This window comes from Roseiconus nitratireducens, from assembly GCF_008629675.1.
Classification (GTDB): domain Bacteria; phylum Planctomycetota; class Planctomycetia; order Pirellulales; family Pirellulaceae; genus Stieleria; species Stieleria nitratireducens.
This window is the reverse complement of record NZ_VWOX01000006.1, coordinates 173,015-288,357: the sequence shown is the minus strand read 5'-3', so window position 1 is coordinate 288,357 and position 115,343 is coordinate 173,015. Positions and strand designations below refer to the sequence as shown.

The 115,343-nt window shown below is 59.6% G+C and carries 77 protein-coding genes, 1 other RNA gene and 1 riboswitch (2 of these 79 running past the window's edge); of the genes, 27 read left to right on the top strand and 51 right to left on the bottom strand.

Annotated features, from left to right (window positions below; all coding sequences use genetic code 11):
* On the bottom strand, positions 1–1,580 hold the 5' portion of the coding sequence (locus FYK55_RS12860) for a hypothetical protein (RefSeq protein WP_150076826.1). 817 nt of this gene lie to the left of the window's left edge; 1,580 of the gene's 2,397 nt are visible here — the first part of the coding sequence; its start codon is at positions 1,578–1,580; its stop codon lies beyond the left edge, outside the window.
* A 351-nt stretch (positions 1,581–1,931) separates the two neighbouring features.
* On the opposite strand from FYK55_RS12860, the gene FYK55_RS12855 reads away from it, so the two are divergent.
* Entirely contained in the window at positions 1,932–3,446 is a 1,515-nt protein-coding gene (locus tag FYK55_RS12855; protein WP_150076825.1) for a Gfo/Idh/MocA family protein, read from the top strand.
* Between the two features lie 78 nt (positions 3,447–3,524).
* On the opposite strand, the gene FYK55_RS12850 is transcribed toward FYK55_RS12855, so the two are convergent.
* The 14 genes from FYK55_RS12850 to FYK55_RS12785 form a co-directional block, all read right to left on the bottom strand.
* Positions 3,525–4,295 (bottom strand): nitrilase-related carbon-nitrogen hydrolase, encoded by a 771-nt coding sequence (locus FYK55_RS12850; protein WP_150076824.1) that lies wholly within the window; start codon positions 4,293–4,295, stop codon positions 3,525–3,527.
* Between the two features lie 18 nt (positions 4,296–4,313).
* Complete coding sequence (locus FYK55_RS12845) at positions 4,314–5,477, bottom strand: pyridoxal phosphate-dependent aminotransferase (RefSeq protein ID WP_150076823.1); 1,164 nt, start codon at positions 5,475–5,477, stop codon at positions 4,314–4,316.
* A 324-nt stretch (positions 5,478–5,801) separates the two neighbouring features.
* Positions 5,802–6,821 (bottom strand): PDZ domain-containing protein, encoded by a 1,020-nt coding sequence (locus FYK55_RS12840; RefSeq protein ID WP_150076822.1) that lies wholly within the window; start codon positions 6,819–6,821, stop codon positions 5,802–5,804.
* Between the two features lie 68 nt (positions 6,822–6,889).
* Entirely contained in the window at positions 6,890–7,537 is a 648-nt protein-coding gene (locus FYK55_RS12835) for a tellurite resistance TerB family protein (protein ID WP_161604480.1), read from the bottom strand.
* A gap of 295 nt (positions 7,538–7,832) precedes the next feature.
* Positions 7,833–9,569: an alginate export family protein gene (locus FYK55_RS12830; RefSeq protein WP_150076820.1), complete on the bottom strand. Its 1,737-nt coding sequence runs from the start codon at positions 9,567–9,569 to the stop codon at positions 7,833–7,835.
* A 332-nt stretch (positions 9,570–9,901) separates the two neighbouring features.
* Complete coding sequence (locus FYK55_RS12825) at positions 9,902–10,807, bottom strand: RnfABCDGE type electron transport complex subunit D (RefSeq protein WP_150076819.1); 906 nt, start codon at positions 10,805–10,807, stop codon at positions 9,902–9,904.
* Positions 10,804–12,594 (bottom strand): CRTAC1 family protein, encoded by a 1,791-nt coding sequence (locus FYK55_RS12820; RefSeq protein WP_150076818.1) that lies wholly within the window; start codon positions 12,592–12,594, stop codon positions 10,804–10,806. Before FYK55_RS12820 ends, FYK55_RS12825 begins: the two co-directional genes overlap by 4 nt.
* A complete protein-coding gene (locus tag FYK55_RS12815; protein ID WP_150076817.1) occupies positions 12,591–16,079 on the bottom strand; it encodes a CRTAC1 family protein in 3,489 nt (1,162 codons plus the stop codon). The genes FYK55_RS12820 and FYK55_RS12815 overlap by 4 nt, the downstream gene beginning before the upstream one ends.
* On the bottom strand, positions 16,079–16,741 hold the full coding sequence (locus FYK55_RS12810) for a hypothetical protein (protein ID WP_161604479.1): 663 nt from the start codon (positions 16,739–16,741) through the stop codon (positions 16,079–16,081). Before FYK55_RS12810 ends, FYK55_RS12815 begins: the two co-directional genes overlap by 1 nt.
* Complete coding sequence (locus FYK55_RS12805; RefSeq protein WP_201743703.1) at positions 16,719–18,257, bottom strand: 4Fe-4S binding protein; 1,539 nt, start codon at positions 18,255–18,257, stop codon at positions 16,719–16,721. The genes FYK55_RS12810 and FYK55_RS12805 overlap by 23 nt, the downstream gene beginning before the upstream one ends.
* A complete protein-coding gene (locus tag FYK55_RS12800; protein WP_150076815.1) occupies positions 18,254–18,727 on the bottom strand; it encodes a FixH family protein in 474 nt (157 codons plus the stop codon). The genes FYK55_RS12805 and FYK55_RS12800 overlap by 4 nt, the downstream gene beginning before the upstream one ends.
* Positions 18,728–18,788: 61 nt before the next feature.
* Complete coding sequence (locus FYK55_RS12795; RefSeq protein ID WP_150076814.1) at positions 18,789–19,013, bottom strand: hypothetical protein; 225 nt, start codon at positions 19,011–19,013, stop codon at positions 18,789–18,791.
* 233 nt (positions 19,014–19,246) lie between these two features.
* Positions 19,247–19,846 (bottom strand): hypothetical protein, encoded by a 600-nt coding sequence (locus FYK55_RS12790; RefSeq protein WP_150076813.1) that lies wholly within the window; start codon positions 19,844–19,846, stop codon positions 19,247–19,249.
* A 1,106-nt stretch (positions 19,847–20,952) separates the two neighbouring features.
* Complete coding sequence (locus FYK55_RS12785) at positions 20,953–21,360, bottom strand: hypothetical protein (RefSeq protein WP_150076812.1); 408 nt, start codon at positions 21,358–21,360, stop codon at positions 20,953–20,955.
* A 487-nt stretch (positions 21,361–21,847) separates the two neighbouring features.
* On the opposite strand from FYK55_RS12785, the gene FYK55_RS12780 reads away from it, so the two are divergent.
* Both FYK55_RS12780 and FYK55_RS12775 read left to right on the top strand, forming a co-directional pair.
* Complete coding sequence (locus tag FYK55_RS12780; RefSeq protein WP_150076811.1) at positions 21,848–22,345, top strand: CAP domain-containing protein; 498 nt, start codon at positions 21,848–21,850, stop codon at positions 22,343–22,345.
* A gap of 243 nt (positions 22,346–22,588) precedes the next feature.
* Positions 22,589–23,470: a response regulator gene (locus tag FYK55_RS12775; RefSeq protein ID WP_150076810.1), complete on the top strand. Its 882-nt coding sequence runs from the start codon at positions 22,589–22,591 to the stop codon at positions 23,468–23,470.
* Between the two features lie 45 nt (positions 23,471–23,515).
* Here FYK55_RS12775 and FYK55_RS12770 read toward each other — a convergent pair whose 3' ends face one another.
* Both FYK55_RS12770 and FYK55_RS12765 read right to left on the bottom strand, forming a co-directional pair.
* Positions 23,516–26,701: a response regulator gene (locus tag FYK55_RS12770; protein WP_150076809.1), complete on the bottom strand. Its 3,186-nt coding sequence runs from the start codon at positions 26,699–26,701 to the stop codon at positions 23,516–23,518.
* The gene (locus FYK55_RS12765; protein ID WP_161604478.1) at positions 26,698–27,675 is read right to left on the bottom strand and encodes a hypothetical protein; all 978 of its coding nucleotides are present in this window, start codon (positions 27,673–27,675) and stop codon (positions 26,698–26,700) included. The genes FYK55_RS12770 and FYK55_RS12765 overlap by 4 nt, the downstream gene beginning before the upstream one ends.
* Positions 27,676–27,889: 214 nt before the next feature.
* Here FYK55_RS12765 and FYK55_RS12760 point away from each other — a divergent pair, with 214 nt between their 5' ends.
* From FYK55_RS12760 to FYK55_RS12750, 3 genes are read left to right on the top strand one after another with little or no spacing between them, the layout of a single operon-like run.
* A complete protein-coding gene (locus FYK55_RS12760) occupies positions 27,890–29,110 on the top strand; it encodes a response regulator (protein WP_150076807.1) in 1,221 nt (406 codons plus the stop codon).
* Positions 29,111–29,123: 13 nt separating this feature from the next.
* Positions 29,124–29,720, top strand: a complete 597-nt coding sequence (locus FYK55_RS12755; RefSeq protein WP_161604477.1) for a response regulator — start codon at positions 29,124–29,126, stop codon at positions 29,718–29,720.
* On the top strand, positions 29,704–30,231 hold the full coding sequence (locus FYK55_RS12750) for a hypothetical protein (protein WP_161604476.1): 528 nt from the start codon (positions 29,704–29,706) through the stop codon (positions 30,229–30,231). Before FYK55_RS12755 ends, FYK55_RS12750 begins: the two co-directional genes overlap by 17 nt.
* Before the next feature lie 104 nt (positions 30,232–30,335).
* On the opposite strand, the gene FYK55_RS12745 is transcribed toward FYK55_RS12750, so the two are convergent.
* From FYK55_RS12745 to FYK55_RS12730, 4 genes are all read right to left on the bottom strand, one after another.
* Positions 30,336–30,806, bottom strand: a complete 471-nt coding sequence (locus tag FYK55_RS12745) for a hypothetical protein (RefSeq protein WP_150076804.1) — start codon at positions 30,804–30,806, stop codon at positions 30,336–30,338.
* Between the two features lie 169 nt (positions 30,807–30,975).
* Positions 30,976–35,259: a bifunctional serine/threonine-protein kinase/formylglycine-generating enzyme family protein gene (locus FYK55_RS12740; protein ID WP_150076803.1), complete on the bottom strand. Its 4,284-nt coding sequence runs from the start codon at positions 35,257–35,259 to the stop codon at positions 30,976–30,978.
* 285 nt (positions 35,260–35,544) lie between these two features.
* Entirely contained in the window at positions 35,545–36,339 is a 795-nt protein-coding gene (locus FYK55_RS12735; RefSeq protein WP_150076802.1) for a hypothetical protein, read from the bottom strand.
* Positions 36,332–37,345: a glycosyltransferase gene (locus FYK55_RS12730; protein ID WP_150076801.1), complete on the bottom strand. Its 1,014-nt coding sequence runs from the start codon at positions 37,343–37,345 to the stop codon at positions 36,332–36,334. The genes FYK55_RS12735 and FYK55_RS12730 overlap by 8 nt, the downstream gene beginning before the upstream one ends.
* A gap of 216 nt (positions 37,346–37,561) precedes the next feature.
* Here FYK55_RS12730 and FYK55_RS12725 point away from each other — a divergent pair, with 216 nt between their 5' ends.
* From FYK55_RS12725 to FYK55_RS12715, 3 genes are all read left to right on the top strand, one after another.
* Positions 37,562–38,047: a TspO/MBR family protein gene (locus FYK55_RS12725; RefSeq protein ID WP_235908650.1), complete on the top strand. Its 486-nt coding sequence runs from the start codon at positions 37,562–37,564 to the stop codon at positions 38,045–38,047.
* A gap of 219 nt (positions 38,048–38,266) precedes the next feature.
* A complete protein-coding gene (locus FYK55_RS12720) occupies positions 38,267–38,818 on the top strand; it encodes a GNAT family N-acetyltransferase (protein ID WP_150076799.1) in 552 nt (183 codons plus the stop codon).
* Between the two features lie 273 nt (positions 38,819–39,091).
* Entirely contained in the window at positions 39,092–40,480 is a 1,389-nt protein-coding gene (locus FYK55_RS12715; protein ID WP_161604475.1) for a cation:proton antiporter, read from the top strand.
* 132 nt (positions 40,481–40,612) lie between these two features.
* Here FYK55_RS12715 and FYK55_RS12710 read toward each other — a convergent pair whose 3' ends face one another.
* Positions 40,613–42,787 carry a carboxypeptidase-like regulatory domain-containing protein gene (locus FYK55_RS12710; RefSeq protein WP_150076797.1) on the bottom strand — a complete coding sequence of 725 codons (2,175 nt, stop codon included), beginning with the start codon at positions 42,785–42,787 and terminating at the stop codon, positions 40,613–40,615.
* 341 nt (positions 42,788–43,128) lie between these two features.
* Here FYK55_RS12710 and FYK55_RS12705 point away from each other — a divergent pair, with 341 nt between their 5' ends.
* Together FYK55_RS12705 and FYK55_RS12700 are read left to right on the top strand one after the other, a co-directional pair.
* Positions 43,129–44,601, top strand: coding sequence for a sulfatase-like hydrolase/transferase (locus tag FYK55_RS12705; RefSeq protein ID WP_235908648.1), 1,473 nt, complete (start codon positions 43,129–43,131; stop codon positions 44,599–44,601).
* 49 nt (positions 44,602–44,650) lie between these two features.
* Positions 44,651–45,640, top strand: coding sequence for a ribose-phosphate diphosphokinase (locus FYK55_RS12700; RefSeq protein WP_150076796.1), 990 nt, complete (start codon positions 44,651–44,653; stop codon positions 45,638–45,640).
* Here FYK55_RS12700 and FYK55_RS12695 read toward each other — a convergent pair.
* Complete coding sequence (locus FYK55_RS12695) at positions 45,592–46,662, bottom strand: hypothetical protein (RefSeq protein WP_150076795.1); 1,071 nt, start codon at positions 46,660–46,662, stop codon at positions 45,592–45,594. The two genes, FYK55_RS12700 and FYK55_RS12695, sit on opposite strands and share 49 nt — an antisense overlap.
* 281 nt (positions 46,663–46,943) lie before the next feature.
* Between FYK55_RS12695 and FYK55_RS12690 the strand changes: the two genes are divergently transcribed.
* Positions 46,944–47,582, top strand: coding sequence for a phosphoribosyltransferase (locus FYK55_RS12690; RefSeq protein WP_150076794.1), 639 nt, complete (start codon positions 46,944–46,946; stop codon positions 47,580–47,582).
* Positions 47,583–47,771: 189 nt separating this feature from the next.
* Here the strand turns inward: FYK55_RS12690 and FYK55_RS12685 are convergent, their stop codons facing one another.
* From FYK55_RS12685 to FYK55_RS12675, 3 genes are all read right to left on the bottom strand, one after another.
* Positions 47,772–48,194, bottom strand: a complete 423-nt coding sequence (locus FYK55_RS12685; protein ID WP_201743702.1) for a hypothetical protein — start codon at positions 48,192–48,194, stop codon at positions 47,772–47,774.
* Between the two features lie 159 nt (positions 48,195–48,353).
* A complete protein-coding gene (locus FYK55_RS12680) occupies positions 48,354–49,694 on the bottom strand; it encodes an MFS transporter (RefSeq protein ID WP_150076793.1) in 1,341 nt (446 codons plus the stop codon).
* A 194-nt stretch (positions 49,695–49,888) separates the two neighbouring features.
* Entirely contained in the window at positions 49,889–50,437 is a 549-nt protein-coding gene (locus tag FYK55_RS12675) for a DUF2267 domain-containing protein (RefSeq protein ID WP_150076792.1), read from the bottom strand.
* A gap of 316 nt (positions 50,438–50,753) precedes the next feature.
* On the opposite strand from FYK55_RS12675, the gene FYK55_RS12670 reads away from it, so the two are divergent.
* Positions 50,754–51,704, top strand: coding sequence for a PAC2 family protein (locus FYK55_RS12670; RefSeq protein ID WP_161604474.1), 951 nt, complete (start codon positions 50,754–50,756; stop codon positions 51,702–51,704).
* 279 nt (positions 51,705–51,983) lie between these two features.
* Positions 51,984–52,454 carry a CBS domain-containing protein gene (locus tag FYK55_RS29075; protein WP_161604473.1) on the top strand — a complete coding sequence of 157 codons (471 nt, stop codon included), beginning with the start codon at positions 51,984–51,986 and terminating at the stop codon, positions 52,452–52,454.
* Positions 52,455–52,473: 19 nt separating this feature from the next.
* Here the strand turns inward: FYK55_RS29075 and FYK55_RS12660 are convergent, their stop codons facing one another.
* The 5 genes from FYK55_RS12660 to FYK55_RS12640 form a co-directional block, all read right to left on the bottom strand.
* Complete coding sequence (locus tag FYK55_RS12660; RefSeq protein WP_150076789.1) at positions 52,474–54,492, bottom strand: alpha/beta hydrolase family protein; 2,019 nt, start codon at positions 54,490–54,492, stop codon at positions 52,474–52,476.
* 337 nt (positions 54,493–54,829) lie between these two features.
* Positions 54,830–55,708: an inositol oxygenase family protein gene (locus FYK55_RS12655; protein ID WP_150076788.1), complete on the bottom strand. Its 879-nt coding sequence runs from the start codon at positions 55,706–55,708 to the stop codon at positions 54,830–54,832.
* Between the two features lie 83 nt (positions 55,709–55,791).
* A complete protein-coding gene (locus FYK55_RS12650; protein WP_150076787.1) occupies positions 55,792–57,003 on the bottom strand; it encodes a type II secretion system F family protein in 1,212 nt (403 codons plus the stop codon).
* Between the two features lie 113 nt (positions 57,004–57,116).
* Positions 57,117–58,817 carry a GspE/PulE family protein gene (locus tag FYK55_RS12645; protein WP_150076786.1) on the bottom strand — a complete coding sequence of 567 codons (1,701 nt, stop codon included), beginning with the start codon at positions 58,815–58,817 and terminating at the stop codon, positions 57,117–57,119.
* 206 nt (positions 58,818–59,023) lie between these two features.
* Positions 59,024–62,095: a secretin N-terminal domain-containing protein gene (locus FYK55_RS12640; protein WP_150076785.1), complete on the bottom strand. Its 3,072-nt coding sequence runs from the start codon at positions 62,093–62,095 to the stop codon at positions 59,024–59,026.
* An 899-nt stretch (positions 62,096–62,994) separates the two neighbouring features.
* Here FYK55_RS12640 and map point away from each other — a divergent pair.
* Entirely contained in the window at positions 62,995–63,792 is a 798-nt protein-coding gene (gene map, locus FYK55_RS12635; protein ID WP_150076784.1) for a type I methionyl aminopeptidase, read from the top strand.
* A 109-nt stretch (positions 63,793–63,901) separates the two neighbouring features.
* On the opposite strand, the gene FYK55_RS12630 is transcribed toward map, so the two are convergent.
* Genes FYK55_RS12630 through FYK55_RS12620 form a run of 3 tightly spaced genes read right to left on the bottom strand, consistent with a single transcriptional unit; the run spans position 63,902 to position 66,569 of the window.
* Entirely contained in the window at positions 63,902–64,927 is a 1,026-nt protein-coding gene (locus FYK55_RS12630; protein WP_150076783.1) for a DNA polymerase III subunit, read from the bottom strand.
* Positions 64,924–65,427, bottom strand: a complete 504-nt coding sequence (rpiB, locus tag FYK55_RS12625; RefSeq protein WP_150076782.1) for a ribose 5-phosphate isomerase B — start codon at positions 65,425–65,427, stop codon at positions 64,924–64,926. The genes FYK55_RS12630 and rpiB overlap by 4 nt, the downstream gene beginning before the upstream one ends.
* Complete coding sequence (locus FYK55_RS12620) at positions 65,427–66,569, bottom strand: Sua5/YciO/YrdC/YwlC family protein (RefSeq protein WP_150076781.1); 1,143 nt, start codon at positions 66,567–66,569, stop codon at positions 65,427–65,429. Before FYK55_RS12620 ends, rpiB begins: the two co-directional genes overlap by 1 nt.
* Before the next feature lie 143 nt (positions 66,570–66,712).
* Here FYK55_RS12620 and FYK55_RS12615 point away from each other — a divergent pair, with 143 nt between their 5' ends.
* Positions 66,713–67,753 carry a twin-arginine translocation signal domain-containing protein gene (locus FYK55_RS12615; protein WP_235908646.1) on the top strand — a complete coding sequence of 347 codons (1,041 nt, stop codon included), beginning with the start codon at positions 66,713–66,715 and terminating at the stop codon, positions 67,751–67,753.
* A gap of 106 nt (positions 67,754–67,859) precedes the next feature.
* Here the strand turns inward: FYK55_RS12615 and FYK55_RS12610 are convergent, their stop codons facing one another.
* The 8 genes from FYK55_RS12610 to FYK55_RS12575 all read right to left on the bottom strand — a co-directional run bounded on the left by FYK55_RS12610 (position 67,860) and on the right by FYK55_RS12575 (position 86,866).
* Entirely contained in the window at positions 67,860–69,218 is a 1,359-nt protein-coding gene (locus FYK55_RS12610; protein ID WP_150076780.1) for a Gfo/Idh/MocA family protein, read from the bottom strand.
* 233 nt (positions 69,219–69,451) lie between these two features.
* Positions 69,452–71,866: a hypothetical protein gene (locus FYK55_RS12605; protein ID WP_150076779.1), complete on the bottom strand. Its 2,415-nt coding sequence runs from the start codon at positions 71,864–71,866 to the stop codon at positions 69,452–69,454.
* Positions 71,867–72,285: 419 nt separating this feature from the next.
* Positions 72,286–73,503, bottom strand: a complete 1,218-nt coding sequence (locus FYK55_RS12600) for a class I SAM-dependent methyltransferase (protein ID WP_150076778.1) — start codon at positions 73,501–73,503, stop codon at positions 72,286–72,288.
* Positions 73,504–73,509: 6 nt separating this feature from the next.
* Positions 73,510–79,944: an excinuclease ABC subunit UvrA gene (uvrA, locus tag FYK55_RS12595; RefSeq protein ID WP_150076777.1), complete on the bottom strand. Its 6,435-nt coding sequence runs from the start codon at positions 79,942–79,944 to the stop codon at positions 73,510–73,512.
* Between the two features lie 463 nt (positions 79,945–80,407).
* Complete coding sequence (locus FYK55_RS12590; protein ID WP_150076776.1) at positions 80,408–80,848, bottom strand: hypothetical protein; 441 nt, start codon at positions 80,846–80,848, stop codon at positions 80,408–80,410.
* Positions 80,845–81,945, bottom strand: a complete 1,101-nt coding sequence (locus tag FYK55_RS12585) for a hypothetical protein (RefSeq protein WP_150076775.1) — start codon at positions 81,943–81,945, stop codon at positions 80,845–80,847. Before FYK55_RS12585 ends, FYK55_RS12590 begins: the two co-directional genes overlap by 4 nt.
* Before the next feature lie 2 nt (positions 81,946–81,947).
* The gene (locus FYK55_RS12580) at positions 81,948–82,223 is read right to left on the bottom strand and encodes a DNA-directed RNA polymerase subunit alpha C-terminal domain-containing protein (protein ID WP_150076774.1); all 276 of its coding nucleotides are present in this window, start codon (positions 82,221–82,223) and stop codon (positions 81,948–81,950) included.
* 182 nt (positions 82,224–82,405) lie between these two features.
* Positions 82,406–86,866: a DUF4332 domain-containing protein gene (locus FYK55_RS12575; RefSeq protein ID WP_150076773.1), complete on the bottom strand. Its 4,461-nt coding sequence runs from the start codon at positions 86,864–86,866 to the stop codon at positions 82,406–82,408.
* Between the two features lie 276 nt (positions 86,867–87,142).
* Between FYK55_RS12575 and FYK55_RS12570 the strand changes: the two genes are divergently transcribed.
* The 6 genes from FYK55_RS12570 (at position 87,143) to FYK55_RS12545 (ending at position 102,490) form a co-directional block, all read left to right on the top strand.
* Positions 87,143–88,057: a hypothetical protein gene (locus FYK55_RS12570; RefSeq protein WP_150076772.1), complete on the top strand. Its 915-nt coding sequence runs from the start codon at positions 87,143–87,145 to the stop codon at positions 88,055–88,057.
* Between the two features lie 275 nt (positions 88,058–88,332).
* Positions 88,333–91,161, top strand: a complete 2,829-nt coding sequence (gene alaS, locus FYK55_RS12565) for an alanine--tRNA ligase (RefSeq protein ID WP_150076771.1) — start codon at positions 88,333–88,335, stop codon at positions 91,159–91,161.
* A 115-nt stretch (positions 91,162–91,276) separates the two neighbouring features.
* Positions 91,277–93,673 carry a DUF1592 domain-containing protein gene (locus tag FYK55_RS12560; protein ID WP_150076770.1) on the top strand — a complete coding sequence of 799 codons (2,397 nt, stop codon included), beginning with the start codon at positions 91,277–91,279 and terminating at the stop codon, positions 93,671–93,673.
* Between the two features lie 249 nt (positions 93,674–93,922).
* Entirely contained in the window at positions 93,923–95,128 is a 1,206-nt protein-coding gene (locus FYK55_RS12555; protein WP_235908666.1) for a DUF1552 domain-containing protein, read from the top strand.
* Between the two features lie 623 nt (positions 95,129–95,751).
* Positions 95,752–96,501 carry a PEP-CTERM sorting domain-containing protein gene (locus FYK55_RS12550; RefSeq protein ID WP_150076768.1) on the top strand — a complete coding sequence of 250 codons (750 nt, stop codon included), beginning with the start codon at positions 95,752–95,754 and terminating at the stop codon, positions 96,499–96,501.
* Positions 96,502–96,821: 320 nt separating this feature from the next.
* Positions 96,822–96,901: riboswitch (cyclic di-GMP riboswitch) on the top strand.
* 564 nt (positions 96,902–97,465) lie between these two features.
* Entirely contained in the window at positions 97,466–102,490 is a 5,025-nt protein-coding gene (locus tag FYK55_RS12545; RefSeq protein ID WP_150076767.1) for an Ig-like domain-containing protein, read from the top strand.
* 37 nt (positions 102,491–102,527) lie between these two features.
* Here FYK55_RS12545 and FYK55_RS12540 read toward each other — a convergent pair whose 3' ends face one another.
* Positions 102,528–102,893, bottom strand: a complete 366-nt coding sequence (locus tag FYK55_RS12540; protein ID WP_150076766.1) for a SpoIIAA family protein — start codon at positions 102,891–102,893, stop codon at positions 102,528–102,530.
* A 469-nt stretch (positions 102,894–103,362) separates the two neighbouring features.
* Here FYK55_RS12540 and FYK55_RS12535 point away from each other — a divergent pair, with 469 nt between their 5' ends.
* The gene (locus FYK55_RS12535) at positions 103,363–104,217 is read left to right on the top strand and encodes an alpha/beta fold hydrolase (RefSeq protein WP_201743701.1); all 855 of its coding nucleotides are present in this window, start codon (positions 103,363–103,365) and stop codon (positions 104,215–104,217) included.
* 66 nt (positions 104,218–104,283) lie between these two features.
* Here the strand turns inward: FYK55_RS12535 and FYK55_RS12530 are convergent, their stop codons facing one another.
* Positions 104,284–104,622 (bottom strand): cupin domain-containing protein, encoded by a 339-nt coding sequence (locus FYK55_RS12530; protein WP_150076765.1) that lies wholly within the window; start codon positions 104,620–104,622, stop codon positions 104,284–104,286.
* A gap of 120 nt (positions 104,623–104,742) precedes the next feature.
* On the opposite strand from FYK55_RS12530, the gene FYK55_RS12525 reads away from it, so the two are divergent.
* A complete protein-coding gene (locus FYK55_RS12525) occupies positions 104,743–105,219 on the top strand; it encodes an alpha/beta fold hydrolase (RefSeq protein ID WP_150076764.1) in 477 nt (158 codons plus the stop codon).
* A 61-nt stretch (positions 105,220–105,280) separates the two neighbouring features.
* Here the strand turns inward: FYK55_RS12525 and FYK55_RS12520 are convergent, their stop codons facing one another.
* On the bottom strand, positions 105,281–105,955 hold the full coding sequence (locus tag FYK55_RS12520) for a CDP-alcohol phosphatidyltransferase family protein (RefSeq protein ID WP_150076763.1): 675 nt from the start codon (positions 105,953–105,955) through the stop codon (positions 105,281–105,283).
* Positions 105,956–106,387: 432 nt separating this feature from the next.
* Here FYK55_RS12520 and FYK55_RS12515 point away from each other — a divergent pair, with 432 nt between their 5' ends.
* A complete protein-coding gene (locus FYK55_RS12515; RefSeq protein ID WP_161604472.1) occupies positions 106,388–107,419 on the top strand; it encodes a potassium channel family protein in 1,032 nt (343 codons plus the stop codon).
* 60 nt (positions 107,420–107,479) lie between these two features.
* On the opposite strand, the gene ygfZ is transcribed toward FYK55_RS12515, so the two are convergent.
* From ygfZ to FYK55_RS12500, 3 genes are all read right to left on the bottom strand, one after another.
* Positions 107,480–108,349 carry a CAF17-like 4Fe-4S cluster assembly/insertion protein YgfZ gene (ygfZ, locus tag FYK55_RS12510; protein WP_235908645.1) on the bottom strand — a complete coding sequence of 290 codons (870 nt, stop codon included), beginning with the start codon at positions 108,347–108,349 and terminating at the stop codon, positions 107,480–107,482.
* Positions 108,350–108,655: 306 nt separating this feature from the next.
* Positions 108,656–110,488 (bottom strand): Gfo/Idh/MocA family protein, encoded by a 1,833-nt coding sequence (locus FYK55_RS12505; protein ID WP_150076761.1) that lies wholly within the window; start codon positions 110,486–110,488, stop codon positions 108,656–108,658.
* Between the two features lie 142 nt (positions 110,489–110,630).
* A complete protein-coding gene (locus FYK55_RS12500; RefSeq protein ID WP_235908643.1) occupies positions 110,631–111,497 on the bottom strand; it encodes a DoxX family protein in 867 nt (288 codons plus the stop codon).
* A 660-nt stretch (positions 111,498–112,157) separates the two neighbouring features.
* On the opposite strand from FYK55_RS12500, the gene ffs reads away from it, so the two are divergent.
* An RNA gene (ffs, locus tag FYK55_RS12495) (signal recognition particle sRNA small type) lies at positions 112,158–112,252 on the top strand.
* A gap of 287 nt (positions 112,253–112,539) precedes the next feature.
* On the opposite strand, the gene FYK55_RS12490 is transcribed toward ffs, so the two are convergent.
* The 3 genes from FYK55_RS12490 to FYK55_RS12480 form a co-directional block, all read right to left on the bottom strand.
* Positions 112,540–112,971 (bottom strand): hypothetical protein, encoded by a 432-nt coding sequence (locus FYK55_RS12490; protein ID WP_150076759.1) that lies wholly within the window; start codon positions 112,969–112,971, stop codon positions 112,540–112,542.
* 535 nt (positions 112,972–113,506) lie between these two features.
* Complete coding sequence (locus FYK55_RS12485; RefSeq protein WP_150076758.1) at positions 113,507–113,929, bottom strand: Rrf2 family transcriptional regulator; 423 nt, start codon at positions 113,927–113,929, stop codon at positions 113,507–113,509.
* A gap of 15 nt (positions 113,930–113,944) precedes the next feature.
* Positions 113,945–114,751 (bottom strand): phosphoadenylyl-sulfate reductase, encoded by an 807-nt coding sequence (locus FYK55_RS12480; protein WP_150076757.1) that lies wholly within the window; start codon positions 114,749–114,751, stop codon positions 113,945–113,947.
* 341 nt (positions 114,752–115,092) lie between these two features.
* Here FYK55_RS12480 and FYK55_RS12475 point away from each other — a divergent pair, with 341 nt between their 5' ends.
* Positions 115,093–115,343 carry the 5' end (the start) of a HEAT repeat domain-containing protein gene (locus FYK55_RS12475; RefSeq protein ID WP_150076756.1) on the top strand. Its footprint extends 1,027 nt past the window's final position, so 251 of the gene's 1,278 nt are visible here — the first part of the coding sequence; the start codon lies at positions 115,093–115,095; its stop codon lies beyond the right edge, outside the window.

Below are 115,343 nucleotides of genomic sequence, written 5' to 3'. Positions count from 1 at the left end.
ATCAACTGGATGGAGCAAACCGCCAACAATGCCAATGCGGCCACCTTGCCGATGCTGCCCCGGCGGATCATGAAGCGTCCAAATAGGTTGCCCGATGCAACAAAAACGACCAGGCTGGCTCCGTAGACGATGTAACCGCGGGAATTGGAGGTGGGGGCAAAGAACACGCAGGCCAGCACCGGAGCCAAGACCGTGGCCACGCACAGGATTCTTTGCCGTCGGTTCGCCAGAAACACCAGCCCGACCAACGCCAAGATCAGCAACCACGGAGACTCCAACGCGGTCAATGTTTCAATCGTGAAGTAACCAATGTCGGTCGCGAACGTTCCGATGCCTTGCTGGAACGAGTCTTGCCAGAAATCCAGACTACGAACCAGGTACTCTCCTTCGACCTCACGCACGTTGATGCCCAAGCCAGGCAGAATGATCTGCCAGAGGGGACGCAACGACAGGGAAACAACGGCGGCTGCGACCAGGTGGATCCAGCGCTGGCATTTCAGGCTGACGACGCCGTAGACGAATAGCAACATTTGGGCAACGTTGTATTCCAAGCTGATCAGTCCGACGATCAATCCCCAAACCAGATGCGTTCTCCAAGGACGCGGCGTTTCCCCGAACTCGAAGCGATCGATCAGAACGATCCCCAAGTAATACAGCGCAAACGATGTCAGGTGCGGTGTGGCGTCATTGATATGAACGCCAAACCCGATTCCGACGCTGGCTAAACAAACCGCCGCCGAAGCGGCGACCTGGTGCGCCGTCCAACGCAGGGTCAGGTGCCAAACCAAAGCCAAGCTTCCCAGCCAGGACACAAAATTGACGATCAGCAGCGAGGTCGTCTGGTCAAAAATCGGTGTCAGCTGCGAAGCCAAAAACGCATATCCGGCACGTAGGAAGCGAAAGTTGTTGTCACTTCGCACGCCTCCGGCGAACCAGCTGACCTGTTCCACGGCGGGCAACGTTTCTGCCATCACCGGATGTGTGTCGACCAGGACGCTGAAACCGAGCAAGGACATGTCGCCGCTGGGAGCATCAAACGGCAGGGTGATCATCCGAAACCCGGTTCGATCGGTTCCGTTGTTCACCAGGTAGATTGCCGAAACGACGACCAGCCAAATCAGTACTGGCACACGCATCGCGCCGATCGGATTGATGTCGGAAACCGTCGGCCTGGCCGGACCAATCGGGGACCGCAGTGACCGAAGCAACGATGGACCAGCGGCGACAATGAGGGCGGTGGCAATCAGCGGCGTCAGTCCATACAGCAGCAGGTTGATCGGATCGAGGACCAACGCATTGGGTAGCGTCTGGCCGGTCAGCATCTTGCCCAGTGCGATCGAACCGAGAGAACCGACAAACACCATCGCGGCGGTCCACTTGTCCGCCACGCGGCCGGCGATCACCACCGTCGCCGGTATCAACAAAGCCGACAACACGCAGGGAACAAGGTCAGACGGGTTTCCAGTGACGGTCCAACCGTGAAAGAGCAGGGCCGCACAGGTGGCGGCGAGCAAGCTGCCGGTGAGTGCCAGGAAATGGCAGTTCGGATCGGGGGCCTGCGGGGCACGGGCGGTCGACATGATGGAACCGATTGATAATCTGCCGTCAGCCATTCCGGCGACGCGATGAAAGGAAAGCGGTTGGGAGCAGCCATGGCGACCGCACTGGCAGGGGCCCGAGCAGCGGCAACTGCCAGGGGCCCGAGCGGAGCCAACCGGCAAGGACCCGATCGCTGTTCGGTCTGCCTGCCCCAGAAACTACCAGTTGCGGCACTCCAGCGTTATCCCGCGTGAATTCGGTGAGAAAGCGGACCTAAATTCCAGTCGCGCTGGGAGCGAAAATTTGAATGCCGGGAAAACTTTCGGCGCGGATTTGTGCGATAATCAGACTTTCGGATCCAGCCTTCCTCCCTTCCCCCCAAAGTGATTTCGATGCGAAAACTCAACCGACGTCAGTTCTCCCTCGCTACCGCCGCCGGTCTCGCCGCTAGTTCCTTGCCCCGCCAATCCAGGGCGCAAAGTCCCAACGAAAAACTGGGCGTATGCATCGCGGGGGTGAACAGCCGGGGAGGCGAGCACATCCGGGGCTTCACCTACGATCCGCGGACGGAGATTCGCGCGATCGTCGATATCGATGAGCGGGTCGCACAGTCGCGTGCCGAATCGGTTAGAAAGCTGCAAGGCAAAATGCCGCTGGTTTTCAAGGATGTCCGCGAAGCATTGGAGGCGCCGGCGATCGACATCCTCAGTTGTGCGACACCCAACCATTGGCACGCGTTGATGGGCGTGTGGGCAATGCAGGCTGGCAAAGATGTTTACATCGAAAAACCGATCAGCCACAACATTCATGAGGGCCGTGCGCTCGTCGAGGCTGCGAAGAAGTATGGGCGAATGTTTCAAACCGGGACGCAGTGCCGCAGCAGCTCCGCCTGTCAAGACTTGGCGCAGTTCCTGGCTGACGGCGGGATCGGCGAGGTCAAGTTCGCTCGCGGATTGTGTTACAAACGCCGCAAGTCGATCGGTCCGCTGGGAGATTACCCGATTCCGGAATACGTCGATTTCAACTTGTGGAGTGGTCCGGCGACGTACACCGATCCCAAATTGACTCGGCGCAGCTTCCACTACGACTGGCACTGGCAGCGACACTATGGAAATGGTGACCTGGGCAACCAGGGTCCGCACCAAACCGACATCGCGCGATGGGGGCTGGGGTTGGATCGTCACCCCAATTCGGTCATCAGCTACGGTGGCCGACTTGGTTACCAAGCCGAACGGAATGATCCTGACTACGTGGACGCGGGTGACACCGCCAACACCGAAGTTTCGATTTACGACTACGGCGACAAATGCATCGTGTTTGAGACGCGCGGATTGGAAATCAAAGAATCGGCCGGCAAGGACGTCGACGCCATGTTCGGAAAGGGCAAGGGCAACAAGATCGGTGTGATCTTCTACGGATCGGACGGCTACGCCGCTCAAACGCAATACGACTACTGCCAGGCCTTTGACAAGGACATGAATCCGATCAAGGAATTCAAGGCGCGGAATGTCGGGGACATGCACTTTGCCAATTTCATCGACGCCTGCATTTCCCGCGACGGCACCCAACTGAATGCTGATGCACTGACCGGGCACCTGTCCGCAGCGGTCAGCCATCTGGGGAACATCTCGTACTACGTCGGCGAAGAAAACCGGGTATCACCGGAGCAACTGCGGGAGAAAATCGGGGCCGTCAACAGCCTGGACGACAACCTGGCAACGGTTGACAGGACCATCGAACACCTGCGGTCCAACGGTGTGGATTTGGACAAGACACCGCTGTCGCTCGGACCGCACCTGGAGTTCGATCCCGAAGCGGAGCGATTCAAGAATAGCGACGCCGCAAACGCGATGCTGACGCGGGAATACCGCGAAGGATTTGAAGTCCCCAGCGGCGACAAGGTGTAGCACGCAGTGCACTACTTGCCCGGCGGCTGCTGCCGCCGGGCAGGGGAATCTTCAGGTCGGGCGGCCCGCTCGATCCGCTCAGCCGGCTGACATGTCACGCAGCGCCGGGAATCGGTCTCGCCAGTCCCGCACGGCATTGATGTCAATGTCGGTCGTGATCACCTGCTCCTGATCGGTTGCTTCGAATAGCGGGGTGCCCATTTGATCGAAGGCGCAACTGCGGCCGTCGAATGTCAAATTGGGTTCCTCGCCGCAGCGATTCGTCCCGACGGAAACTGCCAAGTTTTCAATCGCGCGGGCTTGCAGAAGCCGCACCCAGTGTTCGCTGCGTTTGGCAGGCCAGCAGGCGATGACGGCAAACAGTTCGGCCCCCTGTCGCGTCGCGTCGCGAAACAGCTCCGGGAACCGGAGGTCGTAACACAGAAAGGGGGCGATCTTCACGTCTTGCCATCGGAAAAGCTGGACGGATTCACCGGCGCGGTAGTGATCCTGTTCACCGGCAAAACTGAACGGTTTGATTTTCCGGTAACGGACCAGTTCGCGACCATCGGGAGCGAACGCGACCGCTTCGTTCGCCGACAAGCCGTCACGCACCGGCGCCGCCACCCCGCCCATCACGGCCACATCAAATTCGCGAGCCAGGTCACGTAGGCATTGCTCGCCCTCACGGGAATCGGATTGCGCCGTCGCATCCAGATTCATGCTGAATCCGGTCTCAAACATTTCCGGCACCAGAACCAACGCGCCGGGTTGAATCTGGCCGTTTGATTTCAACAGTTCATGCACACGCTGGTGATTTGCCGCCTTGTTTTCCCAGGCCATGTTCAGCTGCACCGCCACCACTTGCATCGACGTATTCCCTTCCGATCAGAGTATTCTTGCCAGTCCACGCTGCAGTCGCCCGATCCCTTCCAAAACCGAATCCGCGTCGAGGGCGCCGTAGGACGCTCTGAGGGAGCATCCGTCGGTATGCCCAAAGGCACTGCCGGGCAACACGGCCACGCCTTCATCCCGAATCAACGATTGCACCAGGGACAGGTCGTGGTGGTCCGACTGCAATTTCAAAAAAAGGTAGAACGCCCCCCTCGGGACCGTGATTTCACATCGATCCGATAGCGACGCGAGTGCATCCAAGCTAGCTTGACGTACCGGCGCCAGCTTGGCAATCCGATCGTGACACCAACTCGCACCGACCTGCAATGCCGCAGCGGCGGCGACCTGGCATACTTTTGGTGGGCAGATCAGATTGGTGTCCTGGATCTTTCTCACCGCATCAACCAGCGGATCGGGGACGACCGAATAGCCGATTCGCCAGCCCGCCAGCCCGTAAGCTTTGGAAAGTGAAAACAAGGAGATGGTGTGGGCGGATGCGCCCGGCAGTGATCCTGGCGAAAAGTGTTCGGCGCCGTCGTACAGAAAGTACTCGTAGGCTTCGTCGGAAATGTGAAAGATGCCCCGCTGGGCGCAAAGTGCGTTGATCTCCCTCAGCGTTTCCGATGAATAAACAGCGCCGGTGGGATTGTTGGGCGATACGGTGACGACCGCCCGCGTCTTGTCACTCATCGCGCGTTTGATGGCTTGCAGGTCCGGTTGGTCTTCCGATGTGGTGGGCACCACGACCGGGCGACAACCTGCGATCTCGATCGCCATGTGGTGGTTGAAATAATAGGGTCCGAGCAGAATGATCTCGTCGCCAACATCTCCGATCGCCAGGATCGCGTTCAGGAATCCCATGTTGGCGCCAGCGGAGCAAATGACCGACGCACCGTCGCCGGTCGCCTGAATCGCGTTTTCGCGTTCCAGCTTCTCCGCAATCAGGTCGGTCAACGTTGGCTCGCCCACGACGTCGCCGTAGCGGTCCAGGGTGCGATCCCCAACTGCAGCTTCGGAGACGGCGGCAAAAACCTGGTCCGGAGGCGAGTAATGGACCACGCCCTGTCCCAATGAGATGGTCCCGGGGCTTTCGCGGGTCCAGCGTCCAATGATGGGGATGACCGGGTCTTGAACCTTGGCGATACGGGCAGAGATCATCCGGTCAATCACTCGATGTGGGGAGGTACCGTGTGCGGAGCTCGGCAACGGGGATTCCTTGAGGACGGGCCGGGACCGCGGCCACGCATCTTGGAATCATGACGGTTGGAACCGAATGTAGCTACCGTCGGCAGATCGTGGCTGTCGCGAAATCTAACGAGGGTCAGTGCTGCAAGTCGGCGCTGCCCAACTTCGCATCTTGCCGGGCTTTTCAGGATCGCGAAGACGTTTGCGACGGTGCGAAATGCTTACGGATTTCGCACCGTCGACCGCAAATCAATCATCGGTCACGAGGAGCTCTGGCCGACTTTCGCGATGCGTTGTTCAAAGGGAGACGCGAAGGGTTCGCTGTCTGCGGTCTTTGGGATCGACCACCTCCAACGTCAGTTGGCCGCGCGATTCCTGTTCCGCTTCCGCCAGCGCTTTGGGACTTTCGATCGGCCGTCCGTTCGCCGTCAGGATCAATAGACCGGGCGTCAACCCAGACCGTTGTGCGGGGCTGCCCGGCGCGACGGCAGTGACTTTGACCGCGGCATTGCCGCTGTAGAACGCCAATTCGGTGGTGGCACCCAGGGGTTGCATTCGACCATCCGGGTTCGAATTCGCGGGGGCTTCGGCGTCAATCGGCACCAGGACGTCGCGTCCCGATCGCACGTCGCGAACCGTCAGCGAGAAGCTCCCGCGACGGTTCCGGAAGGCTTCTGCCAATTCCGCCTCCGATCGCAGCGGGTTGCGGTTGGCTTCGACCAGCACGTCTCCGGGTTCGACCCCTGCTTTAGCGGCCGGGCTGTTGGGTTGGACTTTGACCACTTTCAACGCGGGCTGGCCGGAGACAAAGGCCCGTTCGGTCGTCACGCCCAGCCCGCCGACCAGTTGTTCGGCGGACGCGGTCGAACCGGTCGGGGTATCCGATCCGGGACTCGGGTTCTCCTGGAACCAGTCTCCGCCCGCCGCTTCCCATTGACCGTCACGGCCGATGGCCAAGCGGGCGCGGATTCGGGTTTTCGGCTTCGGAACGCTTTCCACCGCGGCGTTCTGCGTCAGCCTGCCCAGCAGCGACCGGTCCGGGCCGACATGGGCGTAGACGTACTGGCCGGGAGCCGGGTAGGGCGCGTCGGAGATTGATTCCAGGCTCGGAATCTCGGACCGCTGCACCAGGATCTGGACCAGGTATTGGTCATCCGACCGGAAAACGTTTGCGACATTTCCGTCGACGACCAACGCCGTCGTCCGGGACGTTGTCTCCTGGGCGATCGCATCGGGCGGGCAGGTAAGGGGCCCGGTAAAGCAGATCACTGCGGCTGCGGCGGCGCTTCGTGGAATCCAGCTTGATGGGAGGGGCATTGGAAGACTCGCTTGTCGAGATCGATGAACGGACACAAAACGGCTGATCCGAGAGGAGACGCAACGGGTCAGTAGATGCTGGGGGCTCCCATCCGTTGATGAATCTGCTCGCGGACTTCCATCGGCAATCGCAGACTTTCGGAGAGCTCCATCAGGTACTTGGCTTCGTCCGACGTATCCAGGTCGATGGCGATCAACGACATGGTGTAGACCTGCTGTTCCATTCCGGTGGGAACGGAGGCTGCAAAGCTGCGAACGTCGACCGGCCGTTCGAATTCGCGTCTCAGGAATTCGATATCGTCCCGGCTTGGATTGCGTAGCTGCTTGATGATTTTTTCTTGTTCGTCGGCATCCAGCCGGCCGTCGGCTTTCGCGGCACCGACCATCGCGCGAATCAGAATCAGGGCACGATCTTGTTCCGACGTCGTGGAAGCAGGTGACGCCGTGCGGGTCGCCGTGGGATGCGAGGTGGATGGGGAGGACGTGGACGGTGACCTTCCCGTCGACCTTCCCGACGAGGAAGATCGGCCCGTCGAGACGTTCAGCAGGTCTTCCAACTCCTTGGCCTCACGTTCAATGTCCGCGGGTCGGGTCGACGTGGAGGATTGGCTCGATCGCGTTCGGCCTCCAAAGATGTCATTCAATGCGTCCGCCCCCTTGCCGCCTTGGCTCTGCTTGTGTCCCAGCAGACTACCTAGAATATCAATCGCATTCATTGATTGTTCTCCGAGGAATAGTGTCCGACAGTCGCCTGCCATGAGCATACCGGATCAACCACCGGGATGTGGCCCAAAAAGGGGCGGACAGATTTCCTCGCGAGCCGCGACCGTCGCCAGAGGGCGGCAGCGCTGCATCCTCCACGCTCTGGCGAACGCGGCTACCTCAAAATGATGTTGTCCAGCGAGAGGACGCAAGATCGACCAGAATCGCGGATGCCGGTTCGCTGCCGGACCGACGTTTGCGGTCGCAAAGCCTTCGAGCCGTTAAGGACGGTCGTCGGCGCGTCGGGTATCACCAGCGTTGCTGATAGATCAGGTACAAAGCCTCGGAGTCGACCGCGGCGTTCGGACCCGACGTCGATTCGACAAACGAGCCGCCGAAGAACTTGTTGTAGCTGACCAGAATATCGGAGTATCGCGATAGATGAAAATTCATCACCAAATCGATTTCGTTTCCGACATCGGATCCCGCTGCGCCGGTGGGGTCACGACGGTAGGGAACTCCCCCCGCGTTGTAGAGGGCATCGCGATTTTCGGCTAGCCAGAAACGGTGGTACTGTAACCACACGGTCGTCCATTTGTTCGGGTAGACGTACAAATGGGCGTTCACGTCGTGAATGTTCTGTCGCCCGACGAGGTCCATCCATCCCAGGTAGTAGTGCCCGAAGGGAAACTGTTGATTGAACGTGTGATCGGTGTCGTCGGTGAAGTCGTCATCGCCGCTGGCGTAATCGTAATACAGCCACATGGTGGGCGACCAAGCGGCGCGGCTGAGTCGCTTGCCGACGCCCGCCGTGGCCATGCCCGCGAACAGATCATTGTTGCCGCGATTGCCGAACTGTAACGCTCCTTCGAAGTCCCACAGGAACCCATCGCGGTCACCCGACCAGCGCGTTCCGGTGGTATGCGTTTCAAAGGGTGACCGTGTGACGCCCAGCGCCGAAGCCGCGTTGTCGTTGTCGAAGTACAGATAGTACAGGTCTCGGAATTCCCCCGGCCGCGGTCGGTTTGTCAACCATAATCCGGCGAAGGTGCGATTATCGTCGGCGGAATCAAACTCATCTGCTTGAGGCGGAACGAAATGTGTCCAAAAGGCATCGAAGTCCCAATTCTTGCCGTGCCGAAACATCTTCACACCGTCGAACGAGTTGCGTTTGTTGGCCCACGGCAAGGGTGTCACCAAACGTTGCGAACCGTACAGCAATTCCTGACGTCCCGCCCGGACGTACAGGGGGCTGCCAGCGACATCCATCAGATTCACATCGACGAACAGGTTCAGGATGTCTCCCAAATCGACGTCGGGCGGAACGGGGGCAAGTTCCTGTCCCTGGCTGTCGGCCCAGACGAATTCGCCGTACACACGCGCCAGGTCGCGGTACCAAAGATCGGCGTACTGCCGGAAATGGGTCAGCGTGAAATCGTTGTTGGCCTCCGTCAAGCGACTGTTGCTTTCGTTGACGTAGCGCATCCAGAACTCGCCGCCGGTGCTTAGCATCAGGCAGTCATTCAAGTGCATCCGCTTCAACCGTTCCACGATCGTACGATCCGACTCGCGAATGTTTTCAACGTACCGCCAATCGGCGTCAAAGAACGGCCACGCGTTGATCGCGAACGGTGCGTATCCGGACTTTGGCGGTCCCGGGCGGCAGGTGTCTGTCAGCAGGTCACAAGCGGAGTAGTACCCCGGACCCTTGGGGAGAATCGGAAAAATTCCCGGACGCGGCATTTTGTGCACGGTTTCCGGAAACCTGGACCAGTCCAGCAGCGTGCCGTGGCAGCAGGAACGAAAGCCGGGCGTCTGCTGCTTGTCACCTCCGCAAACAGGGCAAACGCAAGGCGTCGCTGGCGGCTGCTCGGCGAGCAAGGAGTCTTCGGTCGCTTGGACCGGGAAAGAAGTCGAACGTGTCGGAGCGTTCTGGTCGGGCGCCGGATCATCCGGGGCGATTGCCCAGACCGATCCGCCGGCCATCCCGATCGCGACGGCCAAAGCATACCCGTGCCAACGGGGCATCCATGCAGGCGTTTTCATCACCGCAACTCTCTGTGCAAAATGAAGTCTTGTAAACTCAATTTTGCTCAACCCTGCGACGGCTGATCGACATTTGCCGCCGGTCAGTGCATCGGAATTCGGCCGATGGCAGAAGAAACCATCGAATTCGGAGTGCGGAAGGTGTCGCAGCCGTCAAACCTTGACGGGTTGTGGATCGGTGCCGGCCAGCTGGACAGCGCCTCATCGAGTGAGCCGCGTGGCGCAAGCCGCGGGTCTTCTCGCCTCAACCGGCGGCTAGCGTCTTGCCGCTCATTGCACTGCAAATCACAGTGTTTTTGATTGCGATGGCCGCTCTTCGCTTTCCCGACTTTTCAGACAGATCCTGGTGCCTCGGCCTTTCGCTTCATCGCCAACTCCGCCGCCAAAGCAACCGGTCCGACCAGAAACAGGGCGTAGTACGGTGCGTGGATGAACTCCGCCAGCCGTAGAATCATCTCGACCAGGGCGATCAGGAAGGCGACCAGACACTGACCACGCTTCGTGCTGACGGTCGTCCGCGGATCGGTGATCATGAAGAAAACGAACAACTGGTACATCGGACCGGTCAAGGGGGCGACGTTGGCCAGAAACGGGCTGCCGGTTAGCGCGCTGCGGGCGCCCGCCAGACAGATGAACGAAATCACGTAGGTCAAACAGATGTGAAAACGTTTCAATCTTGAAATGATCAACGATCCCAGGCACCAGACCACCAGCATCGGCCAGAGTGTGTTGCCCCACTGAATGCTCAGACTTGCGACGGCAGCGGGGTAGAGGAACAGCATCGCGCTGACGCCAAAATTTGACGGGTTCCATAAATGGCGGTTGCGCCAACGCAACACATATTTCGACATGATCGAAAGCGAGGCGCAGAGGGCGAACGGCCAAAGGAACGGCGATCGAATCAGGATCCCGACGCTGATTCCAGAAATGTAGGCGCTGGCGAGGTGCGGAAATTTTCCGACCATCAACCGCCCCAAGACCAGTTCGCAGGTGATCGCAACGGCGATTGCCAGGCAGGTCTGCCACCAACTCTCAAGAAAGCCGAACGTCAATTGCCCCACGAGCAAGATGCAGGAAATCAAAATCGGCGCGAGAAATCGATTCTCCAGCGTCAACAAACTCTTCCAAGACGCACGGCTTGTGGAGACCAAGGGACGCTGCAGCTCGGATTTAACCGAGGTTGCCACAGTGTCGGGGGCGGCCGAAGATTCTAGATCGGTCGATTCGGTCGTGCTCATTTCGGCTCCTCGATACGATGCGTTTGATTGATCGCCGGATGGGACAACTCCTGCGTCTGACCGGACGGCCAGAGGATGCTGACCTTGTCCACCTGGTCGCTGGTGCCAAGTCCGAAGTGCAGCCGTCGTTGGTTCTGCGCGGAATACCCGCTCGCGGCGACCAACTCCTGCAACTGTTGTTGGTTCTTCCAATGGACCTGGACCTGGGTCCCGATGGCGCTGCGATTGCTGCGTGTGCCTTTCAGTTCGAATGCGATCCAGTTCCGCTGCGGATCGACCTGGTTGCGGTACATCAGCAGAGGGCCCCGTTGATTGGCGACCAACACGTCCAGTGCCCCTCGGTTGTCCAGGTCGACCAGCGCGACGCCGCGGCCATCGTGGCGATCGGTAGCCCCGATGAGTTGGGCGACATCCTGGAATTGCCCGGCACCGTCGTTCAGCCAAACCCGTTTGGGTTGGTATCCGGCAAGGCTTCTGCCTTTCATGTCGGGCCAATTGTCGGTATCCGAGATGATATTTCGGTGGCCGCCGGTGATCTGTGAAAAGTCATACCAATAGCTCGTGCCGCGGTCGCCGGACACGTAGCCGTTGGTCACGTACAGATCCACGAAACCGTTGTTGTCCAGGTCCCCAAACTGTGCGCCGAAGCTCCAGCCGGCCAGTTCCACACCCATCACCGATGCCAGATTTTCGTAAGTCGTCGCGCCGCTCGCGGAGGGGAACCAGAGGTTGTTTCCCTGCAACAGCACGCCTTCCTCCGAAATGTTCGATTCGTAGATTGCCAGTCGACCCTGGTTGAGTACATCCCCGATCGCCGCATTCATTCCACTCTTGGGAGCGTGGCCGATTCCGCTTTCCTTTCCGATTTCTTCAAACCGGTCTCCCTGTCGGTTGATAAAAAGCTCCGAGACGCCGTAGTCGTTGGACAGAAAGAGATCGGGGAAACGATCGCCGTTGAAGTCAGCCGAGATGACCGCGAGCGTCCAACGAGTGCTGTCGATTCCGGACTCCGCCGTCGCGTCTTCGAACGTTCCGTCGCCGTTGTTCCGCAGCAGCCATTTGCGTCCTCCATTGTTGGCGTACTCAAAGCTTTCCGGCATGATCCGGGTCGTCTTCAACTGTTCCAGCCGGACATCCTCCGACCAATAGCCAGCGAGAAAAAGATCGATCAAGCCGTCGCGATCGTAGTCCAGCCACGTCGCGCAGCCGAGATTGGCCCAGTCCGGTAGGCCGCTGGAATCGGTGATGCGTTCGAATCGCTCACCCCGATCATTGCGGTACAGTTCGGGGCGGCCCCATTTGTAGACCAGGACGTCTTCGTCATCATCGTTGTCGATGTCCGCCCAGACGCTTCCCATGCAGGCCCCGGTGCCAGGTTTGTTCAGATCTGCCAGCCCCACCTCCCGGGCGACGTCGACAAATTGGCCGTTGCCAAGATTTCGGTACAAACCGTTCATGCTGCCGGAGGCGCTGTTCGTGACGTAGAAATCCTGCCAGCCGTCTTGGTCAAAATCCACCACCGACACACTCGCGCCCATGGCCGCGATTTGCGGTGCGATGTGATCCAAACGCTGATCGAGTCGGAGTGGCTGGTGCGTGAAATCCACCCCCGCGTCTCGGGCCTGCTCCTTCAACCGGAATCCGTATCGTTGCAGGACGTCCGGAGAGCTTTCGCTTGCCGCGCTGGCGCGTTCTCCACTTTCTTGCGACCAGCGGAGATAGGCGGCGGGGCCGACCAGAAGTGCTGCGAAGATGATCGTGATGAGTGTGCGTTGTAGTCGGTTCATGGGGCATTCGGATTCGCTGAAACGGCGGATTGCGATTTCCACAGTTGTTGGTAGAAGTGTTTCGGAGTCACGTACCGCGTATGAAACTTTTTCCAATCCGATTGATGCTTTTGATGGACAGGATCTTGCATCAATGGTCGCAGTGGCCCGCGGTACTGCGGGGAATCATGGCTGGGAAGTGGACGCACGAACTTTGAGAACGCGGTGTTGAAATCGCCATCCTTGACCCAGCCGTCACCGACCAGCACAAAGTCTCGCCGCCACCCCGTTGGCGGTGGAGCGATTGCGGCAAACTCAAACACCAGTTCGTCGCCCGCATTCACGATCGCGTAGCGATCATCCACGGCACCCGTCAGCTCACCAATGTCGCCGTGACGGGTGTGAAAGCCTTCCAGGTCCAGCCAGCGAGGCTGAGCGGTTTCGATTTCGTAAATCGGAGTGTCCGGGCGCCTTCGATGCACCGGCAACAACCGGGAATAGCCTCGGTACCGCAATTCCGATGTCACGGTGTCCAATTCCGTGATTTTCGGCCGGATGTCGTCACGGAGATAACTCCACCGGAGCGAATCCCAGTGGACTTCCATGTTCGTTCGCAACCGGTAACGGCGGGAAGCTTTGATGGATTCTGGGGGGATTGCAATCAGAACATCTTTGCCCTTGCCCGCGGGAAATCCCAAGTCATTTTGGATCAGCTTCCAACGTCCGTCCTGACCTTGTTGTTCCAGAATCAGCCCGTAGGGACGCGTCGCAAGCCCCTGGGCGATCGCGACATTGAGCGAACTGTCGGTCGGATAGATCCAGCCGTGGCCGACGATGACCACATCGCGGTCACCAGAAACCTCCGGTGGCAAATCGAATTGGACCCAGTGATCTTCGGCAATCCCCTGAAACTCGCCCAGTTCAAAGGTGTCCGCGTATTCGCCGTCGTTGGACTTCAGTCGCTCATCGAGCGTTCGAAGCTTGTGATCGAGGACGTTGTGCAGCGGTTTCGGCGCGGTGACCAGCGCGACACGCTGTCGGGGCATTGACGCGGGAATGAAGCGTTCGTCCACGAATGCGCGTGCGTCATCGGGGAAGTCGACGGCAAGCAGGTGAACGTGATCGAAAAAGTGGGTTTCCCAGAGTTCGGCGGTGATTCGGATCAGGTACCGGCCTTCGACCGAGGCCAAAAGGTTCCCAGGGATCCGGATCCAATCCTCCGTTTGCGTGATTCCCGCCGTGTCTTGCGCGTTGATTCGCAGACCCAGCGGAGATCGCCACAGAAAGTCTTTCACGAATTGAAATTGCGCGCCGTCGTAAGCGAATACCCAAGGACAGGATCCCTTCAGCCGCTGATTCGCGACAAGTGTTTCGAAGGGTTTCAGCCCGAACTCGGCTTGGCTGGTACCATTGGGCCAGATGACTCGAGCCACATCGGCTTGCGGGCGATTTCCCAAACCGAAATGAACTCGAGGCGATGCAATCGGATTTGACTGCACCAGACTTCCCGCACGAACATCGATTCGTCCACCGATGCCAAAAGAATTGATGCGTTTGTCACCGGCGTTCGTGTTTGCCATCGGTTGCAGCACGTGCCAGCCATAGTTCGCTTCGCTTTGATTCAAGGCGACGGTCGTTGCGGATTCCGACAGTCCGACCAGGTCCAGACGGCCGTCGTCGTTGTAGTCGACGACCGATGTCAGGATCATTTCTGGCGAGGCATCAAGCGCGATCCAGGAAAGGTTTTCCGAGCCAAGCAACACCTCCGTTTGCCGTGCCACTCCCAGGATCACGTCCACGCCGCCGTTGTTGTCCATGTCCGCGAGGTGAAGAAAGGGGGCACCCGGCCGTGTTCCCTTCAGCGAGGATTTCAAGCTCGAACTGGCAACGCGTGTGACCATCCAGTCGCCATCAACCCACGCGGAAGACCAGATCCCTCCGTCGTCGGCAAGCGAGATCACCTCCATTTCACCATTGCGATCCAAGTCCCCGGTGGCGGTCGCAAGTTGCTTTTGCGATGCGGGGATCACTGCGGACGAAAAGGACCCGGCCCGTTGATTCGTCCAGGCGGTCAACTGACCCGTCGGATCGAGCGTGATCACGTCCAGATCTCCGTCGGTGTCAAAATCGATTTGACACAATTGCACCACCTTGGACGCAGGGACAACGTCTGCCATTTCGGTGAAGGTCATGGCACCGTCATTTCGAAGCGTTAACAATTGGGATTCTTGGTCGCTAAGAAGCAGATCCAAGTCGCCGTCGGCTTCAATGTCGATGGCCCAGACACCTTTCCAGGGGTGAGTCGCGACATCCGAATCGATTCGGTGCTCGGTGAACGAAAAGTCATCGTTGCTGACATAAATCCAAGCCCCCCTGTCCCCGACACAAACCAGATCTTGCCGAAAGTCAGAATTCAGATCCGCGACGCACAGACTGGTGCGATCAGCGGATTTTGACGATCCTGGAAAGGGCAGCGCGGCCGAGGCATCGACGAGGAGTTGATCTCCGGAGAGCGACAGTAGGGTTGAGCGACGCTCTCCCGAGTGCTCCATCGCCAACGCGAAGTCCGGCCGCGCTGCTGAACGAAAGGGGAAGGTGGGTTCGAAGGCCAGCTTCGAATCGGGGGCGGGGATTTGAGCCGGCGGCACTTTCAGTCGCAACGGGGAACGCACCGGCGTCCCGACCGCCGTGACCGACAAGACACCCAGTTGCGCCAAACTTCGCTGGTATTCGGGGCGAGGTTTGAGCAGGTTCTCCAGGAACGTCAGCGACACCGCGGCATTTCGATTGTCCGCTCGGTCGGCGGCATTGCTCGCTTGATCCAGTTGCGTTCGGATGTCCTCTGGCCATCGTTCGCCCTGGTTTGCAATCGCGTTCAGTGTTTCCCGAAGCTGTTGATCGCGGTCGAGTGTTGCTGCAATTCGAGCCCGCTCGAGCAACGCTTTGAGGTTCCCGGGGGCATGTTCCAGAATGCTGGTGAGCAACTCGATGCGTTCCCCTTCGGATTGGTCATCCCGCATCTGCCCCAACAGGGAAACCAGCGAATAGGTTGCCGCCACGTTCTCCGGCCAATCGGTGTGAACGCGACGCAGAACTTCGATCGCGGGTTCAATCTGCCCCGAATACTCCATGATTTGAGCGTTCAGGACCGCCAGCTGTTGAGAATCGCCGGCGAGTTCCAGGGCCCGTTCCAATGCCTCGCGAGCCTTCTCCGGTTCATTCAATCTCAGTCGAGCGACGGCGAGATTGGCCCACAAAGCTGGTTCGCGATCTTCACGCTGGACCGCGTCGCCGAGCACGCGTGCCGCACGTTCATTCTCTTCGACGTCCAGAGCCGCAATGCTGGTGTAAAAATCGGACAGCGTTTGCTCCGACGCTGCCGGAGGTGTGGCGATTTCGGGACGTTCGACGTGCCGCAAACTCCAATAAGCGGTGCCGGCGACAGCCAGCACGGCTGCGATCCCGAGGACGATCAGGAGCTGTCGGGATTTTCGGTCTGTCTTCATCACTCACACTCCCCTGGGATCGCCGAGGCGCCGGAGTGACTGGACGCGGCGATGGACCGCGGGTGCTCGATTGGGATGTGTCGCTGCAACGCGATTCGCCGGCGTGCCATGGCGATGATCCAGGCAACGCCCAGCAGAGCGAATGGGAACAAATAAATCGCCAGGTCCCACGCTCCCATCCCCGGCGGCGTTGATTCAACTTCGGCCGTGATCGTTTCGGTCGTACCGTTGTCCGTTGCCAGTGTCACTCCCACCCGCCAGGTGTCGCGTTTGTCAAAGACCGGATGTGCCTCGTATTGAAGGTGATTTCGCTGCGGGTGCGGCTGCGTCGCGTAGGCCACCCGTTCAAGCCTGCCGCTGACGGGCTCGGTCCAAAGGGAGACCGTCGGCTCGGATTGTTCCTGCTTGACGTCATCACCCTCGACGATCACGTAGAAAGTGGCTTCGCCGATATCCGGATCCGCCCAAAGCGACACGGTACGGCCCGCCAGGGATTGGTCCATCAACACGGGGAACGGCGGACCTTCGTGCGCCCGGCTCGTCGAGTTGGAAAGGAAACCGACGGAGCCGCCGATCAGAATCGCGAACGCCCGAGCGAGCAAACGGAGCGTGGTCAAATTGGTCGTTTCAGCCATCACATCAACCTCCCAAAAAAGTTCCACGCATGTCCATCGGCTGATTCATGATCCACACGGCCGAGACGTAGAGCAGCAGATGCAAAGCTGCCCAGGGCGCGAAACGCAAGGCAATGCGGTTCGAGGATCGCTGGGAAGCAATCGACCAGGCGATCATCCAGGAACCGATCAAGCCAAGGCTCATGAATCCCAATTCCAACGGGTACACAACCGTTTCGGGCAAACCGCCCAATTGCCATTGCGGTTGACCGAGCCATGCTGTCCCGGTGGATTTGGCGGCGTTCTGCGCGACCGGGATCACGGTCAGCAGACCCGTAAAAAAATGGAAGCCGTAGTGCGCCAGCCAAACGCCAAACCCGATCGGGATCAGGGATCGGATGTAACGATTGATGATCGACAAAAGGGGTGTGTCGGATCGCGAGAAAAAGCGGGTCAAACTGGCGGCGGCCCCCAGCAAGAGCGCCGGTTCGATCACCAACGCCAGGGCGAAGATCGCGGCCAGAATGGGCCACTCCGTTCGCAAGCCCGTCACATCGGCAATCCATCGCTCAGCTGCATACACGGGACTGATCATCGCGAACGCGTTTAACAACGCCCCAAACGCAAAGACGATTGTCAGTGCCGTGAAATCGAATCGCCGCTCTGGCGTGCCAATCCCCGAACGAGTCCCCTCATAGGCGAGTTCCTCGGCGGGGAGACGGGTGAGGATCCCGACGTTGTCATGGGGGCACGCGTAGACACAGTCCAGGCAGAATGTGCAATCCAAGTTTCCTCGCTTGCGAGGTTGAAACAAATCCAACTCACATCCGCGCTGAACGAGCGGCAAGGCTCCTTTGGTGAACGCATCTTTCGACGAAGTCGCTTCTTGGTGCACTCCGCGGATGCAATCCTTGGTGGCGCAGTTCCCGCAAACATCGCGGTCACGCACGGCGACCTCCAGCGGCGACATCGTCGAGCAAACGAAGTTGAATTGCCCCACGGGGCAGACATATTTGCAGAACGAAGCGCGGCGAAACAACACGTCGGTGATCGCTGCCAAAGCGAAGTACGCGACGATCAAGGCGCCCGTCCACCAGGGGTCGGAGAACAGGTCAAAGAGTTCGTAAGCGAACAGGACCATCGCAAACAAAATGATTGCCGGCCACTTGTTGCGAAGTTTCTGTGGCCAGTCCCAGCGCGGGGCATGAATCCGACGGGCGATTTCACGCGGCAACATGAAGGGACAGGCCATGCAGAAAAGGTTGCCGGCCAACAAAATGACGATCACGACCAGGCCCCGGAAGTGCACCCAAGTGAGCAACGCTGCCAGGTTCTTGGGAGCAAGTTGGGGTCCCCAGAACGCGTGTCCAATCATCACCAGGCTCAACAGCAGGACACAGGACTGAAGCAACATTCGTGAATAGCGCCAACGCAGAAACCGCCCCAGCAACGGTAACCTCAGGACGTCAAACGACGTCCGGAGCCGTTGCTGGCGAGCGCCGTCCGGGGCGCCTGGCGACGGTGCATCCGCCTTGATGTTGCTGCTGGTCAGCGCCACGGTCACGGAACCTTGACTCCGGGGACATCGATCTGTTGTTGGGCCGTGGTGCCGTCGGGCATTTCGACGTCGACCAGGACGAACCAGTCACCGCCCATGGTGAATTCCAGCGTCCCCGAGTAGTGACCCGGATCTTGCTCGGATAGCTCCGAAAAGGAGGGTTTCATCCCGGCGTGGTTCATGTTGCCTTCCAGTGTCACCGCAGCGTTCTCAATCGGATTGCCGGACGGATCGGTAAGCCGCAGATCCACCTTTGAGTCGCCAACCATCGGTTCCGCAGGTTCAAAAGTCAGGTCCACGTTCACGGGGACAGTCTGGGCTTGGTCGGAACTGCAGCCGTTGGTCATCAGCGCCAAGAGGCCGACGGATGCCAGGAACACGGATCTGCGGGCAAGGTCAGAGACGAATTCGGTTCGCCAAGGAAAGGTCGGCAGACGCTTGGCGACGCCGTCGGTTCGCATTGAATCGTTCTCCATCACGGAGTCTCCATCGAGGTTGCGAGGTCATGGGGCCTGAAAAAAACAGGTCCTGAAAAACTCAGGTCCCGTCGGCCGGACTGGGATGCTGTTGCGAGGGGCGTCCCGGTTTGGCGCTCCACAGCAGCAGCAAACATCCCGTTGAGGCGAATCCGCAGATGGCCAGCACGACGCGAGATCCCTGCATCTTTGGCGTGGGCTGCCCGCCGGCCCAGATCCATCCGGCGATCGAGATGCCCAACAATGCGATGAGAAAGACCGAGATGATTGATCGAACGAGATTCATGATTTTGCTCGTGACTATTGAAGAGAATGGATTTCAGCTCGCGTTTGTGGCAGCGAGCATTTGGTTGAAGGTGTGTAGCTGTGTTCTCCGGAGTGTGGTTTCCCGACAGCGCTACCTTGACGTAGCCACGCTCGCCAGAGCGTGGTGTATTCCGCGTTGCGACCGCCTAGCGACGGTCGCTCCATCGAGTTCTCGATAAACCCGCAGCTACCGAGGGCGCTGTCCAGCTTGACTTAAGCGCTCGCGGCGGTCGCCGGCGCCGTGCGCGGTTGCCACGCGCAAGAACACCCCTGGTGTGCCGCTTCACCAGGCAACGGGAACATGTGATAGAACATCGCGATGACCATCGGGATAAAGACGACCGTGTTGTAGAACAGGTGCAACTCCACCCGTGGAATCAAGAGTTGAAGGATGCTGACCGGTACAGGCGAATCGAAAAGGTTGTGCCGGAAGATCGCTTGCCCCTGCAACAGTGCGTGTTCGATGTGGTGCCAGAACTGGATCCAGAACGCCAGCATCCACCATCGGTAGGACTGGCCGACAAACCCTTTCCGCAAGATCCAAAACGCGACCAGCATCACCAACGCATATCCGTAGTGCAGCAGTTCCGACTTGATCATCCAGGGGAACCAGAGTCCGAGGACTCCTCGCGATTCCGGGATGGGCCACCCCAGCACGTAAATCTGAATTGCCTGGGCCAGGTGTTCGCACCAGTGTGCCAACACGATCGCCGTGTAAAGGTAGAGAGCTTGCTTGTGGTAGGGGCCGTTGATTTTTTCCATCCAAGTCTGCTGATCGGAAGCTTGCGGGACGGAACAGGTGGCGGTGGACATTGCATTCCTCGATGATTCGTGTGTGATTGGATTGGGAAAGCACCCGATCGCTCGAATTCCATTTGGCGGGAGCGAACGCACCGGGGGTTTCGGGCGACGTGGACCATCCGTCGAGTGACGCACGCACTCGAGCTTCTTGGGTCAGCGGCCCGCGACCTCATTCGGTTTGATCAGACGATGCGCACCGACAAAAGGCGGTGTTCCTCCCGACCGATCGGTCGGGATGCCGGCATTCAACCGACAAGCAAATCGCATCCAAGTTCTGGGATCTGGGAAGGATCCCCAGCGGACCGCAACATGAAGCACTCATGTCCACGGAGAACGACGCGGGACGCTGCCAGATCATCCGATATAGACAGACAATCATTTGATCGTTGCAGCGAGGCGTTCAGCAGAACGGCTCGCGTGCGGATGAACCAGCGCAGCATCCAACGGGACGCAGGCTGGTCGACCAAAATCGTGTCGTCGCCGGATTAAACCTGTGGCGGACGATCGATGCGGTGAAGAGGCCGAGGCAATTCGCAAAGGAATGCGTTCGGCACCAGGAACTCGACGAGTTCGAAACAGATCGATGGGGCCGCTGCCGAGTGACAGCAATAATCCTGCGGACTAGGGACCGAGAGAGTTGCGGCTGACGGAAATGGCACTGGCACGCCTCCGCGACACCCGGGCCCGTTACAGGGGCGGGTCGGAATCTGGTCGTGCCGCATGGCGTCAGCAAGCGTGACGGTATCAACCGACGCTTCCGCCTCGGTGGGCTGGTTCGCTGTCATGGGGTGGGCAGCGGCGGGATGAGCAAGCCAATCCCCACAGCTTGCCGCTGCCTTCTCGCTGCATGCCAAAAGCAACGGAATCGCCAGACAAACGCCCGAAAAGATCGCACGAACTCCGTGCCATCTTGTCTCACGACGATCGGTAGAGAAAGACATTTCTGGGCGCATAAGGAACGATCCTACGCCGCCGTGCGTTCCTGTCAACGTGGATTCCCGCCTTAGCACAAGAAATCCGTCGTTCGCGTGAGGTCTCTTCGGACAGGGTCGGCTTGGAATCCGGCGCGATTCAATGCCCGATTGCATCCGCCGGTACCCAGCTCGGAACCGAAGTGGCTAATGGGGCGAGTTGACTTGCGGCGTTCCTTTCAGTGCTCTCGCGGGATTCGTCGCACGCGCCACCGCAGCAAGCGACGGAATCAGCGCGACGATCGTGCCGAGCAGTCCAAAGAAACTGGAGGACATCGCGCGACTTGTCGCTGCGGCAAACTCAGCGGGCTTGGGAGGTGTCGATAGGCCCGCCATCTCTCCGTAGTCAACGGCTGCGGAGTAGACCGTGATCAATCCCAATACCGCGGGCAGGATCGAAAGCAGTACCAGGACGAAGCTTGCTCTCCTGAGAGGCCAAATGATCAGGACGATGCCGATCGCCGCGAGCAGCAAACCTAATCCCAGCAACGGCAACCCTCCAGCGCTGAGCAGCCAAAAGAAAGTGTTCGTCTGTTCGTATTGGGCGTCGGGCATAGAGGTCTCTCTGGATTGCAAGGGCCCGTTTTGGAATGCCGACTTACGCACCGCGGCGATTGGCGCCCGCGCGAGCGCAGCGTGCGTTGCGGGGGCGCCCTTCAGCCTACCAAGACAAAACCGCCGATCAACTGTCGGCCAAGCCCAGACCCATTCAAGCCCAGACTCATAGAAGGCATGCACGCCAACACCGCAGACGAACACACCAAGCAAGTTGCAAAACGGTCGCCGTTCGCTCGATCGCTGTCCACTGACGATGCGGGCGTCCGGAAACTGCGAACGATCCCGCTTTGTCAACCACTCCTGCTGTTGTCTCGCCGCAACCCTTTGGATGGGTTGTCGACCAAAGCCCGGCGACGATACGTTTCTGCCCGGCTTGACCAGCACGTTCGAAAACTGCGGTGTGCCACCGACGGCTCGAAATCCTTAACCGCCGTCATTTCAGGGATGCTTGTCACCTTCACTTCGTTAGAAAAGGATTGTTTCAATGATTTGTCGATTGATTCTCTGTGTCTTGATTGCTTCCACTTCCGCCGCCATCGTCCACGGTAGCGCCTTCGATGAAGTCAATGCCTGGCGGCGGGCCGCTGGATTGCCAGCATTGATCGAAGATCCAGCGATGAGCGAGTTTGCGCAACGCAAGGCAGAGTATCGCGCCGCCCGCGGCTTGAAGAACGGTCACCAAGGACCCTCGGTTCCGTCGCCTTGGACCGAGGGATGTGGCGAAGCGACCGCGACGTGGGGATGGCTGACCTGCGCCACCGAATGCGATTTTCGGTACGGCGGAGCGGGAGTGGCGATGGGCGCCGACGGAGAACGGTACATGGTGTTCGTGGGGCGAGGCGGTACCGGTCGCGCACTCATTGATCCTCAACGCTATCCGATCATCAGGACATCCCATTTGACGCCCCAGCCGGTACAGGCAGGATCCGCCCCCGCCGTTTCCAAGCGAACCCGTTGTCCAAGTTGCGGACGTTTCCACTGAGCCAACCCGGCGACGTCACCGTTCGGGTTCGGCTGTCGGAGATGATTCAAAGAGACACGTCGTCGTTGCAGCGAGGGTCGCTCAAGCCGGCTTCATTGTTGCTGGGGAACCAGCAATGACGGGGCGATTGGCGACCGCTCGTAGCGGCGGACCGGTCGACAGGTTACCATCAAGTGAGGTGAAAAAGATTCTGTACGCCCGTTCTCTTTGAATCCACTCAATCAGACGCAAAAGGATCGCGGGATGTCCATGGTGTTAGTCGTCGATGATTCGGCGGTCGATCGACAGATCGCGGTAGGTTGTGTGCGCGATGCGGGGTTGGACTCCAGCGCGGTCGCCAGCGGACAGGAGGCGATGGAGTATCTGGCAAACAATGTGGTGGATGTCGTTTTGACCGACCTGCAGATGCCGGAGATGGACGGATTGGAACTGGTCCAGCAGATTCGGCAGACCCATTCGGTGATTCCCGTTGTCCTGATGACGGGATACGGGAGCGAAACGATTGCGGCGCAGGCGCTTCGCTCCGGGGCTGCCAGTTATCTTCCCAAGCGAGATCTCAAATCGGAGTTGGGCCAGACGCTGAGGAATATCCTGGAACTGGCGGAATCGCGAAAGGATCGATTGCGCGTCTACCAGCTGATGACGGAGACGGAATCCAGTTTCTGCTTCGGCTTCGAGTCAGCCGAGCGTCAGGCGTTGATCAATCATTTGCAGGACTCGCTGCAAACCATGAATTTGGCCGATGAGAACGAACTGGTGCGAATCGGAACGGCGCTGACCGAAGCGCTCACCAACGCCGTTGAGCACGGGAATCTGGAATTGGATTCCGAGCTGAAGGAATCAATGGATGGATCGTTCGAAGCCTTGCTGAATGAACGCGTCACGCAGTCGCCGTATCAAGATCGCCGGGTGCACGTGCGATTCAAAATGAACGCCTGCGAAGCAGTCATCACCATTCGCGACGAGGGTCCCGGGTTTGACCCCAGTCAGCTGCCTGATCCGACCGACCCGGAAAATCTGTTGAAGGCCAGTGGACGCGGGATGATCATGATCCGCACCTTCATGGACGAAGTCAGCTTCAACGATCATGGCAATGAAATCACGATGACCTGGCGAAAGAATTGACGCGGGACGCTTTCGGCATCCGGGCTCAGACCCGGGCAACATCGGTCAATTTGTGTGCCGCCGGATCGCTTCGAGTAGTCGATTCACGTGCATCTCCAACGTCTTCACTGCTTCGTCGGCACCTTCCAGGCACTGATCGCGACCCATGAATTCGACGGCTCGGGCGGAGTCGACGACGGCTTGGGCCGCAAAGATGTCCGCCGATCCTTTGATGGTGTGGGCACTACGCTGGATGGTTTTGGCGTCCTGGTTGGGGATCGCTTCGCGTATCAGTTGCAGATGCTGTTCGAATTCTTCTTCGAGAACCGGGATCAGCCCCAGAACGCTTTCCATGCCACCGGGGACGCGTCGAAGAGCTTCTTCAAAACTGAAGACTTTTTCATCGCAGCGTTCTTCCTGCGGCGTCTCGGCGGCGTCCGATCCGCCCTGACCGTCCTGCGCCGACGCGGAACTGAACTCTTTGATTGCAGCGGCCAAGGCGTCGCGGGTCACGGGTTTGGCGACATAGCCGTCCATCCCGTGTTCCAGGCACCGTTCGCGATCCCCCTTCATCGCATTTGCCGTCATGGCGACGATGGGCGTGTGACCTCCTTGCTCCGACTCGATCTGGCGAATCTGTGCGGTCGCCTCCAATCCATCCAATTCCGGCATTTGAACGTCCATCAGAATGAGATCAAAGCTGCCGTCCTGCCAAGCTTCGATCGCCACTTGCCCGTTCTCGGCGACGACCACTTCATGCCCCAGTTCGTGTAGCAGACCGACGGCCACCCGCTGATTGACGATCCCGTCCTCGGCCAGCAAGATTTTTAACGTCGGTCCACCGGTTTCGGTCTCATTCATCTCGTCGGCCAATTGGGGAACAGGTGCTTCAACCGCCAGATTCAAGATCGTATTGAGCAGATCCGAATGAATGACGGGTTTGGTCATGTACCGCACGATGTCCAGCTGGCGGCATTTTTCGACGTGCCCGGCCTGCGCCGCCGAGGAGACCATGATGATGGTCGTGCCTCGAAGGTCGCAGTCTTCGCGGACACGCTGTGCAAATGAAAAGCCGTCCATCCCCGGCATCATGCAATCCAGCAGGACCAGATCATAAGCCTCGCCCGACTGGTTCGCCTGCGATAATTCGGCTAAGCCGCTCAACGGATTGTCGACGGAAGTCGCCGTGACACTCCAGCTCTTGAGCATTTCCTCAAAGATTCGGCGATTGGTTTGGTTGTCATCGACGACCAAAACCCGCATCTCTTTCAGCGAGACCAGGTTGGCACGTCGCTTTTTGTCCCGGTCCGAAATCACCTTCATCTCGATCGTGAAGTGGAAGGTGGTCCCCTGCCCCACTTCACTCTCCACCCAGATGTTGCCTCCCATCATCGAGACCAGTTGCGTGGAGATGGCCAAACCCAGTCCGGTGCCGCCGTATTCCCGGGTCGTTGAAGAATCTGCCTGCCCGAACGCTTCGAAGATTTTTTGCTGTTTGTCCGCGGGGATGCCCACGCCCGTGTCGCGCACCCGGCAATGCAACGTCACCCGGTCGTTCTCGCGGGATTCCTCGGCGACATCGATCACCACCTCACCCCGTTTGGTGAACTTGATCGCGTTGCCGACCAGGTTCACAAGGATCTGACGCAGGCGACCGGGATCTCCCTGCAGCGTGTCGGGAAGTTCCGGGTCGACACGGCAGGCCAGTTCCAGACCCTTCTCCGCGGCGCGCACCAAGAGAGATTGCCCGGTCTGACCCACGCAATCTCGCAATCCGAATTCGATTTCCTCCAGTTCCAGTTTGCCCGCTTCGATCTTTGAAAAGTCCAGGATGTCGTTCAGCAATCGCAGGAGTGAATCGGCGGACTGTTGCACCATTCTCAAGTAATCACTCTGTTCCGGAGTCAGCTTGGTGTGGGACAACAGCTGCGACATCCCAATGATTCCGTTCATGGGGGTCCGGATTTCGTGGCTCATATTCGCCAGGAATTCACTCTTCGCCTTGTTGGCTGATTCGGCGTCATGCATCGCCCGGCGAATCACCTGCTCGCTCTCGTGCAGGGACGCCCGCATGGAATTGAATGCACCGGTCAGCTGGCCGAGTTCGTCATTGCTGGTGACGGGGATATCGCTCTGGAGGCTGCCTGTTGAAAGCTGTTTCGTTGCCTGGGACAAGGCGGCAATCGGTTTCGCGAGCTTGTCGGCTCGACGCGAAGAAATCACCCATGCCGACAACGGCATCAACAGCATCAGGGCCGCCGAGGTGCCGATGGCCAGATGGCTCATGCGGTTGACGGTTTGCGAGTCCGCGAGCATCCGTTCGTTTTGTTCGACCGTCATGTCGTTGAGAATCGATGACGCGCGTTTCGCGAGCGGTGCTGCCTCACCGGCGAGTCGGTTTTGAGCGACATTCCATCGATCGGATTCCCTGGCCGCAACCACATTCTGCGAAAGGCTCTCGTAGGCTTTCAGCTCTTGCGAAACGATGTCCAAAATCTCTTGTTGCTCGGCGGCCAGCCGATCTGTCTGGCGGTTCATCGTTTCAAAGTGACGTTGGGCCGCTTCGGTTGCCGAAGCGAATCGCAGTGCGTCTTCCCTGAAGCCGTCGTCGACAAATCGTGTCAAGAAATTGTGACTGCGGGTCATCTCATAACGAAAGTCGGTGATCGATGACAGGACGCCCGGCGACTGGTCGTCGGTTCGATCTTTCGCGATGGCGATGATCTCTCGGATCGCCGCTTGAATTGACTCGGCGATCGGGTCGACATCCTGCAGCAGCAAAACTCTTGCCTGTTCATTTCCCGGTGTTTGAGCGACCTCCTCGGTCCACCATTGGGTTTCCTTCAATTTCCGCAAAACCACTTTCAGTTCTTCCAGTCGACGGCGGTTCTCGTCGTTTGGCCACTGCGTGCTCAAAGCTTCCATCCGCCGAACCGTCGGTTCGATTTGGGCGTCCCACGCCTGCATCCGATCCTGTTTAAAGCTTGGGTCCCCCAGGACAATCCAACCTCGCAGACTTGCCAGGGAGCGTTGCACTCCGGCGGACGTCTCGATCGACGCTCGCAACGTCGGTCCGCGCGAATTCGCAAGTCTTACGGCGTAGAATCGCGACCACAGAGTCACCACCAGGGCGACGGCCAAAATGATCAGACCGATCGCGGCCACGGATAGATGCGAATAGAGCAGCTTCTTGCGAAGGCCCGTCCCCTGCCCCTTTGCGAGCTCATTCGCCGGGTCTGCGGAAACGTTCATGGGGGCGTTCCTTCCGGATTCAACCACGACGGGTGTTCGGCCACGTGTGTCTTGAGCGCATCCAATTGCAACTCCAGGATGCCGGCCCGTTGGTAGACGTGAGAAGGGAACTTGCGTCCCACGAAATAGACCTCTCGCGGGGGGGCGGAGTCTTCGAGTTGTGAATGCAGAAACGCCAGCTCGGACACCAGCAGGGATGCGATGTCGTAGACATCACTGGGTTGTGCCTGCGAAATCTCGTCCTTGCCGACCTCCAATTCAAGCATTTGCAAGCCGGACAGCGCGGCGATCTCGCGGATCTTCCGGAAGCAGCGGAGGAGCCGTTGGTACACATCCGCCGGGCGCTTGCCGACTTCGAAATCGGGATCGGCCGGGATCTCGGTCGCCTCGGGGAATTGTTCTAGCAGACGGGCGGCGTAACCGACGCCGGTGGTGACCTGTTGGAAAACATCGCTGGGGGCGACTTGACGATCAAGCAACAGGTTCAATTGTCGGTTGGCCTGAACCGCGGCTCGGAAAACATCCGTGGGCGTCTTGGACGGATCCAGATTCGCGGGAGTCACCTGGTCGTCGATGCCCAGCTTTTGTTTCACCAGACGAAGCCGCTGCAGGGCCAGATTGGTGACATAATGGACGTCGCCAGGATGAATTTCTCCGGTGACCAGCGGGGGCTCTTCCCCGTGAATGCGGCAATGTTCGAAGCACAGTCGGTCCGACTTGCGATACATTGTTAGCACTTGAAAGTAGACTTCTCTGGGGGCGGCGCCGGTGACTCCAAGTTCCTTCTGCTGGTTCTTCGGTCTTCCCATGACAAATCGAATCGCCTCCAGCTCGTTTCGCACAAGATCGACATGCACGTAGACATCCGGTGGTGCAATCGCCGAGCGGTCGCTCTGCTGTCCCCGCAGTTGATTTGCGCTCAGCAGGAAGGCCAGGATCACGCCCTTTCGCAGGGGGCCGTGGAGGTATCTCATCAGCGACCGTGTCCGGTCGCCGGGGCAGAAAGAATTCGAGTGGTTCATGATTCGGCCTCTCCATTCGATTTCACTGACTGGACCGAAAGCCCGACTGCAATTCTACCCGAAATCCGGCATCCCGATTCGATGCTTCGCGCGCGTGTCACCGGCCAAAAAGCATTTTTTGGTGAAACCAGACCGGTGAAGGACCAGAGCTGAGGGAAGACGCCCGATGAGATTGTTGCTTGCCGAAGACAGTGGCCTGATGCGACGGGTGTTGGTCGGTTTGCTCGAGGAATTCCATTACGAGGTCGTTGAGGCCGAAGATGGAGAACAGGCTTGGAAGCAGTTTCAGGAGCAACCGTTTCCGCTGGTCCTGACCGACTGGATGATGCCCGGGATGGACGGCGTCGAGCTGGTCAAGAAGATCCGGGCCCATTGCGCCCAGGGTTACACCTACATCATCTTGCTGACGTCAAAAACCGAAAAGGAAGCCCTGGTCGAAGCCATGGAGGCGGGGGCGGACGATTTCCTCATCAAGCCCTGTGATTCGCAGGAGCTGCGCGTTCGGGTCCGCGAGGGCGAGCGGATCATCAAATTGGAACAAACGCTCGCAGAGCAGAACCATCAACTGCGAGAGACTCAGGCCGCACTGGTTCAATCAGAAAAAATGGCGTCATTGGGCCAGCTGGCCGCCGGCATGGCACATGAGATCAACAACCCGATTTCTTATGTCGCCAACAACCTGGCAGTCCTGCGCCGCGAGGCGACGTCTCTATCGGGAATTCTGGCAAAGTACCGAGCCATCCGTCAGGCGGACCCCGAGAGCGTTCCGGACATGTTGGAAGAGGTCGCCGAAATCGAGCAGGAGGAAGATGTGGAATGGATCTTGGAGAGTCTGCCGCGACTTTTCGACAGCTCGCTCGATGGCATCGGCCGGGTTCGGGAGATCGTCAAGAACCTCCGCGACTTTGCCCGTCTGGACGAAGCCGAATTGGATAACCTGGATCTGAACGCGGCGCTCCGGTCCACCGTGGACGTGCTGTCCCTGGAACTGGAGACGAAGCAGATCGCGGTCGATTTTCAACTCGATTCCACCTTGCCGCGTGTCGGATGCCAGCCGGCCAAGATCCACCAAGTGTTTCACAACCTGTTGCGCAACGCCATTCAGGCGAGTGAACCGAAGGGGACCATCACTATCCGAACTTGCGCCGAACAGGATCATGCGGTGATTGAAATCGCGGACCAGGGTTGCGGTATCAGCGATCTCCATTTACCACGCGTCTTTGAACCCTTCTTCACCACCCAGCCGGTTGGTCAAGGCAAGGGCCTCGGATTGGCAATCTGCCATGGGATCATTCGCGACCACGACGGCACGATTGAGGTGTATAGTCAGTCCAAGTGTGGTGCGACGTTCCGAGTGCGTCTCCCTCTCCGACCGGCAAAAGAATAATCCGAGGCGTGTCATGACAGCAGGTGCGAAGAAACACTCCATTCTTCTGGTCGATGATGAACCGGAAATCTTGTTCTCGCTGAAAGGGCTGCTGCGTCGAGAGTTCAATCTGTTCACCGCGGAAAGTGCCGAAGAGGCGCTCCAGATTCTGGATGAGCATCCGATTCACGTGATCATGACCGATCAACGCATGCCCGATGTCACCGGTGCGGAGCTGATGGCTCGTGTGAAAGTTGAATACCCCGACGCAATTCGGATGATCTTTACCGGATACGCCGATATCAAGGCGGTGATTGAGGCGATCAACACCGGCGGTTTGTATCGGTACATCACCAAGCCCTGGGACCCCGACGAATTGATCGAGGTCCTGCGCGAGGCGGCGGGAGAGTACGATGCTCTTGTCGCCAGGCGGCAGTTCTTGGCCGACACGCGGTCCTACATCGAATCCTCGCGTCAACTGATCGGGCGGCTTTCCACCGCTGAGGGCCCGGATGACGATTCGGTCCAGGCGGTCAGGCGGGCCGGTGATTTGTTGTTGAATGAGCTGGACGGCCTGCAGGCGGTGCAACCGATTGGTGATTTCAAGAAAGTCAATGATGAAGAAGCCTGACAAGCAGAAAGGGTTATTGCTGGTCTTTATCGAGACACAACGACAACGCTGGTTCGTCGCGGCGATCAAGTTGTCTGGTGAACTTGTGCCGCTGCTGCGCTCCGAAGAAGGCAATTTGGAGGATTACCTCAGCTCCGAATTCGAGGAACAGGTGACCTTCCTTCGACACCGTTTGGCCGGTGTGCTGCAGCGAGGTTGCGATCGCCTGTGGGGGCGAGCGATCAAGCCGACGCAATTCGTGTTGGTCGCCGATCAAGATTTCGATCCTCAGACGCCCGAATTGACGTCGGCCGTGGCCGAACACTTTGTCGAGTGGATGATCAATCCACCGGTGGTGTTCTTAAAAGAAGATGCCGTCGGTGCGGCAGACGATTCCGTCCAATTTGATCGTGTCGCCGGCGAAATCGACGCTCAAGACCAAGAGATCTTGAAGGCCGCTTTTTCGCAGCTGGCCGATTCGATCGTCAATGAATCGCTCTGGGAGTTGGTGCCCAACAAACCTTCGAGCTAGCAGGGCGTGCAGTTTGCGTTCTCCCTCCCTCCGGAAAGGTGATTCTCAGGAAAGCACGTCCTTTGCCGAACCGAAACGCGTTTTGGACGAACCGTTCGGCCAGGTCAACGTGACGAAGACGACGAAGAAGAATTCGGGGTCACACAATGCATCACGGTTTTTTGTGTGGTGACATCTCCCACGATTACCTCACGAACTTCACACGCGGGCACTTGACCTGGAGGGCATTCGATCTGATAGGGCTCGCACCCCTGATGGTAGCAGTAGTTGCTGGACGATGACGATGAGGTGGTGGCCGTCGGTGCCTGCTGTGTCGCTGCAGCTTCACTTTCCGGAAGCAGCTTGACCTCGAAGCATAGATGTGCCATGGAGTCGGTGGTGTAAACCGTCGCCAGACAGCAGCGGTGCCGGGGCAATTTGAAGATCGCCATTTTGGGATTCTGGATGAATCCCAAAGTCAGCTCACTCAGTTCAATGACGTGAAATGAATACTGGCCCGGCCCGAGGTCATGAAAAATGACCGCATGGTCTTGATCGTAGGGCCCCAGGTGGGCACATTCATCGTGATCGCTCATGAGTTGGTTCTCCCGACATGGATTGAAAGGTCCGAACTCCGCCGTCGGGACCAGTCTACTGAAAGTGATGCGCGGGTGCATGAAAAATACGGTTCGGCCGCCAAACCTTGCCCTGTCCAAGGTCGTCGCAGGGAAGTCTTCAGCGGCGACCTCCGCCTACCATCACACTTCAAGATCGCGGTAAATCACTTCGGCTGTCGGCAACGTGGTCCTCGGGAGCTTGGGACCTGACGACGCGAAATCCCAGGTAGGAACCCCGGAAAATCGGGCCGTTTCCCTGACTTTGCGACGTCATGCACTTCACCGACGTGCTGAACCAGCTTCCGCCCTTGTACACTCGCGTGCGCTCCGAGAACGGTGTCTCGCACCACTCGTCAACATTCCCGTGCATATCGAACAATCCCCAGTCGTTGCACGGCTTGCTTCCCACCGACTCCGTTTTCGTTCCGGAATTGACCGAGTACACGGCGTAACGGCCGAGGTATTGGGCATCGTCGCCGAACCAATATCGAGTGCTTGCTCCGGCATTGCAGGCATACTCCCACTCGCGTTCGGTCGGCAGCCGGTACCCGGTTGCCCCATCGATGAGTCGCCAGGCATCAAACAGATCCCCAAAAACCTCTTCCTTCTCTCCGGTCAACTCGTAACACGGTGGCAAGTCCTCCGAGCGGCTGAGCCAGTTACAGAATGCCACCGCGTCGTACCAATTCGTGAATTGCACGGGATGTTCGTCGGTCGGGCTGACGGCCTGATCGACTCCGGTCCAATCTTGCGGAAATTCATTCGGGAAGTTCTTGGCATACGATTCATCTTGCATCATGCGACGGAACAGGCCGACAGAAATCTCACGGTCGCTGATCCATAATTCGCTTGAGGCCGAAGAAGCTGCCGACGGCGGCAAACGCACCAACGTCATGCCCACCGGTGTCTGATACCAGTCGTTGACGGAACGGTTGTCGATTTGCGGCAGGTCCAAATTCCAGGTGCGCAATAACCAGCCAGCGCTGCTGTGGACCGCCGCGTCGGTGTCGTTCTCGTACCAGGAGTTCAGCAGCGGGGTCCAGCGGGCCAGTCGGGTACGTTGCTCGTCGCCGGTTTCATTCGAGAGATCCGCCACTCCCATGGCGTTGCAAATTCCGGAACGGAACCCTGCCTCATCAATTTGATGGACGTGCCCGGCGAGCTCGGAGAGCGGTGCGTGCCAAGCGATGAACTCGGTTTCGAATGCGGTTCGCTGGCCGCGGTCGGTTTGATTCCGGATTCGCAGCATTTCCTGCGCGGCCGAAGGGTTCCCCAGATAAAGCAACAGGATCGCTAGTCGAGCTTGAAACGATCGATCTTCGGCCAACGCCGCTTCGGACGCTTGCCGATCGAGCGCGTCGTGCCAGGAATCAGGGGCGAGCGAGAGTGCCGTGACCAGATTGGGGCATTCCCCTGACTGGCAATTGCGAATTGAAGCAACGGGAAACGAAAAGTCTGAGTAACCAAGCTCCAGCAGCGCGCACGCGGCATGCAATCTCGCGCTATCGGTCGCCTGTTCCTGCTCTGCGATTTGCTCCAGCCGTGGAATCGCCTGAGGCTTGTAGGTCTTTACCAGTTCCACGAATGCGGGAAGGCCTTGCGGCGTGGTGTTGGCCAACTGTTGGACGTAACCCAACGCTACCGACTGATTGGAGCGGTCGTTCAGGTGTGCGATGTACCGCTGCATCGAAATGCCAACGGCCAGCAAGACGGCCAGCACGGTTCCCCAGACTCTCAGGTGGGATTTCGTCGCTTGCCGCATCATCATCCGTTCGGGCTCCTGCCACCGTTTGGAGTCCGTCAGGATCAGAATGCGAATCCACTCCAGCACGTTGGGCAGGCTGCGTTTTTCGGGCCGTTTGTTCCACAACGCGGCTCGATCGGCAAGTTGCAGTTCGGCCCGACCACGCGGTGTCTCTCGTTGCTTGTGGGTCAGCCAGTCCCGCAGCGACGGAACAAGAAAGTCGTGCGTGATTTGGTAGTATCGTGCCGGGCTTTGGAAAACCTCGATTCCGGATTCGGGAATCTGATCGGGTTCGGTTGGCGTGATCAACCGGACTTCGCTGTCCAGAATGTTGCACAGGGCATCGAAATCCCGTTCGCGATCTTTGTATCCGGAGGCAGCGCGCAATTCCTGATAGGACTTCATCTTTCCCTTGATCTCCGTGCCGGGATCGGGCAGCAGGGAATTCAACACTTCGCGGACGGCTCTCTGGTGGATCCGATGGGACGGGGGAGCCGTTTCCGCGGCGAAGGTTTCTTCCAAGAATGTCACGCCGACGCCTTCGGGACCGCCCACTTCGGCAAGGGTTTCTTCAGTCCAAGGGCGGCTCTTCATCATTTCGGCAAAGACCGCCAATCGGACGCAAATGACTTTGGAACCTTGGGCCAATTCGTCGACGGCACGCCGAAGAAAGCGGGCCTGCTCCGGCGTCGGCTCGTTTGGCAACTTGCCGTAGGCCCTGCCAAACGCCGCAAGTACCTTTTCGCCGTGATCTCGATCAAAAAGATCGACGGCTGCGGAGTTGTGGCCCTCCACCAGTGGCACTTCCAACGCCTGCATGAAACGGGTGGCCGACATCCAGAACTCATCGCGAACCAATACCAGGCACTGCACCACGCCACCATCACAATGTCGAAGCGCCGGCAGCAGGTGACTCTCGTCGCGAGATTCATGTGCGTGGAGCCATTGTTCGAACTGATCCAAGACGATCAGAGCCTTTCGTCCGCGAATGCCACCCTGGTCGCGGAGTTGGGCAATCAGGTCGGGTAGATCGGATTCCGCCGGCAGGTCGGGACACCGTTTTCGAATCGCCCTGGCCAGCCTGGCTTCCGTGTCGGCTGCGGTGGCTTCGACATAAATCGGCAGCACCGCTTCACTGAGACGGGGCAGCAATCCCGCTTTGACCAGGGAAGACTTTCCGCAACCTGAAGGACCGTACATGACGCCGACCGGAAATGTTTCGTCGGGATCCGTCTTCTCAATCTGCGTCTTCCAAAATCGGACTCGCTTCGGAAGTCCATCGCGATCATGGGGGCCCGGCATCAGGTCCAAATAAAAGTCGGCGTGTTCGGCTTCGAAACTGCGAAGGCCTTGGGGGATCAGCTTCGCCACCGGTTGATCGCCCGGATCCGCCGCCGAAGCAGAGGGTGGACTTCCCGTGCTACCGTCACGCGCCCCAGATTCCAGCCAATGCCGCAAGTCGTCGATCAGGTCGGCCGTGGATGGATAGCGGTCGGCGGCCCGTTTTGCCAGGCAGACCAGGCAGATTCGCGACAGTTCCGCCGGGACTGACGGATCGACCTGCCGCGGCGGTCGTGGGTTCAAGTGTTGAATCTGGTCAAAAACTTCCTCTCGAGTCTTGCCCGTAAACGGTCGCTGTCCGGTAAGCAATTCGTACAGGATGACGCCCAGGCTCCAGATGTCGCTGCGCCCATCCAGTCGATGAACTTCCCCGCGCGTTTGCGCCGGGGACATGTAGATGTTGGTTCCGCGCACATGCCCCTTCAAGTCACGTTGCATGCTCTCATGGACGGCCAATCCAAAATCTGCCACGTGCGGATTGCCGTCCCGATCCAGCAGGATGTTGGCCGGTTTCAGGTCCAGGTGGACGTAACGATGTTGGTGTGCGTATCCAACGGCTTCGGCAATCGCGATCATCAACTTTGCAATTCGTGAAGCAGGCAGGCGATGTTCGCGCATGGTCTGAGCCAAATCGCCGCCTGGCAGATACCGCTGCACGATATAAACGAGCCCCGGTTCTCGTTGCACGTCGTGCACCTGCACGATGCCCGGATGATCAAGTTGGGCCGCCTTGCGGGCTTCCTCCACAAAAACTTCCAGTGCTTGCTGGCTGTCAAAACGCTCCAGTCGGGGAACCTTCAGGGCGACCTCGCGGCCCAGCTCGATATCCCGAGCCAGATAGACGATGGCGAACCCGCCACGCCCGAGCGCGCGGATGATCTGGTAACGACCGATCTTCTCCGGGAGATCTTTCTGCAGGTTCGATCGAGTCAGGAAATACTCGTAGGATTCGGCCTCTTCCTGCTGGTCGTCGGTCGAAATGGTCGACTGCCCGAGGTCCCGGTGAGTTCGCAAGGATTCGATCGCGTCATCGATGACCTGGCTGTCGTCGGCAAAGCGGCGACGGTACTCTTGAGGATCGACTCGGTCGCCGGCTTGAGCGCGAAGCGTCATTTCCAACGTGACCAACGCGCGAAGCAGCTTGTCCCGATCCGTTCCGACCGCTCCCAACAAGTAGGTTTCGATTCGAGGTTGCTCGCCCGTTATCCACTGCCGCTTGAATTTGTCGCACCAGCGATCCACACGCTGCTCGCGAGAGAGGGGCGGCTGCTCAAGAGGGCCTTGCCGCGGCTCACTCATCGGCCACTTCGCCTCTCCGATTTTCGCATCCGATCGATCGTCGGCCATCCTCTGACCCTTCCGAGTATCTCGAATCGACTGTCAGCGCGGCGCGGACCGATCGCTTGAACGCGTCGGCGGCTCGCCCCGCCCGTAGCGGAGCCGGCCAATCGCGGAATGTCGGCCGATTCACGGATCGATCCTCCTTTCGACATGACTGGATGCCTGTGTTGCCGTATCCGACTGAATTATAGCCGCCGCGAAAGGGATTCAGCAATTTCAACGCAATCGGTTCGGGGCCAATTTGCGTGACCGACCGGCTCGCCGGGAACGAGCCACGGCGTTTCGCGGCTCTCATTGGTTGAACGAACTTCGTCGCCCGTGCGACAGCATCGCACTTTTGGAACGCATGCAATGCACAATGGCCGGATCGACTCGAAAGGAATGGCCGTCGAGGTAATCGACGAACTGCCATGGCCGGCCATCGGGGATTCGGTTTTCGAAACACCCGGTCCAATCGGAAGCCCACAGGGCGGAATCAGACTCCAGCACGTGGGCGTAGGGATTCCCCATCAACATGTGGCCCACGTAGGCCAATGGCGCTTCTTCCGTGAACCGATAGCCTTTGGCGTGGCAATCGTTCCAAAAATTCAAAGCAAGATCCACCATGCGGTCGATCACCTCGTGGTGGACGATCCAGAATCCGGCGTTGGTGTTGAACACCGATCGGCTCCGAACCCCAGCCTTTGTCATCAGCTGGACGAACCGTTTCAGCGGGCATCCCCACCAGTCAGGTCGCGTGTTGGAATCTCGGGTGCAGTCGCTTTCCAAAACAACATGCAACGGCGCACCCTGCGTGCTGGCGATCACGTCACCCGGGTGTCGCACGAAGTAGTTGTCGGCATCCAGGAACACGAAGAATTCAAAATTCAGATCTCGCATCTTTTTCAGGAAATCGAATTTGAAGAGATAGTTCTTGAATTCGAATTTTCCGCACGGGTGACAGATCGCGCCCGGGATCGGACGGTCCGTCCAAACGTGGAATTCCTCGCACACCCCGACGGCTCTCGCCGAGCGGATGCAACACGCCATCATTTCCGCGTACGGTCCGGTGGTGACGGACCAATAGCAGAACCGTGGTTCAGACATCCAAAGCCTCCAGCCAACATTCCCGGTGTCGATTGGTGTCGCACAGCTCGGTGACCGCATGATCGCGGCATGCCAAAGACATTTTGCGCCGACTGGCGGGCTCTCTCGACAGTCGCAAGGCGTGTTCCTGGTATTCCAGGAAGTCGCCGCATAGGAATCCCGTCTCGCCGTGGACAATCAGTTCCCCAAAGTTGTGTCCTTCGGGAACCAACGGAATCGCGCCCGTCAGCATCGCTTCGACCGTGGAGCGTCCCCACGATTCAGTAAACTGGTGGCCCAGCGGGTACACGAATAGATCCAGACTCTGCAAAAAGCTTGCGGCCGGTTCGGCTTCGACTGGCAACAAATCCCAGCGCTGGTCAAACCGATGCCAACGGTACTTCTGTGATAAGGCGCTGGACCACGCCATCACTCGAAAACGGGCGTCCGGGATGCCGAGCGCTTCGTAAAAAACGGGAAAGTCTTCCGGGTACTTTTCTTCGGCAGCTCGTGACAACCGACCGATCGTGATGCCACGGGTGTTGTCGCGATCGACAAAGGGAAAGCAACTGGGGTCGATGTAGTTTCCTGTTATCCGCGTGGGAACGTCGCAGAATGATTCGTAATTCAGCGTCGCCTTCTGCACCTCGGACACGTACAACAACCGGCTGACGGATCCGGCTTTGATTTGTTGCACCTCTTGTTGGTGGTGCCACATCATTTCGGAAGACCAAATCACCTTCAGACCTCGTTTGATTGCTTCCCTGTGCAAACCACGCACAAAGAATTGATCGTTGCAGAGTGCGAGTGCCACGCCACTGAGATTGCCCGGCAGCCTGTCGAGGGAGGTGTATCGAATCTGAAGTGAGTCCAGGAAGGTCGTCCACTCCGATTGCTCAAGCTGTTCCGGGAAATTTGGCACGACGGTGATCTTCAAGTGTCCGGCCAGCAGTCCCAGAAGATGCGCAGCCTTGGTGTCCGCACCGCCGTACCTGCTGGGCCAACCGAAAAAGTAGAGGCTTCTCATGAGATCGGGGTTATCCAGCGGGCGGGTCATTCCTGGGGACGTCGGTGCGCTGTATCGTGAAGATCGGCGAGCAATCGAAGGGCTTCACGGTTGAACGCTCCGACAGGCCCGGCGGCCCGCGTTTCGATCGTATTCTCGAAGGGCCGGTCGGATAATCGGCACGTCGATCCTTTGGCTTCCTGAATCCCGTTTTTCGTTGTCCACACGAAAATGCCATTGAAAAAACGCACGCAGTGGATCGGCCTGGTGGTCTGGATCGTCATCTGTTTGGGCGCCGGCGGTCTGGGCGCGATTGCGACCACGCCAGAGATTGCAGGCTGGTACGCGGACCTCAGGAAACCCTCTTGGAATCCGCCGGATGCCGTTTTCGGCCCCGTTTGGACGACGCTGTACCTGGCCATGGCGATCGCGGTCTGGCTTGTTTGGAAAGACACTGGGTTTCGCGGCAGGCGACTGCCGCTGGCGTTGTTCGTCGTCCAACTGCTGCTGAACGTGGCTTGGTCTTGGATCTTCTTTGGGTTTCATCTTCCCGGCTGGGCATTCGCCGAAATACTGATGCTCTGGTTGGCGATCGCGCTAACACTCACGAGCTTCTGGACGGTGTCGCAAGTGGCCGGCGCATTGATGATTCCGTATCTCGCGTGGGTGACCTTTGCATCGGCATTGAACTTTGCAATTTGGCGGCTGAATGCAGGGACGTGAACGAGTCCGTCGAGTCGCAGATGCCTGGTTTCGCGGAAGCAGAAACAATCGCCGGCGACGGCCATGCAAAATCTCGGCTGATTGCCAGCGAGAAACATGATATCAAAAGCGGTGGTCGGCAGCCTGGCCGTTGACGGTGACTTCGCATCAGCAGTCAAGTGGCATGCCGTCCGCTGTCGTTCTGACAGAGGCGGAAACTCGCATTCATTCGGAAGACGCATGTGCTCGGATCAACCGCCCGCCAGAATCGGTCCTGAAACGGAGCGGCTAGTTCATCGGGCCTTCACCATCGCGGATGCCGCTGCGTTCCTCACGCTCAATGGCAATCCCGCCGTGATGCGTTTCACCGGCGAGCCGTTGATTTCCTCGTTGGATGAGGCGCGGGAAGCGATCGCGGCGTACCCCGACTTTGATGTGGTCGGATTTGGACGTTGGGCCTGTGTTCTGAAGCGGACTCAACGCGTCATCGGATTCTGCGGCCTGAAGTATTTGCCCGATCTAGACGCGGTCGACGTGGGCTATCGGTTCCTACCGGAGTATTGGGGTCAGGGCCTTGCGACCGAGGCCTGCAACGCCAGCCTTCGCTACGGTTTCGAAACGTTGGGCTTGGATGAAGTCATCGCTTTGGTGCTGCCAGCCAATGGTGCCTCAATTCGTGTGCTCGAAAAAGTCGGTATGCGAATGCAAGGCGAAACGATGTACGACGGCCAGCGGACTCTGCGATTCGCCAAACAGGCGGCAGGATTGGAATCGGAGGCTGCGGGCGAGTAGCGGCAACAGGGAACTGGCGAAGCCAGCGGGCAGCCCGTTCCCGGGCGGAGCCCGCCAGCGAGAATGAATACCCTGGTTCCCAGGCTCCCGCCTTGGAACCGGATAGCCGGCAGCCTCCGGCCGGCCAGTTCAGATACCGGAGCCAGCGAGCGGTGCGTTCCCCCGCGGAGCCCGACAGCGAGGCGGTGGCGGCCGCGGCTGGACTTCCATGCCGACGCTTATTTCACTATGACAACCGCTTTGCCGTCGGTGCGTTTTGGGTGTCACACGTCAATGAATCTGTTCAGCATCACTTCAGTCATCGTCGCCCTGGCGGCCGTGTTTGGTTTCATCAACGTCCGGTTTTTGAAACTTCCCAAGACGATCGGTCTGATGCTCGTCGCGATCGCCTTCACCATGTTGGTCCATGCCAGCGCATGGTTCAACGATCGAATCCTGGACTACGCGCAAGCATTGATCGGATCGATTGATTTCCAAGAAGTGCTGCTTGACATCATGCTCGGGTTTCTGCTTTTCGCGGGAGCCTTGAACACCAATTTCGATCAATTGCGGGTCCAGCGATGGCCCATTCTGACGTTTTCGACGCTGGGCGTTTTGGCTTCCACGATGCTGGTGGGAACCGGTGCCTACTTCGCATTCAATGCATTGGGTTTGAACGTCCAATTCATTCACTGCTTGTTGTTCGGTGCCCTCATTTCGCCAACGGACCCGATCGCTGTTCTTGGCATCTTGAGGACGGCCGGCGTGCCCAAAGCGTTGGAAACGAAGATCGTTGGAGAGTCGCTGTTCAACGACGGTGTGGGAGTCGTGGTCTTCCTGACGGTCTTTGGAATTGCTTCCAGCGGATCCTACTCGACCACGGTTCACGATCCGGGGATGACGACGTCGGAGGCGGTCGCGGAATCCTTTTCTGATCCGGGCGCGGAGACTCTTGAGAACACATCACCCCCACCAGAAATGCACGGCGAATCGTCTTTCGCCGGGATTGCCGAATTGTTTCTGGTGGAAGTGGGAGGCGGGATCGTGCTGGGGATCGTGCTCGGAACGTTGGTGTTCCTGATGATGCGATCGATCGACGACTATGAGATCGAAATCATGATCTCGCTAGCGTGTGTCATGGGAGGCTACTCGCTCGCGGCGGCGCTGCACGTCTCGGGGCCACTGGCGATTGTTGTGGCGGGGTTGATCGTGGGCAGTGATGCGGCGCGAGGCCGATCGATGTCGGCGCAAACGGAAAAGTACCTCGATCATTTCTGGGAAATGGTCGACATGCTGATGAACGCGATTCTGTTCGTGCTTATCGGGCTGGAAATCTTGATCTTGCACGTTGAGCCCGGGTACCTATACGCGTCACTGGTCGCAATTGCCCTCGTACTCGCCGCGCGGTTTCTATCTCTATTGGTTCCGGTTTGGCTGTTTTCCAAACGGCTGAATTTTGTACCGCATTCGCTGACCATGATGACTTGGGGCGGCCTCCGCGGCGGAATCTCAATCGCATTGGCATTGCAGTTGACCGAGGACATGAACCGCGACCTCTTCCTGACCGTGACGTACGGCGTGGTGGTCTTTTCGATCGTCGTCCAAGGACTTTCGGTAGGGCCGTTGGCACGTCGATTGATCGGGCAACCAAAGGCACCGGATACCGGAGCCGCGCAGCATTGATTCGGCGTTGGGGGGCAGACAGAACCCATCTGGACAGCGCCACTTTGGGTGAGCCGCGTGGCGCTCGCCGCGGATTTTCTCGCCTCAACCGGCGGCTAAGGTCTTGTCGCTCATTGCGCTGCAAATTGCGATTCAATCCGGGACGGTGATGCTACCCAAGTCGACGATCTCTCCGGGTTTTGGTGTCACCGGTTCGAAGGCGGGGCCAATGGTCGGACGCGGATACCATTGTCGGTTTCGACGGCGCACCAACTGTCCGGAGTAGGTTTCACCGGGAGCCACGCGGCGAGCAAACCGGCCTTTCGGGGACAGCGGTGTGTCACGAATGAAGTTCCCGAGATGGCTGTCAGGGGGAACCGCGCCGGAGAGCATCGCACCGAATTCGCTGGTGGGTTGCCCTTTTGAAGTGACAAAGCTTCCCGTGATCGTTGCAGCAGGTTTCATCACCACTTCGAAGGGGCCTGTGGACTGAGTCGCTCGAATAAACCCGATCAGTCCCCGATCCTCGTGCTGGAATTCGATGAATTCGGCTCTTTCGGGATGTAAGCCCGGGAGCGGGAAGCGGGAGGGCAGGTCCTTTTTGCTGTTCTGCGGCGATTGACGTGTCATGCGTGCCCCGGCAACCGATTCGCCGCGATCGTCGACCAGGTGAACTTCAGGAGGCATGTCCTGAATGATCCGGGCGGACAACTCCAATGGCGGACTTGTCGATTCGGCATCGCGAAAGACAACCGCGGCCATGTCCAGTTGGCGGTGTGGACGATTTCGGTACGGCGCCAATTTCTCGGTGGTGATGACGCCGGGCTGGGTGATCTGCCACTGATCCCCGTAGGAAAACACGGATTCGGCAGCGGTCCAATCCGTGCGTCCGGGTTCAAAAAACGATTTGGGGTCCACCGCGATGGGACGATCACGTTGATCGCCTCGCTGGACAATCACCGCACCAGGTCCGATCGGAAGGATGCCCTCGTAGATACCCGGGGCAACCATCTTGGGCCGGTCAAAAACGTCCGTCACACCGCGTCGGATTTCATCTGGGTTTTGCTGAACGACGATCGAGTAAACGTCGCGCCTGGCAGGTTGACCGTCCTGGTCCGTCAACCTCAGTCGGTACGGCACGGCAGCGCGAACCTCGATCCGATTTTCTCGGTTCGGATGGACGGTAAACCGGCGTGATTCGATCGGCGTTTGATAGGAACCCGCAACGGCGATGACGTATCCCGGTTCATGGTAGTCAGGGCCAAGGCCTGTGATTTCAAAGCGTCCATCTGCATCCGTACTGTAGTGTCGTCCCGACATGCCGTCGGCAGCATTGTGGTTTGCCACCGCGACGGTTGCACCAGCCACCGGGGAGCCGACACCCAGTCCGATGTCGTAGCGGATCACACCGCGCACGGTGACGCCCGGGGCTAAGGTGTGGGTGAAACCGGAACCGAGTAAGACCAATCTTCTTTGATCGTCAAATTGGTTGGGGGCGATATAGATATCGTCCATCCGTCGAGCCGCGACGGTCAGGTCGGTCGTCTGGAATTCGGGATGAGTCACCTTGATCGTGACGACGTTGTCAGCCGGAACGCCTTTGAGCACAAATTCGCCGTTGGCATCGGTCCGTTCCTCAATCTGTATCCCGGGGAGTTGAGCCGGACGCGAGAAAGTCGATTCGTAGCTGGGCACGGAGGAAAACAGAGTCAAACCCCGCAGTCGAGCGACGTGTGTGTCCAGATCACGCTTGCCTGGAACATGCACTGCCGTGATCTGTACCTGTGCGTCCTGGACGGGATTCGCATCCGCGTCGATCAAGCGGCCACGCACGCTGGTGGGTCGGGAAAGTCGAATTGCGACTTTCTTCGTGCGCGTTGGATGATGATGAGAACGCAATCCACGGTCCTGGCCCCACGTGGTGATCCAACCCGGGGCGAGACCTTCCTTCGTCGCGACCAGCAGTGTTTCCCAGCGTTTCCGCGTCTCCGGTGTCGGTTGCCAGGTCAGATCCGGCGCGTGAAATTCAAAACGACCGAAAGAATCCGTGACCGCACGCACTTTGCCAAGGTCGTTCGATGCGTCGGTTTGTCGTTGCTTTGCGAACTCGATGGTGCTGGCGGCAAAGATTCTGGCCCCTTCCATCGGGCTCCCGTCGGGACCAATAACAATCCCGCGATGCAGGGTGGGCTGGTCCGTCGGAACGGTTGGAATCTCATTCCAGCGAATCGAAGAAGGGGTGGTCGGCTCGCGATTCTGCGCGTTCGCCAACCTGCCAATGGGACCGCAAAACAACACCGCAAACAGTATCAGGAGTTGACGATTCATGTTTCGGTCTCCGCGTCGTCTTTGATCCGCACCTCTTCGTTCTAGCGACTCCGTCGCGCACGCGGGTCACTTCACGCGTTTTTTCTGCTCTTCCAAGGACGGAAAACACGAGTTTTGTTCCCTGGCCCCCGGCGGAATCATGACTTTGTGAGAAGTCGGGGCAGGTCCGCGACCGAGGGTGTGGCGGATTTGACGCGAGCGTGACGACGGAAGACACTACGGCTGCTTCAAGACGTTTCGTTAAGCTCGTGTCGCGTCTCTCGTCATTGAGCGGCTTTCCACCGGCGTTTCGGCGATTGCCCGAGACGCGATCGCCCGCACTTCAGCCACCGGACTTCAACATGATTCACGTGGTCGCCCGCCCCCACGTCGGTTGCCAACGGTCCCACCGCGAACGATCTTTCGGCCCGATCGTCTCCCGTGTGATTTGGGGTGTTGCCGTCGTCGTGATGCAATCGGCACATGCGCAACTGCGGGGGGCGGATCCGGCCAAGCCGCCGAACATCGTGTTGATTCTGACCGACGATCAGGGTTGGAGTCAGCTGTCGCAGTCGATGGACCCGTCGTTCCCGGATGCGAAATCCGATTATTTGGAAACTCCGCGAATGGTCGAGTTGATTCACCGCGGAATGCGTTTCACCGCCGGCTATTCACCGGCTCCGCTGTGCACGCCGACCCGACGAAGCATCCAGTGCGGGACATCGGCTGCACGAAGTGGTCCGGAGTTCAAGAGTGATTGGGTCCCCAGCGAACACCTGACCATTCCCAAGGCATTGAAGCAGGCTTGTGAAGACTACCGGTGCGCGCACTTCGGGAAATGGGGCGAGCAAATGATCTCCTCGCCGGATGAGTGCGGATACGATGCCAGCGATGGAATGACGGGAAATAACACCGGCGGAATGCCACGCAGTCTGGGAATTGACGGTGGTCACGCGGATGGGCCGCCGCACTTTATTGACAACGTGGACCCCAAACGCAGTCGATCGATCACGACGTCGGCAATCGAATTCATGCGGCAGTCCGTCGACACGCAAAAGCCTTTCTACGTGCAGGTAAGCTACTACGCGCAGCACCTCTCCGTGGTGACCTCCGACGCACTGCTGACAAAGTATCAACAAAAAGGAACTCCGGACCGGGCGTACACCCCGGCGTGGGCGGCAATGATGGAAGAGCTTGATACCAATATCGGCCGGTTGCTGGACACGATCGACGGGCTTTCGATCGACAAGGAGACGTACGTGTTTCTGACCGCGGACAACGGCGGTCGCGGTTCCGTTCCCGGTGGTGACGCGGGACGCCCCGAAACGAATCGGCCTCTCACGGGCGCCAAACACAGTCTGTATGAAGGCGGTGTGCGAGTCCCGTTTGTGGCGGCAGGCCCACGGATTCCGGCGGGTAGTGTGTGCCGCGTTCCGGTCGTCGGCTACGATTTTTTGCCGACGTTTTACGAGATTGCCGATGGAGATCCCAAACGGTTGCCGCAAGAGATTGATGGCGCCAGCATTCTCGAATTGTTGCGAGATCCCAATGCGAAGCCTCCCCAGCGATCTGCCGATGCAATCATCTTCCATCGTCCGAATCGTCTGTTCAGCGCGGCCAGATCGGGTCCGAACAAGTTGATGTTGTTTTGGAAACGCAACGGCAACGTGGACCGACACGAATTCTACAATGTCGACGCGAATCCGACGGAACAGGGCCATGACATCTCCGACGAAGAATCGGAGACCGCCGAGAAACTCCGCGACCGATTGTTGAGCTACCTGAACTCAGTCGACGCCGATCGCCCCAAACCAGCAAAGAAACGCAAGCGGTGATTCGTTCCGTTCGGGTGTCCCATCCACAAGCCTCCGAGATACAGCTTCGATGAACCACAACAGGCCGATGGTTTTCGCGGTTAAATCCAGCGAGGATTTTGGACGGCAAGTGGCCGCGCGGGCAGGGCTGGATGTCAGTCCCCACGAAGAACGAGACTTCGACGGTGGAGAGCACAAAATCCGGCCGCTGTGCAGCGTTCGCAACCGGGACGTCTACGTCGTCGCATCGCTGTTTGGCGACTCGGAGCATTCCGCCAACGACAAATTGTGTCGCCTGCTGTTCTTCATCGGAGCCCTGCGGGACGCATCGGCGGGACGGGTGACCGCGATCGTTCCCTACCTGTGTTACGCGCGCAAGGACCGAAAAACAAAATCGCGGGATCCCGTCACCACGCGGTACGTCGCCCGGCTGTTTGAAGCGGTGCATCTGGATCATCTGGTGACCATGGAGGTGCACAATTTGGCGGCGTTTCAGAATGCGTTTTCTGGCGTGACCACTGATCACCTAGAAGCCACGCGCTTGTTGGTCGAACACTTTGCGTCGTCCGGCCCGGCCGGGGAGTTGGCCGTGGTCTCGCCGGATGTCGGCGGTGTCAAGCGCGCCGACCTGTTTCGGAGTGCGTTGGAACGTCGATTGGGGACTGAGATTTCCAGTGGTTTTTTGCAGAAGCAACGCAGCGAGGGCGTGGTCAGCACCGGAGCCTTTGTTGGTGAAGTCCAGGGGAAAAACGTGATCCTGATCGATGATTTGATCAGCAGCGGGACGACGTTGGTCAATGCCGCAAAGGCATGTCGGCAGGCGGGCGCGGCCGAAGTCATTGCGGCCGCGACGCACGGGGTCTTTTCGGAAAAGGCAGAATCCATACTGTCAGACAAGGCCCTGGACCAGGTCGTGATTTCAGATACCGTTCCGCCGCAATTCCTTTCTCCGGCATTTGTTGAGCAGAAACTTTGCATCGTCCAAACGGTGGGACTGTTCGGTGATGCCATTCATTGCCTGAATGGCGGCGGATCGATTGTTGACCTGCTTTCTGTGTGACCGGCACCGCCAGCAACGGTCCGCGTGATCCGGTCCAGGTACCATTGTGCCGCGTGAATCCACTTGGTTGGATTCTCCACGTCGGCGTCTTCCAAATGCGAAATCGCGAGGTACGTCCGTGAGAACGCGTGCAACCATTCATACAGTCGACGCAGTTCTGGAGAAACGTCATCACCGGTGAATTCGAAGTAGGCGTGCCGGACCCAACTGCCAACCGTTCGATCTCCCAGCTTTTCGCATTCCATGACCAAGAAAGCAATCTCCGAAGCGGTGTCTTGCTGGCGAAGTCTGCGGCTGAACTCCAAACAATCGATGATGACCGGCGGATCGGTCAGGCAAAGATGTTCCGGACGCAAGTCTCCGTGAGCATCAATGACGTGACCGCCACACACGCGGCCGGCCAACTCGCAATGATTCCGGTCGATTGAAGCGGCGATTCGTTTGGCAGCTTGAGCGACCTGCCGACGCGACAATCCGAATGGGCGAGCGAGTAAGCGACGCCTTGTCGTGAGCACGCCATCGACCATTCGGTGTCGGTAGACCGCCGGCGAAATCGATACCGGCCTGGACCGAACGTAAAAATCCGCCAGCAAGCTGATCACCCGCCGCACGTCCGACCGTCGGGTAGTTCCGTCCCCAATGGTGCGGTCCAACATCTTCTCGGCTGGCAGGCGGTCCATCCAGACAAGCCAATCGACCGTTCGTCCTTCACCGCCGAGGTGCAGCTGACCGTCGCGGACTTGCAACGGTAGCACGCCATGATACACGTGACGCGCCAGGCGGCGATTGAGTTGGACTTCGCGGCGGCACGCCGTGTGACGCGACGTGACCGAGACGAAATCAAGCTCGTGCATTCGAACCGGCTTCTTCAACTTGAAGGCATACTGGTCCGTTAAGAAGACCCATGACATGTGGGATTGAACCGCTTGCACCGCGGTGGCGATGCCCGGATACATCTCCGGCCGCCGCAACGCCTGCAGCTTTTGCTCAAGGCTGAACTCCGTCGTCACTTGATCATCCATCGATGCTTCATCGGACCAGGAAGCGAAGCCGCCAATTCGTCGGCCTCTGACAAAAGGTTGGCACAGCTTTCGCACCAATTCGACACCGCGTCAGCCCTCGAAGCAACTCGGGGGCCACGCCCAACCCCTCACCCGCGCCCGCAAGCCCTTATCTCGCTGCCGCTATCTCCCGCCGGCCAACGGGCAGGTACCACCGTGAGACGCGGTTCTAATCAGCGGAACCGGTGACCGCGCGGGGCCCGATGTCGGCAGAGCGAAGCGGATCCTTCCAGGAGCACACGATGTTTCATGACCGTCAAGATGCCGGACGCCGTTTAGCCGAGGAACTACATAACGTGCCGATGGTTCGTCCGGTCGTGCTGGGGGTCCCACGCGGTGGCATGGTCGTCGCCGCCGAAATCGCCTCGCGCCTGCATGCCGACTTGGACATTGTGCTGGCGCACAAACTGCGTTGTCCGTGGCAACCGGAATTGGCGATCGGCGCGATCAACGAGGAGGGACGGGTGTATTGGAATGAGCTTCGGGATCGAATTGCGGGGATCGATGACCAGATGCTGCAGGACGAAGTCGCCACGCAGCAGCGCGAACTTCAACGGCGTCGGAATCTTTTCCGCAGTGTCCGTCCCGCGGTCCCGCTGGCCGGTCGCACCGTCATCCTGACCGATGATGGCATCGCCACGGGGGCGACCTTGTTGGCGGCGGTCCAGGTCGTTCAAACGCAAAACCCCAGCCAACTGATCGTGGCTGTTCCGGTTGCCGCACCGCAGCGGGCTCGCGAAGTCGCTCGAGAGTGCGATCAAACGATCTGTCTGGAAATGCCGTCGGATTTCTCGGCGGTCGGACAAGTCTACCGGTCGTTCGACCCCGTCGAGGACGAGGAGGTCGTCGCGCTGCTCCGCAAATTCGCTCCGGCCTCATGAAGCCAGAATTGGGAACCGACGGCTTCGCCGAGCACGATCATTCTTCAATCGAACGCACACTTCGACGCGCGTTTCTGTCACAAAACGCGCAAAATGGCACATGCCTCGTCCGGCCGCAAAGGAGTGGTTGTCCGCCGTTCGGCGACGAGCCTGGCAGAGACCGACACTGGTCTTTCGCGATGGGGAACGTCAAGAAGACAATTCGGCATCGAGTGTCGCCTTGAGCATCTTCAAATGCGCCATCAAGGTGTGATGTCGCTTCTTCAATTGCTCGTGGGTGTCCCGAATCCGCTGGTGCAAAGCGGCTTCGTCTGCGTGTTCGGATACGGCGTGCTCGCTACTGGAGACGCTTTCTCGCGAGTTTCGGCATTGGTCCACCACGGTGTGTTCGTGTTGCATGAAATTGCCCTGGTGCGTATCCAATTGATCGACATGACCGGCAAGTGCCTGGTGGTGTTCCTGCAACCGCTGCTGCAGTCGCTGCAATTCATTCGTCGCGGAGTTGCAAGCGTCTTGCCACAATTGCACGTCGTCCCGCCACATCGACAAATCACTTGCCCAATGTCGGTGGTCATGATGCATGCACTCGGCGGAAGTCATTGTCTCTGCCATGGGCCCATTCTCCTTGAAAGATGTTCGGGGACCGCTCCGCCTGAGTCATCTGCCAGCTCGCAAATGGCTTCCGGGAGCGAGGGAATGAAGCAAGCTGAGTGGCAAATGCCGTACCCGCCCGGTCGACCGGTGCGGAAGATTCGTCCCGCGATGGGGTGCTCAAAGGTTCTCACGTTGAACGGGGTCTTCACATGGACCGGGGGCGTCACGTTGACCGCGGACGACATGCTGCGCCGGGCGAACTCGTGACAGGAAGCCTGCACCGATCAAGAACAATGGCAACAAGCCAAAAATTGCCCAGCGAGAGTTTCCGGTCAGTGCGAAGATTGCACCGAACAGAAACGCTCCGAGCCAACTGGTTGCTTTTCCGGACAGGTTGAAAAAGCCAAAGTATTCGGCGTTGCGATTCTGCGGAATCATCCCGGCCATCATCGATCGGCTGACCGACTGGGTGCCGCCGAGAACCAGAGCGATGGCTGCTGCCAGAACCCAGAACCAAATCTGCGAACGGATGAAGAGGGCGGTTGTCAGCACGCCGACCCACAACAACAGGCATGCCATCAGAGACGGTTTCTCCCCGAAACGGTCGGCAAGTTTCGCTACCAGCAGGGCGCCCGGCAGGGCCAAGAACTGCAACATCAGAATCACCCCCATCAAGTCGGATTCGGTGAACGCCAATTCCTGCAATGCAAAGGTCGATGATTGGCTGATCACGGTCTGGACGCCGTCGTTGTAGAACAGGAAGGCCACCAGGAAGAATGCCAGCGGAGGATTCGATCGGAGACCTTTGAGCGTCCGCACGACATCACGAAAGCTGGACGAAGCGGTTGCGGTGGTCGATTCCGGACGGGACCGAGGTGGTGAATCGGACAAGACCCACAGCGCCGGCAGCGTAAAAATGCCCCACCAGCACCCCATCAGCACCAGGCCGGCACGCAAACGAGTTTCGACCGCCGTCAATCCGATCCGGTCGCCAAACTGAATGATCCCCAAGGCCAGCAGCAACGCGATGCCGCCGCCAACGTAGCCCAATCCAAACCCCCAGGCCGAAACCTGATTGACCTCCCGCTCGGTGGCGATTTCCGGCAAGAATCCGTTGTAGACCGACAGCGACAGCTCCAACATCAAATTGGCGGTAATGAACAGAGCGACCACGAGGACGTAGTGGCCTGGCGCAACCAAGCCCAGCACGATCGAAGCGATCGAGCCGCCCAGTGCGGTGATGCCAAGCCACCGACGTTTGTTTCCGTGGGCGTCGGCGATTGCCCCGACGATGGGGCTGAGCAGGGCGCCCAGGAACATCGACAACGAGATGCCCCAGGCCCAGACGATCGGCCCCACATTGCCCCACTGGTCCGCTGGAAACACGATCCGCTGCAGATACGCGACCACGACGGTAATCAGCAGCGTCGTGTAAGCGCTGTTGGCCCAGTCGTACAACACCCAGCACAAGACTTGCGGATTGCGAAGCGGGTGAATTCGTTGGTCGGCTGCGGTCATGAATGGGGCACCACGCCTGGCTGGACAGCGCCACTTTGGGTGAGCCGCGTGGCGCTAGCCGCGGGTTGTCTCGCTTTGGGTGAGCCGCGTGGCGCTAGCGGCGGGTTGTCTCGCCTCATCCGGCGGATAGCGTTTAGCCGCTCATCGGACTGCAAGTTTCGGTGTTATTGATGGAAAGTGGCGCTGTCCAGCTACTAGGCGACCCATTTGGACAGCGAAGCGGGCAGGATGGCCCGAATGTCTTTCATTTCCCCCTCGCTGACGTGACGTCGCAGAACTTTCAAGACGGCGATGGTCAATCGTTCGGGATCGACGCTGGAGTCATCCGGAAACGCCTTGGAAATGTGTTTGAGAAAGTCGCGCCGCGTCCGGTCGCGTTTCGGGGCAGCTGCGGGCTGCCAGCCATCGTAGTACAGGCCCCTGAGCATCATCGGCAATTGCGCTGCCAGATCGGCGGATTCTTGCACCGTCAGATGGTCACGCAGTGTGTGCAAGACGGCTCGAATCCCGTGATAGGCTTTTTGCGCGTCGGACCATTGCACGTCGTCCATCACATCGCCAATCCAATGCTTGGTCTTGGCCACCGCCGCGGCCAATGCGGGAATGCTGTCGCTCCGGTTACGATGCAGGGGGTCACCGACGATTTCTGCGGAGAGGCCGTTGGGGTCGTCGGCGTCGCTGGTGAAAACGACGCGAAACTCTTCGGAACCGTGAACGTTTTGGTAGACCGTTTCACTTGTCATGGATTCAGGCTCTCGGGGAAAGGAAGGGACAGCCAAATCATTCCATTAGCGTGATGCAATCGGCGGACCGTCCGCCACTGATTGCGCCTGATTGGCGCGTTCATTTCCGCGGCCCCTCCGTCCGAACGTACCGAAGTGCGTCCGCGACGTTGACTCCGCAGGTTGACGTCAGCGGAACAGGCGACAACGGCGTCACTCCAGATCTCAATCTTGCCCGACCACCGGAGCGGCGGCGCGGTTTTTGCAATTTGCCATGGTATCGGTCGGGCCGCCAATTTGGCCGGGTCTGGCGATGCCAATGCGGGGAGTGATTAGCATGAACGAGTCGAGAAAACCGGAAAAACCGTGGATGATTGCCGTCTGGCCGGGCATGGGGCACGTCGCCTCGGGCGCCGGATACTACCTGATGGCCAAGCTGGGCATGTTGCAGATTGCGGAGTTCTCTGGCGAAGGCTTGTTCGATGTCGAAGCCGCGTTGGTCAAGGACGGGCTGATCCTGAAACCCAACCGTCCACGTAACCGCGTTTTCGCCTGGAAAGCCCCCGAGGGCAGTCGCGATGTGCTCGTCTTCATTGGCGAGGCACAACCATCCAGCGGGAAATATGCGTTCTGCGAGCGACTGATCGAGTTTGCCGCCGAGCATGATGTGGAGCGTGTGTTCACCTTCGCAGCGATGGCAACCGAGATGCAGCCGGGCCAGGACGCCCGCGTTTTCGCAGCCGCGACGGAACAGTCGCTGTTGGACGAAATCGAAGACCAGGACGTGCACCTGCTGACCGAAGGCCATGTCAGCGGACTGAACGGCATCTTACTGGCCGCGGCAGCGGAGAAGGGCATGCCCGCGATTTGTTTGCTAGGAGAAATGCCCCACTTGTTTGCGCAAATGCCGTACCCGAAATCTTCGCTGGCCGTGCTCCGCGTGTTTGCCAAGGTGGCGCAAATCGATTTGGATTTCGCCGAATTGGCCGGCCATGCCGAGACGACCGAGCATCAGTTGGTGGAACTGCTGGAGAAAGTTCGTCGGCGGTTGCAACATGGCGATTCGGAACAACCCAGCGACGAGGAATCCATGCTTCCGGGTGAGCAGTGGCGCGGGGAGTCCGCGCTCTCGGAGGATGACGAGCAGCGAATCGAATCCCTGTTTCTGGCCGCCGAGAATGATCGCAGCCGTGCTTACGAGCTAAAAAACGAATTGGACCGGCTGGGCGTCTTCAATGATTACGAAGACCGATTCTTGGACCTGTTCAAGCACCGCGATTCCGATTGAATGCGAGCGAACGCGAACGACATCGCGCTGGGATGTCGCTGCGGCATAGAACTTGCCCATCTCGGATGCGGACGACGAAGCCGCGCGGGAATGACGAAGAATCGGCATCTTTTGACGCGAAAACGGCGTGTTCAATTAGGTCGGTGTGCGAGTCCGGATCGTCGCACCGGAGCGCTGTGCGAGTTTGACCGCTTCCGCCACCTGCCGCAGCACGATCGTTTTCCCCGCGTGGGCTTCGTCGCATTTCCCCACCCCCTCGTCTGCATCGGAGAAAGCAAGATGAATACTGCAAAAGCCGATTCGGTCCCGACACACAGCGCCATGCAGCGCCAGCCGATCACCGTTCAAGAAAACGAAACGATTTTTGATGCGGTTGACAAGGTGTGTACCCATCACGTCTCGGCTCTGCCGGTCGTTGATGAGGGCGGCTTCTTGAAGGGCTTGATCAGCGGAAGTGATCTGTTGCGGCTGATTCGTGACGAGTTGAAGGTCCCGGAAGAAGATGAATCAAGTACCGCCAAGTTGGTCGCGAAGTTGAGCGAGGAATCACGAGCCCGTTTAGCCGAAACCAGCATCGCATCGGCGATGCGCGGCAGCGTCGTGACCGCCAAACAGAAGGATTCCCTTCAAGAGATCGCCAAATTGATGGTCATTCACCAAATTCATCACATTCCCATCGTCGGCGAGGGACAGAAACTACTCGGTCTGGTCTCGTCGATGGATTTGGTGCGGATCTTCGCCGAGAATTGACGCGACGACCGCCGTTCGGCTATGGCTGCTCGGTTTGGGAGGGTTGCCACTGACGGACGCTCGGCAGAATTCGGATCCGATCGCCGGCGCCCAATCGTTCGTAAAGACGTTGGGTCCACCGATAGGGCTCGGGGATCTCGCCAATGAACGTGATCGGCCGGGGGAAGACCAGGGCCAGGTTTTGCGGCAGGTCGCCGACCCGCAGGACCCCCAAGAACTCCGCCGTTTCCGGATCTCGGTGCGACTTCGGCGGCTGGTTCAGCACGACTTCCCGGATTTCCGGATCCAACACCGCGGCGTAGATCGCCTGCGCTGCGGTGGGGCCCTTGCCGTAGACCGAGACCGATGACGTCGACTGGTCCTCGCGAATGAGCTTCACGGCAGCAAGCAGATCGGCGACCTGCCGCTCGGGGAGCGATTCGCCCAGCAGCGGGTAGCTGCGGCGGGCCGTCCACAGATATCCCGGACCCACCGACGTGGCTCCGGTGTTGCGAACTTCCACGGCGGCGGTGGAAATCGCACCGTCCACGGACGGCCGCGAACCGCTTCCACCGGCGAACGTTTTCTCCGCGGATTCGGGCACGGCAAATGCCAAGACCGGAAGTTTCTGTTCGCTGTCGATCGGCCGGGTGGTTTTGACGGTGACCGTCATCCCGTCGACGGACTGAAAGATCTGCGACCCGTAGGTCAGAACCTGATCCCTGCCATCGGATCGGAACTCCAGCCGATGGGGCGGATCATTTGAGAGCGAATGTCGAAAGGTCGTTTGTTTCAGTTTCTGCAACGCGGTGCGTTGATAGGTCTGCCAATCGGACTTGTCTTTGATTTGGGGGATATCGGCGTTCTTCACCAGCAGTTCGTCGACGCGCGTCATTTGGTCTTCGGACGGTAAGGTTCCGCCAAAGACCAACAGGTTCTCCTCGGGTTCGACGAAATCGGTGATGTCCTCGGTCACGGGGGTCGGGTCATTCTTCAGGTGCGTATTGAACCAGGTGAAAATGGCCAAACGAAGTTTTGGTGTGTATCCGTGTCGCGAGACGTCCTGCACCATCGCGAAGCGATCCGGCACGTCAAGCTGTTCGTACTGCCGGCGAAGACGATAGGCGGTTTGCAGATAACCGTCGGGTCGCCACAGGATGTCTTCGGAACCTGAGGCAATCATCAGAGCGCGCGGCGCGATCAACGCTCCGATATCCGGCCAGCACCATTGGTAGTAGTTGATCCAAAAGGCGCAATCGCAATGTCCGTCGGTGGAGCGATCTGTCACCACCTGCTGGATGCTTCCTGATTGGCAGACCGGGACAACCACTTTGACGCGTGCGTCGGCTGCGCCGAGACACCAGGAGATCACGCCACCGCCGCTCAGTCCCGTGACACCAAGACGCTCGCCGTCGACATCCGATCGCGTCTGCAAATAGTCCAAGGCGCGGATCGCATTCCAGACCTCGGTGCCCGCGGGCGTGTAGCCGCGGCTGGGCCAGTCCCATCGCTGGCCGCGATACGTGCCATGGTGGAAGCCTTGCATCTCGCCCAGTTGGATCGGGTCCAGCACCAGCGAGACGTAGCCGTGTTGCGCGAACCAGCGTGGATGGGCCTGGTACCTGGGGTTGACCTTGCCTTGCGAGTGGCCGCAAAGGTAGAGCACCGCCGGCAGCTTTTCCTGAGGCGGCTTCGCGGGTCGGTAAAGATTGCCGGTGACATAGGCGCCAGGAAGGCTTTGGAAGTGAAGTTTCTCGACGATGTAGTCGCCACGGTCCAGGGTGCCCGTGACGGTGGCTTTCAACGGCGACCGTTCGGGCAGCGGTGAAAGTCCCAGCATCTCCAACCACTTTTCGCGGCGTTCCTGTTCGGTTGCCTCCCAATGATCCTCGGTCAAAGGGACGTCAAGCGACTCACTGGTGACCCGGGATGCTTCGCTGCGGAGTCCGCCATAGAGTGTTTGCCAGGGCTGGGCAATTGCAAGCGAAGCCGGGACCAGAGTGGAGGCGACGAACAGCAACACGAAGAGTACGGTGGTGCGTGGATGGAGGTGGGGCATGACGTTGGGCCTTTCTGCGTCGGGAATAGCAATTCAAACCGGCAGTCGGTTTTCTGGTGGGGAAACTCGCAAGCGTCAGGTATTTGGCGGGATTGGATCGCGAGAATCTTCGTGCGAAGGGCAATGCAACGACGGGGGTGATGCCGTGCGGAGCTGCGCAAGGGGCGTGACAACGGGCGGGTGGGAAGCGCCGAGTCCAACCAGGCAGTGCCACTTTGCTTAAGCCGCGTGGCGCTAGCCGCGGATGTTCTCGCATCGACCGGCGGCTAGCGCCTTGCCGCTCATTGCACGGCAAATCACGCTTCTTTTGATTGAAAGTGGCTCTGTCAAGTTAAGCTCACCAGCGCAGTTCGGTGGGAAAGAACTCGGCAATCAGTTCTTCGTAGTACGGCCGCAAACGGTCGACGTCGGGACGTTGGTGGCCTTTGGTGTACAGGTCATAGGGATTGAATTTGCGGACCCAGGCGAACATCGCTCGATCGTGGTCATTCATCAATTCGTCGTAAGCTCCTTCCCGGTGGGCCGCATAGAACGAATGATAACGGATCATGTACAGGGCTTCTTCCGGAAGAAAGCTTTTGACCACGTGATAAAGGTATTCATCGTGGCCCCATGACATCAACACGTTGTCCAAACCCGCCCCCGCCGCGTAGATCCCCAGGTGTGTGCTGAACCGCGGATCGGTGCGATCGGGGTTGTCGTCGAAAAACTCGTGCAGAACGACCTTGTCGGAGAAAGCGCAGCCGACCGGAAAGGTGTCTCCAACCACTGCCCATTGGGGTTCGCCGAATAGGCAGAGAATCTTTCCCAGGTCGTGAATCAATCCGGTGAGGATGAACCACCGTGGGTGTCCATCAGCACGAATCGACTCGGCGGTTTGCATCAAGTGCTCGATCTGAGACAGATCGGTGTCGGGATCACTCTCATCGACCAGCGTGTTCAGGAACTCCATCGCCTCCCAAATCCCCATCGTACGCTTCTGAAGCGAAAGGTACTCACGACGCTTTTCAGTCACAAACGCGTGCGTTTGAAAACGATGGTTCAGCCGATAGAACTCCCGCACGCCCGGTCGGGTGTCGGATTCGTAGTTACGGAACTCCGTCGCCGACTTTTGACTTTCTCGCAGCGCCGATGAACCTTCGGGGTAGCGACGCAGCAGGTCGTCTTCCCACTGATCCAGGTTGTCGAGCGGTTGGTTGGGCACGGATTTTGGCATGAATTCGCCTTTGGGGTTGGCGAACATTCTACCGTGCCGGGCGCCGTTTGGCTGCGGCCACAACACCGCGGCCGGCGACGTCACTACAGGCTTGTGCTGCTTTTGAGAACGGGAACGAGCAGTGCAAGCACGACGGCCAGCACCAGGAACGCCATCACCAGCAACATCATCGGCTCGAGCAGTCGGACAAACAGGTCCAGTCGTCGAAACGTACGTTTCTCCAGCGAGTCCGCGATCTCGGGCAAAACCTTTTCCAGCGAATTACTCTCTTCGCCGACGCTGATCATTTCCACGACCGAAGGTGGAAAGTATCCCGAGGTGCGCAACGGCTGGGCAAGGGATTCACCGCCGCGGATGTTGTCGGTGGCATCCGCGATCGACTGACTGAGCAGCCGATTGGCGGCGGCCGATCGGCTGATTTCCAGCGACCGCAGGATCGGCACGCCGTTGCCAAGCAGCGTTCCCAGAACGCGACAGAACCGGGCCACGGCAAGGTTCATCAGGATATCGCCCAGGACGGGGATCCGCAGCTTGATCTTGTCCAGCACTTGCTTGCCCTTGTCGCTGGACAGTTGAACCTTGAGGACCACCGCGACGATCGCCGCGATCAACAACAGCAGCCAGCCATAGCTTTGCAGGATGGTGCTGAAGCTGAGCAGAGCTTCGGTGTACGCGGGCATTTCGCCTTTCTGACGCAACCGCTCGAACATCACATCGAATTTCGGAACGAAGAACACCAGCAACCCGCTGATCACCAGCGAGCCGACGGAAAACAAAAAGACCGGGTAGGCCAAAGCGCTGATCGTTCGCCCTTTCAGATCTTCCTGCAGCTCGGTGAATGTGCTGACGCGTTCCAAGGCGTCCTCCAGGAAGCCGCCCTCGGTTCCGGCACGCACCATGTTGACGGCCATGTCGGAAAACACGCCCGGATAGCGCGCCATCGCGTTTCCGATTGGTTCCCCGTCTTCGACGCGTCCCCGGATCTCTTTGACGATTTCCCCGAGCACCGGGTTGGTTGCCTGATCGCCCAGCACCGTCAGCGAACGCATCATGGGCACCCCGCTGCGCAACAGGGAAGCCAGTTGGCCGTAAAAGGTCGCCATGATCTGGCCGCTCACCGATTTCCGGCCTCCGAACAATGATCGCGTTCCGGAGGAAGAGGACGCGGCGACCTTGGAGGGGAACAGCGACTTTTCGCTGAGGATCGCGGCGACCTCACGCTCGTTGGCCGCTTCAATTGATCCGGTAACAATCTTGCCCGACATGTCACGGGCGGTGTATGCAAAGGTCGGCATAATGCTCGGCTTGGCGGTAGAACGGGTGGGGCGATGGAGTCAGCGGGCGATCACGCCGCCGAAGACGCAAGACTTCGGCGGGGCACGACCGCGATGTCGACTTCACCGGCGGCCTACAATGCCTCTCCCTTGGTGACTCGAAGCACTTCGTCCACGCTGGTCATTCCGGCGATCACTTTGTCCCAAGCATCCATCCGCAGCGTTCTCATCCCGGTTTCCACGGCGGCCTTGCGGATGTCCCAGCTGCTGGCGCGTTCCTGGGCCAATTCGCGGATGCGGTCGTTGGTGACCAGCAATTCGTAGATACCCATCCGCCCGGCGTAACCCAAGTTGCGACACTCGCGACAGCCAACGGGCCGATACCACTTCATGTCCTTGCCGGTACGGTCCCAGGGAAAATCCTTGGGGACGTCGTCATCGCCCGGAACGTACGCTTCCTTGCAGTGGGGACACAGCTTTCTCAGCAGTCGTTGGGCCATCACGCCTTCAACGGTTCCCGCGACCAGGAAGGGTTCGACCCCCATGTCACCCAACCGGGTAAAGGCTCCGGAGGCATCGTTGGTGTGCAACGTGCTGAAGACCAGGTGGCCGGTCAGTGATGCTTGGATCGCGTTTTCGGCGGTTTCCAAGTCACGAATTTCCCCGACCAGCACGATGTCCGGGTCATGCCGCAGAATACTGCGAAGCGACGCGGCGAACGTGAATCCGATTTTGGAGTGGACCTGAATCTGGTTGATCCCATCCAATTGGTATTCGACGGGATCTTCCGTGGTGATGATCTTGGTGGCCTCGCTGCGGATCTGCAACAGGCTGCTGTAAAGCGTCGTCGTCTTACCACTACCGGTCGGGCCGGTGACCAGAATGATTCCGTGCGGCAGTTCGATCAGCTGGCTGAAGGTCCGATAGATGTCGGGGGACATTCCCAGCTTTTGCAGGTCGAACACCATCGCCGACTTGTCCAGCACCCGCATCACCAGGCCCTCGCCGTGGATCATCGGGATGACACTCAACCGGATATCCACTTCGCGACCATGAACCCGAAGCTTGATCCGGCCGTCTTGGGGCAATCGCTTTTCGGCAATGTTTAACCTTGCCATGATTTTCAAACGGCTGATGATCGCAGCTTGAAAGCGATTGATTTCGGGCGGCGTCGGTTGGCGATGCAGGATGCCGTCGATTCGGTAACGGACTTCCAATCCGTGTGCCTGGGATTCGATGTGAATGTCGCTGGCCCGCACCTCGATCGCTTCCAGGAGGATTTCGTTGACCAGTCGGACGACCGAAGCCTCCTGAGCCATCTCGCTCAGTTCGCTGCCATCGGTTTCCAGTTCCTCCAGCAACTCCAGTTCGTCGCTGTCATCGCTGGCCGCAGCCATCAACCCTTCGACGGTTTCACTCCCCACGCCCAGGTGGCGTTTCATCAGCCGGGCGATCTCGCCGCGCTGGGCGACGACCGGGATGATGTTCTTGCCGGTCGCCGCACTGGCCTCGTCCAGGGGATACAGGTCCAGCGGATCCGGTGTCGCGACGACAATCGAACCGTCTTGAAACCGGATCGGGAACAGGGACTGGCGATAGATCAAGCGTTGCGGAAACCCTTCCAGGGCCGCCAAATCGACCTCGGTCTCACGCAGGTCGACGAATTCCAGGCCAACCTCTTCCGCCAGCGCCTCAAGGGCCTCGCGTTCGTCGATGAAGCCTTTTTCGATGGCGGCTTGAACCACGCTGGACGAATCGGTCTCGCGACTATCGGCCAACTGCTGATCACTCAGCAACCCTCGTCGGCGAAGGATTTCTCCGGCGTGCATGATCATGGTTTCTCTACCAGCGTTTCAAAATGGGGAATGCGGTTTTCCAATGTAGCGGATCCCGTGGACGAAGCTCACCGCCAGGGCCTTCACGAACACGACCTCACGAACAGGGCTTATGGACGGAGCCCTGTGATGCGGTCCTGAAGGCCGAGTCGCGTCGTCATGGCGCGTCAGCTTCTATTCCAGCCGCGTCGCGGTTGAGCGATCGGCTAGCGTCCCCGCCCGCCGCCGCGCTGTCCGCCGCGACCGCCACCAGGAAAGCCACCGAATCCGCCGGGACGCCCGCCGCCAAAGCCACCGGGAGGCCCGTCGCCTCCGCCGGGAGGTCCGCCGCCGCCGCGCATGGCCCGGAAGGCCTCGATCCGACGCCGGAATTCGTCAGCCGCGTCGGATGCGTTTTCGTTGCCCGAACCTCGCCCACGGTCTTCGGAATTGGAATTGGAACTGGAATCGCTCTTGGTTTCTGCTTTCTTTCCTAACACGGCTTCCAACGCTTGGAACATCGAATTCGCATTGACGGTTCCCGGGATCGGAACCACCATCGTCGTCACTTCATTGACCTTGCCGCCTTCGTCCAGTGCCTCGACCAGCAGGCGGATGTCTTCAAAGTCTTGCGGCGGTGCCGAGACGACCAAGGAATTGCTTTGTGTGTCGACCGAGACCGTGATTTTGGTCCGTTCGCTTTTGGCCCCGTCGTTGCCGCCGCCGCCACGTCCGCCACGTCCGCCGCCGCGGAGGGCGGCGATGAACTCTTGCGGAGAAGGCTGGCCGCCACGTCCGCCGCCACCTTGGTTCTGCTCGGCCTGCGCCATCCGATCGGCAAACACTTCCTTGACGACCTTGGCAACGGCCGCGGCATCTTGATGGAGCACGGGGATCATTCGCGGAGTGGATGTCAATTCGATGTTTTCCGGGCTCTCCTCGCGGTCAATCTTCTCCAACACCATCTCGATCAGTTGCAGATCGATGGCATTGGCTTGAACGAACAAGGCGTTCAGACGCAGGTCCGGAACGATGTTGACCGAACCGGTCGTCGTCAGGATCGACTTGGCCGACGAGCTATCGCCACCGCCGCCACCGCCAGCCAGTCCCATCAGTCCACCCAGCATGCCGCCGCCGAAACCTTCGGTCAGCGTGTCGGTCAACGAGCCGCCGGATTCGATGCCGCCGAGGACGCTGGCAATCAGGTCCGCCGCCACGTCGGCCTTGATGTACTTCAGCCAAAAAATCGTGGGCAATTCGTCTTGGGTCGTCGACGGACCGGCCAGTTGCGAAAGCAGATCTTCAAGTTCGTCCAACGCTTCGGTGTCATCCGACGCGATCCGCAAACCGCCGGGCGTGACTTGGATCAGGATGTCGCGTGATGCGGCGGTCGCGGCCGTCGGGTCCGTCGTTGCCTCGGCTTCCGCGGCCGTCGGCACGGGAGCTTGCGTCAGGTAGTAATCCTTGCGGGGCTGATAACGCGAGGCGTCCAGGTCGCCGGCGCCGGTGGGAACGCTTTCCGGTTCGGATTCGGTTTCGCCGCGACTCGGTTCACGGTAGATGCGCCGTTCACGAATCCCGTTGTTCTGCATTTCTCCGCCCGGAGTGACGACACGGATCGCGTTTTCGCGGCCCGTCATTCGCCAGAACAACTGCAGTTGTCGCAGCACATCGTCAGCCTGTTTCCCGCTGATCGGCAACGTGCGGACCTTGCCGCTCAGCACGCCCGTCGCGCTGGAGCCGTCCAATTCATCCAACAGTCGTTTGATTTGAGTGATCTCGTCGGAAGAGCCCCGGACCCACAGCTTTCCGGTGTTGGGATCCCCGTCAACGATCGGCCCCGTGGGATTCTCCTCGGTCACGCCAAAGTACTTGTTGATCGTCAGGAGGGCCTGAGCCGGGTCGATCCGTTTGAGTTGGAATACCTCAAAGTTCTCGCCGGATCCTTCCATCTTGTTGATCACTTCGTCGATCTGTTGATGAACGGTCGGTGTCGCCAAAGCGATGATCGCATTGGTGGAAGGATCGATCGCAACGCGCGTGCCCGGCTCGTCCTGCAACAAGGTTTGCAAGACTTCGAACACCGTGGCCGGGTCGGCGACGCGAACGTTGTGGGATTGGAAGATCGGGCGCACGACTTCCGTTTCGTCGGTATCGCCGGAACTTTCCAACGGTTGATCCGCCTTGGAAACCAGGTTCTCAAGGATGCTGATTTTCGATGGCAGCCCCGTGGCATAAATCCGGTCGCCGTAAAGGCCGATCGAGATGCGGATGTCGTCGTTGGAGTTTTCGCCGGCTTCCAGGCCCAGGAGCGGACGGGCGGTCTGCAGCAATTCTTCGGCACCGCGGTATTGCAATTTGATCTCGTGAACTTGCTGGGCCGATTGCTGGATGACCTCGCGGATTGCCAACAGTTTCTCAGCCCGCTCGGTGACCTTGGCTTGCCGCGCGCTGTCCAGCACGACCACGCGTCCCCAAGGCCCGACCAGTTGGGGCAGTTGTTCCTTGGCTTCATCGGGAGTCATGCTGCCGAGCGGAAAGACCGACGTCACGATGTCGCTCTTGCTGCGATACTCCAAATCCTCAGGCATCACCAGTTCGGCCAATTCGCTGATCAACTTATCCGCGTTCTCGACCTCCAAATCCACCAGGAACAGCATTCGGCCGCGGCGCACCAGGGCGTACCCGCGATCAAGCAGCAGCCGGTTGAGCAGGTCCAAGGCCTCGCTGACCGAATACAACCGCGTCCGGTCGACGAACGAAATGGAGCCGGTCGGATAGCGGTCGATTTGCAGCGACAAATCGCCCTCGGTTGCCAGCCAGTCCAGGACGTCTTTCCAACTGGCACCGGTGAAGTTGAACCGCAACATTTCCTCGTTCGGGCGATCCAGCTCGTCCAACAGGATTCGCGCCGCTTCGTCCGGCGTCACATCCTCGCCGCGAGCCTCACCGATCGGCTGGTTGGACGTGGCATCGCCAGCCTGCGGGGCGTCGCCCTCACGCGTTTCCGAAGCCGAAGACTCGGAATCGGCCGGCAGGGGATCGTCAGCGGGCGCCTCAGCAGCCGGTGCCTCAGCAGCGGGTGCCTCAGCAGCCGGGGTGGCGTCCGCAGCCGTCTCCGGAGTCGATTCTTGCGCGAAAAGGACCGGACAAGTCCCCAACATCAGCAGCACCAGGAAGCCGGTGATCGACCGCCTGGAACCGATGCCGGAGGTCCGCACCGAAGTCACCTGGGTGACTTTGCCGTAGGCGGTGTGGCGGGGCGCCGAACCAAACAGTGATTGATAAGGAAAACGCATTATTGGACAGTCGCGACGACTCGAGCGGTGTGATGCGGTAAAGGAACGAGGTTTTTTCAGCAGACAAGAAACCGCCCCCAAAATAGTCGATCGCCGAGTGGGCGATCGGCCGCGTCTTTTGGACGCAAAAAGCGGCAGTTCTCTATAGGCTATAACCCCTTTGAACGCGGAGGGTTTCTGCCGCCGGAACGGATTTACCCCTTTCAAATCTAGCCCGCCCGTTTTGCGAACCGTGCGACCGGGGCGATTTCCCCTGAGCGGCCCCCCAAACACGGATCACCGGCATATTCGTCTCCTTCGACCCCACTCTTGCCGTCGGGAGGAAGATTCGTCCATGGAAGCAAAAAACTTTCCGGCCCGAAGATTCCGTTCTACGATCCCAACTGGCAAATTGCTACGATAAGCGACGTCGGAAGCGCCCCGATCGCGGTTCGAGGCCAGCGGATTGGCGCGGTGGAACTTGCTCCTTTTTTTAACGGTAAGGGCCAACGCGCGGTGCCTCCACTGCGGCCATGTGCCGAACCTGGTCTGTGCTTTGTCTGAAACTGCTTGGTCTGAAGACGTGTCGCTGGGATCGCCACGCGCGTCTTTCCGCCGTCCGGCGACCGCGGCAGGCCCTGCCAGACAGGAACGGGTACACAGAAGCTGGGTGGCAGGCGACCTGGGATACAGTGGATCCGCCGACATTGTAGTTGCCCGGATTGGCGGGCGTCCGACAATGTGGCGGCGGCCGGCCAGGTGTCACCATCCGCCGCGGCAACGGCTAGAATTGGACGCGTCATGGAACGGGCACCCCCGGTGGCTGCAACCGCGATCGGCACTGGCGTTTCCATGACCTCGATGATTGTTCACCGCACCTTGGCGGCTTCCCCGCCGGACTTTGAATCACCTTGACCGAAATGCTGCAGAAGCAAAAGAAATTGATCCTCAATAGTCGCCAGCAGGCGGCCATGCGACGTGCCGGACAGGTCAACGCGGCCCTGATGGATTTTATCCGCCCCCACGTGCACGCCGGGATGGCCACGGAAAAGATCGACGAAATGGTCTTTCAGTGGACCATGGATCACGGGCACAAGCCGGCGACCCTTGGCTACCAGAATTACCCCAAGAGCTGCTGCACCAGTCTGAACGAGGTGATCTGTCACGGCATTCCCAAGGACGAGATTCTGCAGGAAGGCGACATCGTCAACATCGACATTACCACGGTCGTCGATGGATGGCATGGCGACCAAAGCGAAACGTTTTTGATCGGAGACGTTTCCGAGGAGCGTCGTGCGGTCACGCAGTGTGCCTTCGACTGCATGCACCTGGCCATCGACGCCCTGACACCCGGTTGCACCGTTTCCAAGATTGGGGAAACGATTGTTCCGGAGGCTCACCGCCGCGGGTTCTCCGTGGTGCGGGAATACGTAGGACACGGCCTGGGACGTCAATTCCATCTGGATCCGTCGATTCCCCACTTCCCCAATCGCCAGAGTCGGATTGACCGTCTGTATCCCGGGATGTGCTTCACGGTTGAACCGATGATCAATGCCGGCACCCGGTACGCCCGCTGCGACAAAGCCGATGGTTGGACGGTCCGCACCAAAGACGGTCGTCCGTCAGCCCAATTCGAACACACCGTGTTGATGACCGAGGAAGGACCGGAGATCTTGACGTTGACTCAAGACGGTCCGCAGAAAGGCCATCAGTTTTAGATGGGACTCTATCAGGCCATTGTCTGAAGACGCACGGTCCCGGTGTTCGCTTGGTCCGGCGGGCATGCAGAGCGGCCGGGCCTGAGATCGGTCGCACGATTCGAAGTCGTCAGGATCCGATTTCGCCACGATCGCCGGTTTGCCCGGTCGCAATGTCCGCGGCGAAGCAGTCGATCAGGGTCGACACATTCGCCATTCGGTCCAGTTCACGAACGGCTCGGATGCTGCGGTCCAGCCGCGCCAGGGTGATCGGCCGGGCCGCCGATTCGAATGCTTCGTCGCGCATCAACTTGCGGTAGTGTTGAACGGAAATCGAGAAAACGTCCCGCAGGATTGCCCGTTTCTTGGGCGCGTCTTTTCCGGCTTCGTCCACCCGCGTGTTGACGATTCGGCGGATCGCGATCGGATCCGGGTAGGGCTGTCCCAGTGCACCCACCAACGCCGATCGGAAGCTGCGACTTTCCTCGCTCAGCAGACGCAGCGCGACGGAAATGTCGCCGGCGGCCACTTCGACCGCGTCGGCGATCTCTTTCGGACTGGCATCGACCTGGTGCACCTGGCCGATCAGCTGTGCCGCATCCGCTTCCGAAAGCGGCGCGAAGCGGATCACCTGGCAGCGCGAGCGAATGGTGGGGAGCTGCTTCTGCTCGCTGGTTCCCACCAGCAGGATCACCGCATCCGACGGCGGCTCCTCCAGCGTCTTGAGCAAACAATTGGCGCCTTCTTCGTTCAGATAGTCGGCGTCTTCCATGATCGCGATTTTTCGCTTTCCGCAATACGGGCTCAGTCGCACATCGCGACAAAAGCCTTCTTGCATCCGAACATCGGGTCGCCCGATCAGCAGGTCGATCGGGATCACGGTTTTGTCGGCCGGCTTTCGGACACGAATGACATCCGGATGGGTTTCTGCCTGGACCTGAACACAGGCTTCGCACCGGCCGCACGGATCCATCCGTTCCGGGGGATGCTCGGTGCACAGCAGCGTTTTGGCCAGCAACGTGGCGACGCTCCGCTTGCCGACACCGGGAGGCCCCACCAGCAGGAAGCTGCCTCCAAAACGACGTTGCGTGATGGCGGATTGAAACCAGGTTTTTAGTTGGGGGTTGCCGATCAGGTCGGACCAGGACGCGATCATGGGGCCGAATGATCCACCGTCGCCGCACTGTTTTCGACTTCGGTTGGCGACGCCGAAGCGTGCCGTTTTTCGATCCGTTCGATCTTTTCAATCCGGTCGGCGTGGCGTCCGCCGTCAAACTCCGTCTGCAGCCACATCAAAACCAATTCATCGATCGAACGTTCGCCGATCAAGTCTCCGGGCAGGCACAGAATATTGACGTTGTTGTGACGTCGGCTCATTTCGACCATCACTTCGTCGTAACAGGCCGCAGCGCGAACGCCTGAAAACTTATTGGCGGTGATGGCCATGCCGATACCGGTCCCGCAAATCAAGATGCCGCGATCCGCTTTGCCTTCGCTGACGCGACGCGCGACCGCTTCGGCAAAATCGGGATAGTCGACCGATGCGTCGCCGTGCGTCCCTTCGTCGATCACTTCGAATGACTTCGCTTGCAGGGCTTGAATCAAGCGCGACTTGATGTGCACTCCGCGGTGGTCACTTCCGATACAAATTTGCATCACGCAGACTCCTCATCTCCGTCAGATGATTGAGGAAAAAACTGATCATCCAGACGTTCCAACCATTGCTGCAACTCCTTCTCCATTTGAGCGGCGCACTGCCGGTAGGCGTCGACCGGCATGCCGATGGGATCCGAAATGTCTCCCCCGTCCAACCGCAGCGTGAACACCCGATCCTGCATCTCCGGCCAAGCCGCCAGAATCGCCGCCCGGTGAGAGCGGGTCATCGTCAGCACCAGATCGGCAACATTCATGATTTCGTCACCCAGCGGCTGGCTGGCGTGGCCGGTCAGGTCCAGTCGCCGTTCGCCCATGACCTCAATCGATTGCTGACTGGCGCATTGCCCGGTCGATGCGGCCACGCCGGCCGACAGCACGCGCACGGCGTCTTCGCGGCCAAGTTTTTGACGCAGCATCTCGCGCATCAAGGTTTCCGCCATCGGGCTTCGGCAGGTGTTGCCGGTGCACACCATCACGATCACCGGTTTGACAAATTGATTCATGGCGGCCCGTTCGATGACTCCTTCACGCAAAATCTCCCAACGATTGCCGACGACCCGCACAACCGTTGATGCCCCACCATAACGTGTCGGGCCGTCGTTCAAGAGTAATGGCAGTCGGTCGGACAGTTGGGCGGCCACCCCTTCGGCGGTCGATTGAGCCGGCTGGCCGGACAGATTCGCACTGGTGAGGACGAGGGGTGCGGCCATGAATCGGTGAATTGCCTGTAATATTCGGTTTTCGACCACCCGGAATCCGATCCCACCTCCCGGCCCGACGATCCGTTGCCGCACCGTCTGCGGCAACTGCCCGACGGCCGAATGGGGATGCTCACAGGGGGTTACCAGGGTCAACGGTCCGGGCCAACATCGGTGACTCAAACGCCGCACGATGGGCGACGATTCGCAAAAAAAATCTTCTGCCGCCTGCCGACTTCGAACCGAAATCGCCATTGGGGCGTCTCCTCGCCCCTTGATTTCCACTATTTTCTCGACGGCGGACGCATTCAAGGCGTGTGCCGCCAGCCCGTACACCGTGTCGGTGGGAAGGCCCACGACCTGACCCTCGGTCAGTGCCTGAACGGTTCGGTGTACAATGTCTCGCGGATCGTCGGTGTCGCGAAGGTCCAAAATCTGAGTCATAAAAACCGACGGTCTATTATGGCGGTGACGTGCGGATCTGTTGCGGCTCATTTTAGGAATGGTCAAAATAATTCCACAACCGGACGAAGCGGGAACCCCGCTCGCTCTGCTGCTTTCTTCGCTCCGCCGCCTCAGGCCCGCCCTTGAAGTTTCGTCCCCGCTCCGCGACAGTTCGTCCAACGTCGCTTTCCAAGTCAACGGCCGCTGATCGGTCGGCAATCGGCTCCAGTCGCCGGAATTTCCTGCGCGGTTCCGCCGCCCTGGCCGTCGTGACGGGATCGGTCCCCGGATGCATTTCGCTGGGGGCAGCCGGCGAAGTCGAACTGGTGTGGGGACGCCGAGGACAGAGCGAAGGACGGTTTCTAAAGCCGCGGGCCATCACGATCGATCGCCGCGACCAGTTGTACATCGTCGACACGACGGGCCGCATCCAGGTGTTCGATCGCGACGGTCATTGGCTGCGGCAATGGCGAACCCCACAAACGAAAAACGGCCGTCCCACGGGATTGGCGATCCGGAAGTCCGAACGCCCCGATGACGATCTGTTGTTGGTCGCGGACACCCATTACTACCGAATGCTGGTCTACACGTTGGACGGGGAACGGTTGGAGGACCACGAAATCGGTGGGACCGCGGGCCGGCATCCCGGTGAATTCGCGTTTGTCACCGACGCCGTCTGCGATCACGAAGGCTGTTACTACATCGGCGAATACGGAGATTCCGACCGGATCCAAAAATTCGATCCCGACGGCCGGTTCATGCTGCAATGGGGAGGCACCGGCCGCGAGAAGAAAGAGTTTTTGCGGCCACAAAGCTTGATGGTCGACGACAACGTGCTGTGGATTGCTGACGCCTGCAATCACCGCATCCAGCGATTCGATTTGTCCAACGGCACGCCAGAATTCATCGACGTCTGGGGCAGTGAAGGGTCGCTGCCGGGAGAATTCCACTACCCCTACGATTTGGCAATCGCTCAGGATCGCAGCCTGCTGGTGTGCGAATATGGAAATCAGCGCGTGCAACGACTGGCGGCCGATGGAACACCGATCGCCGTCTGGGGATCAGCCGGCTTTGAAGTCGGTCAACTGTACCAGCCCTGGGGCATGGTGATCGACTCGCATAACCGCATGCACGTTCTGGACAGCAACAACCATCGCGTCCAGCGGGCCCGCTTGCCCGCCTGAACCTGGTTGCGGTGTTTCCAGCTTCACGGTTTCCGCCTTTGCTGGGCGAATCGTGTCACCGCGTCTCCGTTGCCTGGCTGGCGCAGACGTGCCGCACCGGTGCGACTCAGGCGGTGGATTCGCTGGGATGCACGTACGGTTTGCGGTAGGGGCGTTTGAGCGACTCGGTCGCTTCCTCGTCTCCGACCACCGTGTGCGTTTCCGGATCGAATTCCAGCGTTCGGCCCAAGTCCATGGACACGTTGGCCATGATGCAGGAGGCGCTGGAGATGTGGCCCTGTTCGATATCGGCAACCGGCTTGGACCGGTTGTCAATCGCGTTCAAGAAATCTCGCATGTGCCCACGAATTGCCGACGCGACATGCAGCTCCAATCGCCAATCGCGCTGGTCGGTCACGTCGGTTGGGTACTGGTCGGTTTCGATGACGGCCTTGCCCGACAGCTTTTCGCCGCCGCGTAGCGGGATGAATTCGTACTTGTGCACGTCCATCTTCAGCGTGCCCTTGTCACCGTAGATGATCCCGGCCCAGGGATAGTCCGGATCGGGGGACGAGCCCCACGTCCGGTGGATCCAATCGACGTTCATTTCATCGAATTCGAAGCTGGCCGATTGCGTGTCGGTGATATTGGCCTTTGAATTGGGATCGACATAAATGCCGCCATTGCTGCTGATGCGTTTTGGCCAACCCAGCCCGAGTTGCCAGCGGACCATGTCCAGCATGTGAACGCACATGTCGCCGACAATGCCATTGCCGTACTCCATGAACGCTCGCCAGGAACGCGGGTGCACCAGTTCGTTGTAGGGACGCATGGGGGCCGGGCCCGTCCAGGCTTCGTAGTCCAGGTTTGGCGGCGGGTTGGTGTCCGGCGGATTGGCCTTGGCACGCATGTGGTAGTAGCAGCAGACGTCCGCGTGAGCGACGTCGCCCAGCAATCCAGCGTCGACGACGCGTTGCTTGGCCTCGATCAAGTGTGGCGTGCTGCGACGTTGCGTGCCGACTTGGACGACTCGGTTGGTCCGCCGGGCGGCGTCCAGCATCGCTTTGCTTTCCAGGACGTCGACGCCGGTCGGTTTTTGAACCCAGACGTCCGCGCCCGATTCCAGCGCCGCGATCATCGGCAAGGCGTGCCAGTGGTCCGGCGTATCGACCAGGACGATGTCCAGATCTTTTTCCGCCAGCATGTCGACGTAAGACGCGTAAGTGCGAGGTCGCTGTTTGGAGTTTTGACGTGAAGCGATCAGGTCCGCACATTCATCGAGCATCTTCGAATCGACGTCGCACAAAGAAACGACTTCGACCGGTTCGATGTTCATCAGTTGCAACAAATCGCACTTGCCATACCAGCCGCAGCCGATCAGCCCGACCCGTCGTTTTTTGTCGCCTTGCACCGCGAATGCATTGGCGGCCGTAGCGGTGAAGGTGGCCGCCAAAGCGGACCCGGCCAAAAAGTTTCGGCGATCCATGATGCTCTCTGTCTGGAGACGTTTGATGGGAGGAGGAGTCGCAGAATTATCGTCAGTGCCGAAGTCGATCGCAACCGTCGCAGCCCCCCATCGCCTCACGATGCCGAACACAGCCGGCATTCCGCTTGAAGTCCCGACGCTCCAACGCTTTGGTGGTGTTGGCGGCCTCCGCCATCCACCGCCGGGCGACGGTGTCACAACTTGGGCCGCGAATCGTCGACGCAACAGCGGTATCAGGGAAGGATTTCGCCGGCACGGATGCGAATGCGGGTCGGATCGGTGCTTTCGATCTGTCCCAGAATGATCATCCGCTGGTCCGTCGGCCATTGGGATACGTCGTCGGCGACAATGACGACCGGACGATCGTCGGGCGATTGCAATCGCATCGTCTGCGGATCTTCGCGCGTCAACCGGCCCACCAGCAGCACCCCGCGCGTCGTCCGCCGATCCCAAGAGATCCATTCGCTCGCGAGTGCCTGAAATGGCTCCAGGAACGCGGGCTCAGACAGTTCCGAGAGTAGCTCCGACACGCAGGGACTGGTTTGCAGCGCGTCCAGATCCGCGACTCGAGTCAGTTCACGATAGGCTGTCGCCAGCTCCTTCTGCTTCAAGGCTTCGCCACGGTTATTTTTCTCTCGCAGTTTTTCGATGGATGCGAGCGCCTGTTGACAGGCATCTTTGACCGCCGGGTCATCGACTTCCGATACGCGGATGGCCGCGGCCGATCCACCATCGGCGAGCTTGGTATTGTTCGCTGCCGGCGCCGCCGGACCCGCGTTTCCATCGGCGCCCTCTTGGGCGTCGGAATCACTTGGCGGCAACTGCATCCCGAGGCCAGGCTGGGCCGAATCGGATGGAGTTTCAATACCGCCGTTTTCGTTGTCGACGTCGGAAATCTCGGCAATCGCTGGCTGCTGTGTAACGTCGTCGCCGGTGTCCGGCTCGGGGTTCGGTTCCTCGGGGGTGGACGGGTCGGTTTGGCCCAAAGCGTCGGATTCCGCCTCCATCGGCGATTCGTCCTCGGTCGGTTCCGAAGGCTGGTTCTCCAGCGTCGGACCGCCCAAAAGCTCAGCCAACTCCGCGGCCGGGTCTGCCGGGGTGGCTGGCTCCCTTGGCTGAGACTCGGCCTCGTTCCCCGCCGGTGAAGGATTCGCCTGCGGCGGTTCGTTCGGAAACACCAGCAGCGAATTGTTCAGGTCGTCCTGCGGGGGCTGTTCTTGGGGCGACGAGTCGTTTGCCGGCGGATCGCGATTCGGTTCCGGCCAATCAAGTTCGGTTGCCTGTTCGGTGGGAGTGCCCTGTTCGGCAGGGGACTCCGACCGGCGTTCGGCCGGAATGAAGCCATCGGCCAGCGGCGCCGAGCCAGTTGCGTCATCGCCGGAAAGAGTTCCATCGCCCGAGGGATTGGCATCGCTCGAGGGATTGGCATCGCTCGAGGGATTGGCATCGCTCGATGCGTCCGTCCGCGGCGTGAAACTGTCTTCCTGGACCGAGGAGGAAGCATCGCCTGGCCGGAACAGTTCCCCTGCCGCTTCTTCACTCAAGGCCGTCTCTTGGTCGTCGTCTTGGGTCGTTGAAAGATCGGCCGCCGGATTGCCTGCCTCCTCGTCGGTCGGGTCCGGCAGCACGGTGCCCATCGGGGGTTTGCGAGACTCGTTGCTGGGGTCGGGCCTGTCGGAAACGGGCGGCGCCGCGCGTCGGGCGACGGACGACCCATCGCCGCTGAAGGATCCGTCGAAGGGATAAAAGCCCAGGTTGGGGGCGCGACCGGCGACCAGCAAGATCAAGCCAGCGAGGGGCACCGCCAACAGACCTCCCAGCACGATCTTCGCGACCGTGCGAACGGGAGACTGAGATGGCTTGCGGATCGGGCGCATCGGAGGCGTCTCCGCGAACGGAACACTGTCGCGGCGAGCCGCCTTCTCGCGGATGTCGATAACCGGCGCGGATGCGGCGGTCGTGCCCTGGCCGTTGGCGTCCACCTCTTCGGGGACCAAGTCGTCTAAGAAACTCGGCGGGTGCTCACGGTCGGCCTCGTCACCGGCTGACTCTTCCACTTCCAGTTCGTCTAATTCCCGGTCGACGCGGTCAATGTCAGCCTGTTGATCGCTCGCAGCCTCAAGTGAGTCTTCTCTTGCAAACGGATCCTCCGGTTCTTCATCGGCATCGGAGTAACTAAATTCATCGCTTTGGTCGGCTGATGAGCGGTCCAGTTCCGGCGAGCCGTCGCCAGGGGAACCCTCGGCCCAATCGTCTGACGACGGATCCGGGGCGATCGAGACAGGATGCATCAGCGGTTGTTCGGCGACGATGGCAGATTGATCCAGCTCCGCCAGGAGAGAGGATTCGTTGCTGCCCTCCTGTCGCCCCTGTTCGTAAGGCATCTGTTCGTAAGAGCTCTGTTCGTAGAGTCCCGGCTCCTGGGAGGCTCGTTCGTTGGAGAAATCACCACCCGTCATCGGTGGGACGTTCTCAATGAGCTCTCCGTCGGCGGAATACAATTTCGCCAGCGGTGGCAACTTTCCCAACCAGTCCGTCTTCGGCAGCCGCTCTCCACACCAGGGACATTCCACCAAACTCGCCGCGGGCAGCGTTTCAACGGGCAGCCGCACCTTTTCGTCGCAGTTTGGACAGGAAACAACAGCCATGAATCACCTTCGCTGGGAGGAGAACAACCGATCGTCCACTGGTTCTGCCCTGGTCCAGCCTCTCACGATGCGTCCAAGTCAGAGCACGCAATGATGGTCCACCAAAGCCCCTGGCTCGTCAACGAGCTGGACAGAATCCCTCCAGAAAACCCCGCTGATTGCCCGCAAATCTGGCGAATTGCGTCCAGGGCGGATGCCGGGACACCTGTCAGAGAGCATGCCCCCCGGGAGGGAGCCCGTGGAAACGAATCCGCGGTGCCGGCTTCGTTTGGCCGCGGCTGCGTGACCGGAGCCTGACGGAAAAAAGCCCTAGCTCCAAAAAAGCTCTGTTTGAAAAAGGCACTGTCTGTAAGTCGTGGTCACGGCGGAACGGCACTTCCGGGCGCACGTCGCCACCTGGCGGTTTCCGTGAGATGTTTTCACGAAGCATCGCGTGTGATCGCGGCATACTGTCGGCGTCCCAAACGTCCTAGCCACAGAGTCATCGGTCGGTCGCCGCAGCTTCGGTACCGGCGTTCCAGTTCGTTCGGGTTCTCTGCAACGCCACGTGCCTTCACCCGTTCGGGATACTCGTTGCGTGCACGTAGCAGTTTGCGGAGTTTTCGATCGTCGCAGGCTCCAAACCAGTCCACGGCTTCGCACACGGCAAGTGTTCGCATGGCTGCAGGGTCGATCGCATCGCCCGTCAAGAACCCGCTGGGGCCCCCCAGCGTTCGCAATCCGTGCGACACGGCGAATGCTTGGGTAAGACCTGCAGCTCGAATCGCAGCGTCGGGATCCACGAGGTATCGGCCCGGTTGATCGGCGACGTCCACGTCCAAATCGGGCTGCCCACCAAAGACTGCTGGCGGAGCCGTCCCCGAAAGCAGAACGGCCGAGCGCCCGCCGGGCGGCAACTCCCAACCCAAGTCACGTTCAGCGGCTGACACAACGTCACCGGTCAGCAATGTCTGTTCACGAACCGACTTCGCCGAAGAGATCCACAGCCGATGACGCAGCGGATGGTCCTGGACGGTGGCCGCCGGGGCAAGCTTGACGATTCCGCCGCGGCAGGCCTCCAGCAGCCTTTCGACCACGTCCCAGTCCGGTGAGTAATCGTCGGGACGCGTCTTTCTCGCGCTGCCTTGGCGTCGGTCGGGATCCAAATGGATCGTTGCCGAAGACGGGATGGAAAGGCGACCAACATCGTCACATCGCACCCGGACCTGCGACGCGGCGGAAACATTGCCGTTCAATCGCAGGTTCTCCGCGGCCATGGCCGCCATCACCGGATCACGGTCCACCGCTGTCATGGAAGTGTCCGCCAACCCTGGCGCCCGCAAAAACGCGCACGCATCGCCAGCGATGCCACAACACAAATCGAACACTTCTGACGCACCGGACAGCAATCGTGCCTTGAACTCGGCCACCGGCCTGGTCGTCGCTTGCTGTAACGCCCGTTCGGTCACCCACCAGGTACCGCTTCCCAGTTTGGCGATCGCTTTGGCTTGAAGCCGAGCGGTCTCCAGCACCACGGCCGCCATTTCCGTTCCCAATTGGGAGCGCATCCGGCCCGTCGTTTTTGCATCGACTGCGCCGGCTTGCATCGCCGCGCGCAATGCAGGTTCACAGTCGGAAAGCGATTGGGCCGTGATCATCGAGAATCAAGTCAGTTGCCGCTTGAGAAACCGACGGAGTGCCGGCTTGGTGGCCTGCCCCAACCGATTGATCGATAGCGTGGTCGCGTCGTTGCCGTTGGAGACCTGGATCTTGCTGTCCTGCAACTGTTCCGCTTCCCCTTCGGCGATGGCGTCCGGCGAAACGATTTTCACCGAATCCAGATCACGCGTTCGGATCGACAGCTTGATGTCGCCGTCGGGGCCGACCACGTCGACGCGATCCGGGGCCGCCATCCGGAGACAGTCGTCGCCGGCGATCTTTTCGATTTGATCGAACAGCCGCTCGGGCAGCTTGATCGGCCATTCGGGTTGGTCGTTATTCTTGAACCCCTTTGGCAGCGAATGCCACTTGCGTCCCAACGTCTTCCAGACCGACCCGCCGTCGTGCGATGCGGCCGGACGCGCGGTGGAACGATTGGCAGTGCTCTCGCGACGCTTGGCGGTGCGGGATCCTTTCGACGTGGTCGAAGAGACTTGGTCAATGCGGATCTGAGCGTTTGCACGTTGGTTTTTCGGACCGCGGTTCTTCAGGCCATCGGAGTCAGCCTTTTCAGCGGTTTGACGCAGCGCATCGGCGACGTACGACGCGGTCACTGAAACGGGCGCGGCCGACTTCGACGTTGCGGTTTCGGCCAGTTGCTCCGGCGTGCCTTCGAAGACGATTTCGCCTCCGTCCCGACCGGCACCCGGTCCGATGTCGATAATCCAATCGGCGCATTTGATGACGTCCAGATTGTGTTCGATCACCACGCACGTGTTGCCAAGTTCGACCAGCCGCTGAATCACGTCCATCAACTTGGCGATGTCGTCAAAGTGCAGGCCCGTTGTCGGTTCATCCAGGACATACAGGGTGTTGCCGGTTCCGGGGCGCGCCAGTTCCGACGCCAGCTTGACGCGTTGCGCTTCGCCGCCGGATAGCGTGGGGGCTGACTGTCCCAGAGTGACGTAGTCCAAACCCACGTCACACAGGGTCTGTAACACGCGCACGATGCGAGGTTCGGACGCAAACAAGTCGACGGCCTCCCCGCAAGGCATCTCCAGCACGTCCGCAATCGATTTGCCGTGGTATTTGATCTCCAACACGTCTTCGTTGTAGCGACGCGCATCGCACTCTTCGCATGGCACCCAGACATCGGGCAGGAAGTGCATTTCGATCCGTCGCTGGCCACTGCCTTCGCACGTCTCACAACGCCCTCCGGTCACATTGAAGCTGAACGTGCGGGCTGTGAACCGCCGTTCGGCCGCTTCGGGGATCGAAGCGAATAGCTGACGGATCGCGTCAAAGACACCCGTGTAGGTGGCCGGATTGCTGCTGGGAGTGTTGCCCAGCGGCGTCTGGTCCACACGAATCACCTTGTCGATGTGTCGCAACCCTTCAATCTTTTCGTGTCTGCCGGGTTTGACTCGCAAGCGGTGCAGACGTTTGGCCAGAATCGGAAACAGCGTTCCCTCAATCAACGTGCTTTTGCCGCTGCCACTCGGGCCGGTGACCACCGTCAAGACACCCAGGGGAAGATTCAAATCGACGTCCCGAAGATTGTGCTCGGAGGCGCCGATCAGTTTCAAGAATTCGACCATCGGCTGGCCGCCGGTGGTCAGAACCGGGCGACGTGATGCCGGGACGGGGATCCGCTTGGTACCGTCGATGTAGCCGGCCGTGACGCTTTGTTCGGCCGGCATCAAACGGTTGGGGGCCCCGCTGGCGACGATCCGGCCGCCGTGCCGTCCGGCCCGCGGCCCGAAATCGCACAAGTAGTCACTGCCCGCGATCACGTCGCGATCATGCTCCACGACCAGCAGCGTGTTGCCCAGGTCACGCAGGCGGTGCAGCGCAGAGAGCAGACGCAGATTGTCGCGGGGGTGGAGCCCGATGGTTGGTTCGTCCAAAACGTACAGGACGCCGCACAATCCGCTGCCCAGCTGCGCGGCCAATCGAATTCGTTGGGCTTCCCCTCCGGAAAGCGTTGCCGCACCACGATGGAGCGTCAGATAATTCAGACCGACGTCCAACAGGAATTGCGTCCGCGATTGAATCTCCCGCAACAACTCGCCGGCAATCTTCTTCTCGCGCCGATCGAGTTTCCAGGAGGTCACGACGTCGGCCAGTCGGTCCAGCGGCATGTGCACCAGGTCCGTGATCGTGTGCCCGCGAAAGCGACAGGCGGAGGACTCGTCACGCAATCGCGATCCGTTGCAGGCGCTGCAATCGATTTCGTCGACGAACTGTTCCAGCTTCCCGCGTAAGCCCGGCGTCAACCGAGAAGCTTCTTCGAGCGCCGGATAAAAACCCTTGAATTGGTACCGGAATAGACGGGCGGATGATTCGGAACCGGGTTTGGCATCGCTTTGGCGGACTTCGATCCAGCGTTCGCCGGTTCCGTGGAACAGGATCCGTCGATGGGTGGAAGTCAGATCGTCCAACGGGACGTCGATCGGGATTCCGGTTTGCCGCGACAGGGCACGCAACAGCCAAAGCGAGACGTCGTGGTTGACCCCGGGCCACAGCAACGCCGCGCCCTCCGAGAGTGACTTGGTGGGTGAATCGATCAACGCCGCCGGATTGGTCCCCGTCTGTTTTCCCAGACCTTCGCACTGGCCACACCAGCCAACCGACGAGTTAAAGGAAAAGTGATGGGGGGTCAGCGTGGGAAAGGATCGCCCGCAGTTTCCGCACACCAAATGCTGGCTGTGGGTGACCGTCTCCCACGTTGGTTCTTCGCGGTCGGCATCGGCGATCGCAACGTCCATCACACCGACGCCCAGTGACAACGCTTGTTCGACACTGTCGCTGATGCGTGAACGTTCAGCCGCACGAATCGTCACGCGATCCACGACGACTTGGACTTGCTGACGTTTCCGTGGATCCAAGGCGGGGGCGTCCTCGAGCGAGACGGTCCGGCCGTCGACGCGGACCCGCTGAAATCCTTGACTGCGCAACGACTGCCAAGTGTCTTTGGAGGCCTCGCCCGCGACAACCTCGATCGGCGCCAGCAACAAAGCTCGCGTCCCCTCGGGCATCGCCAAGACCTTTTCGGTGATCTCGTCGGGCGTTTGTGTTCCTACTTCGATCGAGCAATCGGGACAGTAGCGGGTGGCCAGCCGAGCGAACAGGATCCTGAAAAAGTCGAAGATCTCGGTCACCGTCCCGACGGTGCTCCGCGGCGAATGGCCAAGATTCTTTTGCTCCAGAGCCACCGCCGGGGACAACCCTTCGATCCGCTCGACGCGAGGCTTCTGCACTTGGCCGATGAATTGCCTTGCGTACGACGACAGCGACTCCACGTATCGCCGCTGACCTTCGGCGTAGATGGTGTCCATCGCCATCGAACTCTTCCCGGAACCGCTGGGGCCGCAGAACACCGTCATGGCGTCACGCGGGATTTCAGCGCTGACGGACTTCAAGTTGTGCTCCGACGCGGCATCCACCAGGACGTGGGTCCTTGCGCGCTCCGGTGGCGGTGCCAGGCTGGTGGTGCGGCGCGGCGGCAGCGACTGCTTGGCTGATTTTCGCCGGCGGACACCCATCACTTTGGCGAGCGCCGCGCCTGTGTAGCTGCTGGAACATTTGGCGACGTCGATCGGTCGGCCTGCAGAGACGATTTGCCCTCCGCCCTGACCGCCTTCGGGTCCCAGGTCGATGACAAAGTCCGCGGTTTTGATGACATCCAGGTTGTGCTCCACGATCACGACCGTGTTGCCGCGATCGGCCAACCCCTGGACCACTCGCAACAACAACTCGATGTCGGCAAAGTGCAGACCGGTTGTCGGCTCGTCCAAGACGTACAGCGTCTTTCCTGTTTCCCGTTTGCTCAACTCCCGGGAAAGCTTGATCCGCTGCGCTTCTCCGCCGGAGAGCGTGGGCGAGGGCTGCCCCAGCTTCAGGTACTCCAGTCCGACATCGACCAGCGTTTGCAACTTCTCCGCAATCTTGGGCACGTTCTTGAACAGAGTCAGCGCCTGAGCGATATCCATCTCCAAGACGTCGGCGATCGAAGCCCCTTTGAATTCGACCGACAGCGTTTCGCGGTTGTAACGCTTGCCGGCGCATACCGGACAGGTGACCCAGATGTCGGCAAGGAAATCCATTTCCAATTTGGTCGCGCCGTTTCCATCGCAAGCGGCACAGCGCCCGCCGTCGACGTTGAAGCTGAAGCGACTGGCCGTGTAGCCCCGGGTCTTGGCCTCCGGCAGCCGCGCGTACAGGTTTCGAATCTCGTCAAAGACTTTGACGTACGTGGCAGGGTTGCTACGCGGCGTGCGACCGATCGGTGATTGATCGATCGCAATGGTTTTGTCCAGAAATTCCAGGCCACCGATCGAATCGTGATCCCCCGGCTCGCTCTCCGCGCCGTTTAGGGCGCGACGCAGGGCGGGTTCCAGAATCCCGCCGATCAGAGAGCTTTTGCCGCTGCCGGAAACCCCCGTCACGCAAATCATCGTGCCCAAGGGGAAGGTGACGTCAACGTTCTTCAAGTTGTGGAACCGCGCCCCGTGGATGGTCAGCTGCACCTCACCATCGATCGGTCGCAACGTGTCGGGGGATTCGATCTTTCGCGTTCCGCCCAGGAACTGTCCCGTCACGCTCTTCTTGATGTCACCCAGCTGTTCGGCATCACCAATCCCGACGATCCGGCCGCCACGAACTCCGGGACCGGGACCAAAATCGACGATCCGATCGGCCGCCCGCATCGTGTCTTCATCGTGCTCGACGACGATCAATGTGTTGCCGGCGTCTCGCAACCGCACCAACGTCTCGATCAACCGGTCATTGTCTCGCGAATGCAATCCGATGGACGGTTCGTCCAGGATGTACAGGACGCCAACCAGCCCGCTGCCGATCTGACCAGCCAAACGGATTCGCTGGGATTCGCCCCCAGACAACGTCGGCGCGGTGCGGCCCAGCGTCAGGTATTCCAGGCCGACGCCCAGCAAGAATCCCAGCCGCGTCCGAATCTCCTTCAGGGCTTCGGCAGCAATTTTCGCTTCGGTTCCGCTCAGCTGGACGTCCGCGAAGAACTTGCTGAGCCGATCGATCGATAGTTCGCACAGTTCCGGTAGCGAGCGATCCGGCGCGTCGGCAAACGATTCGGAGTTTGTCGTGATGGTTGCTGCGGAAGCCTGTCGATTCAGTCGCCGACCCTGGCAATCAACGCACAGGATGGTGTTCATGTGCTTTTCAAGATGCCGCAGCTGCATCTTGTTTTTCGTCGTTCGATAGCGGTCCAGAAGCTCCGGAATGAAGCCGTCGAACGATCCGGTGTACTTCCGGCTCTTGCGTCCACCCCGCCAAGTCAGCTCGTACGTCGAATCACTTCCCCACAACCAGATCTCTCTGGCCCGTTCCGGCAGGTCGCACCACTTGGTCTCCAACATCGTGCCCGATTCCAAATCCAGCAACCGATCCATCGCGGTCGCAAAGCCTTTGTAGATGTGGCGACGGTAGCGGCCGATGTCGCCCCATTTACCCAGCAATGCGATCGCGCCGTTTCGGATCGATTTGTTTTCGTTGGGAATGATCAATTCGGGGACGAAGGTGTACAGGTGGCCCAGGCCGTCGCACGCTTCGCACATTCCCTGGGGGCTGTTGAAGGAAAACAGTTGTGGCGTCGGGGGACGAAAGCTTTCTCCGCACGAAGCGCAGGAGTACTTGGACGAATAAAGAGTGTCTGCCTTCGCCGGGCCGGCCGATTCGTCATTCGGTTCGGACAACGAGACAAACAGTGATCCGTCACCAAGCTGCAACGCTTCGCGGACGGCTTCGCCGATGCGTCCCCGGTCACGTTGATCGACGCCGATCCGATCCACCACCACGTCCACGTCGTGACGGTGGTGTCGATCCAGGGGCGGCGGGTCGGACAACAACACGGTTTCGTTGTCGACGCGGGCACGTGTGAATCCCTGCTTGCGCAAGTCTTCAAACAGGTCTCGGAATTCGCCTTTGTGATTGCGAATCAACGGCGCGAGGATCCAAATCGTTTGCTCCGGATCGTGGTCCAGAACTCGCGACGTGATTGCGTCGGCCGGTTGGGCGGCGATTGGGAGGTGGCAATTGGGGCAGTTGGGAGTCGCCACCCGTGCGAACAGGACTCGCAGAAAATCGTAGATCTCCGTGATCGTGCCGACGGTGCTGCGGGGATTGTTGCCGCTGGACTTTTGCGAAATCGAAATGGAGGGGCTCAGTCCGCTGACCAGATCGACGTCCGGTTTGGGCATCTGCCCCATGAACTGACGGGCGTAGTTCGACAGCGATTCCACGTACCGCCGTTGTCCTTCGGCGTACAGCGTGTCAAAGGCCAGAGATGATTTTCCGCTGCCGGAGACTCCCGAGAAACAGACCAGTTCGCCACGTGGGAGGGTTAGATTGACGTTTCGAAGATTGTGCTCGCGGGCACCCTTGACCCTGATTTCGGTCGTCGTCATGAAAACAAAACGCGCAGCAAGAAGGTGGGGGCAGAGGCCGAGTGGGCGTAGTTTACCGGTTGGCCCAACAACGCGGAATGACTCAAGGTTGCGCGGCCCGAAAGCATTTACTTCACCCTCCTTTTCGAGGTCGTGCAGCTTTGCTTCACCCTCCCTCCGGGAGGGTCGCGGAGGAGTTTGCGACGACGCGGGGAGGGCTGTCCGGCGCTATGGATTCAGCTGGTTGATGAAGACACCCTCCCCAAAGGCTCGTGCCTCGCCTTTGACCCTCCCGGAGGGAGGGTGAATTTCAGAAAAGCACGTCACTTTCTGGCTCGGAATGCTGAACGACCTCTTTGGACGAGGGTCGAGCACCAGCGAGAGAAGGATGGCTCGTCCACTCGATGACGTGGTATCGCTGTCGTTGCGTCGCGACTGGAGCGTTGTGCGCGAGACGCCAACATCGGCCGTCCGCCCTTCCGATCTAGGACTGGGACGGGCCGCGAGAAGACGCTCGACGTGGTTCATCACCGACGATCGATGAAGGCCGATTCTCATTCGTGCGGGGCGCCACCAGGTAGAACGGCTGGTCGGTCACAATTTCGCGACCGTCCGAAAGAAACAGTCGCATCCGGACGCACCACCGCAGCCGAATCAGCCGCCCATGGTAGCTCAACGGCGTCGCCGGCAATTCGCAACGCAGCAACTGCGAGTCCGCCAAACCCTGGCGGCGAATTTGGGCCTCGTCCAGGCGTTCGAAATGGTGCACGTGCAAATCGGTGTCGCCTTTTCCCTCAGTCGACCACAGCACCGAGATTTCGATTGCGACCAATGAGTCCAGTGTGACGCGACTGACTCGCCAAGTCGCCTGCAGCTCCCGACCGCCTTCATACATGCCGTCTTCACGGCACAGCGACACACTCACCGCGGGCTGCGCTTCGGCGGCAAGCCCGGTGGGTGGACGACGACGGGATAGTTTCGGCAGAACGATGGCCACGGACGAGCTTCTCCAGAGACAATGACCTTCCAACGCACCGCGTTGTGATCCCCGACAAAGGAATGCATCACGTTGGGCGGCAAGTCGACAGTAAATTGTTGCTCCCAAGGGGCTTGTGGGTCAACTCGAACATCACGCTCTGCACAGACTTCCTGAGCAAAAACTTCATACCGTTCCACCCGCACATCTGTTCCCTGGCTGTACACCGTCTCCTCTTCACAGACGACCCGCACGGTCAATCGGCGCAATCGGAGCCTGCCCGATTGGCTGACGAACAACCGATAGCGACGGCCCGGATACAACGGATGATCACTGATTTCGACGATCGTTGGTCCCAAACCCGCCGAACGGCGCAGTTGCGACAGGAAAAATCGGAACGACCAGTACCCAATCCCCGCAAACGGAATCAACAGCCCAGCCAGAATGTACCGCGGGCTTCCGTACCAGAACCCCAAAACCACGACGGCCAGCAAGACGAACCAGACGGCATTCCACAGGAGCGCCAGTAACAGCGGGCCGACCAGCTCGCCGCCGGCGGAACTTTCTGCGGCAAGCCGATACGTCAGCCGCTCGCCAGGGCTGTCGGTCAGCGAGATGCCGCGCGGGACCGACGGCAGGCGTTCCACGCCTTCGTCGCCCGGGACGATGATTTCGATGGACGAAGCCCGTTTGGCAAATGCAGAACGTCGCTCGCTGCTCGCGCCCACTCGCACCAGACGGTAGACCAGACCCGCTGCTCCACTGCCGATCGCGGCCACGCCCAGAATCCCGAAGATCCAACTGGACAGTCCGCCGCCATGCAGCTCCCGCGGCGTGACACGATCGGGATGCAGCTTCGTGAATTCTTTCAGCGGGTGAAGTTCGTGCCAGGTGGCCAGTTCGCTGATCAGTACCAGCGACAACACGAACACGCCCACCAGAAAAACACCGCTGAAAAACGCGGTTTCCCACAGCAGGCTTCTCAGCTCCGTGCCGATAAACCGCTTTCCCCGTTTCTTGCTATAGGGGCGAGGAAAGCGAACCATGATCAGCGAGGCTGCTCCGGCCGTCGGCTCGGTCGATAGAATCCCAGCTCTTCCAGCTTGCCGTAGACTTCACCCAAAGTCTTTTCGCCGAAATTGCTGATCGCCAACAAACGTTGCGGTGTGGCGTTCAACAGATCCCGGACGGTCAGGATCCCGGTCTCTTCCAAGCAGTTGGTTGTTCGGACCGACAACCCCATCTCCGCAATACTCAGGTCCAATCGCTCGGTGCGAAGGCGAGCTTCTTCGTCAGCACGACTCAACGGGATTCGAGTGCTCATTCCAAACTCCTTTTGGCCAGCCGAAAAATGAGTGCCAGTGATGGGGGCGAAGCGTAAGCGATCCGCGAGTTTTTGGCAAAGCGATGCAGGCAAAAAAAGCGCTTTTCCCAACGGATCGTCTTGCTGGCATTTCCCGGACCCGGCGGAGTGTTTCCGCCGGCCAATCCCGCTGTGCTGTCCGGCTAAGCTGCCACCAGATCGCGATTCATCCCGGCGTAAGTCACCCACTCGGTGACCTCGGCCAGATCCGGAAGTTTTCCGCCACGCAGGATCCGTTTGCCTTCGTTGCTGCGTGCGATCGGATCGATGACCTCCAGAAGTTCCTTCGGATCCAAAGCGGCGACTTCTTCCGGAGTCGTGATTCCGGCCGCCACCAGCAACTGGGCGTCGTGTCCGCGAAGCATTGGAATCCGGCAAACCAGGATCGACTGATGCTGCCAGGCGGCGACGACATCGGCATCGATCCGACGATGGTCCAACAGTTCGGCGAGTTCCGCGGGGTCACTGTTGAGGAGGTCGTCGACAGAGTGGACTTCGATCGCCTCAAGCTTTTCTGCCATGCGACTGCCGATCGATGGGGCATCCACGATCGGGCTTTCCCGCTGCAGGTAAAACCGCAGCTCTTCGACACCTTCATCGGCCGCCGGCACGCCGACCGATTCGCGACCGCCGTCGGAGTGCCGGAGGTCTTGCTCCGGTGCCCGACGGGTTCCGAAAGTATGCTCTTGCGAGTGTGGTTCCATCGAACGCCGGTGGACGGCGCTGGAGGACGCTCCGTCGCGCCGCGACGTCCCTTCAAAGGACCGTTGGGAACGCAGGGGAACTGAGCTGCGAGTGCGACCGTCCGGATGAACCCGGCGCCGCACCTGGCCCGAGGCGTCGCGATCGGATCGCGACGCTTGACGGGTGACCGCTGCTTCGTTGGCTGCTTTTCGTCGCTTGGAGCGTGCCCGGACGACTTGTCCCTGATCGTCGACGAATTCGTATTCAAAAGATTCCGCGTCGCGCGAAACCAGCCGAGACTTCTTTCCGTCTCCGACGACGCGACCGTCCACGGTCTGGTGGTCGCGCACCCGCAGAATCGGCTCGCCATCAGTGGTGACGTTTGCCGTTGCGATCCAGCTGGTGATGCGAGACAGCTCATAACTCGTTCCGCTCAGCAGAATCCGTTGGCCTCGCTCGGTTGCCAAAAAGGCCTCGACACGGTCCAGCAGATCCATCGGGTCGGTCGCCGACAGTTGCCCGGCGTCGGTGATCCCCGAGCCGACCAGGACGCGGGCGTCGAAGGCTCGCAATTGCGGGACATGACAGACCAGTCGGCATTCGGCTTGCCAACGGCGAATCGTGGCTGCATTCACGCTTGCCAACCCCAGGGCGTCGGCCAAGCGATTGGGATCCTGTTGCATCAAATGAGTGATGTGGCTGACGTTCAGTTTTCGCAACCGCGACGCGGAGACGCCGTCGACCGACGGCGCCTGATCGATGGGGCTGTCCACCGTCAGGAAAAAGGGCGAGACCTTTCGGGGTGCTTCGGCCGGCCGATCAGTTTGCGAATTCGGTTCGCTGGCTCGCGGCGCATTGCTTCCGCGGGGAACGGTGGTGAAGCTGTCCGCGAAGTAGTAACCGTCGTCCCAATGCCCATTCGCCGAAGCAGCGTCGGGGGAATCGACAGCGCCGGACGGAACTGCCGGCCGGACTGGCTGCCTCGCGGATGCGACTGCGGCTGGTGCTGCCGCATACGGATTGGCGCCGTAGATCTCCTGCCAGATGGCGTCCAGGTTGCGATTGATGTCGGCAAACGTGGCGGCCGGCGGCAACTGCGGCAAGGAATCGTAGGGGCCGAGCGCTGAGAACGGTTGTTGGCTTGCGGGAACTCCGGGCACGCCCGGGACCGATTGCCAATCGTCGGCGCCGCTTCCAACGGGCGGGTACAAATCCGCGGCCGATTGGGGAGGCATCCCGGACGGTTGGGCGTGCGCGTCCCAGGTGGACGCCGAATCGTAATACTGGTCGACAAAGGCGTCCGAAAAGTCCGTCACGCTTTCGGCCGGATCGAGCACATGGGCACCGGCGTGCGGTCCGACATAGGATTCCGGGGCGAAGTGCGGACGCCACAGTGGGCGGTGCGCGTGCGCGACACGTTCGCCGTGGACCGAGAACGTGTGGCCGCCACGTCGAGCCGCCTGGTCGGCGAACAATCGATCACTGGTCAGCACGATGACTTGCCGACCTTGTTTGGCATAATCGTCCAGCGCGGCAATCACCGATAGGTTCAGCGGCGGGTTTCCGGTGGCGTTCCAGCTGTGTTCGCTGGCGGCGTCTGCGGGACCACTTCGCAACAACTCGCGATGCGATTCCACCACCAGCGGAATGCTGCGGCCGGTGCGGGCCAACAGGTCGCCTGCGGCCAGGCGGAGCGCCAAGGCGGCAAGGGCTCGGTCGACCGCGGGGCACAGTTGCTCATCGACCCCGTCAATTTGCACCCAGGTTTGGCGAGCGTCCGACTTCGCGGCTGAATTCGCGGGCGGTTGCGTTCCGTTCAGGCTCCAGCGGAGACGTTTCAATCGACCGCCGGACAGTCGCACCAACCACTGGCTGGCTTCATCGGCGAGCGGCGAATCCGATCGACGCGTCGTCTGTGGCACGCCCAACTTAGCGATCAACTTGGCACGACGTTCGCGCAACCAACGAACGCGCGGGGAATCGGTGTGGTGCTGGTTCAACCGCTCCAGCTCAGTCCGCACGGCGTCGATCTCGGCTTGCAAGTCGACCGGGCTACGAAACTCGGCGAGTGGTCGCTGCCAAGCGTCCATGCCGAACGAGGGATCGGAAAAACTTGTCTCACCGATCGTGTGTCGTTGCCGACGATGGAGTTCGGCGGCCGCGTTCAGGCAGTGATTCAACTCGGCTGAGACCTTTTGGATCTCGTGCATCCGACGTGCAGCTTCCGATTCCAGGTGATCGATGTACCACACCGACCAATTTTGGCGTTCGTACGATTCATCCAACCAGGAAGGGTAGTGAACCAGATCGGCCAGGCGGCGATCAGCGACCAGCGACTGACGGTAGCCGATTAGCCGTCGGATCGTCGCGACCACCCATTGCTCGCACTGCTGCACGTCCCACAACGGGGAATGATTGCGTGTTCCATGCTGCGAACGATCCTGCAGCCGGAATCCGTGGCGGCGGACATTCAGCAAGTCCTGTTGGATGGTCCGCAGGCAACGCACCAGCGACGCCTGGTTCCGGTAAGCTTCCGCGGCCGGGACCGCACGGTACCACTGGGACCACGTCGCTCCCGGAGCATCGTACTGTGACACCAGCCAATCGAGATGGCTGACGATGGCTTCGATCCGCAGATCGACTTCATCCGGCCATGCCGGGTCCGTGCCCAGGATCGGCTCGAACGCTCCCCACGGCGTTTGGCCATCGGAAGCCGTCGCGTTGTATCGGTCCAGCGACGCCAGGAACCGATTCATCCGTTCGCGACGCAGCATTTCTTCGGAGAACGGCAGTGATCCCGTCGGGGCGTCGATCGACGGATGCAAGCGGGTGATGGCCTGGCGCAGCCCACGCAGTTCATCGTGAACTCGCCGCCAGCGCAAGATTTGTGCCTCCAGGGTCCCGAGTGTCGCACGCAGGCGGGCGTCCATTTCGAACGTACCGGGTGCCGATGGCAACGTGGAAAAAGCGTTCAGAGCGTCGGCGTTGTGGTGCTGCGCCGGCGGAGACGCCGTGCTCGAAGTGGAGTAGCGAACACGATGCCGATCCTGTTCCAGTTGGGACAGCCATCGGTCAAGCTCATTGCGCCGAACCCGCAAGTGCCAGATCCGATCATGAAGTCGCGACAACTCGTCGGCAACGACGCGGTCTTGGGACGTCCAGGGACGCGTGGCTGACCACGCTCCGCTACGAACGCGTGATAGCTCCTCTCGCAAATATCCCAATCGGTGCTGCAGTTGACGACGTCGCGTCTCGATCCAGCCTTCGTCGGGCGATGTGGCGTTGCCGGCCAGCCCTGATGCTTCTAGCGATGCGAGTTCTGCTTCAACGCGAGCAAGCTCGTCGCGGACGACTCGCCGCATGCCTTGTTGTTGGTCGGGCGAATCGGGTGACGTGCCGCTGACAACCGATGGGCCCATCGGCAGCCCGGCATACAACTTGGGGTCATCCAAGCCGCTCTTCAGGCAAGCTTCGACCACGCGGGCAACGCGTGTGACGGCCGTGTCGGTGACAATGCCGTCAACAACGGACTCCGGGATTCGAATCGATTCCAACGCGCGGGAAGCGTCGGTGGAGTCGGCAATCCCATCAATCCAACTGCCGTGGAGCCAGTCGAATCGGTGGGCGGCGTCACCGCGTGTTTCAAATTCAATCGTGCGGCGTCCGGTGGGCGTCCCGTCCTGCTCCCGTCGGCAGTGAATCTTGCCGTTGCGGTCGGCCCAAACGACGCGTCCGCTGGACGAGCTCATCATGCCCAGCGGGTACTCGCGACGCACCAACGAATCGCGGACAAACCGGGCGATGGCCGTCTTTCCCGCACCCTCCGGAGTGCAAACCACGTTCAAGTGCTCGGAGAACGGCCCCAATTCGACACGATTCAGGGGGCCGTGATGGTCGATATCGATGCGGTCCAACAGCATGGTCGGGCTCCTCCTTGGCCACAGCAGACAGATAGAACGAGGTCGCTTTCTGGTGGTCGGCGGGTCGTGCCGACGTCTCGGTGGATCGAAGCACCTCGTGGGCGGGTATGTGCGAACTTTAGTGAAAGCCGAGTTTCACGGAAAGAGGAATCTCGGCGGGCGTGACTTGACGCGGCAAGCCGCGAATTTGTATGCCAAACGCCGTGAAACGCTGTTGGCCGCCAAACTTCCGGCCGTCTTTAGATTCGCCCGTTCCTTGCCGCCGTGACCCGCACGATGCCGAAACGTCCCACGACGGACCCCGTTCTCATCGCCCGATCTTTGCCGGCCCGCTTGCTGCTGCTTGCCGGGACGTCATTGCTGGCTGGGACCCTGGGATGCTCCTCGTGGTCCGGATGGTCCGATCGCGGGGAAAGCGTGGCAAACGCGACGGCACCCCTGCCGCTGAAGAAAGCGCCACGCTCGATCGAGTTGGAATCGAAATTCGTGCAGATCCAATTCGATCCGAGCCAGCCGGACCAATTGCAATCCATGTGGCAGTGGGTCGACGAAACCATCCTTCCCGCGGCGGTGCGGTCCTCTCTTTCTCAGAACGGATTGCGGATCGGGCGGGTGACTCACGAAGAACGATTGCAGGCAAAACTGGAATCCTTGTGTTCGGAAGAGCCCAACGACGTGGTCGACGAATTCCTGGCCTCTGCATCCGTTTCCAGCCACCAATCGGAAGGCACCCGCCGCGACCCGATGCGGATCGGCAAACGCTATGAATTGCCGGTGCGGTTGCCGATCGAAGGTGACCAGGTCGTGATGGTGCACCGCGACGGAGAATTGGTTGGAGAAACACTCCGCGACCCCCAGTTCCTTTTCTCCGTTGTCCCGGCGCGGGGCAATTCCGTGGCCGAAGTCCGGTTGCGATTTCGCCCCGAAATCCAGCACGGCGACATGCGGCAAGGCTGGGTCCAAGGCGACGCGGCCTTGCGGATCGATGTTCGCCGCCAGGCCTGGCCGCTGGAGTCCATGGACTTCGAGCTCGCCGGGGGTGAAGGGGATTTGTTCGTCATCGCCGAAACCGCTGCCCGCCGCGGACTGGGAAAACTCATGCTGGGCGGTGAAAACGTCGATCGGCTGGAACAGCAAACGGTGATTCTGCTGCGGATCGCCAACGTCCCGACTCCGGCCGAGAAGCTGTAGCCCGCCGCGGGGTGGGCTGGAGTGTCGCGCTTCCGTTTGGAGGTCGTCAGGCTTTGCTTCACCCTCTCTCCGGGGGCGTCCCGACGGAGCTTGCGACGACGCGGGGAGTGCTGTCACCGCGTCGTGGCGTATTCGCTTCGGATTCTGCCCTCCCCGGAGCCTCGTACCTCCGCCTTCGAGAAATCCCCGCGTTGCGATATGATTCCCGCGGATGCCCCTCTTGATCCTGGGGGATCATCGGTCCGTGCACCCGCACCATTCCCTTGCCAGCACCTATGAAAACTGACGAACTTCGCGAAAAGTATCTCGAATTCTTTGAAACCAAAGGCTGTGTCCGCAAACCGAGCGATGTCCTTGTCCCCACCTGGGACCCGTCGGTTCTGTTCACTCCGGCGGGCATGAACCAATTCAAGGATCACTTTTTGGGCAAGGTGAAACTGGATTTCACGCGGGCGACGACTTGCCAGAAATGCCTTCGCACCGGCGACATCGACAATGTCGGACGGACGGCTTATCACCACACCTTCTTTGAGATGTTGGGAAACTTCTCGTTCGGTGACTACTTCAAAAAGGAAGCCATTGCTTGGGCGTGGGAGTTCCTGACGGAGAAGAAATGGCTGGGAATCGACCCCCAACGCCTGTCCGTGACCGTGTACAAGGATGACGACGAGGCACACGGGATCTGGAAAGAATCGATCGGGTTGCCCGACAGCCGGATCATCCGCATGGACGAGGACGAAAACTTCTGGCCGGCCTCGGCGCCCAGCGAAGGTCCTGACGGCGTTTGCGGACCCTGCAGCGAGATCTACTACCAACTGGACAACGGCAGCGAAGTGGAGATCTGGAACCTGGTCTTCACACAATTCAATCGCGTCGGCGACCCGCCGGACAATTTGAAACCGCTGCCCAGCCAGAATATCGACACCGGGATGGGACTGGAGCGAACCGCCAGCGTGCTGCAGGGCGTGCCCACCAATTTCCACATCGACACCCTGAAGCCGATCGTCGATGCGGCGGCCGACGTGGTGGGCGTGAAGTACGAATTGGAAAGCGACAACGGACGCCGGTTGCGTCGCATCACCGACCACGCCCGCGCCTGCACCTTTGCGATCCACGAAAACGTCTACCCGGGGCGTGATAAGGCCAAGTACGTCGTTCGACGTTTGATCCGTCGGGCCGTCCTGGACGGATTCCAGATGGACTTGCGCGACCCGTTCCTGCACAAACTGGTGCCGGCTGTGGTTGAATCCAGCAAGGTGGCCTATCCGGAACTGGCGGAGACCGTCGAACGCGTCGCCGAAGTCATCGAGGCAGAAGAGAACGCGTTCTTTGGGACGATCGACGGAGGCATGAAACGCATCGGGCAATTGTTCGAAGAGATGCGGGACGAGTCGGCTGTGATGGTCCCCGGCAAAGACGCTGCGGAGTTGAACACGACTTATGGCGTTCCACCGGAATTGTTGCAAACGTTGGCTGCGGAGAAGAACTTCACGTTCGATTGGGCCGGCTACCGTGACGCCATGCACGAACACGCCATCGCCAGCGGTGCCGGACAGGTCGAACTGTTTCAAACCGGTCCCCTGGAAACGCTGAAGGAGGCACTTCGCGAGACGCCATTCATCGGATACGACGTGACGTCCGCCACAGCGGTCGTCAAAGGCATCATCACCGGCGAGGGACTCAGCAAGGAAGACGAAGGTCAGCTGTTGAGCCATCTGGATCATCCGGGGGATGCTTCCTTGCGGCTGGTCCTGGATCAGTCTCCGTTTTACGGCGAGTCCGGTGGGCAGATCGGTGACACTGGCGTGATCTCTTCGGACGATTTCGAATTCGTCGTTCATGACACGCAAAAGCACGGCGGCTTGATCGTTCACCACGGGAAACTGACCCGGGGCGAGATCAAGGAAGGCGCGGAATGCCAGGCGGTGGTCGATACTGACCGCCGCGATGCACTGGCCCGTGCCCACTCCGCGACACACCTGCTGCATCATGCCCTCCGCACCCACGTCGGCGCGCACGCCCAGCAACAGGGCAGCAAGGTCGAAGAAGACCGCTTGCGATTCGACTTTACCAACCAAAAGCCGATCCCGGAGGACGTGCTGACGCAGATCGAATCCGATGTGGTGGTGCGCATCGGCGAACATGCCCCGGTGCAGTGGGTCACGGTTCCACTGGCCGAAGCCCGTGCCGCGGGTGCCATGATGCTGTTCGGGGAAAAGTATCCGGATCCGGTTCGAATGGTTTCCATCGGTGACTTCAGTAAAGAGCTCTGCGGCGGCACACATGTCCAAAACACTGACAATGTGCAAACGTTTGAGCTGATGGCCGAAGAAAGTGTGTCCGCCGGAACCCGACGGATCGTCGCGCTGACTGGCAAACGCGCCGAGCAGCATCGCGAACAGACCGCTGCCTTGCTGAAAGAGGTGGCTGAAAAACTGGGAACCGATCCGCCGCATGCGGCCGGTGCAACCGAACAGCTGATGAATGAAGTCCGCCAATTGAAGAAGGAACTCACCAGCGGCAAAGCGGCCGATCACCCCGAATCCTTCGCGGTCGGCGATGATTGCCCGACGGAAGATGTCAGCGACTACGTCAACACGCGTGCCCGAGTGCGCGAGATCAGCCGACGCTTGAACGTGTCTCAAGACGAAGTGTTGGCTCGGGTCGACGGCTTGTTGTCGGATCGAAAGGATCTGGTCAAGCAACTCAAACAGGCAACGGCCGGTGGAAAGGTCACCGCCGACGACTTGATCGCCCAGGGTGAGAAGGTTGGCGACGACTTGGTGATCGTCGCGGAAGTCCCCGGGGCCAACCCGAACGTGATGCGGGGCTGGATCGACCAGATTCGCAAGAAATCCAGCGGCGGCTCCGCCGTTCTGCTGGCCACGACCCAGGGGGACAAGGTCTTGCTGGTGGGCGGACTCAGCCGTTCGTTGGTCGACCGCGGTTTGAAAGCCGGGCAATGGGTCGGCGCGGCGGCCAAGGTGGTTGGCGGCGGCGGCGGCGGGCGTCCCGACATGGCGCAAGCCGGTGGGAAGGACGCCAGTAAGCTTCCCGAAGCCTTGTCGACGGCTCGCTCGACGATGAAGGAAAGCTTGAAGTAGACGAGTCGCGATGCGACGGCAGACACCTGCCGTCGGCGTGAGCCGACGGTCGAGGAGACAGCAACGCTCCACCTGACGACGTGTCCGGTGGACGACGGTCGATTATGATGGTGCGATGCGCATCCACATCTTTCTCACTGCGTGTCTGCTCGCGTCCGTCAATGTGCCAGCAGCGGAACCATCACGTCCCAGTGATGCCGTGCAAGCATTCTTTCTCGACCGATGCGTTCACTGCCATGGTGAATCGACACAGGAAGGCGGTGTTCGATTGGATTCACTCGGCGGGGATCTTTCGGACGGTTTGACCCGTCAAACCTGGGTTCGGGTTCTCAATGTGTTGGACGCACGCGAGATGCCGCCGCCGGACGAACCGCCGCTGGAACCTGCAGTGCGTCGAAGCGCGGTTGACGCCATCTCCCAGGACTTGGCCGATTCGAACATCTCCCCATCGACGTCACTCCGCAGGCTCAATCGGCGCGAATACCAAAACACGGTTCACGATTTGTTGGGCATCGACGTTCCACTGATGGACCTGCTGCCGGAAGATGCCGACGTGCAAGGGTTCGACAACGTGGCCGACGGCCTGAGCATTTCGTCGGTCCTGATGGAACAGTATCTGGAAGCTGCCGACGTTGCGTTCCAGGCTTGCATTCGACGGATCAAGCCGCTTCCGGCGGAAACACGCCGGATTCAGTTCATGGAGGTGAAAGAAAACATCGAATCGGTCAAGAAAAACAAAGGAGGCACGATCGAAGTCGATGATTCGTTCGTCAAGTTCACGCCCGGGTGGCCGCCCGCACGTCTGGACGCGATCCATCCGATCGAAGATGGCGTGTACCGCTGTCGCGTCGCGGTTTGGCCGCACGATCCGGGCGATCGAACGCTCGCCGTTGCCATCTACGTCGGCACCCTGTTTGGGCCGGAGACTCGTAAGTTCATCGGTGTCTACGACGTGACCGGGACGTCACAGGAGCCGCGGGTGATCGAATTCCAGACGCACCTGGAGGAAGGTCACGCGATCCACATTGTCCCGCGTGTCTGGCCGGAGCACGTGACTTGGCGGGACAAGCACGAGCAACGCCCTGGTGTGGGGCTCGTTTGGGCGGAGACCCATGGACCGTTGGACCAGAGTTTTCCCTCCAAGGCCCAGAAGCGACTGTTCGGTGAAGCCAGTTCGATCACGATGATTGAGGCCGAGCCGATTTGGATGCGGCATCGCAAGAACGTCAAACGTCACGTGGTGGATTCGTCCCGGCCTAAGGAAGATGCCGAGAGAATCGTTCGCGACCTGATCCGGCGTGCCTTTCGACGTCCGGTCGACCCGTCGGAGATGCAACCGTTCGTCGAATTGACGCTGGACCGCTTGGAGCAGGGGAGGACGTTTGAACAAGCGGTGCGAGCCGGCGTCGTCGCGGTGCTTTGCTCGCCCCAGTTTCTGTTGCTCAACTCGGCCGCCGAGGTGGATGACGACACGATCGCCTCGCGGCTGTCTTATTTTCTTTGGTCCAGCATGCCGGATGGGACGCTGCTGAAGCTAGCGGAACAAGGCCGCTTGCGGGACCCGCAGGTCCGTGTCGAACAGGTCGATCGGTTGCTCCGTGATCCGCGCAGCGAACGCTTTGTTGAAAACTTCACCGGCCAATGGTTGGACCTGCGCGAGATCGAATTCACAACGCCCGCCCAAAAACTTTATCCGGAGTTCGATCCCCTGCTGCAGGAAGCGATGCTGGGGGAAAGCCGGCATTTCTTCCGGCACCTGCTGGACGAGGATCTGAGCGTCCTGAACTTTTTGGATTCGGATTGGACGTTCTTGAACGAACGTATCGCACGACACTATGGGATCCCGGGTGTCCAAGGTCACGAATCGTTCCGGCGCATCGACATTCCGGACGATTCCATCCGCGGCGGTGTGTTGACTCAGGCGAGTGTGTTGAAAGTGACCGCCAACGGCACGTCGACCTCGCCGGTGGTACGCGGCGCCTGGGTCCTGGATCATCTGCTGGGTCGGCCGGCACCGCCACCGCCCCCGGGCGTTCCCGCGGTGGAGCCGGACATCCGTGGCGCGACCACGATCCGCGAACAACTGGAAAAGCACCGAGAGATCGAATCGTGTGCACAGTGTCATCGCCGCATCGATCCGCCCGGATTCGCCCTGGAACGCTTCAATGCGATCGGCGGACAGCGTGATTGGTATCGCTCTTTGGGCGAGGGCGAGAAGCTGGACGGGAAGAAGCCGTATCGCAAGGGCAAGCCGGTGGACACCGCGTCGCAGCTGGCCGACGGGCGAAGCTTCGATGACTTTGAAAGCTTCCGAGATTGTTTGCTGGAGGATCGCGAGCAGTTCATTCGTGCCTTCGCAACGAAGCTGGCGGTTTATGCCACCGGACGGTCGCTCGGTGTCGCCGATCGAGCGGCAATTGACGAAATCGTCCGAGAGGCGAAAGCGAGCGGTCTGGGGCTCCGAAGCCTGATTCAAGCGACGGTGCGGAGCGATCTGTTCCTGCGGCAGTGACGGATGTCTCGTCAGTCCCGAAGGGACGAAAGACACCTGCCGGCGGGCTCGCCCGCCGGATGTTGTCCACCTCGCATGCTCCAGTCCCGAAGGGACGACAGCGATCGGGTCCGTCGCTCACCGGCTGATAGAATGGACACCCATCGAATTCAATGATTTCGCTTCCCATCCTCCCCGCCTCACGCCATGCTTCCAAGACTGCGACGACGATCTATCCTGCGTTCCGCCGGGATCGCTTTCGCCTTGCCAGTGTTCGAATCGGGACGCGGGGCCACCGCGAATGATTCAGCAACGCCCGACATCCGACGGATGTTGGCGATCAATTCGCCATTGGGCATCCATACCCCACACCTGTTTCCCAAGACGGCCGGCAGGGACTATGAGGTCACTCGTTACCTCGAGCCGCTGCAGCACCTGCGCGAGAAGTTCACGGTCATCTCCGGACTGATGCATCCGGACGTGGACGGCGGGCACAGTGCGGAAAAGAGTTTCCTGACGGGGGCGCCGCACCCGGGGCAGCCCAGCTTTCAGAACACCATCTCCGTCGACCAGCTCGCCGCCGAACAGATCGGCTACAAGACCCGGTTTGCATCGCTGACCTTGGCGGCCGATCGCTCCAGCCTTTCTTACACGCGATCCGGCGTCCAGATTCCGGCGGAATCACGGCCGTCGAAATTGTTCGCGAAGCTGTTCTTAGACGGTTCCGATGCCGAAAAGGCCGCTCACATGCGGCGGATCGAAGACGGCCAAAGCATCATGGACCTGGTGCTGGATCAAACCCACCGTGTGGCCCGGCGAGCCGGTCGGGCGGACATCCGGACGCTGGACCAGTACATGACCAGCGTTCGCGACCTGGAGAAGCGGCTGGTATCTGCGGAGCAGTGGGCACAGCGACCCAAACCGAAGGTCGACCGGGAGCCGCCGGACGATATCACCGACCGGGCGAACTTCACCGGCCGGATGCAACTGATGTACGACCTGATCTTTTTGGCCCTGCAGTCCGATTCCACGCGGCTGATCACGCTGGCCGGACCGGGAGGCAACGAGGTGGTTTCGCTCAACGGCGTCGACGACGGCTGGCACAACCTCAGCCACCACGGGCGGGACCCGGGAAAAATCGAGATGCTCGCGATCATCGAGCTGGAAGAGATACGGCTATTCGGCGAGTTGCTGCAAAAGCTGGAGGACGTCCATGAGGGCGAGCATTCACTGCTGGACCAAACCGCGATCCTGCTCGGATCGAACCTCGGCAATGCGTCGAGCCACAGCAACCAAAACCTGCCGATCATCGCCGCCGGAGGCCATTTCCGCCACGGCCAGCACCTCGCCTTCGACCCCGCCGACTCGCCGCCGCTATGCAACCTGCTGGTCAGCTATCTCCATCATCTGGGGCTGGAAACCGACACTTTCGCGAGCGGAGAGTCCACGCTTCTGGGGTTCGTCAGAGTCGATTAGGCTCGCATTTCACTGCACCGGTACCCGAATAATCTCCCCGGAACCAAAGTTTCTTTCGGAAACTGGACGTTTTTTCGCTCGGTGGCCATCAACAATAATTTCAAGATTCTCGTCTGCAGGACCTTGCTTGCCCCCCCCGGCAAAGCTAACTTGAGGGCTGGGGGGTGATCAGGCGTTTAATGCGGGTTTGTCCAGTGTCGTCCTTCGTCCACTGTCAGTCGCTCTGCTTCACGTTATTGATTTCGGCAGCGTGTGGAAGTCACGCGTTTGCTGGGTTAATCAATCAAGAGTTTGCTCGCACGGATAGTTCAGCCACCGTTTGCACAGAGGTTCAAGATCAAACGGGTAAAGATCACGACACCCCCGCACTGGATTCTTGGAGGCTGCAAAAGGCGATGAGTTCCAGCTCAGTTTCGACTATTTACATGTGCTTGGTTGCAGCGCCAGCTAGTTCCTGGAACTTGCCGGATTCGTCCTTGGTCCAATTTGTCCGAAGATTTGATGATCTTTGTTCTCCTGATCGCGTTCCTCACACGATGTTGAAGATCCCTATCCTACCGCCAGTTTGACGGTCGTTTGATGTACGCGAATACAAACTAACAGTGAGTGGTTGGGAGAATGTAATGAGATCAATTTTAAATAGAGGCATTGAACGGTCGAGTTTCGCCGCTGTTCTTGTGCCTTTCACCGTTGCGGCGGTTGTCGTTTTTGCGTCGCAATCCGCGGTAGCTGGTATGATGGGCGCAACGCTAACCGGGGATGCCAGGTATCAGAGTGATCCCGGTGCTGAAGTCGCGAACTTGCAAGTTGATGTTGCGATAGATTGGGTTGATGGAACTAATATTGCTAACTGGATGGTGAGCATCGTGGGCCCGGTTGACAGCATGGGTGACGTGCCAGAACGAATTAAGATCGGGTCGTTCTATGCCAACCTCAGTGATGACATTGACATCAACGACATCGACTTTTTGGTGAGCCAACCTGCCGGTTGGACTATCACGAAAAGTTACACTGGCAACCCTGGTGCTGGTGGTGGTCAGATTTCCTTTGATTTTGCGGCGGCGGATGCTCCAGGCGGTGGGAATAACCCAGTGAACGTTCTTACGCCTCTCAAGTTTACTTCGACGATCAATGGTGGTGGCGTTTGGAACGAAGACATCTTCTTGAATGCAGAATCCACTAGCGGCGCGGAAGATAGTGGGCAACTTGGTGCTCACATCCAAGGAATCGTTGGAGTGCAAACAAGCGGGTTCGTTTTCGGGGACTACGCAAAGGTGACACCCGCTCCGGATCCCGTTCCGGAGCCCAGTTCGCTCGCAGTGTTTGGTTGTCTCGCTGTGTTTGCCGCGGGGCGACGGCGACGGCGAGAATAGTGCCTGCTGGCGTAGTCAAGTTTTCCAAAATTGCTTGACGGCTATATATCGATTGGAAATGTAAACGCGGTGGTCGCTTGGGCCATCGCGTTTTTCTTTTGACGCGGGACGCTCATCTCAATTTCTGCGAGAAAGCATTAGAGACTGGGTGGGTTGATGGTTCGCAGTCCAGACGGAAAACCCAAAATGCCGTTATGACCGGCCTAGTCGTAGGTGCGATTGCCTGGAGTGAGTAGATAATTCGGCATTCCTGGTATTGCTTGACATATCGTTCTAGCAACCGCCGCACTCTAAACCGTTTCAGTTCCCCTCATTATCGCCACCGATAAAGGCAAACCGGGCGTAAGCTCGGGACGCAAAGTCATGGGTCCGTCCTCAGACGGATCGCCAGACCGCCGAAGGGACGAGATCGAGTGATCGTGCGGAGCGTCTTTTGCTACCCACTCCATTGGTTTCAGGGGAACTGACCCATGCGCCCTCCGTCTACGCTCTCCGCCGACTTTCTCCATCCGTCGGCATGGCTTCCCGCCGCTCCGAATGCTTCGGACGGTCAATCCTAGGTCGCGGTTAGGCAGCGTTCCTCGATCTTGGCAGGATTGCCAAAGAACCTGGCCGCTCCGTTCATTCGCGTCTGTTTCGCCGCGTGCCCACACGACTGCACGACGTGATTTTGGCGTTCGGTGTTTTGTGCAACGCCTGCGCGCCGGCTGTGATCAATTGAACACTGACGTTTGCCTATTTCGCCTAGATCCCACTCGGCTGTGCTGGATCAGCCCACCAGGTGGGCATTGCGGCGCACAACCGATCGAATCAGACTAGGCCGCAAAACCGGCCTAGTCTTCCTTCCTTCTCTCTGTTATTTCCCGCGTCGAGGGGCAAGTCTCCCGGGTCTGCGACGGCGTTCTCGAATGCCGGCGGAGCTCGAGATTATCCCTTTCCCGTCAACCGCATTGTGATTGACCGCATGAACGAGTTCAGGAATCATCCGGCAGGAGCCCGTCGTTCTAAATCCTCTTCCTCATTCCGGCGACGCAACAAACGCCGAATTCTTGTCGAACGACTGGAAACGCGTGCCCTGCTGAGCGCCAACCCGATCACCCCATCGATTCCTGATCGATTGGACGTTCCGGACCACCCAAGCCACGAAGACAGCGATTACCACAAGGATTCGCAGGGCAACGTCTATCACGTGCTTCCCGAACCGGTCGGCCCCAGTCAAACCAACTCCGATACCGGAAACCTGGGTGCGACGACCAGCCTGGATCAAACCTTTCAACTGCACAGCAATCCAGGCGCCGCGCAAACCATCTATCTGGACTTTGACGGCCACACGACCTCCGGAACGATTTGGAACAGTTCCTTCAACGGCGGAGCTGACATCGTCACGCCGGCCTATGGGTTCACCGGCGACGATTCTTTTGCCGATTCGGAGCTGACTCGGATTCAAGCGATCTGGCGACGCGTCGCGGAGGATTTCTTACCGTTCGACGTCAACGTGACGACGGAGGAACCATCGACGGACCGGCTGATCAAGTCCGGATCCAAGGACAACGAGTGGGGCGTGCGCGTTGTTGTCGGCGGCAGCAATTCCTGGTTCGGAGGTGGCGGCGGTGTCGCCTACGTGGGATCGTTCAACTGGAGCAGCGACAGCCCGGCGTTTGTCTTCGAGAACAATCTGGGCAACGGCAATGAAAAGTACACCGCCGAAGCGATCAGCCATGAAGCCGGCCACACGCTGGGGCTGAATCACGACGGCCGCAACTCACCTTCGGAAGAGTATTTCGCCGGCTATGGCAGCGGCGCGACCGGTTGGGCCCCGATCATGGGCAACAGCTACTACAAGTCGCTGACCCAGTGGAGCCGCGGGGAATACAACAACGCCAGCAACACGGAAGACGATCTGGCAATCATCACCACGCGAAACGGGTTTAGCTACCGTGCCGACGACCACGGCGACTCGCTCTCCGGAGCCACGTCGGTGGCCATCGGAGCGGAGGGGATCTCCGCGACTGGAATCATCGAGCGAAACGATGATTTCGACATGTTCACATTTTCAACCGCTGCCGGCGCCTTGAATCTGAACATTGATCCGACTGCCTACGGACCGAACCTGGATATCGCCGCGTCGCTGTTTGACGCTGCGGGATCTCTGATCGTTGCGTCCAATCCGATCGGCTCGATCGCAGCAAACCTGGCAGCAAATCTGGCGGCGGGCCAATACTTTGTTCAGGTGACCGGGGTCGGGCAGGGTGATCCGACTTCCGGAGGCTACAGCGACTATGGCAGTCTGGGGTCATACACACTCAGCGGTTCTATCGTTTCAGTGCTGGCCAATGACGACAGCTTCAACGCGGTGGAAGATGGTGGGACGGTCCGGGTGGACGTCTTAGCCAACGATTCCGCGGATCCGGGAGAAACGTTGACGATCAACTCGGTCAGCCAGGGATCATCCGGAGGCAGCGTCAGCATCGTCGGCGGCACTGCAATTGACTACCGACCGGCGGACAACTTCTTTGGCCAAGAAACCTTCACTTACGCAGTCACCGACGGTGGGACCGGAAACGTGGGCACGGCGACCGTGACCGTGAATGTCGCCCCGGTCAACGACGCGCCGACCGCGTCGAACGATTCGTTCAACGTGCTGACCAACAGCTCGAACAATTCGTTGAATGTCCTTGCCAATGACTCGATCGCACCGGATGCGGGTGAATCGCTGACGGTCACGTCGGTCAGCAGCGGTTCGGCGGGCGGCAGCCTGTCGATCAATGGTGGTCAGGAAATCCGCTACACCCCGGCACCGGGATTCCTGGGACAAGAGTCCTTCACCTACACGATCAACGACGGGACCGCCGGAAGCAATGACATCGCAACCGTGACGGTGACGGTTCGAGACGCGCTCCCGGGTATCGATTTTTCGTCCTACGAGATCCGTTCCTATGCCGGATCGCAAGACGCCGGTGGATCGGCAGTCGTCGAAGACGGCGGTTCGACTCTTCATCTGACCGGCAACACCTGGAAACAGATTGCTTTCGACTACGAAGTCACTGCGGACACCGTGCTGGAGTTCGACTTTCGCAGCACAGCTCAGGGCGAAGTCCATACCATTGGATTTGACGTCGACCTGGGACTCTCACCTGAGTATGGCTTCCAACTCTACGGTACTCAGTCTTGGGGAATCCGCGACTTCAACGACTATGCCGCCTCGGCACCGGAATGGAAGCGATACACAATTCCCGTCGGCCAGTTCTACACGGGCAGATTCATCACGCTGTTCTTCGGAAACGATCACGATGTTTCCAACGCCGATGGAGAGTCAGTCTTCAGCAACGTCAACATTTACGAAGCGGGCGCTGTCAACCAGCCACCGACGGCCGTGGGTGATTCGTATTCGGTCAATGAAGACAGTGGAATCACCAACCTAGATGTTCTGAGCAACGACGAAACCGAGTCTGGTGAGACGTTGACGATCGTGTCGCTGGGCAACACCTCGGCCGGCGGATCCGTTTCCATCCTCGGTGGAGCGTCAGTCAACTACCAGCCGGCAGCCAATTTCTTTGGTACGGAGACTTTCACCTACACCATCAACGACGGAACTCCGGGAAGCAATGCTACCGCCACGGTCACGATCAATGTTGCTCCGCAGAATGACGCACCCGTCGCGAACGACGACGCGTTTTCGGTCAATGAAGACAGCGGCGTCACGAATCTGGCTGTGTTGAGCAACGACACCACTGAGGCTGGCGAAACGCTGACGATCGTGTCGCTGAACGCCGTTTCGGCCGGCGGCTCGGTGTCCATTGTTGGCGGATCATCGATTGACTACCAACCGGCCGTAGATTTCTTCGGCACCGAAACGTTTACGTACACGGTCAACGATGGCACCCCAGGAAGCAATGCCACCGCGACCGTCACGATCAGTGTCGCTTCGCAGAATGACGCACCGGTCGCCACTGATGATACATTCGAAGTCAACGAAGGCAGTGGCGTCACGAATCTGGATGTTCTGAACAACGACACGACTGAGGCTGGCGAGACCTTAACCATCGTGTCGTTGGGCGCGACGTCGGCCGGCGGCTCAGTATCCATTTCTGGCGGATCGTCGATCGACTACCAACCTGCAGCAAACTTTTCAGGAACCGAAACGTTTACCTACACCGTGAACGACGGTACCCCGGGAAGCAATGCCACTGCGACGGTCACCGTCACCGTGGCTCCCAGGTTGGATAATACGCAGGGAATCAATTTTGCTGACTACTCGATTGGATCGTATGCCGGATCTCAAGACGCCGGCGGCATCGCTGCCGTGGAGGATGGCGGTTACACCCTTCATTTGACAGGGAACACCTGGAAACAGATTCGCTATTCTTACCAGGTCACGCCCGATACGATTCTGGAGTTTGACTTCCGCAGTCCGTCCGAAGGTGAAATTCATACGATCGGTTTTGATCAAGACCTGGGACTTTCCGAACAACAAGGTCTGACGCTTTACGGTACACAAGCTTGGGGAATCAGAGATTTTCGCGACTACCGGAGTTCAGCGCCGGGTTGGAAGCATTATCAAATCCCGGTCGGCCAGTATTACACCGGAGCATTTGACACCCTGTTCTTCGGAAACGATCACGACGTCTCCGGTGCTGATGGCGAATCTTTTTTCGCTAATGTTCGAGTGTACGAAGAAGGAAGCGTCAGTCAGGGGTCATCAGCCATCGATGACGCATTCGCCGTCGATGAAGACGGTGGGCCAGTCAATTTGGATGTACTTGCCAACGACCAGGCCGAACCCGGATCAACATTGAGTGTGGCGTCCGTAGGCCAGGGGTCGGCTGGTGGTTCGATTCAGATCGTCAATCAAACCTTGGTTAGCTACGAACCCGCGCCCAACTTCTTTGGGCGAGAAACGTTCACGTACTCGATCAGCGATGGCGGTGTTGAGCCGGTCGGAACCGCAACGGTCACGATTGACGTCCGCGCGACAAATGATGCACCCATTGCCCAGAATGATGCTTTCGATGTGTTGCAGAACAGTTCCGGCAATCTGATGGATGTTCTCGGCAATGACACCACGGCTCCGGATTCTGGCGAGTCGTTGACGATTTCCTCAGTGACGAACGGCTCGGCCGGAGGCTCGGTGACGATCACGAGTGATCAACAGTTGCAGTACACTCCTGCCGCAGGCTTCACCGGCAACGAGACGTTTAGCTACACCGTGAACGATGGCACGCCGGGTAGCGATGCAACCGCGGTAGTCACGGTTCAGGTGTTAGGGAACTCGCCTGGAATCGACTTCCGCCAATACGACGTTGGTTCCTACGCCGGACCTTCCCAGGATAAAGGGGGGAATGCAGAGGTTGCCGACGGTGGAGCGACGCTCCATTTGACGGGCAATACGTGGAAACAAATCGCGTTCGCGTATGAAGTCACGCCGGATACGATCTTGGAGTTCGATTTCCGCAGCACTTCAATCGGGGATATCCACACGATCGGATTAGACACGGATTCCAATTTGTCACAAAACTATGCGTTCTCAGTTTATGGAACGCAGAACTGGGGCAACCGAGATTACCGGGACTACGGTGACTCGGCACCGGATTGGAAAGCGTACCGAATTCCGATCGGGCAGTTTTACACAGGTACGTTTGGCACACTGTTCTTCGGAAACGACCACGACGTCTCGAACCCCGACGCGGAGTCTTACTTTTCCAACGTCAGAATCTTTGAGTCGGCGGCCGCTTCCGCAAGTTTGCAGCAGAGTAATGACGGCTCGTCCAGTGACGATGCGTTGATCGAGAATCCGTTCGATGTCGTCACGCGGAGGCCCGCATTTGTGCGGGCAATAGCCAACGCTTGGCCCGAAGCCGAATCTTGGAGGATTTCAGATTCAGTGCAGCCGTTCGTCTCTGGCGATCACTCGATCGACGCCTTGCATGATCGCCTGGACGAGTTCTTCGCTGAGCTCGGTGCGATGCTGCCGATGCGGCGGCCCGGCTGAGGGCCGCAGGTCTGCGTTTAACGCTTTGTGGGTGGAGTCAGCTGTCTTCGCTGATCCACTTGCGGGCTTCGTCGATCTGAGTGTGGTCAAAGTACCGGACCGTGGCCGTGGTGAACGGCTTGCAGAATACCGACATCCCTTTTTCCCACTTGCTTTCGCCGACGATCGCCAATCGTTCGATGTCGCGGAAATGCTTGACGTCGAACTTGATGTCCTCCCAGAGCGCCCCGGCTTCCCAGCCATGGAAGTCGTGCATCAGGACCAAAAAGCGAACCTTGCCAAATTGCTTGATACGCTGCTCGGTCAGAGGCACAAACTGCTCGTACGCTTCCTTGGTCAGCTTCCCCGTCAGATCGACCTCGATGATGCGGCCGTCTGCAACTTCGGTGATTTCAAACGACATACCTGCTCTCCCGTGCAAAACGTCAAATTAATGTTCACTCATCGGTCGCGATGAACTTGGGTGTCACAACTGCTACTGACGTGCCGAATTCGATCATGAATCTTAGAATCGACTGAGCACGTCGCGGGCGGCGTGTCGTTCCAACGTCGTTCCAGCTCGCGGCACCGTCGGTCAATTCCCTGATTGATGAAGGGAATTGGTGCAACGCACCACCGACCGCGGTATCGTAGCAAACCGACGGGCCGCAGTGCGTCGCGCGACGACATTCGCGATCGTGGTCTCGGGTTGGATTCACCGACCTGCGAAGGTCCGCCATTGGTTCCATGCTAACGGTGGACCGACGTGCAGAACGTTGCATCCTTGCCCGAAGTTTTACAGGTCCCGAGGAAATCGGCGCCGCTCCATACCGCACGCTATGCGTCGGATCTGGCACATTTCTCTTTCCGATGTCGGTGATTCGAGTCTTAGCATGATCACTTTAAAAAGCATCCGCGGCAGACGCCCGCTGAGCCTGGCAGTCTGTGCCGTTCTCGCCGTCTCGACGGCGATTGTGACCGCCGATGACCGGACGCCGGACACGTTTCCGGGGAAGAAAAGCGTATGGCACGGTTTCCAGCGATACGATTTTGAAGTGAACGGAAAGGCGGCCGTGGTGGTCACTCCGGATCAACCGGCTCCCGGGAACCCCTGGGTTTGGCACGGCGAATTCTTTGGGCACAAGCCTGAACCGGACATCGCGTTGCTCAAGCGCGGGTTCCATGTGGTGTATCTCAGTGTTCCCGACATGTTGGGGTCGCCGAAGGCCGTCGAATATTGGAACGGATTCTACGATGAGCTGACCGGCAAATACGGCCTGGCAAAGAAGGCAGCCCTGGTGGGGCTCAGCCGCGGCGGTTTGTATTGCTATAACTGGGCGATCGCCAATCCAGGGAACGTCGCTTGCATCTACGCGGACGCTCCCGTTTGCGATTTCAAGAGCTGGCCCGGCGGACGCGGCACCGGCAAGGGAAGCCCCAGAGACTGGGAGCTGGTCCTCAAAGAATACGGATTTCACGATGACGCTGAAGCGATTGCGTATCGAAAGAATCCGGTCGACATGCTGGCGCCACTTGCACGACAGAGAGTTCCGCTGTTGCACGTCTACGGAGACTCCGACGAAGTGGTCCCCTGGGAAGAGAACACCGGAATTGTTGCCGAGCGCTATCGTGAACTGGGCGGGTCGATTGAACTGATTTCCAAATCGGGTGTCGGCCACCATCCACACGGACTGGAAGATCCCACGCCCATTGTCGAGTTCATTTTCAGGCACGCGTCAAAGCCGTAACGACGCCGAATGCGTGGCCGTTGTGAAAACGTCCGGACCTTTGGCGGGATCTGTTTTTTCCGAACGTCAGGGAGGAAAAAAGACGGCCAGCCAGACCGTCGGTTCCGTCTCACTGGTCCACCCCACGCGGTGCTTGCGGTGGCGGGGAATCAGGACGTGATCTCCCGGCTCAAGCCGTATTTCCTCGCTGGGATCTTCGAACCGAAGCAGCGCCCGGCCGGCAATCACCAAGACCCACTCATCTTCGACTTGATCGTACCACTCGTCGGGCGGTGTCGTGTGACCGCTCGAAACGATCCGTTCGATGCGAACGTGTCGGTTCTGGGCGAGGACCGTGACAAGTTCCGAGGCCAAATCACGAGGCAGATTCTTCAGCACGTTTCCTGTATCCAGCGAAGACTTCATCGCTTGATCAGACGCTCCCTGGCGTCGCCGAAGGTCCTGTGATAGCGTCGCATTTTAACGCACGGTAGCGTTTTGCTTTGGCAGCGGAATCCGTCCCTTGCGCTCAGTTCAAACTCCAAGATGCGAATCCTGTTTTTGCACGGCTGGCATTCGATTGTGGGTGGTGTCAAGCCAACTTACCTGATCGATCATGGGCATCAAGTAACGAATCCGGCATTGGATGACGATGACTTCTCGCTGGCGGTCCAGTCTGCCCAAGAAGCCTACAGCCATTCGCGGCCGGAAGTGATCGTCGGTTCTTCCCGCGGCGGCTCGGTCGCGATGAACATGGAGTCGTCGGACACACCTCTAGTCCTGCTCTGCCCGGCGTGGAAAAACTGGGGACCTGCCAGGCGGGTGAAATCCACGACGGTGATCCTGCATTCGCGTCGCGATGACGTGATCCCGTTTGAAGATTCGGTCGAACTCATCACGGCCAGCGGCCTGCCCCAGGAATCACTAATCGAAGTCGGGACCGATCATCGACTTGCCGAGCCCGAGCCGCTCGCGGCCATGCTGGCCGCATGCGAAGCTTGGGACAAACCGTCTGGATTTTGATCCGGGACACGAATGTCACAGCGGCGACCTGTTTGCCATCCAACTCCCAGCGGACCGTCAATCATTTAAGTTGCCATTCGGTGGTGTCCGGAGCAGCCCCATTGCGATTGACCTCAATGACCGATCGCACCAGTTGAATTGGCAGTTGAACCAGGCCGACCACGATCAGAATGATGTAGGACGTTAGTAGGACGTTCTGCGGTGTCAGCGAATCAATCCAGACTCCGTGAGAAACCGCCACGCTCACGCCGATCAGACACAGCAACGCTTTGAATTCCGTGGGACCAAACCGGGCCAGAGTGAATTCACCTACTAACTTGGCTTTGATGTTGGTCAGGACTGCGACCGCGAATAGGCAGACCACCGCAACGATGGCCAAATCCAATCGTGCACAGGCGACGCCGATTCCGATCAGATAGTACGCGAATGAAAGCGGGTCGGTGAAGTGATCCAATAGCTCGCCCCCATTTCGACATTGCCCCGTCTGGCGTGCGTGCGTTCCGTCGACGCAGTCGGCCAGATGGTTCCCGGCGATTCCAGCCGCCCCCAACAGACCGCCCCACCAAAACGACGTCGAAAACGCCAGCCCGACCGCACCGATGATCGCCGAGAGATGGCCAATCAAGACGATTCCCTCAGGCGGAAACCAGGTCGGGATATGGAGGTGAGGATACATTGCTTTCAGACGCGGTCCGACAAACGGATCTAGCACGCTGTGGGAGATACGCTGCGACATCGATTCGATCCCTGAATGGGTATCTGGGGTTGGGGCATCAAGTTCAACGAATGGACTAACTGGGCTTCCGATTGGGCGGAGTTCTCGAGAACGCTCCCTCGGCGGCGAATTTCCGCTGGTTCCGGCGTTGGCCGCCGCACACTCCTCCGCTGCCCACGACGAAAGAGCCTGGGGCGGACCACACGCAGCGCTCAATTTCGGCTGGATTCAGAATGCTGAAGTCCGAGGGAACTTCGCAAAGGTGTTCAGGACGCCCGTGATGTGAATCATCGCCGGACAAGGCGACCGTTGTTTGGCACCGGTCTTGACGCCGCGCGCGCGCCTTGCCACCCTCGATCGTCCAGTCCCCTCGGCCGCCGATTTGCGACCCCAGACCTCCAGTTCGGTTACCAGATGAGCGGTTCATCGTCGCTTCACAAAATGAAGGTCGGCATGGCCGTCTTGATCGGCACCTGCGTGGTGGCCGTGGTCGGCTATGTGCTCGCCGGCTGGACGCTTCTGGACGCGATTTACATGGTCGCAATCACCATCTTTGGTGTGGGTTACGGTGAGGTCCGTCCGGTCACCGATCCGGGGCTGAAACTGTTTACCCTCGGCGTGGTCGTGACCGGATGCAGCTCGGGTATTTACGTCCTGGGCGGTTTTGTGCAGATGATTGCCGAGGGTGAAATTCAACGAGCGTTGGGAGCGAGACGGATGAGTCGTGGCATTGAGCAATTGACCGATCACGCCATCATCTGCGGCTACGGACGTGTGGGCCGGAGCCTGGTGGCTGAACTGCAGCACTCGGGGGTCAGCTTCGTTGTCGTCGATCGCAATACGGAGCGATTGGCCGAGGCGGAGCGTGACGGGATCCTGGTGGTTTCCGGCGACGCTTCTGAAGAGGGAACGTTGGAGAAAGCGGGCATCCAGCGGGCGTCGGTGCTGGCCTCGGTTCTTCCCGGCGACGCGGAGAATGTGTTTGTCACATTGACCGCCCGCGAGCTGAACAGCACGATCCAGATCATTGCTCGTGGCGAGTCGGAAGCCACGGAACGAAAGCTCCTTCGCAGTGGTGCCAATCGTGTCGTCTTGCCGACGATGATCGGCGCATCCAAAATTGCTCATCTGATCGCGTGTCCCACCGTCGAATCACTTGTTTCCGACGCTCGAGTGTTTTCCCGACTGAATCAAGATTTGGAGACCTTCGCGTTGGGAATGATCGAGATTCCGATTCGAGCTGACTCGGTACTCGTCGGCGGCACGATCCGCGACATCGAATTGACTGGCGACGGAGGGAATGTGGTTGTCGCAGTGAAACGCGAAAGCGGTGAAGTCGTTCGCAATCCCAAGATGGACGACGTCATCCAGGCAAACGACAAGTTAATTGTCCTGGCCCACAAAGAAGATCTGCCGACGGTCACGCGGCGGGCTTCACAGAAAAGCGAGCAAATGATTTATCGTGGAGCGAAATACTCCGGCTGAACAGAGTGCATTCTTCGCGTCCGGTGAACTGCGGGACGGAGAGACGCGAGCGAGATTGCGCTACGAATTCGATTGGATGACTGTCGCCGTGAACCCCTGTCCTTGAGCAACGGATCCAGGATCGAAATGCGATCGGCGGGCCATTCCAATGGCAAGTGCGGTGTCATCGGATTCCATTGCAATGCTCGTCAGCCGACCCACCACCTTTTCGCCCGCTGAGACTTCGCTACCGGGTTCTGGCACCGTCCCCTCCGTACGCCAGCAGACGAGTTGTTTCTGCACCTGCCCCAAGGCGTCCAGACGCGCGACGGTCTCTTGTCCCAGGTAGCAGCCCTTCACGAATGAAATCGCCGATTCATTCCGCGCCGCTTCCTGGGGAAGGTTCCGGTCGGAAAGGTCGACGCCGTACCAGGGAAACCCGGCGACGACACGGTTGTGATGAAACGAAGCATCGTCTCCACAGGCAACGGTCAGATGTGCCAGCTCACGCTCGATCACATCCGCCGATTCGGCTAACAGCAACATAGTGCCGGGGCCTAACCAATCGACATCAAGTGCCTGCGCGCCGCGTTCTTCCCAGTCCATCGACGAAAACTCCGCTTGCGCGGCCGCCGGCGAGACGACGTATGCCGTGAACAGGTCTGACCGATCAACCGCGACCGCATCTTCTCGGATTGTATAACGATCCGCGTGCGCGGCGATCATGCTGGCCTGTCCCGGAGCGCCGACCATCCGGAAGCCCTCGGCGGTTCGAAAAGCGTAGACGTGCGCTAGCGTCCGGCCGCGAACGTCCGTGATGAACGTTTCACAGCCGACCCCCTCGGCAAGTGACTTGACCTCGTTGGTGGTCAGGTTGTGCAAAATCGCACCGGCGTCTGCTCCGACCAGATCCAAGACCGTGACCGAGGACAAGCGATGAATCAACGACATGTCGGATCCAATGAATGAAGAATTCGCGTCAAGGCTTTTGTAGCCACCGTCACCAGACGGTGGAAACGCGACATTCTCAATATTTTGACGAGCCTCGCTACCGCCATCGACGGGTCACGACCAAACGCAACTCAATCCAACACCGCGCTTTGACACGGAATGCTCATTGAGTGTGGGATGCAAATGCCCGTCGTCGCTTCGCGGTGGAGCAGTTTCTTTCTCCACGCTCGCGAGCGTCGCCTTCCTAAAGCGGTGGTGCGGCGCAGCGTCTCGCGCGAACGCCGTCACCCTTCAAATCCGACAAATTCAGGTGACGTCCTTGAGCATGTATTCCTGCTCTCGCTTGATATCACTGCCGTCGGGCGTGGCGTCGTTTTCCATGTCGAACCATTCTTCCTTGTACTGCAAGTAACCGCCCTTGCCCGCCGCCGCATTTCGCAGCGCGACATTGGCACCCAAGGCGATCACGGCATCGCCCATCGCCACCTCGGGGTAGCAACGCGGCCGGTTCTCGCCATCGGGATTTCGGATGCAGTACGCCCAGTGCTCGATCTCTTCCCGGTAACCGCGGCTGACCGGCCCGGAGTCGGCGGCCTGCGCGACGGGTGCGGAGAAGTCTCCGCTGGCACTGGTGTCCAACGCGTAGCCGCCGTCTTCCTTTTTGACGCCCACTTTGCTGCTGGTGTCGCTGTTGCGATACAGCAAGACATCGGTCTCCTTGTCCAGAACCAGCGTTCCCTTGGTTCCCATCACGACTTCGCCCCAACCGCCGAATCCGTTGCCGTTGATCGTGCTGTACGTCACGACGACTTTCTTGTTGGGGTCTTGCTCGTATCCGGGCACGGCGCCATCGGGATAGTTTTCCACGCGATCGTAGTACCCGACATCGAAGGTTTCCGGGTATTCCGGGCCGGGGAACTCGAACGTGCAATAGATGTGATCGCCGACGCCGCGATCCATCGGCATGATGTGCCGGCCACCGACCGCGTGAACGCTCAGCGGATGCACTTTTTTGCCATCGCTACGCAGCGACGACAGGAAAATGCTGACCGCATCCAACTGGTGGCTTCCCAGTTCAGCCATCAATCCGGCTCCGGTGCGTTGGAACAATCGCCAGCGGTGCAATTCCTCTTCCGCCGTGAACATCTTTTCGCCGATCGCGAAGTCCTCATAGCCGTGTTTCTTCGGATCGATGAACTGGTCGGCGTCCCACGCTTCCCACTGCGCGACTTCGGCTTGCAGTCGCTCGATGTCGGCCGGAGAAGTCGCTTCGGCAAGCTTGTTGCGTCGGTATTCCAGATCGCGGGCGATGCGGTCAAACGTTCCGCCGCCAGCCTTCTTTTCGCCCCCGGGGATCGGCATCGACCAGCTGTCCGCGCCCGGCAGGTTGCCACGGTGCCATTGGGCCCGAATGTGGTGAAGCTGTCCCAGTAGTCCCCAGCGGATCAGGTTGACCGCGTTCTCGTACTTCACGTTGTAGTGACGTTGGTGACCGGTCGCCAAGTGCAGCGGGTTGCCCTGCTTGTCCTTTCCTTCGCCGGCCATCCGGCCCATCACCTTGCACTGCGCGACGTTGTGGGCCATCAGCTTTTCGGTCAGCACGTGCAGTCCTCGCTGCATCGCCAGTGCCGCAACGGGAGCGTGCAGCCACAACGGCAAAGCAATGATCACCGCTTCGATGTCCAGGTCCTTGTCATCGAGCAGCCCCATGATGCCGCCGTTTTCACTGTTGTAGACCTTGACGTTCTTGCGGGCTTCCGATTCGTCTTTGTATCCCGCCACGCGCAACAGGCCGGGTCGCCGGATCAACGCCGAAGGGCTGCTGCAGTCGCCGTGAAACGCACGATGCAGGCTGAACGGACGAATGTCGCAGATCGCTTTGACGTCGACGTAGTTCGGATTGCAGCCACCGATCAGGACGTTGCCTTCGTCGCCCGTCCCGATCACGGCGATACGGACCGGATCATTGACTTTGCCGTAGCCAAAGTAGGCCGCTCCCAGTCCTGCCCCGCTAACCGCTCCGGTCGCCACAATGCCGCGTAGGAAATCGCGTCGGTTGACGTCGTAATAGCTGGTGACGGCGTTGTAATAATTGTCCTTTCCGACTTCACGCTCGTCGCTGGAAAGTTTATCGACCATGGGAGGCACCTCGTTACAGATTGGATGTTTTGCTATTTGGTGACGCGGTCGAACCGCCGATCACCCGTCGTTGAAAATTGGAAAGTGGCCACCGCCTTTTCCGGCGCCCGGCCCGGCGGTCGAAGCTGTGATTCGAATCAAACTAAATCGCGTCCGCTCGGTCGGCTTCCGACTTGCGAACTAACAGGTGGAGGAAAAAGTCCAGTCCGGCAAAACGCCCCGCCCCGGTGCTGGCGAGCACCAAACACGCCATGCACTCGATCAGCTGGTAGTAGCTGCTGGTCGGTCCCGTCCCCGGGGGGAACTGGCCCAAGAATACTGAACCGAGAAACCCCGCCGCGGCTAACGCGGCAACCGGGGTAAACAGCCCCAAAATCAGGCACCATCCGATGGTCATATCGAAATAGGGAACGATCCGGTTCATGACGCTGGTGTCGATCATCGCCGATCGCGGCCGACGCAACCGGAAAGGCGGCGAAGCGGCCCGTTGATTCGGCGCTGCGAGCGAATTGATCGTCCCCTCGTAGCCACTCCACAGCTGGTCGATTTCGGCCAGCAGCGGTCTGATCTTCGCCTGGTTCTCCTTCTGGACCGTCTCGATCTGGCCCGCCAGACTTTCGACACCCGTCCGTGCGTCGTCCTCTTTCAGCGTTTCCAACCGCTTTCGACCCAAGTCGTACTCTTCCAGGTCGTTGGCGTAGTCCTGCAAAAGCAGATTCAAATTGGTAATCAACTTTTCCAGGGCCGCAGCGGCCTGCTTCTTTTCTCGCTCGCCAAAACTGTAGTATTCCGCGGCGCGATCTCGGTACTGACCCAGCCACCACTTGGTGTATTCCGGATCCCGACGAACCGCACCGTCGTGATCCCAAACGAGCGCATGGTACTGGTCGGCAAACGGACCTTTCGCATTTGCGAAAAAGGGTGCCGCATCCCAATCACCTTGCTGGTACTTGGACGTGCCTTCGCTGTGAAAGTGCCATCCGATCGAGATTCGCAGCAAAACGAGCATTGTGATCGCGATGATGCCCAGAATACGGGGCGAGATCCCCCAGCCAACAGCCAGTCGGAGTGGGGTGAGCAAGATATGTCGCACGAAACGGAAGGCTCCGTATGAGAGAGTTGGGGCGGGGGGGAATGAGGAGGATCGCGGGCCGCATCAATGCCACCAAGCGAATCAAATCAGCCATGCTGACGGCCGCATTATGGCCCAATATCTCCCACACGCCAAGCAGAACGAGCCCCAGTTCCCCGAGCTTCCATCGTCAGAAAACGCGTCTCGATCCGTCCCAATCCGAACCCTGAAACCGAGACCCACCGATTTCTTGAATTCCGCCCGTCTTCCTACGAAGCCAACCGGGTTCCGGTTCGCGACTTCGTCGTCAAACAAGCTGACAATGCGGGGTGGGCGTTGTCGCATGATCGACCGCGGATTGGCCATTTTCCGTGCGGTCGCGACGCTCTCCGGAGCACGGGGGTTGCCTTGCAGCGACCGACGGCCAACGGTGGGCCATGATCAGGAATCACGTTTTACCGGCGTTCCCCAGCGAAAGTGTCGGTGTCCAACTAGTCGGCCAATCGAGAACGCGTTACACTCTCGGGCCGATTTGTCCGACGCGAAACGTTGGACAAAGGTTGCTAAGCTGGACTTGCCGAACGCGACGTGCCGGACGGTGGCGACCCTTGCGACTGCGAATCGTGAACCTGGTCAGGACTTAATTGTAGCAGCCATAAGCGGTGTAGCTTTGTGCGAGGGTCGCCTCCGGCCGGCACGTTGCTGGTCCCCAATCTTCCGAGCCGGTCTCTGCCAGGCTCGACCCAATGTGGCGATTTCACGCTGCCTTGGCCGCCGCATCAAGGAGGCTCCCAGCGCGTTCCGTCGGTAATCCCCGAGTTCGGACCGACGTCCCGCGTTGGCTCCATGGCGGCGACGCGACTTTGCCGTCCACAGAAAGCCTCTCCAGGTTCCGGTGAGCACGAAAAAACCCCGGAACTGCAACGGCAATTCCAGGGCGTCGTGATCGTCGAATGTCAATCAAGCTTGGCCGAGTCGATCAGTTGGCCGCCAATTTGGATTCGGTCACGAATGGGTTCGTGCGAACTTCGCCCAACTGCACCGGGACGCGCGCGGCGGAATGGCTGACGCAAGGGTTGCAGGGAGCCGCTGCCGGAGTTTCAAACTCGCTTTCGGGCAGATAGAAGTCGGTCGCCAGGCGTCCTTTGTAGGTTTCCGGAGCCGAAACCATCGGCGGGGCTGCGAACGGGCTCAGCCCATAAGGCCGAGCATGGCGGGCACCGTAGTACACCGGCGGATTCAGTGCGAAGTACGGCGGGGTGCCGAGTGAGGCGCCATATTGCGCGCCATAGGGCTGGTAGAAACCGAACGGGTAGAACGGGTAGCCCATCGGTTGGTCCGCTGATGCATTTTGGGTGCAGCCGATAGCGACCGCCGCGATCGCGGCCGCAGCAAGAACGATGCGTTTCATGGTGAACAAACTCGGTGAAGTCGGTACGGATGTTTTGAGAGATTTCCCCCACACCAGCTTCACGCTAGTCACGTGTTCGCCCCGTGCAACCGCTACCAACGTCGAAATGGGCGAATGCCCTAAAGTAGGTGCGGGTTGTGCAGGCGGCCCCTCCGACGGCAAAGATCCGGCTTCCCCATGGATTCTGATCTCACGCCGCCGATTCCTGACGTAGAGGCCCAAAGGCGGCAAAACGCCTTGCCCCCCGGCAGGTGCTCTGTCCCCGGCAGGTGCTCTGTCCCCGGCAGGTGCTCTGTCCCCGGGTAGGTGCTGTCCCCGGGTAGGTGCTGTCCCCGGGTAGGTGCTGTCCCCGGGTAGGTGCTGTCCCCGGGTAGGTGCTGCGGGGGCGGTTGCAATCGCTTGTGCCGGCGGGCAGGGGCAACGCCCCGACTTTTGCCCAGCCCAGCCCAACGGGCTGGGGGCCAAAACGCAAACGAGAACGCCAGGGCCAGCGGCCCGGCCGTTTGTCCTCGGTGTGCGCTCGATGGAGAATACGCTAGATGTAGAACATCACCGCTTCGCTGGGCGAACATTTCGAAGCAATGTCCGCCAGCGTCGTCTCGGCGAGCACGTCACGCGACGCCTGCACGGCTGCACCCCAGACCTCATGGAGCTGGCCGTTGGCGACCGTCTCGTTGGATTCCGTCTGGCAGCTCGATTCGGAGCACCCCACCGCGTCGGCAATTTCCAGCAGCGTCAGCTGTGCCGGATCGACCGCCAGCCGGTACCCGCCCTGGCTGCCTCGAACACTGCGGACCCATCCCTTGCCCCGCAAAGTCCGCAAGATCTGAACCAAAAAAGGTGCGGGAATCCCATGCAGTTCGCTGATCTCGCGAACGGCAACCGGCGCAGGCTTGCCTTGCCGCAGCGCAAGTTCGATGAGCGCCAGCGAAGCGTAATGCAGTCGAGCTGAAATCATCGTCCGGTGTCACTCCTAATCGTGAAGTCCGCACTCGGTCTTCTGAAATCCACTCCACCGCCCCGCCCGTTCGTCTTCACCGGCCAACACCGCCCGTGTGCACGGCCAGCAGCCAACGCTGGGGTACCCGCGGTCATGTAGCGGGTTGTACGGGATGTCTTCCTTGGTGATCAGCGACCAAACATCCTTCTTTGTCCAGTTCGCCAACGGGCTGACTTTGACCAACTGGAACTTGTGGTCCCATCCGACGATCGGCGCCTTGGCACGATCGGGGCTTTGGTCACGTCGGATCGCGCTCGCCCAGGCGTACAGCCCGCGCGCCGCCCGGTGCAACACCTTCAACTTCCGATCGAAGCAGCATTGATTCGGATTGGATTTGTACACCGGTCCGCCGTTGGCAGCTTCGTACTGCTCCACCGTCAACTCCGGATACTTGTATTCGACTTCGATCCCGTAGCGTTCTTTGACCCGCTCGCGAAGGTCGTGCGTTTCCTGAAACTGATACCCGGTTTCCAAATTGAAAATCGGCGTTTCCGGCGCGATCTCACTCAACATGTGAATGATCGTCATTCCCTCGGGGCCGAACGCGGTCGCCATGGAAAAACGGGGGGCGAATCGCTCCACCGCCCAGCGAAGAATCTCTTGCGGCGTCGCCTCCTCCAGCCGCTCGCTTTGATGGGCCAACTCGGCCAGCAATTCCTCGGTCGGCTCCAAGGGCGGATCCGCCGCCAGGGCCCCCTGCGGACCGTCATCGGTCGCGTCGGCGGTGGCCAACGGCAGCGAGATCTTTTCGGCGGGGCGTGTGGCCGGTTGCGATGTCATGTTGATCAGACAGCGGGATGATTCGGGGATCTGGTCGGGAAAAACGGGGCCGCTTGGTACCAGCGGAACCAAATCATAGAAACATGATCCAAATAGTCAACTATAGTATCGGGTGCGGGACGATAGGAGTTGAGCGGATTATTTGATCGCGTCCGGCCGCACCGCCCCGAAATACCCGCGCCGGTGGTTTCGACCAGCTTCACGCCCGCAGCAGGGGGCGAGTTTGACGCCCTGTCGAGCCTCGCGCGGTAGAATATCGCCTCATGACCAAACACCCAGGCGCACCCCGTCCTGCCACGAAGCCGGCCTTCTGGCCGACACCTTCCCCGCGAAGAATTTCGATGTCTGAACCATTGCTCCGCCGTCTTGCAAACGAAGGCCCCCGACAACTCCGGACGGCTTTTCGTGTCGGATGTGCCTTGGGCATTTCGCTGGCCGGGGCGGCGGTGGCGGTGCACGCCGACACGGTCGAACTCCGCTCTGGCGTTTCGGGTGCCGAGATCGACGGCGAAATCGTCCGCCGCGTGGACGAAGGACGCCCTCCCCACCTGGTCCTGCAGGTTGATTCCGATCTCCGCATCGCCGTTCCTCA

What these genes read in the sequence shown, in the direction of transcription:
- FYK55_RS12855 (WP_150076825.1), top strand. Translation starts at nt 1,932, where the DNA reads ATGCGAAAACTCAACCGACGTCAGTTCTCCCTCGCTACCGCCGCCGGT.
- FYK55_RS12850 (WP_150076824.1), bottom strand. Translation starts at nt 4,295, where the DNA reads ATGCAAGTGGTGGCGGTGCAGCTGAACATGGCCTGGGAAAACAAGGCG.
- FYK55_RS12845 (WP_150076823.1), bottom strand. Translation starts at nt 5,477, where the DNA reads ATGATCTCTGCCCGTATCGCCAAGGTTCAAGACCCGGTCATCCCCATC.
- FYK55_RS12840 (WP_150076822.1), bottom strand. Translation starts at nt 6,821, where the DNA reads ATGCCCCTCCCATCAAGCTGGATTCCACGAAGCGCCGCCGCAGCCGCA.
- FYK55_RS12835 (WP_161604480.1), bottom strand. Translation starts at nt 7,537, where the DNA reads ATGAATGCGATTGATATTCTAGGTAGTCTGCTGGGACACAAGCAGAGC.
- FYK55_RS12830 (WP_150076820.1), bottom strand. Translation starts at nt 9,569, where the DNA reads ATGAAAACGCCTGCATGGATGCCCCGTTGGCACGGGTATGCTTTGGCC.
- FYK55_RS12825 (WP_150076819.1), bottom strand. Translation starts at nt 10,807, where the DNA reads ATGAGCACGACCGAATCGACCGATCTAGAATCTTCGGCCGCCCCCGAC.
- FYK55_RS12820 (WP_150076818.1), bottom strand. Translation starts at nt 12,594, where the DNA reads ATGAACCGACTACAACGCACACTCATCACGATCATCTTCGCAGCACTT.
- FYK55_RS12815 (WP_150076817.1), bottom strand. Translation starts at nt 16,079, where the DNA reads ATGAAGACAGACCGAAAATCCCGACAGCTCCTGATCGTCCTCGGGATC.
- FYK55_RS12800 (WP_150076815.1), bottom strand. Translation starts at nt 18,727, where the DNA reads ATGGAGAACGATTCAATGCGAACCGACGGCGTCGCCAAGCGTCTGCCG.
- FYK55_RS12795 (WP_150076814.1), bottom strand. Translation starts at nt 19,013, where the DNA reads ATGAATCTCGTTCGATCAATCATCTCGGTCTTTCTCATCGCATTGTTG.
- FYK55_RS12790 (WP_150076813.1), bottom strand. Translation starts at nt 19,846, where the DNA reads ATGTCCACCGCCACCTGTTCCGTCCCGCAAGCTTCCGATCAGCAGACT.
- FYK55_RS12785 (WP_150076812.1), bottom strand. Translation starts at nt 21,360, where the DNA reads ATGCCCGACGCCCAATACGAACAGACGAACACTTTCTTTTGGCTGCTC.
- FYK55_RS12780 (WP_150076811.1), top strand. Translation starts at nt 21,848, where the DNA reads ATGATTTGTCGATTGATTCTCTGTGTCTTGATTGCTTCCACTTCCGCC.
- FYK55_RS12775 (WP_150076810.1), top strand. Translation starts at nt 22,589, where the DNA reads ATGTCCATGGTGTTAGTCGTCGATGATTCGGCGGTCGATCGACAGATC.
- FYK55_RS12770 (WP_150076809.1), bottom strand. Translation starts at nt 26,701, where the DNA reads ATGAACGTTTCCGCAGACCCGGCGAATGAGCTCGCAAAGGGGCAGGGG.
- FYK55_RS12765 (WP_161604478.1), bottom strand. Translation starts at nt 27,675, where the DNA reads ATGAGATACCTCCACGGCCCCCTGCGAAAGGGCGTGATCCTGGCCTTC.
- FYK55_RS12760 (WP_150076807.1), top strand. Translation starts at nt 27,890, where the DNA reads ATGAGATTGTTGCTTGCCGAAGACAGTGGCCTGATGCGACGGGTGTTG.
- FYK55_RS12755 (WP_161604477.1), top strand. Translation starts at nt 29,124, where the DNA reads ATGACAGCAGGTGCGAAGAAACACTCCATTCTTCTGGTCGATGATGAA.
- FYK55_RS12750 (WP_161604476.1), top strand. Translation starts at nt 29,704, where the DNA reads ATGATGAAGAAGCCTGACAAGCAGAAAGGGTTATTGCTGGTCTTTATC.
- FYK55_RS12745 (WP_150076804.1), bottom strand. Translation starts at nt 30,806, where the DNA reads ATGAGCGATCACGATGAATGTGCCCACCTGGGGCCCTACGATCAAGAC.
- FYK55_RS12740 (WP_150076803.1), bottom strand. Translation starts at nt 35,259, where the DNA reads ATGGCCGACGATCGATCGGATGCGAAAATCGGAGAGGCGAAGTGGCCG.
- FYK55_RS12735 (WP_150076802.1), bottom strand. Translation starts at nt 36,339, where the DNA reads ATGTCTGAACCACGGTTCTGCTATTGGTCCGTCACCACCGGACCGTAC.
- FYK55_RS12730 (WP_150076801.1), bottom strand. Translation starts at nt 37,345, where the DNA reads ATGAGAAGCCTCTACTTTTTCGGTTGGCCCAGCAGGTACGGCGGTGCG.
- FYK55_RS12720 (WP_150076799.1), top strand. Translation starts at nt 38,267, where the DNA reads ATGTGCTCGGATCAACCGCCCGCCAGAATCGGTCCTGAAACGGAGCGG.
- FYK55_RS12715 (WP_161604475.1), top strand. Translation starts at nt 39,092, where the DNA reads ATGAATCTGTTCAGCATCACTTCAGTCATCGTCGCCCTGGCGGCCGTG.
- FYK55_RS12710 (WP_150076797.1), bottom strand. Translation starts at nt 42,787, where the DNA reads ATGAATCGTCAACTCCTGATACTGTTTGCGGTGTTGTTTTGCGGTCCC.
- FYK55_RS12705 (WP_235908648.1), top strand. Translation starts at nt 43,129, where the DNA reads ATGATTCACGTGGTCGCCCGCCCCCACGTCGGTTGCCAACGGTCCCAC.
- FYK55_RS12700 (WP_150076796.1), top strand. Translation starts at nt 44,651, where the DNA reads ATGAACCACAACAGGCCGATGGTTTTCGCGGTTAAATCCAGCGAGGAT.
- FYK55_RS12695 (WP_150076795.1), bottom strand. Translation starts at nt 46,662, where the DNA reads ATGGATGATCAAGTGACGACGGAGTTCAGCCTTGAGCAAAAGCTGCAG.
- FYK55_RS12690 (WP_150076794.1), top strand. Translation starts at nt 46,944, where the DNA reads ATGTTTCATGACCGTCAAGATGCCGGACGCCGTTTAGCCGAGGAACTA.
- FYK55_RS12685 (WP_201743702.1), bottom strand. Translation starts at nt 48,194, where the DNA reads ATGGCAGAGACAATGACTTCCGCCGAGTGCATGCATCATGACCACCGA.
- FYK55_RS12680 (WP_150076793.1), bottom strand. Translation starts at nt 49,694, where the DNA reads ATGACCGCAGCCGACCAACGAATTCACCCGCTTCGCAATCCGCAAGTC.
- FYK55_RS12675 (WP_150076792.1), bottom strand. Translation starts at nt 50,437, where the DNA reads ATGACAAGTGAAACGGTCTACCAAAACGTTCACGGTTCCGAAGAGTTT.
- FYK55_RS12670 (WP_161604474.1), top strand. Translation starts at nt 50,754, where the DNA reads ATGAACGAGTCGAGAAAACCGGAAAAACCGTGGATGATTGCCGTCTGG.
- FYK55_RS29075 (WP_161604473.1), top strand. Translation starts at nt 51,984, where the DNA reads ATGAATACTGCAAAAGCCGATTCGGTCCCGACACACAGCGCCATGCAG.
- FYK55_RS12660 (WP_150076789.1), bottom strand. Translation starts at nt 54,492, where the DNA reads ATGCCCCACCTCCATCCACGCACCACCGTACTCTTCGTGTTGCTGTTC.
- FYK55_RS12655 (WP_150076788.1), bottom strand. Translation starts at nt 55,708, where the DNA reads ATGCCAAAATCCGTGCCCAACCAACCGCTCGACAACCTGGATCAGTGG.
- FYK55_RS12650 (WP_150076787.1), bottom strand. Translation starts at nt 57,003, where the DNA reads ATGCCGACCTTTGCATACACCGCCCGTGACATGTCGGGCAAGATTGTT.
- FYK55_RS12645 (WP_150076786.1), bottom strand. Translation starts at nt 58,817, where the DNA reads ATGATCATGCACGCCGGAGAAATCCTTCGCCGACGAGGGTTGCTGAGT.
- FYK55_RS12640 (WP_150076785.1), bottom strand. Translation starts at nt 62,095, where the DNA reads ATGCGTTTTCCTTATCAATCACTGTTTGGTTCGGCGCCCCGCCACACC.
- map (WP_150076784.1), top strand. Translation starts at nt 62,995, where the DNA reads ATGCTGCAGAAGCAAAAGAAATTGATCCTCAATAGTCGCCAGCAGGCG.
- FYK55_RS12630 (WP_150076783.1), bottom strand. Translation starts at nt 64,927, where the DNA reads ATGATCGCGTCCTGGTCCGACCTGATCGGCAACCCCCAACTAAAAACC.
- rpiB (WP_150076782.1), bottom strand. Translation starts at nt 65,427, where the DNA reads ATGCAAATTTGTATCGGAAGTGACCACCGCGGAGTGCACATCAAGTCG.
- FYK55_RS12620 (WP_150076781.1), bottom strand. Translation starts at nt 66,569, where the DNA reads ATGACTCAGATTTTGGACCTTCGCGACACCGACGATCCGCGAGACATT.
- FYK55_RS12610 (WP_150076780.1), bottom strand. Translation starts at nt 69,218, where the DNA reads ATGGATCGCCGAAACTTTTTGGCCGGGTCCGCTTTGGCGGCCACCTTC.
- FYK55_RS12605 (WP_150076779.1), bottom strand. Translation starts at nt 71,866, where the DNA reads ATGGCTGTTGTTTCCTGTCCAAACTGCGACGAAAAGGTGCGGCTGCCC.
- FYK55_RS12600 (WP_150076778.1), bottom strand. Translation starts at nt 73,503, where the DNA reads ATGATCACGGCCCAATCGCTTTCCGACTGTGAACCTGCATTGCGCGCG.
- uvrA (WP_150076777.1), bottom strand. Translation starts at nt 79,944, where the DNA reads ATGACGACGACCGAAATCAGGGTCAAGGGTGCCCGCGAGCACAATCTT.
- FYK55_RS12585 (WP_150076775.1), bottom strand. Translation starts at nt 81,945, where the DNA reads ATGGTTCGCTTTCCTCGCCCCTATAGCAAGAAACGGGGAAAGCGGTTT.
- FYK55_RS12580 (WP_150076774.1), bottom strand. Translation starts at nt 82,223, where the DNA reads ATGAGCACTCGAATCCCGTTGAGTCGTGCTGACGAAGAAGCTCGCCTT.
- FYK55_RS12575 (WP_150076773.1), bottom strand. Translation starts at nt 86,866, where the DNA reads ATGCTGTTGGACCGCATCGATATCGACCATCACGGCCCCCTGAATCGT.
- FYK55_RS12570 (WP_150076772.1), top strand. Translation starts at nt 87,143, where the DNA reads ATGCCGAAACGTCCCACGACGGACCCCGTTCTCATCGCCCGATCTTTG.
- alaS (WP_150076771.1), top strand. Translation starts at nt 88,333, where the DNA reads ATGAAAACTGACGAACTTCGCGAAAAGTATCTCGAATTCTTTGAAACC.
- FYK55_RS12560 (WP_150076770.1), top strand. Translation starts at nt 91,277, where the DNA reads ATGCGCATCCACATCTTTCTCACTGCGTGTCTGCTCGCGTCCGTCAAT.
- FYK55_RS12550 (WP_150076768.1), top strand. Translation starts at nt 95,752, where the DNA reads ATGAGATCAATTTTAAATAGAGGCATTGAACGGTCGAGTTTCGCCGCT.
- FYK55_RS12545 (WP_150076767.1), top strand. Translation starts at nt 97,466, where the DNA reads ATGAACGAGTTCAGGAATCATCCGGCAGGAGCCCGTCGTTCTAAATCC.
- FYK55_RS12540 (WP_150076766.1), bottom strand. Translation starts at nt 102,893, where the DNA reads ATGTCGTTTGAAATCACCGAAGTTGCAGACGGCCGCATCATCGAGGTC.
- FYK55_RS12535 (WP_201743701.1), top strand. Translation starts at nt 103,363, where the DNA reads ATGATCACTTTAAAAAGCATCCGCGGCAGACGCCCGCTGAGCCTGGCA.
- FYK55_RS12530 (WP_150076765.1), bottom strand. Translation starts at nt 104,622, where the DNA reads ATGAAGTCTTCGCTGGATACAGGAAACGTGCTGAAGAATCTGCCTCGT.
- FYK55_RS12525 (WP_150076764.1), top strand. Translation starts at nt 104,743, where the DNA reads ATGCGAATCCTGTTTTTGCACGGCTGGCATTCGATTGTGGGTGGTGTC.
- FYK55_RS12520 (WP_150076763.1), bottom strand. Translation starts at nt 105,955, where the DNA reads ATGTCGCAGCGTATCTCCCACAGCGTGCTAGATCCGTTTGTCGGACCG.
- FYK55_RS12515 (WP_161604472.1), top strand. Translation starts at nt 106,388, where the DNA reads ATGGCCGTCTTGATCGGCACCTGCGTGGTGGCCGTGGTCGGCTATGTG.
- ygfZ (WP_235908645.1), bottom strand. Translation starts at nt 108,349, where the DNA reads ATGTCGTTGATTCATCGCTTGTCCTCGGTCACGGTCTTGGATCTGGTC.
- FYK55_RS12505 (WP_150076761.1), bottom strand. Translation starts at nt 110,488, where the DNA reads ATGGTCGATAAACTTTCCAGCGACGAGCGTGAAGTCGGAAAGGACAAT.
- FYK55_RS12500 (WP_235908643.1), bottom strand. Translation starts at nt 111,497, where the DNA reads ATGCTCGTTTTGCTGCGAATCTCGATCGGATGGCACTTTCACAGCGAA.
- FYK55_RS12490 (WP_150076759.1), bottom strand. Translation starts at nt 112,971, where the DNA reads ATGAAACGCATCGTTCTTGCTGCGGCCGCGATCGCGGCGGTCGCTATC.
- FYK55_RS12485 (WP_150076758.1), bottom strand. Translation starts at nt 113,929, where the DNA reads ATGATTTCAGCTCGACTGCATTACGCTTCGCTGGCGCTCATCGAACTT.
- FYK55_RS12480 (WP_150076757.1), bottom strand. Translation starts at nt 114,751, where the DNA reads ATGACATCGCAACCGGCCACACGCCCCGCCGAAAAGATCTCGCTGCCG.